The sequence below is a fragment of the Auritidibacter sp. NML100628 genome (assembly GCF_003185985.1).
GTDB classification, from domain to species: Bacteria; Actinomycetota; Actinomycetes; order Actinomycetales; family Micrococcaceae; genus Auritidibacter; species Auritidibacter ignavus.
Genome location: NZ_QHLP01000002.1, coordinates 172,270 through 287,612, shown reverse-complemented (window position 1 = coordinate 287,612; position 115,343 = coordinate 172,270). Strand labels below are relative to the sequence as shown.

The 115,343-nt window shown below is 60.4% G+C and carries 105 protein-coding genes and 2 pseudogenes (2 of these 107 only partly in view); 61 read left to right on the top strand and 46 right to left on the bottom strand.

What is annotated here, in order from left to right; translation table 11 throughout:
• From efp to DCC24_RS02985, 17 genes are all read left to right on the top strand, one after another.
• A protein-coding gene (efp, locus tag DCC24_RS03065) for an elongation factor P (protein WP_110098522.1) crosses the window boundary here: on the top strand, positions 1–472 show its 3' portion. It extends 92 nt beyond the left edge of the window; the window shows 472 of its 564 coding nt (coding positions 93–564); its start codon lies beyond the left edge, outside the window; its stop codon occupies positions 470–472.
• 120 nt (positions 473–592) lie between these two features.
• A complete protein-coding gene (gene nusB, locus DCC24_RS03060) occupies positions 593–1,009 on the top strand; it encodes a transcription antitermination factor NusB (protein ID WP_110098422.1) in 417 nt (138 codons plus the stop codon).
• A gap of 118 nt (positions 1,010–1,127) precedes the next feature.
• Entirely contained in the window at positions 1,128–1,739 is a 612-nt protein-coding gene (pyrR, locus tag DCC24_RS03055; protein WP_110098421.1) for a bifunctional pyr operon transcriptional regulator/uracil phosphoribosyltransferase PyrR, read from the top strand.
• A 2-nt stretch (positions 1,740–1,741) separates the two neighbouring features.
• Positions 1,742–2,725 (top strand): aspartate carbamoyltransferase catalytic subunit, encoded by a 984-nt coding sequence (locus tag DCC24_RS03050; protein ID WP_110098420.1) that lies wholly within the window; start codon positions 1,742–1,744, stop codon positions 2,723–2,725.
• 7 nt (positions 2,726–2,732) lie between these two features.
• Complete coding sequence (locus tag DCC24_RS03045; RefSeq protein WP_110098419.1) at positions 2,733–4,118, top strand: dihydroorotase; 1,386 nt, start codon at positions 2,733–2,735, stop codon at positions 4,116–4,118.
• 56 nt (positions 4,119–4,174) lie between these two features.
• Positions 4,175–4,735 carry a hypothetical protein gene (locus tag DCC24_RS03040; RefSeq protein WP_233487861.1) on the top strand — a complete coding sequence of 187 codons (561 nt, stop codon included), beginning with the start codon at positions 4,175–4,177 and terminating at the stop codon, positions 4,733–4,735.
• A 76-nt stretch (positions 4,736–4,811) separates the two neighbouring features.
• Complete coding sequence (gene carA / locus DCC24_RS03035; RefSeq protein WP_110098418.1) at positions 4,812–5,978, top strand: glutamine-hydrolyzing carbamoyl-phosphate synthase small subunit; 1,167 nt, start codon at positions 4,812–4,814, stop codon at positions 5,976–5,978.
• A 22-nt stretch (positions 5,979–6,000) separates the two neighbouring features.
• Positions 6,001–9,315, top strand: coding sequence for a carbamoyl-phosphate synthase large subunit (gene carB, locus DCC24_RS03030; RefSeq protein ID WP_110098417.1), 3,315 nt, complete (start codon positions 6,001–6,003; stop codon positions 9,313–9,315).
• Positions 9,316–9,323: 8 nt separating this feature from the next.
• Entirely contained in the window at positions 9,324–10,256 is a 933-nt protein-coding gene (pyrF, locus tag DCC24_RS03025) for an orotidine-5'-phosphate decarboxylase (RefSeq protein WP_110098416.1), read from the top strand.
• Between the two features lie 98 nt (positions 10,257–10,354).
• A complete protein-coding gene (gene mihF / locus DCC24_RS03020; protein WP_110098415.1) occupies positions 10,355–10,684 on the top strand; it encodes an integration host factor, actinobacterial type in 330 nt (109 codons plus the stop codon).
• 176 nt (positions 10,685–10,860) lie between these two features.
• Positions 10,861–11,538 (top strand): guanylate kinase, encoded by a 678-nt coding sequence (gene gmk, locus DCC24_RS03015; RefSeq protein WP_369859818.1) that lies wholly within the window; start codon positions 10,861–10,863, stop codon positions 11,536–11,538.
• A gap of 49 nt (positions 11,539–11,587) precedes the next feature.
• Positions 11,588–11,980, top strand: coding sequence for a DNA-directed RNA polymerase subunit omega (rpoZ, locus tag DCC24_RS03010; protein ID WP_110123332.1), 393 nt, complete (start codon positions 11,588–11,590; stop codon positions 11,978–11,980).
• A gap of 49 nt (positions 11,981–12,029) precedes the next feature.
• Entirely contained in the window at positions 12,030–13,262 is a 1,233-nt protein-coding gene (coaBC, locus tag DCC24_RS03005; RefSeq protein WP_110098413.1) for a bifunctional phosphopantothenoylcysteine decarboxylase/phosphopantothenate--cysteine ligase CoaBC, read from the top strand.
• Positions 13,263–13,442: 180 nt separating this feature from the next.
• Positions 13,443–14,270 (top strand): Ltp family lipoprotein, encoded by an 828-nt coding sequence (locus DCC24_RS03000; RefSeq protein ID WP_110098519.1) that lies wholly within the window; start codon positions 13,443–13,445, stop codon positions 14,268–14,270.
• 200 nt (positions 14,271–14,470) lie between these two features.
• On the top strand, positions 14,471–15,676 hold the full coding sequence (locus tag DCC24_RS02995; protein ID WP_110098518.1) for a thiolase family protein: 1,206 nt from the start codon (positions 14,471–14,473) through the stop codon (positions 15,674–15,676).
• A 180-nt stretch (positions 15,677–15,856) separates the two neighbouring features.
• Complete coding sequence (gene metK / locus DCC24_RS02990; protein WP_110098517.1) at positions 15,857–17,062, top strand: methionine adenosyltransferase; 1,206 nt, start codon at positions 15,857–15,859, stop codon at positions 17,060–17,062.
• 1 nt (position 17,063) lies between these two features.
• Entirely contained in the window at positions 17,064–19,187 is a 2,124-nt protein-coding gene (locus DCC24_RS02985; RefSeq protein WP_233491955.1) for a primosomal protein N', read from the top strand.
• On the opposite strand, the gene DCC24_RS02980 is transcribed toward DCC24_RS02985, so the two are convergent.
• A complete protein-coding gene (locus DCC24_RS02980; RefSeq protein ID WP_110098412.1) occupies positions 19,184–20,227 on the bottom strand; it encodes an alpha/beta fold hydrolase in 1,044 nt (347 codons plus the stop codon). The two genes, DCC24_RS02985 and DCC24_RS02980, sit on opposite strands and share 4 nt — an antisense overlap.
• Before the next feature lie 50 nt (positions 20,228–20,277).
• On the opposite strand from DCC24_RS02980, the gene glpK reads away from it, so the two are divergent.
• From glpK to DCC24_RS02935, 8 genes are all read left to right on the top strand, one after another.
• Positions 20,278–21,792, top strand: a complete 1,515-nt coding sequence (gene glpK / locus DCC24_RS02975) for a glycerol kinase GlpK (protein WP_110098411.1) — start codon at positions 20,278–20,280, stop codon at positions 21,790–21,792.
• A 358-nt stretch (positions 21,793–22,150) separates the two neighbouring features.
• Positions 22,151–22,891 (top strand): hypothetical protein, encoded by a 741-nt coding sequence (locus DCC24_RS02965; RefSeq protein WP_110098409.1) that lies wholly within the window; start codon positions 22,151–22,153, stop codon positions 22,889–22,891.
• An 89-nt stretch (positions 22,892–22,980) separates the two neighbouring features.
• Entirely contained in the window at positions 22,981–25,479 is a 2,499-nt protein-coding gene (gene leuS / locus DCC24_RS02960) for a leucine--tRNA ligase (protein WP_110098408.1), read from the top strand.
• A 13-nt stretch (positions 25,480–25,492) separates the two neighbouring features.
• Positions 25,493–26,461 carry a DegV family protein gene (locus tag DCC24_RS02955; RefSeq protein ID WP_110098407.1) on the top strand — a complete coding sequence of 323 codons (969 nt, stop codon included), beginning with the start codon at positions 25,493–25,495 and terminating at the stop codon, positions 26,459–26,461.
• A gap of 80 nt (positions 26,462–26,541) precedes the next feature.
• Positions 26,542–27,291 carry a ComEA family DNA-binding protein gene (locus DCC24_RS02950; protein WP_110098406.1) on the top strand — a complete coding sequence of 250 codons (750 nt, stop codon included), beginning with the start codon at positions 26,542–26,544 and terminating at the stop codon, positions 27,289–27,291.
• Positions 27,272–29,821, top strand: a complete 2,550-nt coding sequence (locus tag DCC24_RS02945; protein ID WP_110098405.1) for a ComEC/Rec2 family competence protein — start codon at positions 27,272–27,274, stop codon at positions 29,819–29,821. The genes DCC24_RS02950 and DCC24_RS02945 overlap by 20 nt, the downstream gene beginning before the upstream one ends.
• A gap of 5 nt (positions 29,822–29,826) precedes the next feature.
• Positions 29,827–30,819: a DNA polymerase III subunit delta gene (gene holA, locus DCC24_RS02940; RefSeq protein WP_110098404.1), complete on the top strand. Its 993-nt coding sequence runs from the start codon at positions 29,827–29,829 to the stop codon at positions 30,817–30,819.
• Between the two features lie 48 nt (positions 30,820–30,867).
• Complete coding sequence (locus tag DCC24_RS02935) at positions 30,868–31,734, top strand: GIY-YIG nuclease family protein (protein ID WP_110098403.1); 867 nt, start codon at positions 30,868–30,870, stop codon at positions 31,732–31,734.
• Between the two features lie 105 nt (positions 31,735–31,839).
• On the opposite strand, the gene DCC24_RS11945 is transcribed toward DCC24_RS02935, so the two are convergent.
• The 6 genes and pseudogenes from DCC24_RS11945 to DCC24_RS02915 all read right to left on the bottom strand — a co-directional run bounded on the left by DCC24_RS11945 (position 31,840) and on the right by DCC24_RS02915 (position 37,907).
• Positions 31,840–32,079, bottom strand: coding sequence for a hypothetical protein (locus DCC24_RS11945; RefSeq protein WP_146206259.1), 240 nt, complete (start codon positions 32,077–32,079; stop codon positions 31,840–31,842).
• A 349-nt stretch (positions 32,080–32,428) separates the two neighbouring features.
• Positions 32,429–32,689: a hypothetical protein gene (locus tag DCC24_RS02930; protein WP_110098402.1), complete on the bottom strand. Its 261-nt coding sequence runs from the start codon at positions 32,687–32,689 to the stop codon at positions 32,429–32,431.
• 2 nt (positions 32,690–32,691) lie between these two features.
• Entirely contained in the window at positions 32,692–33,189 is a 498-nt protein-coding gene (locus DCC24_RS02925) for a hypothetical protein (RefSeq protein WP_110098401.1), read from the bottom strand.
• A complete protein-coding gene (locus DCC24_RS02920) occupies positions 33,189–35,897 on the bottom strand; it encodes an FtsK/SpoIIIE domain-containing protein (protein ID WP_110098400.1) in 2,709 nt (902 codons plus the stop codon). The genes DCC24_RS02925 and DCC24_RS02920 overlap by 1 nt, the downstream gene beginning before the upstream one ends.
• Before the next feature lie 482 nt (positions 35,898–36,379).
• Positions 36,380–36,523 (bottom strand): hypothetical protein, encoded by a 144-nt coding sequence (locus DCC24_RS12020; RefSeq protein WP_158524580.1) that lies wholly within the window; start codon positions 36,521–36,523, stop codon positions 36,380–36,382.
• Between the two features lie 175 nt (positions 36,524–36,698).
• Positions 36,699–37,907: pseudogene (locus DCC24_RS02915) on the bottom strand (IS110 family transposase).
• Positions 37,908–38,323: 416 nt separating this feature from the next.
• Between DCC24_RS02915 and DCC24_RS12155 the strand changes: the two are divergent.
• Positions 38,324–38,500 carry a hypothetical protein gene (locus DCC24_RS12155; protein WP_014320299.1) on the top strand — a complete coding sequence of 59 codons (177 nt, stop codon included), beginning with the start codon at positions 38,324–38,326 and terminating at the stop codon, positions 38,498–38,500.
• Here DCC24_RS12155 and DCC24_RS02910 read toward each other — a convergent pair.
• A complete protein-coding gene (locus DCC24_RS02910) occupies positions 38,481–38,888 on the bottom strand; it encodes a hypothetical protein (RefSeq protein ID WP_110098399.1) in 408 nt (135 codons plus the stop codon). The two genes, DCC24_RS12155 and DCC24_RS02910, sit on opposite strands and share 20 nt — an antisense overlap.
• A gap of 67 nt (positions 38,889–38,955) precedes the next feature.
• Here DCC24_RS02910 and DCC24_RS02905 point away from each other — a divergent pair, with 67 nt between their 5' ends.
• The gene (locus tag DCC24_RS02905) at positions 38,956–39,744 is read left to right on the top strand and encodes a hypothetical protein (RefSeq protein ID WP_233242895.1); all 789 of its coding nucleotides are present in this window, start codon (positions 38,956–38,958) and stop codon (positions 39,742–39,744) included.
• Between the two features lie 267 nt (positions 39,745–40,011).
• On the opposite strand, the gene DCC24_RS12275 is transcribed toward DCC24_RS02905, so the two are convergent.
• The 3 genes from DCC24_RS12275 to chrA form a co-directional block, all read right to left on the bottom strand.
• Complete coding sequence (locus tag DCC24_RS12275; RefSeq protein ID WP_233491954.1) at positions 40,012–40,845, bottom strand: transposase family protein; 834 nt, start codon at positions 40,843–40,845, stop codon at positions 40,012–40,014.
• Entirely contained in the window at positions 40,781–41,212 is a 432-nt protein-coding gene (locus tag DCC24_RS12270) for a hypothetical protein (RefSeq protein WP_233491953.1), read from the bottom strand. Before DCC24_RS12270 ends, DCC24_RS12275 begins: the two co-directional genes overlap by 65 nt.
• A 508-nt stretch (positions 41,213–41,720) precedes the next feature.
• On the bottom strand, positions 41,721–42,929 hold the full coding sequence (gene chrA, locus DCC24_RS02890; protein ID WP_110098397.1) for a chromate efflux transporter: 1,209 nt from the start codon (positions 42,927–42,929) through the stop codon (positions 41,721–41,723).
• 920 nt (positions 42,930–43,849) lie between these two features.
• On the opposite strand from chrA, the gene DCC24_RS02880 reads away from it, so the two are divergent.
• Positions 43,850–45,004 (top strand): M20 family metallopeptidase, encoded by a 1,155-nt coding sequence (locus DCC24_RS02880; RefSeq protein ID WP_110098395.1) that lies wholly within the window; start codon positions 43,850–43,852, stop codon positions 45,002–45,004.
• Positions 45,005–45,042: 38 nt separating this feature from the next.
• Here the strand turns inward: DCC24_RS02880 and DCC24_RS02875 are convergent, their stop codons facing one another.
• The 3 genes from DCC24_RS02875 to rpsT all read right to left on the bottom strand — a co-directional run bounded on the left by DCC24_RS02875 (position 45,043) and on the right by rpsT (position 48,516).
• Positions 45,043–46,233 carry a M20 family metallopeptidase gene (locus DCC24_RS02875; RefSeq protein WP_110098394.1) on the bottom strand — a complete coding sequence of 397 codons (1,191 nt, stop codon included), beginning with the start codon at positions 46,231–46,233 and terminating at the stop codon, positions 45,043–45,045.
• 40 nt (positions 46,234–46,273) lie between these two features.
• Positions 46,274–47,911 carry an AbgT family transporter gene (locus DCC24_RS02870; protein WP_110098393.1) on the bottom strand — a complete coding sequence of 546 codons (1,638 nt, stop codon included), beginning with the start codon at positions 47,909–47,911 and terminating at the stop codon, positions 46,274–46,276.
• Positions 47,912–48,249: 338 nt separating this feature from the next.
• Positions 48,250–48,516, bottom strand: a complete 267-nt coding sequence (gene rpsT / locus DCC24_RS02865; protein WP_110098392.1) for a 30S ribosomal protein S20 — start codon at positions 48,514–48,516, stop codon at positions 48,250–48,252.
• A gap of 272 nt (positions 48,517–48,788) precedes the next feature.
• On the opposite strand from rpsT, the gene lepA reads away from it, so the two are divergent.
• Positions 48,789–50,627 carry a translation elongation factor 4 gene (lepA, locus tag DCC24_RS02860; RefSeq protein WP_110098515.1) on the top strand — a complete coding sequence of 613 codons (1,839 nt, stop codon included), beginning with the start codon at positions 48,789–48,791 and terminating at the stop codon, positions 50,625–50,627.
• 24 nt (positions 50,628–50,651) lie between these two features.
• Entirely contained in the window at positions 50,652–51,914 is a 1,263-nt protein-coding gene (gene hemW, locus DCC24_RS02855; RefSeq protein ID WP_369859775.1) for a radical SAM family heme chaperone HemW, read from the top strand.
• Between the two features lie 4 nt (positions 51,915–51,918).
• On the opposite strand, the gene DCC24_RS02850 is transcribed toward hemW, so the two are convergent.
• Both DCC24_RS02850 and DCC24_RS02845 read right to left on the bottom strand, forming a co-directional pair.
• Positions 51,919–52,314: a DUF4870 domain-containing protein gene (locus DCC24_RS02850; RefSeq protein ID WP_233242861.1), complete on the bottom strand. Its 396-nt coding sequence runs from the start codon at positions 52,312–52,314 to the stop codon at positions 51,919–51,921.
• 154 nt (positions 52,315–52,468) lie between these two features.
• Positions 52,469–53,347 (bottom strand): DUF3097 family protein, encoded by an 879-nt coding sequence (locus tag DCC24_RS02845; protein WP_110098391.1) that lies wholly within the window; start codon positions 53,345–53,347, stop codon positions 52,469–52,471.
• Positions 53,348–53,558: 211 nt separating this feature from the next.
• Between DCC24_RS02845 and hrcA the strand changes: the two genes are divergently transcribed.
• From hrcA to DCC24_RS02795, 10 genes are all read left to right on the top strand, one after another.
• Positions 53,559–54,575: a heat-inducible transcriptional repressor HrcA gene (gene hrcA / locus DCC24_RS02840; protein WP_110098390.1), complete on the top strand. Its 1,017-nt coding sequence runs from the start codon at positions 53,559–53,561 to the stop codon at positions 54,573–54,575.
• Between the two features lie 22 nt (positions 54,576–54,597).
• Positions 54,598–55,722, top strand: coding sequence for a molecular chaperone DnaJ (dnaJ, locus tag DCC24_RS02835; RefSeq protein WP_110098389.1), 1,125 nt, complete (start codon positions 54,598–54,600; stop codon positions 55,720–55,722).
• Between the two features lie 30 nt (positions 55,723–55,752).
• Complete coding sequence (locus DCC24_RS02830) at positions 55,753–56,553, top strand: 16S rRNA (uracil(1498)-N(3))-methyltransferase (protein ID WP_110098388.1); 801 nt, start codon at positions 55,753–55,755, stop codon at positions 56,551–56,553.
• 143 nt (positions 56,554–56,696) lie between these two features.
• Positions 56,697–57,734: a PhoH family protein gene (locus tag DCC24_RS02825; RefSeq protein ID WP_110098512.1), complete on the top strand. Its 1,038-nt coding sequence runs from the start codon at positions 56,697–56,699 to the stop codon at positions 57,732–57,734.
• Positions 57,735–57,743: 9 nt separating this feature from the next.
• On the top strand, positions 57,744–58,235 hold the full coding sequence (gene ybeY, locus DCC24_RS02820) for an rRNA maturation RNase YbeY (protein WP_110098387.1): 492 nt from the start codon (positions 57,744–57,746) through the stop codon (positions 58,233–58,235).
• A gap of 15 nt (positions 58,236–58,250) precedes the next feature.
• Positions 58,251–59,600: a hemolysin family protein gene (locus tag DCC24_RS02815; protein WP_110098386.1), complete on the top strand. Its 1,350-nt coding sequence runs from the start codon at positions 58,251–58,253 to the stop codon at positions 59,598–59,600.
• Between the two features lie 18 nt (positions 59,601–59,618).
• Positions 59,619–60,647, top strand: coding sequence for a GTPase Era (era, locus tag DCC24_RS02810; RefSeq protein ID WP_110098385.1), 1,029 nt, complete (start codon positions 59,619–59,621; stop codon positions 60,645–60,647).
• 264 nt (positions 60,648–60,911) lie between these two features.
• Positions 60,912–62,660 (top strand): 2-isopropylmalate synthase, encoded by a 1,749-nt coding sequence (leuA, locus tag DCC24_RS02805; protein WP_110098384.1) that lies wholly within the window; start codon positions 60,912–60,914, stop codon positions 62,658–62,660.
• Positions 62,638–63,486: a DNA repair protein RecO gene (gene recO, locus DCC24_RS02800; protein ID WP_110098383.1), complete on the top strand. Its 849-nt coding sequence runs from the start codon at positions 62,638–62,640 to the stop codon at positions 63,484–63,486. The genes leuA and recO overlap by 23 nt, the downstream gene beginning before the upstream one ends.
• Positions 63,487–63,509: 23 nt before the next feature.
• Entirely contained in the window at positions 63,510–64,298 is a 789-nt protein-coding gene (locus tag DCC24_RS02795; RefSeq protein ID WP_233487867.1) for an isoprenyl transferase, read from the top strand.
• Positions 64,299–64,327: 29 nt separating this feature from the next.
• On the opposite strand, the gene DCC24_RS02790 is transcribed toward DCC24_RS02795, so the two are convergent.
• On the bottom strand, positions 64,328–65,392 hold the full coding sequence (locus DCC24_RS02790; RefSeq protein ID WP_110098381.1) for an alpha/beta hydrolase: 1,065 nt from the start codon (positions 65,390–65,392) through the stop codon (positions 64,328–64,330).
• A gap of 90 nt (positions 65,393–65,482) precedes the next feature.
• On the opposite strand from DCC24_RS02790, the gene DCC24_RS02785 reads away from it, so the two are divergent.
• Positions 65,483–66,640 carry a quinone-dependent dihydroorotate dehydrogenase gene (locus DCC24_RS02785; protein WP_110098380.1) on the top strand — a complete coding sequence of 386 codons (1,158 nt, stop codon included), beginning with the start codon at positions 65,483–65,485 and terminating at the stop codon, positions 66,638–66,640.
• Here DCC24_RS02785 and DCC24_RS02780 read toward each other — a convergent pair.
• Positions 66,615–67,220 carry a DUF3043 domain-containing protein gene (locus DCC24_RS02780; RefSeq protein ID WP_110098379.1) on the bottom strand — a complete coding sequence of 202 codons (606 nt, stop codon included), beginning with the start codon at positions 67,218–67,220 and terminating at the stop codon, positions 66,615–66,617. The two genes, DCC24_RS02785 and DCC24_RS02780, sit on opposite strands and share 26 nt — an antisense overlap.
• Before the next feature lie 71 nt (positions 67,221–67,291).
• Here DCC24_RS02780 and DCC24_RS02775 point away from each other — a divergent pair, with 71 nt between their 5' ends.
• Positions 67,292–68,701 carry a M20/M25/M40 family metallo-hydrolase gene (locus DCC24_RS02775; protein WP_110098378.1) on the top strand — a complete coding sequence of 470 codons (1,410 nt, stop codon included), beginning with the start codon at positions 67,292–67,294 and terminating at the stop codon, positions 68,699–68,701.
• A gap of 26 nt (positions 68,702–68,727) precedes the next feature.
• Here the strand turns inward: DCC24_RS02775 and DCC24_RS02770 are convergent, their stop codons facing one another.
• Positions 68,728–69,060, bottom strand: coding sequence for a hypothetical protein (locus DCC24_RS02770; protein ID WP_110098377.1), 333 nt, complete (start codon positions 69,058–69,060; stop codon positions 68,728–68,730).
• A gap of 332 nt (positions 69,061–69,392) precedes the next feature.
• Between DCC24_RS02770 and DCC24_RS02765 the strand changes: the two genes are divergently transcribed.
• From DCC24_RS02765 to DCC24_RS02750, 4 genes are all read left to right on the top strand, one after another.
• Positions 69,393–69,788, top strand: coding sequence for an iron-sulfur cluster assembly accessory protein (locus DCC24_RS02765; protein ID WP_110098376.1), 396 nt, complete (start codon positions 69,393–69,395; stop codon positions 69,786–69,788).
• 250 nt (positions 69,789–70,038) lie between these two features.
• Positions 70,039–70,938, top strand: coding sequence for a cytochrome c oxidase subunit II (gene coxB, locus DCC24_RS02760; RefSeq protein WP_110098375.1), 900 nt, complete (start codon positions 70,039–70,041; stop codon positions 70,936–70,938).
• 5 nt (positions 70,939–70,943) lie between these two features.
• On the top strand, positions 70,944–72,659 hold the full coding sequence (ctaD, locus tag DCC24_RS02755) for a cytochrome c oxidase subunit I (protein WP_110098374.1): 1,716 nt from the start codon (positions 70,944–70,946) through the stop codon (positions 72,657–72,659).
• Complete coding sequence (locus tag DCC24_RS02750; RefSeq protein ID WP_110098373.1) at positions 72,656–73,057, top strand: cytochrome c oxidase subunit 4; 402 nt, start codon at positions 72,656–72,658, stop codon at positions 73,055–73,057. Before ctaD ends, DCC24_RS02750 begins: the two co-directional genes overlap by 4 nt.
• A gap of 154 nt (positions 73,058–73,211) precedes the next feature.
• Here the strand turns inward: DCC24_RS02750 and DCC24_RS02745 are convergent, their stop codons facing one another.
• The 5 genes from DCC24_RS02745 to DCC24_RS02725 form a co-directional block, all read right to left on the bottom strand.
• Positions 73,212–74,231: an NADP-dependent oxidoreductase gene (locus DCC24_RS02745; protein WP_110098372.1), complete on the bottom strand. Its 1,020-nt coding sequence runs from the start codon at positions 74,229–74,231 to the stop codon at positions 73,212–73,214.
• A 117-nt stretch (positions 74,232–74,348) separates the two neighbouring features.
• Positions 74,349–76,025: a ubiquinol-cytochrome c reductase cytochrome b subunit gene (locus DCC24_RS02740; RefSeq protein ID WP_110098371.1), complete on the bottom strand. Its 1,677-nt coding sequence runs from the start codon at positions 76,023–76,025 to the stop codon at positions 74,349–74,351.
• Complete coding sequence (locus DCC24_RS02735; RefSeq protein ID WP_110098370.1) at positions 76,022–77,104, bottom strand: ubiquinol-cytochrome c reductase iron-sulfur subunit; 1,083 nt, start codon at positions 77,102–77,104, stop codon at positions 76,022–76,024. The genes DCC24_RS02740 and DCC24_RS02735 overlap by 4 nt, the downstream gene beginning before the upstream one ends.
• 73 nt (positions 77,105–77,177) lie before the next feature.
• Positions 77,178–77,978, bottom strand: coding sequence for a c-type cytochrome (locus DCC24_RS02730; RefSeq protein WP_110098369.1), 801 nt, complete (start codon positions 77,976–77,978; stop codon positions 77,178–77,180).
• A gap of 94 nt (positions 77,979–78,072) precedes the next feature.
• On the bottom strand, positions 78,073–78,711 hold the full coding sequence (locus tag DCC24_RS02725; RefSeq protein ID WP_233491952.1) for a heme-copper oxidase subunit III: 639 nt from the start codon (positions 78,709–78,711) through the stop codon (positions 78,073–78,075).
• 348 nt (positions 78,712–79,059) lie between these two features.
• Between DCC24_RS02725 and trpD the strand changes: the two genes are divergently transcribed.
• Complete coding sequence (gene trpD, locus DCC24_RS02720; RefSeq protein WP_110098368.1) at positions 79,060–80,115, top strand: anthranilate phosphoribosyltransferase; 1,056 nt, start codon at positions 79,060–79,062, stop codon at positions 80,113–80,115.
• A 13-nt stretch (positions 80,116–80,128) separates the two neighbouring features.
• On the opposite strand, the gene DCC24_RS02715 is transcribed toward trpD, so the two are convergent.
• From DCC24_RS02715 to DCC24_RS02700, 4 genes are read right to left on the bottom strand one after another with little or no spacing between them, the layout of a single operon-like run.
• A complete protein-coding gene (locus DCC24_RS02715) occupies positions 80,129–80,407 on the bottom strand; it encodes an Lrp/AsnC family transcriptional regulator (RefSeq protein ID WP_110098367.1) in 279 nt (92 codons plus the stop codon).
• 49 nt (positions 80,408–80,456) lie between these two features.
• Complete coding sequence (locus tag DCC24_RS02710) at positions 80,457–80,915, bottom strand: DUF3054 domain-containing protein (protein ID WP_110098366.1); 459 nt, start codon at positions 80,913–80,915, stop codon at positions 80,457–80,459.
• Positions 80,912–81,733 (bottom strand): type I 3-dehydroquinate dehydratase, encoded by an 822-nt coding sequence (aroD, locus tag DCC24_RS02705; protein WP_158278462.1) that lies wholly within the window; start codon positions 81,731–81,733, stop codon positions 80,912–80,914. Before aroD ends, DCC24_RS02710 begins: the two co-directional genes overlap by 4 nt.
• A gap of 38 nt (positions 81,734–81,771) precedes the next feature.
• Complete coding sequence (locus tag DCC24_RS02700) at positions 81,772–82,593, bottom strand: catalase (protein WP_199223094.1); 822 nt, start codon at positions 82,591–82,593, stop codon at positions 81,772–81,774.
• A gap of 53 nt (positions 82,594–82,646) precedes the next feature.
• Here DCC24_RS02700 and DCC24_RS02695 point away from each other — a divergent pair, with 53 nt between their 5' ends.
• The 10 genes from DCC24_RS02695 (at position 82,647) to DCC24_RS02655 (ending at position 91,779) form a co-directional block, all read left to right on the top strand.
• A complete protein-coding gene (locus DCC24_RS02695; RefSeq protein ID WP_110098364.1) occupies positions 82,647–83,453 on the top strand; it encodes a D-arabinono-1,4-lactone oxidase in 807 nt (268 codons plus the stop codon).
• Complete coding sequence (locus DCC24_RS02690; protein WP_110098363.1) at positions 83,453–83,869, top strand: sensory rhodopsin transducer; 417 nt, start codon at positions 83,453–83,455, stop codon at positions 83,867–83,869. The genes DCC24_RS02695 and DCC24_RS02690 overlap by 1 nt, the downstream gene beginning before the upstream one ends.
• 274 nt (positions 83,870–84,143) lie before the next feature.
• Positions 84,144–84,344, top strand: coding sequence for a hypothetical protein (locus DCC24_RS11940; RefSeq protein ID WP_146206258.1), 201 nt, complete (start codon positions 84,144–84,146; stop codon positions 84,342–84,344).
• A 106-nt stretch (positions 84,345–84,450) separates the two neighbouring features.
• Positions 84,451–84,639 carry a hypothetical protein gene (locus DCC24_RS02685; protein ID WP_110098362.1) on the top strand — a complete coding sequence of 63 codons (189 nt, stop codon included), beginning with the start codon at positions 84,451–84,453 and terminating at the stop codon, positions 84,637–84,639.
• A gap of 138 nt (positions 84,640–84,777) precedes the next feature.
• Positions 84,778–86,718: an alpha/beta fold hydrolase gene (locus tag DCC24_RS02680; RefSeq protein ID WP_110098361.1), complete on the top strand. Its 1,941-nt coding sequence runs from the start codon at positions 84,778–84,780 to the stop codon at positions 86,716–86,718.
• Entirely contained in the window at positions 86,715–87,302 is a 588-nt protein-coding gene (locus DCC24_RS02675) for a hypothetical protein (protein ID WP_110098360.1), read from the top strand. The genes DCC24_RS02680 and DCC24_RS02675 overlap by 4 nt, the downstream gene beginning before the upstream one ends.
• A gap of 137 nt (positions 87,303–87,439) precedes the next feature.
• Positions 87,440–88,105 carry a bifunctional 2-polyprenyl-6-hydroxyphenol methylase/3-demethylubiquinol 3-O-methyltransferase UbiG gene (locus DCC24_RS02670; RefSeq protein ID WP_199446181.1) on the top strand — a complete coding sequence of 222 codons (666 nt, stop codon included), beginning with the start codon at positions 87,440–87,442 and terminating at the stop codon, positions 88,103–88,105.
• Complete coding sequence (locus DCC24_RS02665; protein WP_110098359.1) at positions 88,102–89,862, top strand: ABC transporter ATP-binding protein; 1,761 nt, start codon at positions 88,102–88,104, stop codon at positions 89,860–89,862. Before DCC24_RS02670 ends, DCC24_RS02665 begins: the two co-directional genes overlap by 4 nt.
• 61 nt (positions 89,863–89,923) lie before the next feature.
• Complete coding sequence (locus DCC24_RS02660) at positions 89,924–90,763, top strand: nuclear transport factor 2 family protein (RefSeq protein ID WP_146206257.1); 840 nt, start codon at positions 89,924–89,926, stop codon at positions 90,761–90,763.
• A 74-nt stretch (positions 90,764–90,837) separates the two neighbouring features.
• On the top strand, positions 90,838–91,779 hold the full coding sequence (locus DCC24_RS02655) for a M23 family metallopeptidase (RefSeq protein WP_158278463.1): 942 nt from the start codon (positions 90,838–90,840) through the stop codon (positions 91,777–91,779).
• Positions 91,780–91,813: 34 nt separating this feature from the next.
• On the opposite strand, the gene DCC24_RS02650 is transcribed toward DCC24_RS02655, so the two are convergent.
• The 4 genes and pseudogenes from DCC24_RS02650 to DCC24_RS02635 form a co-directional block, all read right to left on the bottom strand.
• A complete protein-coding gene (locus tag DCC24_RS02650; RefSeq protein WP_233491951.1) occupies positions 91,814–92,107 on the bottom strand; it encodes a Rho termination factor N-terminal domain-containing protein in 294 nt (97 codons plus the stop codon).
• A pseudogene (locus tag DCC24_RS02645) lies at positions 92,104–92,999 on the bottom strand (SDR family oxidoreductase). Before DCC24_RS02645 ends, DCC24_RS02650 begins: the two are co-directional and overlap by 4 nt.
• A gap of 42 nt (positions 93,000–93,041) precedes the next feature.
• Positions 93,042–94,235, bottom strand: a complete 1,194-nt coding sequence (locus DCC24_RS02640) for an alcohol dehydrogenase catalytic domain-containing protein (protein WP_110098356.1) — start codon at positions 94,233–94,235, stop codon at positions 93,042–93,044.
• 195 nt (positions 94,236–94,430) lie between these two features.
• Positions 94,431–94,889, bottom strand: a complete 459-nt coding sequence (locus tag DCC24_RS02635; RefSeq protein ID WP_199446179.1) for a DUF3054 domain-containing protein — start codon at positions 94,887–94,889, stop codon at positions 94,431–94,433.
• Between the two features lie 269 nt (positions 94,890–95,158).
• Between DCC24_RS02635 and DCC24_RS02630 the strand changes: the two genes are divergently transcribed.
• Complete coding sequence (locus DCC24_RS02630; RefSeq protein WP_199446177.1) at positions 95,159–96,043, top strand: hypothetical protein; 885 nt, start codon at positions 95,159–95,161, stop codon at positions 96,041–96,043.
• A gap of 172 nt (positions 96,044–96,215) precedes the next feature.
• Here DCC24_RS02630 and DCC24_RS02625 read toward each other — a convergent pair whose 3' ends face one another.
• Complete coding sequence (locus DCC24_RS02625) at positions 96,216–96,827, bottom strand: hypothetical protein (protein WP_110098355.1); 612 nt, start codon at positions 96,825–96,827, stop codon at positions 96,216–96,218.
• A gap of 260 nt (positions 96,828–97,087) precedes the next feature.
• Between DCC24_RS02625 and DCC24_RS02620 the strand changes: the two genes are divergently transcribed.
• From DCC24_RS02620 to DCC24_RS02610, 3 genes are all read left to right on the top strand, one after another.
• Complete coding sequence (locus tag DCC24_RS02620) at positions 97,088–97,540, top strand: NfeD family protein (RefSeq protein ID WP_110098354.1); 453 nt, start codon at positions 97,088–97,090, stop codon at positions 97,538–97,540.
• A gap of 153 nt (positions 97,541–97,693) precedes the next feature.
• Positions 97,694–98,893, top strand: a complete 1,200-nt coding sequence (locus tag DCC24_RS02615) for an SPFH domain-containing protein (protein ID WP_369859815.1) — start codon at positions 97,694–97,696, stop codon at positions 98,891–98,893.
• 77 nt (positions 98,894–98,970) lie between these two features.
• Complete coding sequence (locus DCC24_RS02610; RefSeq protein WP_110098352.1) at positions 98,971–99,318, top strand: RNA polymerase-binding protein RbpA; 348 nt, start codon at positions 98,971–98,973, stop codon at positions 99,316–99,318.
• A gap of 75 nt (positions 99,319–99,393) precedes the next feature.
• Here the strand turns inward: DCC24_RS02610 and DCC24_RS02605 are convergent, their stop codons facing one another.
• From DCC24_RS02605 to DCC24_RS02545, 13 genes are all read right to left on the bottom strand, one after another.
• Positions 99,394–100,128: a polyprenol monophosphomannose synthase gene (locus tag DCC24_RS02605; protein WP_110098351.1), complete on the bottom strand. Its 735-nt coding sequence runs from the start codon at positions 100,126–100,128 to the stop codon at positions 99,394–99,396.
• A gap of 90 nt (positions 100,129–100,218) precedes the next feature.
• Entirely contained in the window at positions 100,219–101,247 is a 1,029-nt protein-coding gene (locus DCC24_RS02600) for a hypothetical protein (RefSeq protein ID WP_110098350.1), read from the bottom strand.
• A gap of 21 nt (positions 101,248–101,268) precedes the next feature.
• Positions 101,269–104,214, bottom strand: coding sequence for an RNA helicase (locus tag DCC24_RS02595; RefSeq protein ID WP_110098349.1), 2,946 nt, complete (start codon positions 104,212–104,214; stop codon positions 101,269–101,271).
• A gap of 23 nt (positions 104,215–104,237) precedes the next feature.
• Positions 104,238–105,128: a twin-arginine translocase subunit TatC gene (gene tatC, locus DCC24_RS02590; protein ID WP_233491950.1), complete on the bottom strand. Its 891-nt coding sequence runs from the start codon at positions 105,126–105,128 to the stop codon at positions 104,238–104,240.
• Positions 105,129–105,156: 28 nt separating this feature from the next.
• Entirely contained in the window at positions 105,157–105,453 is a 297-nt protein-coding gene (tatA, locus tag DCC24_RS02585; protein ID WP_110098348.1) for a Sec-independent protein translocase subunit TatA, read from the bottom strand.
• A 30-nt stretch (positions 105,454–105,483) separates the two neighbouring features.
• Positions 105,484–107,553, bottom strand: a complete 2,070-nt coding sequence (locus DCC24_RS02580; RefSeq protein ID WP_110098347.1) for a YafY family protein — start codon at positions 107,551–107,553, stop codon at positions 105,484–105,486.
• Positions 107,554–107,597: 44 nt separating this feature from the next.
• Positions 107,598–107,993: an FKBP-type peptidyl-prolyl cis-trans isomerase gene (locus DCC24_RS02575; RefSeq protein WP_110098346.1), complete on the bottom strand. Its 396-nt coding sequence runs from the start codon at positions 107,991–107,993 to the stop codon at positions 107,598–107,600.
• A gap of 62 nt (positions 107,994–108,055) precedes the next feature.
• Positions 108,056–109,054 carry an FKBP-type peptidyl-prolyl cis-trans isomerase gene (locus DCC24_RS02570; RefSeq protein WP_110098345.1) on the bottom strand — a complete coding sequence of 333 codons (999 nt, stop codon included), beginning with the start codon at positions 109,052–109,054 and terminating at the stop codon, positions 108,056–108,058.
• Positions 109,055–109,162: 108 nt separating this feature from the next.
• Positions 109,163–110,596, bottom strand: a complete 1,434-nt coding sequence (pafA, locus tag DCC24_RS02565) for a Pup--protein ligase (RefSeq protein WP_110098344.1) — start codon at positions 110,594–110,596, stop codon at positions 109,163–109,165.
• Positions 110,597–110,691: 95 nt separating this feature from the next.
• Positions 110,692–110,898 carry a ubiquitin-like protein Pup gene (locus DCC24_RS02560; protein WP_110098343.1) on the bottom strand — a complete coding sequence of 69 codons (207 nt, stop codon included), beginning with the start codon at positions 110,896–110,898 and terminating at the stop codon, positions 110,692–110,694.
• 48 nt (positions 110,899–110,946) lie between these two features.
• On the bottom strand, positions 110,947–112,713 hold the full coding sequence (dop, locus tag DCC24_RS02555; RefSeq protein ID WP_233491949.1) for a depupylase/deamidase Dop: 1,767 nt from the start codon (positions 112,711–112,713) through the stop codon (positions 110,947–110,949).
• A 4-nt stretch (positions 112,714–112,717) separates the two neighbouring features.
• A complete protein-coding gene (arc, locus tag DCC24_RS02550; RefSeq protein WP_233491948.1) occupies positions 112,718–114,502 on the bottom strand; it encodes a proteasome ATPase in 1,785 nt (594 codons plus the stop codon).
• 49 nt (positions 114,503–114,551) lie between these two features.
• Positions 114,552–115,343, bottom strand: partial view of a tRNA (adenine-N1)-methyltransferase gene (locus DCC24_RS02545; protein ID WP_110098341.1) — the 3' portion only. 330 nt of this gene lie beyond the right edge of the window; 792 of the gene's 1,122 nt are visible here — the last part of the coding sequence; its start codon lies off the right edge, out of view; the stop codon is at positions 114,552–114,554.

The window sequence follows — 115,343 nt, the reverse complement described above, 5'->3', positions numbered from 1 at the left end:
CAAGGGTGGCGCCTTTGTGCGGACCAAGATCAAAAACCTCACCAGCGGTAAGACTATCGATAAGACCTTCAACGCCGGGGCTAAAGTTGAGTTCGCTACCGTGGATCGCTCGGACTACCAGTTTTTGTACCGCGACGGTGACGAGTTTGTCTTCATGGACAACACCACGTTCGACCAGATCATCGTCCCCGAGTCCGTGGTCGGCGATGCAGCCAACTACCTGTTGGAAAATGAGACCGTGACCATCGCGATCTCCGACGGCACCCCGCTGTACCTGGACATGCCGGCCTCGGTGGTCCTGGAAATCACCTACACCGAACCCGGGTTGCAGGGCGACCGCTCCTCGGCCGGTACCAAGCCGGCCACCCTGGAAACCGGGTACGTGGTGCAGGTTCCGCTGTTCGTGGAGCAGGGTACCAAGGTCAAGGTTGACACCCGCAACGGTGAATACCAGGGTCGCGTCACCGACTAAGACCTCTCTTGTCGAGACACCCACCCGGTGCTGCCCGGCCCACCGTCGCACGGCAGGGTGGGTGCAGTCATCTCAGATACTGTGCCGACCGTTGAATCATCAGAAGGACCAGGACAACACGTGAGAACCTCCTCGCGAGGACGGGCCAGACGACGCGCCGTCGAGATTATCTTTGAAGCCGAACAACGCCACTCCACACCCTTGGCCGCGTTGCAGGCTCGCCGGCAATACACCGACCAAATCATCAACCCCTATACCGCCGAAATCGTCGACGGGGTCATTACCGAATACGACCGCATTGATGAGATTTTGGCCACCTACACCCAAGGGTGGAGCATGGACCGGATGCCGGCCTTCGACCGGGCTACCCTGCGCGTGGGGACCTGGGAGCTACTGTTCAACGACGATGTTCCCGACGCGGTGGCCGTTTCGGAGGCCACCACCATCGCCAAAGAGTACTCCACCGATGAGTCTCCGGATTTCGTCAACGGTCTGCTGGGACGAATTCAGCAGGTCAAACCTACCCTGGTGCTCTAACACGATGCGCTCGGGCCGGTGAACGATCGTGCTAGAGTTGACCAGTGGAAACCGCCCTGAACCAACCGGTTGGGGACATCCTTTAAAGACCGTCCTGTGAGGCGGGAAAGGAGACACGGTGGGAGATTTTGTCGAACCCAAAAACCCCGCCTCCCGGCCCGCCCGGGTGGTAGCCAACGCGGCCGATATTGACCGGGCGTTAACCCGAATGGCCCATGAAATTTTGGAATCGAATCACGGTAGCGATCAGCTCGTGGTGCTCGGTATTCCCCGGCGAGGCGTTCCACTAGCCCACCGAATCTCCGAAAAAATCGCCGGAATCGACCCGGACTTCGATGCCACCGAACGCACCGGAACCCTGGATATCACGCTGTACCGGGACGATCTGCGCACCCAGGCCTCCCGGATCCCAGTCCCGACCTCGCTACCGCGTAACGGCATCGATGATGCGGTCGTGGTCTTGGTCGATGACGTACTATTTTCCGGACGCACCGTACGAGCCGGACTTGATGCCCTATCTGATATTGGTCGCCCGGCCGCTGTGCGCCTGGCCGTACTGGTCGACCGTGGCCACCGGCAACTGCCCATCCGCGCCGACCATGTCGGCAAAAACCTGCCCACCTCCACGGCAGAACGCGTCAGTGTCTGGCTGGAAGACGTCGATGGCACCGAGCACGAAGACTGCGTGATCATCTCCGATACCGTCGTGACCGCAACGGGGGTGCGCTGATCATGCGGCACCTTTTGTCGACCCAGGATCTGTGCTTCCAAGACGCCCTGCACATCCTGGATACCGCTGAAGAAATGGCCGGGGTCAAAGACCGTCAGGTGAAAAAGCTTCCCGCCTTGCGCGGACGCACCGTGGTGAACCTCTTCTTGGAAGATTCCACCCGGACAAGGATCTCCTTTGAAGCAGCCGCTAAACGGCTCAGCGCCGATGTGCTGAACTTCTCCGCACGGGGTTCTTCGGTGTCCAAAGGCGAGTCCCTGCGCGATACCGTCCAAACCTTGGAAGCCACCGGCGCTGACGCGATCGTGATGCGCCACTGGGCATCCGGTGCCGCCCACCAACTGGCCGAATCTGGCTGGTGCTCCTCCCCGGTGGTCAATGCCGGCGATGGCACCCACGAGCACCCCACCCAAGCGTTGCTCGATGCCTTTTCGATGCGCCACCGCTTCGCCTTCCGCGACGGGGCCGACCCGGCCACCGCCCCGCCGGTTGGTCAGGATTTGACCGGCCGACACGTGGTGATTGTCGGAGACATTCTGCATTCTCGAGTGGCTCGCTCCAATGTGTGGCTACTCAACACCCTCGGGGCGCGCGTGACCCTGGCCGGACCAGCTACTCTGATGCCTCTGGGGGCCGAATTTTGGCCGTGCGAGGTCACCTACGACCTCGACGAAGCCCTGGCCACCGAGCCGGATGCGGTGATGATGTTGCGGATTCAGCAGGAACGGATGCACCAGTCGTTTTTCCCCTCCACCGCCGAGTACACCCGCGGGTGGGGGCTGACGTCTGAACGGCTGAGCCGGCTGGAGGACACCGAAGCGATCATCATGCACCCGGGACCGATGAACCGCGGGCTGGAAATCTCCTCCACCGCGGCCGATTCGCCACGGAACACCGTGCTCGAACAGGTCGCCAACGGGGTCTCAATCCGTATGGCCGTGCTGTACCTGATCTTGGCTGCTGAAAACTCCGGAAAGGACGGTTGAGCCAACCATGTCATCGACCACCCTGATTCGCCGGGCCACCATGCCCAACGGGCAGGTCACCGACCTGCTGATCCGCGACGGCATCCTGGTCGCCACCGGTCAGGACCTGACCTGCGCCCACGATTCTCAGCCCGCCCCGGAGGAAACCACCACCTGTGACGCCACCGGGATGATCGTGCTCCCGGGGTTGGTGGATCTGCACACCCACTTACGCGAGCCCGGTAAAGAAGATGCTGAAACCGTCGAGACCGGCACCCGGGCGGCCGCCAAGGGCGGGTTTACCGCGGTCCATGCGATGGCTAACTCCACCCCGGTGGCCGATACCGCCGGGGTGGTCGAACAGGTCTGGGCCCTGGGTCGCGCCGCTGGTTGGTGCGACGTACACCCGGTCGGTGCCGTCACCGTGGGGTTGGCTGGCGAACAATTGGCCGAGCTGACTGCCATGCATGCCTCCCAAGCCCAGGTGAGTATGTTCTCCGATGACGGGCACTGCGTGTGGGATCCGCTGGTGATGCGCCGGGCCTTAGAATACGTGAAATCCGTCAACGGGTTCATCGCCCAGCACGCCCAAGAACCCCGACTGACCGAGGGTGCGCAGATGAACGAATCGAGCCTGTCCAGCACCCTGGGACTGGCCGGATGGCCGGCCGTGGCTGAAGAAGCCATCATCGCCCGCGACGCGTTGTTGGCCCACCACTTGGGCTCCCGGTTACACATCTGCCACGTCTCCACCGCCGGGTCGGTGGAAATCATCCGTTGGGCCAAAGCCCAAGGGATCGACATCACCGCCGAGGTCACCCCGCACCACCTGCTGCTCACCGAAGACTTGGTGGCCACCTATAATCCGGTGTTCAAAGTCAACCCGCCGCTACGCCGGGAGTCCGATGTGCTGGCGCTACGGGCCGGACTCGCCGATGGCACCATCGACACCATTGGCACCGACCACGCCCCGCACACCGCCGAAGCCAAAGAATGCGAATGGCCGGTGGCCGCGATGGGCATGACCGGGCTAGAAACGGCCCTCTCGGTGGTCCAACACGCCATGATTGACACCGGAACCTGTGACTGGAATCGGATCGCCCACGCGTTTTCAGCCGCCCCGGCCCGCATCGCCGGGGACTGCGACCAAGGCCACATCAGCCCCGAGGGCGAGCTACGCACCGGGGTGGTGGCCAACCTGGTCCTCTACGACCCTGACACCACCTTTACCGTGGACCCGGCCGAACACGTATCCAAATCCCGCAACACGCCCTACCGTGGCATGGAGCTACCTGGCAGTGTGCGCCACGTGTTTTACCGGGGCCACCAGGTGGTGGCCGATGGTCAGTTGGCGACCCCGAACCCGCACGTTCAGGCCGGCCGCCGGCAAACCCCGGCGCACCCAGTCAACTAGTGATCTTGCCAAGCCACTGATACTGTCCACCCGCTACGAGGAGAAAGAACCACAGCGTGTCACCTTTTGTCACCGTCATGGCCACCAATGCCGAGGCCGAATCAGACACCGGGGCCTACCTGGTGATCATTCTGTTGACTCTGGGCCTGATCGGACTGGTGGTGCTGGGACTGTGGTTCGGGTGGCGCGCGCGGCGACGCCGACAAGTCAATATCCCGGCTCCACTACCGGTGCCCGACCGACTGTTAGCCACCGAGCCACTAGCTCAAGCCCAGGGCATATATGTCAGCACCGTGCGTGGTGAAGACTGGCTGGATCGGGTGGCCGTGCATGGTCTGGGGATCCGGACCCGCGCCCAGTGCGAGGTCCACCCTCTGGGCGTGGTGCTGTTGCTGGAAGGCTCCCCAAACTTTGTGATTCCGTTCCGAGATATCACCCAGATCAGTACCAGTTCCGGGATGGTCGGCAAGTTCGTGGAAAAAGACGGACTGATCACCATCGGATGGAATCTGGGGCAGATCCCGGTGACCACCGGGTTCCGAACCCGCAACAGTGCAGATCAACACACGCTCCTGGAGACGATGCACCAGACCAGCCAGCAGCGCCAACCAGAGTAAAGCCCACCACCGTCGCGTCGTTTGTGTCGAGTCGTTCGCGTCGAGAAATGTGTAGCAGGAAGCGAGAAACCCAACCGTGAGCCTTACAGATATCGCACCAGCAGTGCTCGTCTTAGCAGACGGCACCACCTTCACCGGACGGTCCTACGGAGCCGTCGGGACTACCCTGGGAGAAGCCATCTTCACCACCGGCATGACCGGGTACCAAGAGGTGCTCACCGACCCCTCGTGCACCCGCCAGATTGTGGTCCATTCCTCCCCGCACATCGGCAATACCGGGGCCAACGACGAAGACTTCGAATCCGAACGCTACTGGTGCGCCGGCCTGGTGGTTCGTGAGCCCTCCCGCGTGGTATCCTCCTGGCGGGCCACCCGGTCACTGGAAGATGACCTGGTGGCCAACGACATTGTGGGCATCCAAGGCGTCGATACCCGAGCGCTGGTGCGCCGGTTGCGCACTGTCGGAGTGATGAACGCCGGCATCTTCTCCGGCGAGTCCGCCCACGCACCACTGGAACAGCTCATCAGCCAGGTCACAGACCAACCGTCGATGAAGGGCCTGAGCCTGATCGACGGGGTCACCACTGAGAAAGCCTACTCGGTGGGACCGGCCGACTACGGCTACGACAACATCGAGGAAACCTACCGGGTCGCCGTGCTGGATCTGGGCGTCAAAGCCGCCACACTGCGCCAGCTGGCCATGCGCGGAATCCGCCTCGAGGTGCTTCCGGCCAACACGAGCCTGCAGACCATTGTCGAGCTGGACCCCGACGGCGTGTTCTACTCCAACGGACCTGGCGACCCGGCCACCGCTGACGAGCAGGTCGCCACCCTGCGTAAGCTACTCACGAAGCGGATTCCGTTCTTCGGTATCTGCTTCGGCCACCAGCTTTTCGGTCGCGCGCTGGGCTTTGACACCTATAAGTTGCCGTTCGGTCACCGTGGGCCCAACCAGCCGGTGATGGAAGAAGCCACCGGCAAAACCCTGATCACCACCCAAAACCACGGGTTCGCCGTTGACGCACCCCGCGGCCAGGCTCAGCGCGCACCAGAAGCCGCCTACGGGGCGGTTAAAGTCTCCTACTACTCCCTGAACGACCAGGTCGTGGAAGGACTCACTGCCTGTGATCTGCCGGCCTTCTCGGTCCAATTCCACCCCGAAGCCGCCGCCGGACCCCACGACTCGCACCCGCTGTTCGACCACTTCACCGAACTGATGGATGCCTACCGCGCCACCCGCTAAGCGCCAAGGAGAAAGAACTCTCATGCCCAAACGCACTGATCTGCACTCAGTTCTCGTCATCGGTTCCGGTCCGATCGTGATCGGCCAGGCCGCAGAATTCGACTACTCCGGAACCCAGGCCATCCGGGTGCTGAAAGACGAAGGAATCCGGGTCATCCTGGTCAACTCCAACCCAGCGACCATCATGACTGACCCGCAATTGGCTGATGCCACCTACGTGGAACCCATCACCCCCGAAGTGGTCGCCAAAATCATCGCCGCCGAACGCCCCGACGCGGTGCTACCCACCTTGGGCGGACAGACCGCGCTGAACACCGCCATCGCGCTGGATCAAAACGGGGTGCTGGCCGAATATAACGTGGAACTGATCGGGGCCAATATTGACGCCATCGAGCTGGGCGAAAACCGTGAAGAATTCAAAGGCGTGGTGGAACGTTGCGGTGCCGAGTCCGCCCGCTCGCAGATTGTGCACTCCATGGACGAAGCCCTGGCAGCCGCCGAGCACCTGGGGTATCCCATGGTGGTGCGCCCCTCATTCACCATGGGCGGACTGGGCTCCGGGCTGGCCTATAACGAAGAAGACCTGCACCGCATTGCCGGTGCCGGCTTGCAGTACTCACCCACCAACGAGGTGCTACTGGAAGAATCCATCCTGGGCTGGAAAGAATTCGAATTCGAGATGATGCGTGACTCGGCCGATAACGTGGTCGCGGTCTGCTCGATTGAGAACTTCGACCCGGTCGGCGTACACACCGGTGACTCCATCACCGTCGCCCCCGCGCTGACCCTCACCGACCGCGAATTCCAAAAGATGCGCGATATCTCGATCGCCATCATCCGCGAGGTCGGAGTCGATACCGGTGGCTGTAACATCCAGTTTGCCGTCAACCCCACCAACGGCCGGATCGTGGTCATCGAGATGAACCCGCGGGTCTCCCGTTCCTCAGCGCTAGCCTCTAAGGCCACCGGGTACCCGATCGCTAAGATCGCCACCAAGCTCTCGCTGGGCTACACCCTGGACGAGATCCCCAACGACATCACCCAGAAGACCCCGGCAGCTTTTGAGCCGATGCTGGACTACGTTGTCGTGAAGGTCCCGCGGTTTGCCTTCGAGAAATTCCCGGCCGCCGACCCAACCCTGACCACCACGATGAAGGCCGTCGGCGAGGTGATGTCGCTGGGACGCAACTTCGCCGAAGCCCTGCAGAAGGCCCTGCGGTCTCTGGAACAGTCCGGGGCAGAACTGGACTTCACCGTGCCCGACGCGCACGAAGTTGCGGAGCTGATCGAAGCCGCCAAGACTCCCACCGTTGACCGCCTGGGCCAGGTCCAGCGCGCCCTGCTGGGTGAGGCCACCGTCGAGCAACTATATGAGGCCACCGGGATTGACCCGTGGTTCCTCGACCAGCTGGTGTTGCTCAACGAGGTGGCCGGCGAGGTCCGTCAGGCACCGGAACTGAACGAGTCCGTGTTGAGCCGGGCAAAACGCCACGGCTTCTCGGATGCCCAGATCGGCCAGCTACGCCACCTGGACCCGGCCGTGGTGCGCGGTGTCCGCCACGCACTGGGTATTCGTCCGGTGTATAAGACCGTCGACACCTGTGCCGGTGAATTCGAGGCCTACACGCCGTATCACTACTCCAGCTATGACGCCGAAACCGAAGTCGCCGACCACGAGCGTGCCTCGGTGATTATTCTGGGGTCGGGCCCGAACCGGATCGGTCAGGGTGTGGAATTCGACTACTCGTGTGTGCACGCCACCATGGCGCTAGAAGCCTCCGGGTACGACACGGTCATGGTCAACTGCAACCCGGAAACCGTCTCGACCGACTACGACATCTCCGACCGGCTCTACTTTGAGCCGCTGACCCTGGAGGACGTGTTGGAGATTATTCACGCCGAAGAAGCCTCCGGGGGAGTCGCCGGTGTGTTCGTGCAGCTGGGCGGTCAAACCCCGCTCAAGCTCGCCCAAGAACTCGCCGATGCTGGGGTGACCATTTTGGGCACGAGCCCGTATGCGATCAACCTGGCCGAAGACCGTGGCGCGTTCTCTCAGGTGCTGGATGAGGCCGGCCTGATCTCGCCGAAGAACGGCACCGCGGTGAGCTTCACCGACGCCAAGAAGGTCGCCGATGAGATCGGTTACCCGGTGCTGGTCCGGCCCTCCTACGTACTGGGTGGACGCGGGATGGAAATCGTCTACGACGAGGCCTCGCTGTCCAGCTACATCGACAACGCCACCGAGATCACCCCCGAGCACCCGATGTTGGTCGATAAATTCCTTGACGACGCCATCGAAATTGACGTCGATGCGCTCTACGACGGCACCGAGATGTATCTGGGCGGGATCATGGAACACATCGAAGAGGCCGGTATTCACTCCGGTGACTCCGCCTGTGTGCTCCCACCGCGCACCCTGGCCCGTGACGTGCTGGAGCGGGTCAAAGATGCCACCGAAGCCATCGCCGAGGGCGTGGGGGTCCGTGGGCTGATCAATATCCAGTTCGCCCTGGCGGCCGATGTGCTGTATGTGATTGAGGCCAACCCCCGGGCCTCACGGACCGTGCCGTTTGTCTCCAAAGCCACCGGCGTGCAGCTGGCCAAAGCCGCGGCATTGATCGGGGTGGGCAAGACCATCGCTGAGTTGAAAGCTCATGGTGATCTCCCCACCGCCTACGACGGCGCCTCGATGCCGATCAACGCTGCGGTGGCGGTCAAGGAAGCAGTGTTGCCCTTTACCCGGTTCCGTACTCCCGAAGGGCGCGTGGTGGATGCACTGTTGGGCCCGGAAATGCGTTCCACCGGTGAAGTGATGGGGATCGACCGATACTTCGACACCTCCTACGCCAAGGCCCAAACCGCAGCCGGAGGCCCATTGCCCACTCAGGGTCGGGTCTTCATCTCGGTGGCCAACCGCGATAAGCGCGGTGTCGTCCCGTATGCCAAGTCGCTGGTGGATATGGGCTTTACCCTGGTCTCCACCGGAGGCACCGCCGATGTGCTGGCCCGCAACGGCATCACCACCGAGGTGGTCGCCAAGATCACCGATCAGTCTGGTGATACAGACACTGCAGATGCCCGGGCCGAAACCATCTTGGACCAGATCGAAGACGGACGTGTGGATTTGATGCTCAACACTCCCTCGGGGGGCAATGCTCGCGGTGATGGCTACGAGATCCGTGCGGCTGCCACCAGTCGTGGCATCCCGATCATCACCACCCTGGAATCCTTCGGGGCGGCCCTGCAGGCGATCGATGCCCAGCGCGAATTCGCCTGGGATGTCACCAGCCTGCAGGTCCACGATGAGAACCTGCACCGGGCGATCAACGACAACTGAGCATCACCATGACAGACCCGTCCCAGACCACCCACACCACCCATCCGACAGGTGGCCAGCCGTTCGGACAACGATTGGCCGCCACGATGGCCGAGCGCGGTCAGCTGTGTCTTGGCATCGACCCGCACCCAGAACTGATGCAGGATTGGGGGCTACCGGTCGATGTCAACGGAGTAGAGCATTTCAGTCGAACGGTGATCGAGGTCGCCCACGACTACACCAATGACCCACACCAAACAGGTGGGGTGGCCGTGCTGAAACCCCAGGTAGCCTTCTACGAACGCTACGGTTCAGCCGGCTTCGCGGTGCTGGAAACGGTGTTGGCCGAAGCCCGCGAAGCGGGGATCCTCACCATCGCTGATGCCAAACGCGGAGATATCGGTTCCACCATGGCCGGTTACGCTACCGGATGGCTCGCCGACGGCTCCGCTTTGGCAGCCGATGCACTCACCCTCAGCCCGTATCTCGGCTACGAGTCACTCCGACCCGCTATTGAACTGGCCCGGCGCCATCACCGTGGCGTGTTCGTCTTGGGGCTGACTTCCAATCCCGAGGGAGCACAAGTTCAGCACCGGGGAGGGCCCGAAAACTCTGTCGCCCGGATAATTATTGATAGGGTAAGTCGTGACAACAAAAGTGAGATACGACATACTGGGACGCCGGTCATGGGATCCGTTGGACTCGTTATTGGCGCCACAGTGGCCTCTCGGACTCGAGAGCTGGGGATTGACCTGTCGGATACCCAGGCACCGTTGCTCGCACCGGGTTTCGGCGCACAGGGAGCCGGGGTGGACGATGTGGTCACGGGTTTCGGTCGAGCCTGGCCCCAGGTGCTCGTGAATTCCTCTCGAGGGATTCTCCGGGCCGGTCCCCAGCGATCGGGCATCCAGGAGGCAATTGAGAACACGCTGTGTTCTTTAGCTAGGGTGCACATCGCCTAGGGTTTCACTCTGCTCTGTGGCGAGTTTCTGGACAGCGGGAACATTTGCCCCCGCCGAAGGATTGCACTGCCGATAAAACCACAGAGAGAGTGAGAGAAATGGTCTTGGAACAACTTAGTCCTGCTGAACGACAGGCCGCCCGAGAAAAAGCGCTGGAAGCTCGCACCGCCCGAGCAGAGCTGAAAGCTGCATTCGCCAATGGAGCGATCACGTTGGAAGATGTGTTCTCCATCGCCGATCTCGATGACGCCATTGGTCGGATGCGGTGCATCGACCTGCTCACGGCGTTGCGCAGTGTTGGAGAAGTGCGCGCTACCAGTGTGATGGAAGCCTGCGTGATTTCACCCAAGCGCCGGTTGCGTGGTCTTGGTCGTCGCCAGCGGGAAAAACTGATTGCTTGGCACAACACGCGTCTTGCCGTAGAGTAAAACTTTCTCCGCGGTGATCGTGGCCACGTGCGGATCGCTAAGCTGGATAAGGTGGGATCAGGCCCCGCGGGACGTGACCAGTCCTGGCCGAGTCCTGAGATGACCGATGTATCCAGATCCGACGAGGTGACACTGTGGAGTCCGAACGCGCCGATCAGCCCGCTGACGAACAGCCTGTGGCCCCGCCGATTCCGGGTCCCCGTGTTTTTCAACCGCGTCCAGGCCAACCCAACCACCCGCAGGTCACGGTGCTGGCTGGACCCACAGCGGTCGGTAAGGGCACGGTGTCAACATACATTAGGGACCACTACGCCAACGTGTGGTTGTCGGTATCGGCCACCACCCGGGCACCACGACCCGGGGAAGTGCATGGCAAACACTACTTCTTTGTCACCACCGAAGAGTTCCAGGACCTCATCGAGGCCGGCACGATGCTCGAATGGGCGGTGGTCCACGGCAAGAATATGTACGGAACCCGCAAAGATACCGTGGACGAAGCACTCCGATCCGGTCAGCACGTGCTCCTGGAGATCGATTTGCAAGGTGCCCGACAAATACGACAGACTATGCCTGAAGCACAATTCGTGTTTCTTGCCCCGCCGAGCTGGGATGAGCTGGTTCACCGCCTGACCGGTCGAGGGACCGAGTCACCCGAAGAACAGCAAAGACGGCTCGAAACAGCTAAACTAGAGCTTGCTGCCGAACCAGAATTTGATGCGGTCGTGGTCAATGACACCGTCGAACAGGCTGCGGCAGAACTTGTGACCCTGATGGGCCTCGACCCGGGGAAACAAAAGCCCCGAGCATGTGGTGACACGCCCGTGACCAGGGTAGGACAAGACCCAACAAGCTAAACGACACTGAATGGTCTCCGCATGCTGCGGAGAGGTGACTGGAGAATTTGTGACTGAACAGTACGAAGGCATTACTAATCCGGCATTGGATTCCCTGCTGGAGAAGGTGGACTCCAAATACGCGCTGGTGCTCTTTGCCGCTCAGCGTGCTCGTCAGATCAACGCGTACTACTCGCAACTCCACGAAGGTCTTTTCGAATACGTCGGACCGCTGGTAGATACCAAGCTCAACGAGAAGCCGCTGTCGATTGCACTACGCGAGATCAACGACGACCAGCTGGAATACAAGCACGCCTCCGAGGTACCGCAGCCGGCTGAAGAAGAAGAGCTCGATGACTTCAGCGCCTTCGAGATCTCCGATGACGAAGATCCCTTCGCCCTGCCAGCTGATGAGGACGAGGTCATCCACAGCGAGTCCGAGGACAACGAAGACAACAAGTAGGGAACCTCTCATCGTCGATCCGGTGTGAGCGTGTAAGGGAGACCATTCGGTGCGCATCGTCCTAGGTGTCTGTGGAGGCATCGCCGCCTATAAGGCCGCGTTGTTGTTGCGGTTGATGACCGAATCGGGACATGAGGTCCACGTGGTCCCCACCCGCTCGGCACTGAACTTCGTCGGTGAAGCCACCTGGGAAGCCCTGAGCGGCAACCGGGTGCACACTGACACCTTTGAAGCCGTCGACGAGGTCAACCACGTACGTCAAGGCCGTCACGCCGACCTGGTCATCATCGCTCCGGCGACCGCAGATTTTCTGGCACGCACCGCCGCTGGTCTGGCACCGGACTTGCTGGGCAACATCATGCTCACCGCAACCTGTCCCATCCTGGTCGCCCCGGCGATGCACACCGAAATGTGGCTCAACCCCGCCACCCAGGCCAATGTGGCTACCCTGCGCGAGCGCGGAATCACCGTTCTGGATCCTGATTCGGGACGGCTCACCGGGTCTGATACCGGTCAAGGCCGTTTACCCGAACCAGCCACTATTTGGGAACACGCCCAAAACCTCGTATCCCCCTCAGCCGGCGCGCTGGAAGGCAAACACCTGGTCATCTCCGCCGGCGGCACCCGGGAAGCACTCGACCCGGTCCGCTATTTGGGCAACCGGTCTTCGGGTAAACAAGGCGTGGCCCTGGCCGTGCAAGCCGCCCGCGCCGGCGCCCAGGTCACCCTGATTGCCGCCGCGATGGACATTCCGGCTCCTCAGCACCCGCGCATTGAGGTCGTCGAGATTGAATCCACCCGCCAGTTGCTTGATGCGGTCCTGACCCACAGTCGTGGCGCCGACGTGTTGATCATGGCTGCGGCTGTGGCGGACTTCCGGCCCCGCACGGTAGGGGAGTCCAAGATCAAAAAGACCGCTGAACAGCCCGTGCCGGTCATTGAACTCGAACAAACCGAAGACGTGCTGGCCACCACGGTACAGACCCGCAACGAGGAGAAGAACCTGCCGGGGTTGATTGTCGGTTTCGCGGCCGAAACCGGGGACGAACACGGTGACGTGCTGACCTACGGGCAACAAAAACTCGAGCGTAAAGGCTGTGAGATGCTCGTGGTCAACCAGGTTGGGGTGGGTAGAGTCTTCGGCCAAGATGACACCGAGGTGACCATCCTTTACGCTGACGGTCGTGAAGCGGTGACCGCGACTGGCACGAAAGATCAGGTCGCCGGACAGATCATCTCTGCCGTGGCTGAGCAGTTGTCGGCCCGGCGGTCATGGGGCTGATCCCAACCCTGGTGAAACGCCGGAGTCTTATCATGTCTGTGGTGGCTCTTAGCCTTGGAGAAGATCGGACCAGCGACTGCCACAGTTGCTCGCGCTGATCACTCGTTGATCATTCCCACCTCGTGTCGTGGCCTCTCGGTTTCGACCTGCGGTGAGCGCTCACAGACAGGACAACCCATCATGGCGCAGTATTATCCACCCACCCAACCACCTGCTCATTTCCGCAACCCCCTTCCTGACCAGACTCCTCCCCAGCAGTCTCAGCCCAAACGTCCCTGGTACAAGCTCAAACGAACGTGGTTGATCGTTGGTGGACTGGGGCTCTGCGTTCTGATCGGAGGCCTCGCAGCTGGAACGGAGCAACCCGAGGCAGAGCCCGTGGCTGCCACAACCACCGAGGACACGACGCCGGAGGTCAAAACACCGACGCCCACGGACGCCGAACCAGCCCTCGACACTGATCTCGAGGCCGATATTGCCTTGGAGACTGAAGACCAGGAGGCATCCGACGTGCCATTCGAGGCCGCGGCTGAGGCACCTACTGCTAACGTGAGCCCGACTGAAGAAGAAAACCCAGTGAGCGTGGCGGCGGATAACGCGGTCACAGCAGCAGAATCGTATCTTTCGTACTCGGGATTCTCCCGATCTGGACTCATTGATCAGCTCATCTTCGAAGGATTCACCGAGAAAGAAGCCACCGCTGCGGTTGACAGCCTGACGGTCGATTGGGGTGCACAGGCGGGCAGATCAGCCGAAAGCTACCTGAGCACCATGGCGTTCTCGGAGTCTGGTCTGATTGAGCAACTGGAATTCGAAGGGTTCTCCACTGCGGATGCTACTGCCGCCGTGGGGCAAATGACGGTTGACTGGAATGAGCAAGCTGCCCAAAAAGCAGAGAACTATGTATCCATGTCCGGTTTCTCCCGGTCTGGACTCATCGACCAGCTGAAGTTCGAGGGATTCTCTGATTCCCAGGCTGCCTATGGAGCTGACTCAGTCGGTCTGTGAACCGTCACGCCGACCAGATCATGACCACCAGGGCCTGGTCTTTTGTCTGGATGGTTAACCAGCGGGCAGAAGATCAGGCCTGTGGTGTGTCTGCGAGCATGTCAGTGACAATGTACCGGCTAGTGGCGACCACACTAGAATAATCACTCAGAAGTGATCTAGGGCACTGTCATGAAGGAGGTCGCCACGCCATGACCGCTCTGAAACCCGCGTACGTCTACGACGCAGTGCGCACACCCTTCGGCAAAATCGGCGGGGGACTGGCAGCCGTGCGTCCGGATGACCTGGCCGCGCACGTGATCGGCGAGCTCGTCAAAAGGGCGCCGAATTTGCCCAATGAACTCTCTGAAGCCGACCAGATCGACGAAGTGATCTTTGGCAATGCCAACGGGGCTGGAGAAGACAACCGCAATGTTGCGCGCATGGCCACGCTACTGGCTGGGCTCCCAGTATCCATTCCCGGTACCACGGTCAACCGCCTGTGCGGTTCCAGCCTGGACGCAGCGATGATCGCCTCCCGCCAGGTGGAAGTCGGTGATGCCGATCTGATCCTCACCGGTGGGGTGGAGTCCATGTCGCGAGCGCCCTGGGTGTTGCCGAAAACCGATCGCCCGTTCCCGATGTATAACCTGCAGCTATCCAATACCGCGCTGGGCTGGCGACTGATTAACGACAACATGCCGGCTGAATGGACGGTCTCGCTCGGGGAGGCCACCGAGCAGTTGCGTGAGAAATTCGGGATCACTCGCGAACGGATGGATGACTACGCGGCCCGTTCCCACCAGCTGGCGGCCACCGCCTGGGACAACGGCACCTACGACAACCTGGTCTCCCCGGTTGTCAGCACCGAGCTACACCGGGACGAAACCATCCGCCCAGAATGTACCCCGGAAACTCTGGCCGGGCTACGCACGGTGTTCCGGAAAGACCACGGCACCGTGACTGCTGGTAACGCCTCGCCCATGAACGACGGAGCAGCCACGGTGTGGATTGGATCCGACAAGGCCTCCGAGATTCTGGGGCTGGAACCCCTCGTGCGCATTGCCGGACGTGCAGCCTCCGCTAATGAGCCCCAGTTCTTCGGGTATGCGCCCGTGGAAGCCACCAACCGTGCTATCGCTCGGGCCGGAATTACCTGGGACGACATCGCAGCGGTGGAGCTCAACGAGGCCTTTGCCGCCCAAACCCTGGTCTGTTTGGACGCCTGGGGTGTGGACCAGGGGATTGTCAATACCTGGGGTGGAGCCATCGCGCTGGGCCACCCGTTGGGTGCCTCCGGTGCCCGCGTGCTAGGGACCCTGGCTCGACGACTGCACGAATCCGGAGACCGCTGGGGTGTGGCGTGCCTGTGCATTGGAGTCGGTCAAGGTCTAGCCGTGGTCGTGGAGAACATCAACGCACGTTAGAGTACACACGAAAACCTTCCCCTCCCATCGGCTCAAGACGCTGACCGCGTTGCGAGCAAGATAACAGCTCGTGACTTCTGGACTGCAGGTGCTGAGCGCTGAGCGGTAGAATGGCGAACCGTGACAGCTCAGCATTCTTCTCAGAACACCACCGGTTCCGGCTACGCCCGTTACGAGGGCGTGGGCTCGGGCGAGTTGCGTCTGTTCACCTCTGAATCGGTGACCAGCGGACACCCCGACAAGATCTGTGACCAGATTTCGGATGCCATCCTGGACTCCTTATTGGCCCAGGACCCCAACGCTAAGGTCGCGGTGGAAACGCTGACCACGACCGGGCTGGTGCAGGTTGCTGGGGAGGTGCGCACCTCCGCTTACGTGGAGATCCCCGAAATTGTGCGCAATACGATTCTGGGCATCGGCTATGATTCCTCGGCCAATGGGTTCGACGGCGCAACCTGTGGTGTCAATATCTCCATCGGACAGCAGTCCTCGGATATCCACTCGGGCGTGTCCCGCTCCCTGGAGGCCCGCGACGGCTCAGTCGACCAGATTGATCTGCAAGGAGCAGGCGACCAGGGCATCATGTTCGGCTACGCCACCAACGAGACCCCGGTCTACATGCCGGCCCCGGCCTATTTAGCCCACCGACTCTCGGAACGACTGACCACGGTGCGGAACCTGGAATCCACCCCGATGTCCTACTTGCTACCGGATGGCAAAACCCAGGTCACCGTCGGCTATGACCAGAACCACCGACCGGTGACCGTGGAAACCGTGGTGGTCTCCACCCAACACACCTCGGACGTGTCCCAAGAGACGGTCCGTGCCGATGTGATCAAGCACGTCATCAATCCGGTACTGGCCAGTTCCGATCTGGACTACTCGAACGCTGATTACATTATCAATCCCGGTGGACCCTTCGTGATTGGTGGTCCGGTCGGGGATGCCGGATTGACCGGCCGCAAAATCATTGTCGACACCTACGGTGGGATGGCCCGCCACGGTGGTGGCGCCTTCTCCGGTAAGGATCCCTCCAAGGTGGACCGCTCGGCGGCCTATGCGATGCGCTGGGTGGCCAAGAATGTGGTGGCCGCCGGGTTGGCTGACCGGGCCGAATTCCAGGTGGCTTACGCACTAGGCAAGGCCCGCCCCGTTGGTCTGTACGTGGACACCTTTGGGACCGAAAAGATCTCCCACGAGCAGATCATTGCCGCGGTGAATCAGGTCTTCGACCTGCGTCCGGCCGCCATTATCTCTAGCCTGAAATTGTTGCGTCCGATCTACGCCAAGACCGCCACCAACGGCCATTTCGGCCGGGAAGATCCCGACTTCACCTGGGAACGCCTCGATCAGGTGGAGGCATTGCGCGCGGCTGTAGGCTGGTGACGTGCCACCCACCGATGCGCTCTTTGACCTACCTGTCCCAGAGCCATCCCTGCCACCACATCCCACCGGCTGGCCCGACCGGCCCGTGGCAAAGGTCTTGCTGGAATCCCCGGTCCCGCATTTAGACCGGCTATTCGACTACCTGATTCCGCCCGAACTGGATGCCCCGGCGCAACCGGGGGTGAAAGTCAAAGTCCGGTTCGGTCACCAGACCATGGCCGGCTGGCTTATCGAGCGCACCGACACCATCTCCACCCGGGCTACCCTGACTCCGATTCGCACCGTGGTCTCGGCCCTGCCCGTGCTGACCGAGGATATCTATCGGTTGGCCACCACCGTGGCCGCCGACTACGCCGGCACGGTTGCTGATGTTCTCCGGGCTGCCATCCCACCGCGAGTGGCAAAACTCGAACGCCAATGGGCCCAGGACCACGGCACTGTGCGGGAACCGGTCTGGCCCGAACACCCCGAGCAGACTGACCAGGAATCGCCGACCGTGGACTGGACGGTGTTTCCCGGCTGGGAAGGGCTCTTTGCACAACCCAGCCCCGAAGACACTGCGACGAGCTTTGCGCTGAGTCTTCCCTCCAGCTTCGGCGCCTGGGACTCGATGGCGTTGCTCGCCGATGCCGCCGCCCGGACCCTGGCACGGCAGCAGAGCAGCATCCTGGTGGTGCCGGATCTCAAAGACCTCGATCGGCTCGAGCGCCACGTCGCCGACCGGGTCGGGCAGCATCACTACGCCCGGTTGGACTCCCGACAAGGGCCCACCCAGCGCTACCGGTCATTCCTGCAGATTCTGGCCGGCCACCGGCACGTGGTGATTGGCACCCGGTCGGCCATCTGGGCCCCGGTGCATCGGCTGGGGCTGGTGGTGGTGTATCAGGACGCCGACGATCAGCTCACCGAACCCCGAGCACCCTACCACCAGGTCGCCCACGTCGCCCGGCGTCGCACCGGTGCCACGGCCGAGACGACTGCACCCGCACGGCTGCTGCTGGTCTCGCCCTCCCGCAGTACCGCTACCCAATACCTGGTTGAGACCGGCCAGACCCGCGACATCAGCCCGGAGCGCCACACCCGCCATCGATTAGCCCCGCGGGTAGTCTCCACCGCCGATAGTTTTCATGCCAGACGCGACCACATGGGGCCCCATGCACGACTACCCGGTCTGGCCTGGCAAGCCGCCCGCGAGGGACTAGACGGGACCCGCACCCAGGGCGTAGGTGGTCCGGTGTTAGTCCAGGTGCATCGGGCCGGATTTATCCCCGGGGTATTTTGTACCCGGTGTCATGCCCCGGCCCGGTGTCCGAACTGTACCGGTCCGCTGAGCTTCACCGACCGGATGGCGGCCGCCAGTGGCGAACTGGCCTGCCGATGGTGCGGAGCCCGGCACCGCGACTACCGGTGCATCAACTGCGGCAACTCCCGACTGCGGGCCGGCGCTCGTGGCGTGGACCGCACCGCCGACGAGCTGGGCCGGGCCTTCCCGCAGGTGCCGGTGATTTCCTCCTCGGCCGACCACATGGTCGCCAGCATCACCGACGAGCCCGCCCTGGTGGTGGCCACCCCCGGCTCGGAGCCGGTGGCCCCCGGCGGATACGCCACCGCGCTCTTGCTGGACGGGGACGCGCAGCTACAACGAGAGGGACTGATGGTCCCGGAAATGGTGATGGGCCACTGGATGCAAGCCGCCACGCTGGTGCGTTCGGCATCTGATGGGGGATTGGTGGTCGTCACCGCAACCCACCAAGAGATCGTAGGAGCCCTGGTGCGGATGAACCCGGTCAGTTTCGCCTCCCGCACCCTGGCCGACCGGGCCGAGCTGGGGTTTCCGCCGATCACTCAGGTGGCCGAGGTGACCGGCACCAGTGCCGAGGTGCACAGATTTATTGCCGGCGTGCAGTTGCCTTATCGTGCCGAACAGTCCCCGTGGATTGGGCCCACCCCGGTGGAGGCCACGGTGGAAGCTACCGAGGAACCCCGGTGGCGGGCTCTGCTGTTCTACCCGCACCGGGTGGCCAGCACCGTCCAGGCCGCTTTGCGGGCTCAAAAGGCGGTGCTGTCTGCCGAACGCTCGGCCACCAGCGTGAAAGTTCGCGTTGGGGGAGTGCGCGAGCTCTAAGCCACCTCACTCATCCAGTCGGTCAGCAACCTGCCGATGGCCGGGGCCTGTTCGTAGTGCATCAAATGCCCGGTCTCGGCAATGACCTCCAACCGCACGTGAGACGAGGGGCCAAACCGTGTGGCCAACACCCGCTGGTCATCCACCGAGGCCAGCGGGTCTTTCCTACCGGCAATCAGCAACACCGGGACGGTGATGTCCGGAGCCGCCTCGGCGACGGTGGTGGAGATGGAGGCCTGATAGGCCTGTAACAGGCTGTGGGGAGTGTCGAACTCCGAGAAGTACTGCTGGTGTTGGTCATGGGTGTAGGCCAGGATACGACGGTCGTCGGTCTCTGACATCACAGCACCGGTGGCCCACACCATCGGACTGGCTGATAACGCCCACCGGCCCAACCCGGAGGGCAGGCTCGCACAGGCCCGATAGAAGCCAGCCGTGACTGACGTCCCGACGCGCTCAAACCAGGAGCCATCGGCTGCTAAAGCAGGGCGGGCAATGGGATTCAGCAATGCCAGCCTGCGCCAACCGGGTGAACCGGAAACGGCGGTTGCGACTGCATAGCTGGCCACGATCGAGCCAAAAGAGTGCCCCACCAACCACGGGGACGTGCTCAGACCTAGAGCCTGGGGCACCTGGTTGATCAGCGCAGCGAAGTCCTCCGACCGGTGCGGGGCGGTGGGAAAGGCGGGGGATGCCCCGAAACCGGGCAGGTCCGGGATATATATCTCGTGGTCGGCTAAGGCGTCGGCTACCAACTGGAGCCCGTGGTGGTCGCCGCGGAACCCGTGGACCATCACCACCGGATCGGGACGGTGAGCAGTACTGGTTTGGGTGGTGCTGGTTTGGGTGGGGCCGGTTGCCGGACGGTAGTGGTAGAGAACCGTGGGGGTGGGCTCCCCGGAGACCGGGTCGGCCAGCCACAGAAGACGGCGTTCGGGAAAGCGCATCGGGAACCCGGTGAAGGTCGCGGTATCACGCACCGGGGTGGGCGGACAGAGCTGGTCGCGGAAGCGAATGCGGGTCGGGGAGTTGGTGAACACCCTTTCAGCCTAGTGTGAGATGGGCTACTGAACGGTTAGGGTGAGGAACTATGGCGGAATCTGTGGTGATGAGTCTCGATATTGGAACAACCTCCTCGCGGGTGGTGATCTATGCGGCCGACGGCACCCAGGTGGCTCTCGCACAACGGGAACACCGCCAGTACTTCCCTCACCCGGGCTGGGTGGAACACGATGCCGGAGAGATCTGGCAGAACATCCGGGAACTGATGGCCCTGTGCTTAGCGCGTAGCCGGTATACCGCCTCGAATATTGTCGCCATCGGGATGACCAATCAGCGCGAAACCACCGTGGCCTGGGACGTGCAGACAGGACGTCCGGTTCACCGGGCCATTGTCTGGCAGGATACCCGCACCGACGAGATGGTCGCCCGACTGGCCGAGCGCTCGCCACGGGTCCGAGAACTATCCGGTCTTCCGGTGGCCTCCTATTTCTCGGGGCTGAAAATGCGGTGGCTATGGGACCACGTCCCCGAAGTCAACCAGCTGGCTGCAGAAGGTCGATTGTTGTTCGGCACCATCGACTCCTGGATTCTGTGGAACCTCACCGGCCGGAGCACCCATGCCACCGACATCACCAACGCCTCCCGTACGTTGCTGATGAACCTCCTGGAGGGTGACTGGGACCGGGAACTCATCGAGCTGTTGGGCTTGCCAGTGGAGGAGACCCTGGCGGCCCTGCCGAGTATCAAACCCTGTTCCGGTCACTTCGGCACCGTGGCGGATGGGTCGGGATTTACCGGCATCCCCATCACCGGCATTTTGGGCGACCAACAGGCCGCAGCTTTCGGACAGGGGATCTTCCACTCCGGACAGGTCAAAAACACCTATGGCACCGGATGCTTCGTGCTTCACAACACCGGTACCGAGCTCGTGCGGTCCTCCCACGGACTGATTACCACCGTGGCGTACCACCTGCAGGGAGACGACGTGCACTACGCGCTGGAAGGCTCGGTGGCTCAAGCCGGCTCGGTGGTGCAATGGTTACGCGACCAAATTGGGCTGATTCAGACCTCGGAAGAGATCGAGGAACTAGCCGCCACCGTAGCAGACAACGGTGGTGTGTACTTTGTGCCGGCGTTCTCCGGGCTGTTCGCCCCCTACTGGCGCTCGGACGCCCGTGGCACCATGATTGGCCTAACCAGCTACGCCACCGCCGGACATATTGCGCGTGCGGTGCTGGAAGCCACCGCCTTCCAAACCAGCGATGTGCTGGTCGCCGTCAGTGAAGACACCGGCGTCGATGGTCCCGAGGTGCTACGCGTTGATGGGGGAATGACCGTCAACCACGATCTGATGCAATTCCAAGCCGACCTGTTGCAAATCCCGGTTCAGCGGGCCTCGAATATTGAAACCACCGCCCGTGGGGCTGCCTTTGCTGCCGGCCTCGGTGGGGGCTTGTGGACCGACCATCACGAGGTTTCCTCGCTGTGCCAGCCCGGACACGAGTGGACGCCCAACATGAGCGAATCAGACCGTCAGCGTCTCCTGGCCGGCTGGGCTCAAGCCATTGAACACACTATTGGTTGGAACCCTACGAAAGAGTAGATTTTGTGGAGCCGTTCGGATACCCCGGACCCGTCTGAGCTGTCGGATACTCCGGAGTCGTCTCGTTCCGTCCCCTCATCGCACGGCACGGAAAGCTCTGAATCCTCACCGGAGAAGAGCTCTGTTCCCGGCGCTGGAAGTGATCAACCTGAACAGACTGAAGAGTCTGACCAGGAGGTCTCAGGTGAAGGTAGCCTGGCTTCGACCGGTTTGGCTACCTTCTCAGCCGTCGTCGCCAGCACGAACCCCTAGCCCCTAACGGCACCGACCCCCACAGCGGTGGATGCTCCGTGATGGTATTCACGAGCCGTTCACTGCTGTGGGGTCTTTGTGACTGACGTCGGCGTAGCATGGTCTCATGTTCACCGTGACAGCTCTCGATGGTCTGGCACCTGAGGCACCGTGCGATGCCCTTGAGGTGACCGTGGACCTTCGCATAGCACCGACAACCCAGACCACCTACATCAAGGCCACAGCCGCTCAACCGACGGCCGACACCCTGGTTGTCAGGGCAGCTGGTGACAGTAGCGACAGGACCGCTACCGCCTCCACCTCTGAGGCACCTCGTGACCTAGGTATACAGCTCAGGGCAGGCCTAGAAGAGCTCCAGTCACTGGCTGGTGCGCGGATTGCACTGGGAACCACCCTGGGTCAAGTGGAATTTGACAAAACAGTAGCCACCGGCCAGCTCGTGGTCACCGCCGAACAACCCGGACTGATCACCGTCGGGGATGTCATTCGACCCATTCCTGTCGGAGTCAGCTTCGCCCAACGCCATGGGATGTTCCCCCGCATGCCGGACGGCCTCGCCGATGCCTGGTCGAGCTCTGCCGAGAATGCCCGATTTGCCCCACGCTATGAAGCGCGACTCGAAGGGCTCTGGGAGGCGGGCCTGGTTGCCGGCTTGCACCCTGAGGTACAGTGGGCAGGCTCCGAGGACGGAGAAGTGCTGGAGCTGTCGCTTCCGGGGGAAGCTGAGCAACGCGTCTTTTTGATTGATCTGGAAGAACCCAACAGCCAAGAAGAGATCGATGCTGTCCAGGATCTGGACGCATGGATGACTGAGATCCGTGCGGAACTGACCGAGGACCTACACTAGACTAATGACGTTATGGCCCCGTGCCACCAGCTCACCGGCTCACCCGCGGTGAGCCCAACCCCACCACCCACCTTTCGAACAGGAATCCAGTGACTGACTCGACTTCACCAGCCCCCGATCACCACGAGACGGACTACGATTTCCGGACCCTGGAGAAACGCTGGGGGACCTACTGGACCGAGCACCGCACTTTCGCTCCTGCTGATGATGGCAGCCGGGAACGACGCTATGTCCTGGATATGTTTCCCTACCCTTCCGGGGACCTGCACATGGGCCACGCCGAGGCCTTCGCGATGGGGGATGTGGTCTCCCGGTATTGGATGCTCAAAGGCTACGATGTGCTCCACCCGATCGGATGGGACTCTTTCGGTCTGCCGGCCGAAAACGCCGCGATTAAGCGCAATAGCCACCCGGCGGAATGGACCTACCAGAACATCGAAACCCAGAAGGCATCCTTCCAGCGCTACGCCATCTCGGTGGACTGGGACACCGAGCTGCACACCTCAGACCCGGAATACTACCGCTGGACCCAGTGGCTGTTCCTGCAGTTCTACAAACACGGGCTGGCCTACCGGAAAAACTCCCCGGTGAACTGGTGCCCGAAGGATCAGACCGTGTTGGCCAATGAGCAGGTCGTCGACGGCGCCTGCGAGCGGTGTGGCACCCAGGTGACCAAAAAGAGCCTGAACCAGTGGTACTTCAAGATCACCGACTATGCCGACCGTCTGCTCGACGACATGGAAGCCCTGGAAGGCAAGTGGCCGGACCGGGTGTTGGCCATGCAACGCAACTGGATTGGTCGCTCCACCGGGGCGAATGTGAACTTCCAGATCGAAGACGGCCCGGAGATCGAAATCTATACCACCCGTGCCGACACGCTCTACGGTGCCACGTTCATGGTGGTGGCCGCCGACGCTGAGCTGGCCGGTGAACTCGTCGATGACGAGCACCGCGCCGAATTGGAGGCCTACCAGGAAGAGCTGAAGAAAGTTTCCGATATTGAGCGTCAGGCCACCGACCGGGACAAGACCGGCGTGTTTTTGGGGCGCTACGCCATCAACCCGCTGTCCGGAGAACGCATCCCGGTCTGGGCCTCGGACTACGTGCTCTCGGACTACGGCACCGGGGCGATTATGGCCGTGCCCGCTCACGACCAGCGCGATATGGACTTCGCCGTCGCCATCGGCCTACCGGTGCGCCAGGTAGTCGACAACGGAGAAGACAACCCCGAAGAGACCAAGGTCGCCACCGTCGCTCACGGCACCCTGGTCAACTCCGGAGAACTCACCGGCCTGGACTCTACCGCAGCCCAGGCCAAAGCCATTGAGTCGCTGGAGGCCCGAGGAACCGGACGGGCTGCGGTGAATTACCGGTTGCGCGATTGGTTGCTATCGCGGCAGCGGTTCTGGGGCGCCTGCATCCCGATCATTCACTGCCCGGACTGCGGTGAAGTCCCGGTGCCCGAAGACCAGCTTCCGGTCCGCCAGCCCGAGAACCTCACGGGTGAACAGCTGGCCCCGAAGGGCACCTCGCCACTAGCGGCCGCTACCGAATGGGTCAACGTCGACTGCCCGAACTGTGGCGGTGCCGCACAACGAGATACCGACACCATGGACACCTTCGTGGACTCCTCCTGGTACTACATCCGGTATGCCTCCCCGAACGTGGACACCGCCTGCTGGGACCGGGACGCCGTGGACCGCTGGCTACCGGTTGACCAATATGTCGGCGGTGTGGAGCACGCGATCTTGCACCTGCTGTACTCCCGGTTCTTCACCAAGGCCCTCTACGACATGGGGCTGGTCTCCTTCGTGGAACCGTTCTCCCGGTTGCTCAACCAGGGGCAGGTTCTCAACCAGGGCAAGGCGATGTCCAAGTCTCTCGGTAATGGTGTGGACCTGGGTGAACAGCTCGACACCTTCGGTGTCGATGCCGTACGACTCACCATGGTTTTTGCCTCCCCGCCGGAAGACGATATCGACTGGGCCCAGGTGTCCCCGCAGTCGTCGCTGAAGTTCCTCGCCCGGGCCTGGCGGTTGGCCCGCGACATCAACGAATCCGGTGCGCCAGTCGGTACCGACCCCTCCACCGGAACCGTCTCGCTCCGCCAGAAGACACACAAAACCGTCGATGAGGCCGACACTCTATTGGATGACCACAAGTTCAACGTGGTGGTCGCCCGGTGCATGGAGTTGGTCAATACGGTCCGGAAAACCGTGGATTCCAGCGAGCAAGGAATCGCCGACCCGGCCGTGCGTGAGGCCGTGGAAGTCCTGGCCCAGCTACTGTCCCTGGTAGCCCCCTATACCGCCGAAGACATGTGGGCGCTGTTGGGCCACGAGCCGTCGGTGTCCCGGTCGTTTTGGCCCACCGTCGACCCCGAGCTATTGGTGGAAGACAGCATCACCGCCGTGGTGCAGGTCAAAGGCAAACTGCGCGATAAGTTCGAGGTCCCGACCTCGATTACCGCCGAGGAGCTGGAAGCCAAAGCCCTGGCCTCAGAGAAAGTCCAGAAATTCCTCGACGGCGCCGAGATTCGCAAGGTCATCGTCAAGGAACCCAAACTGGTCAATATCGTGACCGGCTAGGACACCGTCTGGTATGGCAACCTACACCCGCTGGCTGACCGACCTGCACACCCGGGCCCGAAAAATCCGGGCCGAGGTGCCCGGTCTGGGACGATACATCAAACCGCCCCGCAAAGACCGGACGGTGATCGTCACCGACACCTCCTCGGCGCTTCCCGAAGCGGTTGCCACCACGCTACCGACCGGCTCCCAGTTGCGCCAGATTGCCATGCCGGTGATGATTGGCGAGCAGATCCACTCCGATGGCTCTGCCGATACCAACGACGAGCTCCCCATCGCGCTAGCAGCTGGTACTCCGGTGCGCACCTCCCGGCCCGCGCCGGGACAATTCCGGCAACTCTACGAGCGGATCGCCGAACAGGGCTACGGTTCGATTGTCTCGGTGCACGTCTCCGGCAAGATCTCCGGCACCGTGGAAGCCGCTCGGCTGGCAGCCACCCAATCACCCATCCCGGTCGAGATCGTCGACACCCTGACCTCCGGGATGGCTATGGGATACGCGGTGGTGGATGCGGTGGTCCGTGGCCATAACGGCATTCCGGCAACCAAGCTGGCACAGCTCATTGATGAACAAGCCACAGCCTCGCAGGTGTATTTCACGGTCCCAAACCTGGACCAGTTACGCAAAGGTGGACGCATTCCGCCACTGACTGGTCTGCTGGGGCAACTACTCCAGGTCCGGCCGGTGCTGACCCTGAACGAGGGAGCCATCCAGTTGATGGACCGACCTCGGAATTTTGCCAAAGCCCAACAGATCATGGTGGATAAAGTCGCCCAAGCTGCCACACAACGCCCCATCCGCCTGGCCGTACACGGTTACGGCAATCTCGACTCCGCCATGGAGCTGGCCGCCCGCATCGATGAATACTCCACCGCACCAGTGCCGGTGCTGATGATCCCGGCCGTGCTGGTAGCTCACCTGGGGTTAGGCGCCCTAGGTGTGAGCATCAGCCCCGAGCTGGACTACAGCACCATTCTCTAGACGCACGAGACAAAGGGCCACTGTCCACAGTTGGTGGCCGTGGGCTGATCAGCTGGCCTGCTGTCGGCAAGCTTGGGAGCATGGGCCAACACCAGCATCACCATCCAGCCGAGGGATCAGACACTGCAGTCACCCAGGACAGTTCCTCACCCTTATGGCGGACACGCATTGCCGTCTCCGCGCTGGTGATCTGTGTGATCATCGCCGGAACGTGGTGGCTGTTCCGGTGGCTGTCCATCAACCTGCCCGCATCAGCTGATGACACCGGGGAGGTCGAAGACCGCATCGAGCTCCAAGAAACCGGGGCTGACACTGCGGTTGCTGATGCGGACGGTAGCGACAGTCAGGACAACGGGGCAGATATCGGTGCAGACCAGTCTCACGTGGTGGTCCACGTGGTCGGTGAGGTCGCCAACCCAGGGGTCTACGAACTGACCACCGAGGAGCGGGTCATCGACGCGCTGGATGCTGCCGGCGGGCCCACCGAGGATGCGGTGTTGGAAGGACTCAACCTGGCCGCCCCGGTCCAGGACGGCCAACAGATTCTTGTACCGGATCACCACAGCCAGGACCAGGCTCCGGCCGGATCGGGTGGTGCCAGCACGACCGGTGGTGGGGGAGAGCCAGTAGCCGATGGGGAAGCGGTCAACGTCAATACGGCTGATGCGGCGGGACTGGAGAGCTTGCCGGGTGTCGGGCCGGCGACCGCGGAAAAGATCATCAACCACCGCGACCAACACGGACCGTTTGGGTCACTGGCGGATTTAGAAGCAGTCTCCGGTATTGGTCCGGCGACGTTGGAACGGCTCGATGGTCTCGTCAGCTTCTGAAACCCCCGACCTCCGACACAGTATCGAGCCGCCTCGGGTGCTACCGGTCGATATCCGACTGCTTCCGGCGGTGGGAGTCAGCCTGGTGGGATGTTTATGGATTCCGAGCCTCTCGGTCGAGAAGGCCCGAGCGATCCCGTTGCTGTGCTTAGGGCTGGGACTGATCTGTACCGGGTTGTTCTTTCGGTCACGTCGCCGGACGGGTACGCACCGACGCGCCGGGATGGTGGCTCGCCTGACAGCCGTTCTGGCGTTGGGCTTGTGGCTGGCCCTGGCACCGGTCACCAGTGCCTTCCACCAGCGGCTACAGGCCGAAGAATCCGGGTGGGCCGAGGCCGTGGCAGCCCAAGAACAGATCCGAGTCCACGTCGAGGTGGAGGAAACCCCGACGTCCTCGGCAGGACAATTTGGTACTCGCTGGTTCGTGCAGGCCAGTGTCGAGCGATTCGGTACCGAGCTCACCGAGATCGACCACCCGGCCGAGTTGATGATTTCCAGCAACGATGAGCGGTGGGCCACGGTCGCCGTCGGTGACCACCTGTGCCTGTTTGGGACGCCACAGCCAGCTGAGGGATCGGGTACGGTGTTCTTCTCGGCCGATACCGGGCCCCAACCTGGAGACTGTCAGAGGCCAGCAAGCCACGACAGCACCGGGATTACTGGACGAGAGATCATCCGCTCAGGGCTACGCGAGCACTCTCGCGACACGTTCGGCACCGCCGAGCAACTTCTGCCCGGGCTCATTCTGGGAGACCGCTCAGCAGAAAGCGATGAACTCAACGAGGCGATGAAAACTGCCGGTCTGAGCCACCTATCCGCGGTATCGGGTGCTAACTGTTCCTTGATCGCCGGTGCGGTGACATTAGCACTGCGCTCTTTGCGGGCACCACCGGCTGTGGTGTTGACCGGAGTGTTAGGGACCCTGGTGATCTTCGTCGACATCGTCGGCTGGGAACCGTCGGTGGTGCGCGCCGGGGTGATGGGTGCGATCTCAGCATGGGTGATCTTCTTCGGACGCGGTAAACACGCCCTGCCGGTGCTGTGTTGTGCGGTGATCGGCATCCTCGTGTTCTTACCACAGCTCGCCCAACACCCGGCGTTCCAACTGTCCTTGGCAGCGACATTGGCCATTGTCATCGCCGCTGCACCTCTACAACAGGCCCTAGAAGCTCTGCTGGTGAGGGCTAGGGTCGTACCCGATGTGGTGGCCACCCTCGTGTCGGCGGCGCTGGCTGTGTCCACGGTCTCCCAGCTGGCCTGTCAGCCCATCATCATTTCGATGACCGGTAACGTCAACCTTTTTGCTGTCCCGGCGAACCTGCTGGCGGCTCCGCTGGTCCCGTTCATCACGGTTCCCGGAACACTGGCAGCGTTCCTCATTCCGGTCCTTCCCTGGGTGTCGGGACTCATCCTGAGCGTGATCGCTGTGCCCGCAGCCGGAATTGGGGCTATTGCCTTGTGGGTGTCTTCCTGGCCGGCAGCGCTGGTTGCTTGGCCTGAAGGAGCCCTGGGAGGGGTGGTGACTATCCTGCACCTGGCCGGAGCGATGTGCGGACTATATGTTCTGATGCGGTGGCAACGTCGCACCCCACCGGCGGTGACCAGCTACCCTCGTCCCACTCTCACAACACGATTGGCCGTCGCGATCTCTCCCAGCCGGCTGGTGCGCCAGAAAGGTCTGGTGATCTGCGTTGTGGTGGTGTTGGTGGCGCTGATGGCTCAGATCGCCGTCCTGGTTCCGGCACCACAACAACGAGTCGGTGAAAACTGGGTCATACTCGGGTGCGATGTCGGACAGGGAGACATGTTCTTGATTCGTACTGCAGAGAACTCCGCAATCGTGATCGACACCGGCCCAGAAGACGACGTAGCCGCCGCCTGTCTGAACCGACACGACATTGACCACGTGGAATTACTGGTGGTTACACACCACCACGAGGACCACTACGGAGGAATAGATGGGGTCCTTGAGGCAACCGACACCATCGAGTCGGTGCTGTACTCCACGGCAGACGAGACGGCCAGCCTGCCACTAGATCACAGTCTGGTCGTCCACGCCGAACCCGGGATGCAGGGTGACACCACCGGAGACGTGGCCGATGAGGAAATCATGGTCGACTGGCAGGTGATTGCGGCCGATCGCAACGCCACCAACGAGAACAACGCGTCCATCGTCATGCACCTGCAGATCAGCTACGACGGAACCAGCCTCTCGGTGCTCACCACAGGAGACCTCGAAGAAGACGCGATGGCACGTTTGATTCGTGAGGATGAGGTTCCAGAACACATCGATGTCCTGAAGGTCGGCCACCACGGCGCTCGCAACGGTGGAACGGAGATCATTCACCATCTTGAACCGAGTGTGGGTCTTATTGGTGTCGGTGAGGAGAATAGTTATGGACATCCAGCTGATGAAATCGTGGAGGCGATTGAAACCTACGGCTCAGTGCTCAGAACCGATGAACATGGTCACTATGGTTTGGAAGTGGAAGACAACGCACTAATCCCGTCGACTGCGCGACTAGACTAGAGACCATGCCCGCTGGTACCAAACGCGCCTCCACCGCCTCCTGGCGGACCGTTGAACCCGCACCGATCATGTTGTTGCGTGGTCCGGAAGATTTCATCGCGATGCGGGTGACTGATCGTGTGCGGGCTACCGTACGGGAGCAAGAACCAGATCTGGAAACCCACCGACTCTCCGCAGCTGACTACGAGCCGGGCCAACTGACCATGTTGGCGAGTCCTTCGCTGTTTAGCCAAGCTAAATTGATCCAGGTCGATGACTTACAGAAAATGAACGATGCGTTCCTCGCCGAGGCGTTGCAATACGTAAAGGACCCGGCCGACGATGTCACTTTGCTGATGCGACATACCGGGGGTAACCGGGGTAAGAAACTTCTCGACGTCCTCAAGAAGTCGGGCACTGTGGTCGAGTGCGAAAGCATCAAGTCTGACCGCGACAAGTTGGAGTTTGTCACGCAAGAGTTCAAAGTCCACCGTAAAAAGGTCGCCTCCGAAGCTATCCGCGCTTTGGTGGACGCGGTCGGTTCCGATATGGGTGAATTGGCCTCAGCTGTGGACCAGCTGATCTCAGACGTGGAAGGCCCCGTGACCGAGCAGGTCGTCGACCGCTACTATGGCGGGCGTGTGCAGGCCACCGCATTCAAAGTCGCCGATGCCACCTTAGACGGCCAGATCGCTCAAGCCGTCGGACTGCTCCGGCATTCCCTGCTGACCGGCGTCTCGCCCGTGGCCATTACCGCAGCGCTGGCAATGAAGGCCCGCCAAATCGCCAGAATCATTGATGCCAGAATTGGGCAAGGACAAATTGCACAGACCCTCGGTGTTGCGCCTTGGCAGGCCAAGCGAATTGCGGCAACCACCCGCCGCTGGACCGCGCCGGGGATCGCTCAGGCCATCGAGCTGATTGCTCAGGCAGATGCCGAGGCTAAAGGCCTGGCCCGGGACCCGGACTATTCAGTGGAACGCATGATCATCCGGGTGGCACAGGGCACCAGACGCTAGGGGGAGAGATAGACACCAGTGGTGGGCAGAACAATACAACTTTTCCTCATGGATGGCACGGCCAACGGCCGGAAGAAAGCGACCCTACGAAATTGGACCGGAGTCACCCATCTCATCCCTCGCACGATGCTTCAAGAGGCGAAATCTCGAGATGATCTGAAACAAACCGGCGTGTATTTCTTGGTGGGTACCGAAGACGAAACCCCAAAGGTCTATATCGGCCAAGCCAGAGAACGAAAGAACGGCAAGGGCGTTCTCGGGCGGATTCTTGAGCATATTGGTCAGGACGGCTTGGACTATTGGACCCACGCGATCGCCATTGTGACCTCGGACGATTCCTTCGGGGCCACCGAAATCAGTTTTCTCGAAAACAGCTTCTTTACCTTGGCCAAGGACGCTGGGCGATTCAGGGTCACCAACGCCAATGACCCGTCGCCGGGTACCGTGACCGAAGAGAAAGAAGCCGAGCTTAGAGAATTCATAGCCAACGTTAAACTAGTCGTCGCAGCACTGGGATATAAGATGTTTGACCCGGTTGACGAGTCCAAGGACCACAACGTGGTCAATCCAGTCGAGCAGGAACCGGCTGATGAACCAACGCTGTACTTCAGTTACGCAGGAACTGAAGCTCGAGGACGGCAAGCTAGCGATGGATTCATCGTGCTGGCAGGTGCGAGGTTGAGGCCCGATGATGACATCACCACCAGTGGCGAAAGGCGCGGTATTCGAAAATTGCGAGAAAAGTACCGAGACCATATCGGCTCGGATGATGTCCTCACATCGGATTTGCTACTCGGTAGTCCTTCCACTGCTGCATGCTTTGTGGGTGGCAGTAGCCTTAATGGTCTCGATCTGTGGAAAAACGCTGATGGGCTGACTCTGAAACAACTTGAGGCAAAGGAACGGGAGCTGTAGAAGCTCAGTAATCACAGGTGATGCGTTCTCGTTGCTGAACTCATTTTAGAGTTTCGGCGACACGTTCCGTCACCGGGTGATCCAGACAAAAGGTTATCCCTCGTATCAGAGCCGGTCAGTATAGGAGCGTGCCGCGCGGGCTATTGCGATAGCTTCTTCATGGGCGTTTCTTGCCGCGCGGTGACTAGTTTCTAGCGAGATGGTACTTGAAATATCTGTCATAGAACCCGAAAGACCACCGATGTCTCGACTCAAGTCCCAGCTTTCCCGTGCAAAGGAATCGGCTTCGCGAGCCAACTCGTCCAGAGCGAATATGAGACGTTCAACTTCTGATGTCATCATCATCTCCTTGAGGTTTCGTGGCGTTCTGCCTCCTGTTGCAATCTTCGAAGCCGCGAGATTTCAGCTTCGAGACGGTGCACCTGCGACAGGACGGCGTGTGCCGAATCGCTGAGTCGTTCCCGAGTAGAACGTAGTTGCCGGTGTGCTTCTGTCGCTGCGCCGACCATATGGTGATGCTGTTCTGAAATACTCCCCGCAGTGGCAAGATGCGCTCTCTCGGCGATCGGTTCGAGACGGGCAATGAGTCTTTCGCAACGGCCACTGGCGGATGAAATCCGATGCCTAAGGTTCTGAAGCTCAGAAATCTCGGATTTGAGTCGAGAAATTTCTTGTGCGTACATTAAAACGGTCCTTACAAATTATGTGCATAATCGCGGGCGACACGGCTGGCTCTCTGTAGTGCAAGAACCGCTTGTCGTACTTGGCGTTCCGCATCGTCTACGGTGGCCATCAGTTCCTGATCTTTCCGCTGAGTGCTACCACGCAACGTATCGTTAATGCGGACTCGTTGCTTGTTGAATTCATGGCTATAGGCACTGAGACTCTCACCGGTACGTTGCGTGTCGGCGGAGAGCTCTAAAGTCAGGCCACGAAGATTTTCGAGAACGGACATCACTATCCTCCTAAGTACATGAGTGCGGCTCTGATCAGAACGACAACAGCTCCGATCGTGGGAGTAAGAATTGCCATCAGCAAGAGAACCCGGTTTATGATGCGGGAACTGCGGGTTTCGTCATCGAAACGTTGGATCGCCTCCAGCTGGGCGTGATCTCGACTGACGATTTCCCACTCCTGCCTTAACCGCTCACGCTCGTTGTCGATACGATTACTGTCTTCGAAACGAATAATGTCTTGTGGCGGGGTCGCTTCGGATCCGGTGCCTTCCGCGAAGTCGACAGTGTCCTGCCACATCTTTTTCACCCGGGCTGAGGTTTCCTCGAGCCGCCGCATTTGGGAATCATGCTCGTGTTGCGCCGTGTGGATCGAGGACGTTCGTGTCTTGTCATGCCCGGAGATCTGGCGTTCAAAGGATGAATCTTCCTTCAGTAAATTCTCAACCAGCGTCCGGTAACGGGCGACGGCTTCTGCGTTCGTCAGTGATCCACCGTTCATCAATTCGTCTCCTTCAGCAAGGGGGCTTCATAGGGCACGGCAGTCAACGTCGATCCTCCGGTGCCCCGAGAGTGCAACACGAAACGTGGTGAGTCAGTCGGTATTGGGAAGTTATATTCTTGTGTGACGTCGAGCAGCGTGTTTTTGTCTTGGTTGACGAGCGCATAGCAGCCGATGACATTACCGCGATACCCGAAAACCGACTTGACCGACTCAATGCTCCCGAAACGAAGAACAAACCGGAGATTGGTGCTTGGTGTGTCGCCAATCTGCTCTGCGAGGAAGTCAGAAGGATCGAGTCGCGTAAAACTATCCGGATCTGAGTTCAGGCGGTCGCTAAGACCACGAATCTTCTGCAGACCGAGCATGATGATGGATGCATCGCGCATCGTTGGTAGTGAGTCCGCAACAAATTCGCTGGCCTGCTCCCGTGCGATGTACCTGAGCTGACGAGCGAGTGCGGGCTCACGGGCTTCGAGACCGTCGAGCCAGGCAGGGCGGGTTGCAGAATCAACGTTGACCACGAAGATTTGTTCCTGGGGGCGCGCGAGATAGAGAGATCGGACCGCGGCCGCCAAGATGCCAGCGGTTTCACCACCGCTGGCTCCAACAACAGCCAATGCTTGATTAACATCATCGTTCATCGTGTAGGTCGCCGACTGCTCCTCGACGCTAAGCTGGCGGCCCAGGTCGAGAACGATATCTTCGGGATCGTCGGTTTCAAGGTCCAACTTGCCGTGTGCGCTGAACGGCATGTAACTGTCAGGGGTGAACCTAAACGGATAACGGCGTATTCCTCCAGCAGACTGCTCCCACATATGGGTCTGAAGAGATGCTATGAACGATCGGTCGGCGAGGGCACATATTCCCCGTTTATTTTTATCGACATCTTCGCCGATATTCTCGTTGAGTATGACTTCGCCACGATAGGTTAAGTCCGCGGCAGCTCTGTTTTCGTGAGAGAAGAACATCTCAGATTCGCTCGCGTTATTCTTCAACGATAGGCGCGCGTGAAACTGTCCCAAAACCGAATCCCGTTTGCTGTGAAGTGCCTCGATTCCGGACAGAGCTTGCGAGGCCAAAATAAGATGTGTGCCTGTGGCACGACTTTGCCTGGACAACTGCTCGATGAGTGTGACAGCTTCTTCGGACTGAGCGTTATTCCCCGAGAACGGTACTTGGAACTCGTCGATAACGACGACCAATCGGGGAATCTCATGGCCCATACGGCGGTAGGTTTCGTAGTCTTCAGCTCCGGCGTTTTGGAAGAGTCTTTTTCGCTTCTCGACCCGTTGCTGGATGTTACGCAACGCTATAAGTCCATCTTCCTGACGCGTGTGGAGGCCCAGGAGAGAGGCATGGGGTAGCCAGTTTTCCCCATTCTTGTCGGGACCGAACTTCTTGAACTCAAGACCTTCCTTGAAATCCAACAGATAGAGTTCGAGCTCCTCAGGCGGGTACGCGTAGGCCAATCCGTAGACGATATTAAGCAGGAGATTGGACTTGCCCTGCCCGACAGCACCACCGATCAGCATATTAGCGATCGGCGGCGATGCGCCACGCAGTCGCACGATCAGTGGCTCTTTTTGATATCTGCCAATGACGGTTTCGAGACCGTCTATAGCACTCGACTGCCAGAATTCGACATCACTATCCCGGAGCACCGACTGAAGCGGAATGACCGGACCTTTTGCCTCCCGGGCGGTTCTAACAGCGTCCTTCACGACATCTCGTACAGCCGTCGAGTCGTAGGAAATGTGAGTCTGAAATCGGTCAGAGGGAGGGTATCCGGCAATCTCTATCGAATGTGGATGGACAATAACGTGTTCACAGCCGGAAAGGATCTTCTCATCGGCGGTAACGAGATCTTCGTCCATATCGTGGTCCAGCGTGCGCAAGACAATGAGGAACGCTCCCTTATTCGCAACGTGACTGAACTTGGCCAGTCGCTGTGCTCCTTCTTTATCGAGTCCCGCTGGATAGTCGAGCAAAACCAGCACGTGGTATTCGCCTTCAGGGGTATCGAGTGTTTTCCAATACTCAGACAACGATGGGGACTGTACTTGTTTGAGCATGGACGCCGTTTCTTGTACGTGCGCAAAGATCTCGCCCAAACGCTGGCGTAGTTCGTGCACTTCTGACATAGGCTTCGGTGCGGTTTGCGGTCGTGCGTCTTTGAGGGGTCCGAAATCGGCGAGTTCACTACTGACATTGGGGTCGAAGAGACTCAGCCGCAGGTGTAGGGCGGGTATTTGGGAGACGACATCGGCGACCACAGACCGTACTAGCTGTAGGGCGAGTTCGCGTGTCTGCTGGGTTGAACTGATAACGACCCCTGAACTATCGATCAAAGGAATGCTGAGCGGGGCCTCATCCCCCCGTTGTCCGTGAATGGTCCCAACCCGAGTAAGGCGATTTGGGGCACGGACTCCTCCATTCTCAGGAATGTCTCGAACACGGGACGATGGGTCTGCTTTTCGTAGTTCGCTGAGTAATCGTGCGACCGCGTTCTCGCGGGAAGCTGTGGCAGAAATTTCACCTGATCGATAGACGGCCTCGGCGTCTTGGATTGCGTGCTGGAGCTGTTCGCTGGCTTCAGCACGATTTGCGGAGATTCGCTTTTCAGCATCTGTTTGGGCAACGTGAGCTTGTCCTGCCAGTGAACCGATGGATTGTCGAAGATGAGCGATGCGTGTTGTGATATTCACGGGAATCCACCTTTCTCTTCTCGGTTCTTGGCGAGCAAGTCAAGTGTGGTGCACAGCACGAGCGCGATCACGATGGTGATAAATGGTGAGAACGCATACGGTGTATCGACGTCTGAGAAGACAACGGAGGTTGCAACCACCAAGTCTGCCACGAGTGCTAGGCCAAGAGCGCTCCAGAATAGCTTTCTTGCTTGGTTCCGGCCACCTAGTGGAGACAAAGGTCTCCAAATGATGGCTGCAAACCAGAGGATGTTGAGAATCAGTGGTGCGAAAACCATGTTCTCCGGTGGGGTGACGTCCTCGGGGATTATAGATAAAAAAGCGTCCCAGTCGGTGATGAGCTGAAATGCGCATACAAAAGCGGCGACCTCTGTGAGCAGGAGCGCGGCGAACCCGGCGTAACCGAGAGTTACTCGTTCGCGGGCTGCCCACTCGGGGTCAGTTAGAGTTCGGCGAGCATCACGAACATGATGTTGTTGAGACTATCGCCCCTCGGCGGAAATAAGTTCGACGGTTCGATCGGTAGCTTGATCGATGACACTCGGCGAAGCATCGTGCGGAATGGACAGCATCTCGGCGGCAGTCGACGGATCCAGTCGTTTCGGCGAACTCTTGGGAATTGTCAACGCGGACCTTTCTACAAGCGGTGGTTCTCGTGCCGTGATGTAACCGATGTTACATTAACTATCAGGCATCTGTGCTGGAAAACACATCCAGCAGATCTTGTACAGGAGGAAATACCCCACACGAAAACGCGGGATACCGAAGTTGGAAAATGGGGGGTGTCCCCTGTGCTTTAAGTCAAGCTGCTTGGGGAACTTTGTTTGGGGTAGCGTGATAGAAGTTGCTATCTCGGACCAAGGCGAACATGACGTTGAGGCGGCGGCGTGTCAGACAGATCACTGCGGCGTTATGTTTCTTGCCTTCTGCGCGTTTCTTGTTGTAGTGGGCTTTTGATACCGGGTCGTGGCAGGAGGCCATCCATGCGGATCGGAATAAGGCGTTGTTGAGTTGTTTATTGCTAGAGCGGGCCGGGGACTCACCTCGGATCGAGGTCTCAGAGCGACGCGTTACGGGAGTAATGCCGGCGTAGGTGGCCAGGTGATCTGGGGTGGGGAAGGAGCTGAAGTCTGCTGCAGTGAGCAGGATCGTGGCGGCGGTCTTGATTCCGACTCCTGGCATAGAAATCAAGACCTGGGTAAGAGGGTGAGCATCGACCATCGTTTCCACCTCGGTGGCCACCAGAGCGCGTTGAGCTTTGAGTTCTTTGATCTGGGCGGCCATCCTGGGGATGATCAGTTCCACGGTAGCTGTTCCAGGCACGGTGACCGTTTGCTCGGCTAGGGCCGCGAAGATCTGGTCGATCAACGCGGAGGGGTCTTTGCGGGCCTGATTTTTCGCCCAGCGTTTTACCCCAGATTTGTCAGCAGCCTGCAGGCCGTGGGGTCCGTGATACCGAATCTACAACTCCAGGACCATGGGCCGTGTGAGGACGGTGCCGGTGAAGACTCGTTCCAGTGACGGGTAAATGTGCACCAGCAAGGATCGTAGTCGGTTGATGGCTGGGGTACATTCCCGAGCCAGGTCATCATCAAACCCAGCCAGGACTTTCAACGCCGAGAACAGATCAGATTCCCGATCCACGGCTCGTAGCGTATGGGGCATGGTTCTGGCAGTATCAGCAATGATGAACGCGTCCCGGGCATCAGTTTTGGGCCGGCCGGGATACAGATCAGCGGCCTTGCGCATCGCCAAGACCGGCAAGTATGCCACGGTGGCGTCACAGTCTCGGGCCACCGCGATCGGTAAGGCACCAATGGTGTTAGGCTGATCGACCACCACCAGCACTGAATCGTGCCTTTGGAGCTGAACGATGACGTCTTGCAATGCGGTTTCGTCTTGCGGTAATTCCCGGTCGTAGAGTTTCTCGCCGGTGGTTGTCAGGGCGCATCCGTCATGTGCGCTTTTACCAACGTCTAGCCCCAGGATCACATCGTCGGTTGTTGTCATGGCAGTCTTGCTCACTGCTGGTAGCAAGGCCGCTGTGATCATGACACCCGATGCTTGCACCCACGTGACGAACAGACCTCAACACACTGCTTGGGCCGCATCCCTATGAGAAGTCAACGCGCGTCCTGGACCTCTGGCGGCAACACCCCCCGGACCATGAAATGACAGGGCAACACAGCCATACCAGAGCCAGCGACCAGCTCCTTAGATAGACCTAAGAAATACCCTAGAAGGACCTATAAATAAATGTAACGGGGAGAGATAGACACCAGTGGTGGTCAGAACAATACAACTTTTCCTCATGATTGGCACGGCCAACGGGCGGAAGAAAGCGACCCTGCGAAATTGGACCGGAGTCACCCATCTCATCCCTCGCACGATGCTTCAGCGGACGGATAGTCGAATCCGACCAGGCAGTGTTCACCCGCCTGACCTACATCGGTTTAGCCCACCTCGGCCTGAGACAAGACGAGGTGGGCCTGATGGTCTTCGGCGAGCTCCTGGACCTGGTGGACTGCTGGCGGATCGAGACAGGACGAGCGAAACCAGCACGGGTGTGGTTCATCGACGACATCATCCCAGCCGGGATTTAGCCAGCTGCGCGATCATTTCCCACGGTAGGTGCGAGCGAACAAATGCACTGCGGGAACGTCTGGGAATCGTCAACGCTTCGTCAGCCACACGCTGGACCAGATCGGTATCGGCTCCGAGCGCCTCAGCAATCCAGACCAGCCCTTCGGGGTGTTGAAGCCGGTTATAGGTCGTTTTCGCCGACACATTCGGTTCTTTCCGCATGAACGCTCCGCTGCCGGTCGTCGCTTGCGATGCGAACCACTCCGCCATGTGTTCACGCTGCGAGGACCACCAGCGCCCATTCTTTTGTGGATCGGCTTGTTCCATAGCATCAGAAATCGGCAAATGCGCATCCAGCTTTGCAAGCAGTTTCGCGAACCGGCGCACATCAATATCGGTGTCACTCACGTTGTGCTCCCTCGCATCGCGGACGATTCCCACTACCTAATTCTAGTTCGAGGAGGTGACCTTCACCGTGGCTGATAGCTCGTTTGGTCTCAAGATCGGTCTGGAAGGTGAACGCGAGTTCAAGCGGGCCATCACCGACATCAACCGTGAAATGCGGGTGCTGGGCTCGGAGATGAAACTGGTGGCTTCCCAGTTCGGGAAGAACGCCACCAGTGCGGATGCGCTCACGGCTCGTAACCAGGTGCTGGCTAAAGACATCGAGACCCAAAAGGCCAAGATCGAAACACTCAAGGCCGCGCTGGAGAACTCGGCCGAGTCGTTCGGGGAGAACGATTCGCGCACGAAGAACTGGCAGATCCAGCTCAACAACGCCGGAGCTGAGCTCAACGAGCTAGAAAAAGAACTCAAGGCCAACAACGATGCGCTCGGCGAGTTCGGTGACGAGACCGACGGGGCAGGCGATGACGCGAAAGACGCTGCCAAGGACGCCGGGCACTTGGAGGACGCAGTCGATGATCTCGGTGACGAGATGGACGACACCGGGGATAAGACCCGCGTCTTTGGGGACGTGCTCAAAGCGAATCTGGCCGCCGAGGCGATCATCGCCGGTGTCAAGGGCATCGGCAAGGCGATCGCAAGCATCGGCCGGGGTAACGCCGCCGGCTATGGGGTGAGTACGTTGCAGGAACCAAGGGCCGGCGGGCGATCACCTGGAGCCGGGGACTCAAAGACAGGTTCGACGTCAACGACAAGACCGATGAGGACATCATCGACGATACCGAGTCAGCCCCGGCCCGGTGGCTGGCCGAAGGCCGTGGATACGACCGCCTGCGCAGATCAGACCCGGAACTCTTAGCCGTAGTGCTCGAAGCTGCCGAAGCAGACAAATGGGCCACCGTGGAGAGTCTGCTACCGGGCCGCCCGCCACCAGACCCAGACGACACCGGAGAAGACTGACCTAGCGATCAAGGGACCCCGGAGTGCCTCATGTCAAGATCCCCGGGAATTGCAGGTCGTGCCTCACACATATTTTCCCCGCTAACCGGGGTCTCAGCCGGCCCGGGTGTGGTGGACCTTGATGCCCGCGGGGTCCGGTTGGGCCTGAGTTTTCTCGATCTGGCGTTCAAGCCTCGCAGTCTTGCCCGCAGCGAGCTTGATCAACCGTTGCTGGATCTGGTCGATTTTCTCGGCAGCCAGGCCGACCGGATCCAGACCTGCCCGGTACTTCTGAAGCTCTTGTTTCTGCTGGGCGTTGAGGATCCCGGAATCCAGCAATCGTTGATACGGTGTCTTGGCAGAGTCGTAGACGCGTTTGCGGCCGGCCGACACGATCGGTGGAATACCCGGTCGGTTTCTTCCTCGGAGTGAAGAAGTTCAGGCGGTCGTTGACCAACGGCCACAGGCGTTGCAGGAGCTGTAGCTCGGTCGCGGTGTCGTAGCGGTAGGAGAACCCGTACCGGCGCATGAAGTGGTTGTTCTTCGATTCGATGGTGGCCTGATCGTTCTTCGTATCCGGGCGTGCCCGGGTGAAGAAGATCTTGCGGTCAGCGGCCCAGTCGATGAGGTTGTGGTTGATGAACTCGGACCCGTTGTCGAAGTCGAGTCCGGTCACCAGGTAGGGCACAGTATTGACGAGTTGTGTGCAGGCATCGACGACGTGGGTCGAGGCGTTGTTCTTCATCGGGTGGGTATAGACCCACCCGGTGTGCATGTCGGTGTCGTTCACGCAGCGGGCGAACTCGCCGTTGAGAGTCGGGCCGCAGTGGGCGACGGTATCGATTTCGAAGAAGCCGGGTTCGTCGTCGAGTTCGTCACCGGCCTTGGGCACGGTGATGGAGTTACGCAGTAGGCTCCCGGGCTTCGTCGCTGACTTCCCAGGCAGGGGGTCCTTGTCACGGACTGGTTTGAGGTACCGGTTGATGGTCGCCGGACTCATCGCCAACAGCTTGGCACGCACGCTGTGGTTGTAGCGGCCTTTGCCCGGGATCAGGTGGGTGGGCTTCGAGGCAGTCCAGTAGGCCTTTCATGGCTGCGGCGAGGTACTTACCGCAGATGCCGCCGGCGATCGAGCACACGTATGGCAAGATCTTGACCGCGTCGTAGGAGTATTTGCGGGCCTTCGTCTTCGGCCTGTCGATGACCGCGACTGTGGCTGTCGCGCGTCCTTTGGGTTGCCGGGTACGGTGGGTGAGTTGCTGGCGGGCGTGGTCGCGGTTCCACCCGGTGAGTTCGGTGACGGTATCGAGGATCGCGGCTTTAGGTTTCTTCGGCGCTTGCGTGTAGGCGGTGGCGTAGTTCTTCGTGATCTCGATTCGGCTGCTCATAGATACGTCCTTGTCGACCATGACCCCATCGTCGTCGTGCCTGGTGGCCCGGGAGAAGGATTTCGCGGGGATTTTTCTGTGAGGCACGACCCCTTACTACCTGGGGGCTTTCTATGAGTCTCGTCGGGCTTTTGCCTTACCGATCACCACACCGGACCAAAAGAAGTGAAACACTTCATCAGGTCTGACCAGAATTGCTGGGCATAGCGTTTCTGTGTTCCTGACTCGGTGCCCTCTGCACGCCATTGGTTGATTCGATCCCGCCAGAAAACAGCCATTTTCTGCAGACGTGTACGGATACCATTTCGGTCAATAACGTCAGACACTAGACCACCTGTTGACGAGAGCAATCAAGCAGTCGTCACAGACTGCCGTATGTAGTGCACTTTGAATCGATTGGTCCGGAGGCCATGCACCACGTCACCATTCGCAACACCCCGAGGTCCAAAAACTGGCACTAGTTTGCTTCCCCGTCTCACAGCCCATACCGCGATAACGGGGGTCGCAATTAGACCCAGGTCAGCCCCACATCGGTCACCGAAGCTACCACACCAACCAATCCACCGATGAGCACCACCGACCATGCTGGGACTTTGGCGAACAGTAGTAAGGCGAAACACCCCACGGCGATGATCAGTGTGGCATATCCGGTAATCCCTTCGGTGATGATGGGAGTGATCAGCGCGGCTGTCATGATGCCGACAACGGCAGCATTGGCCCCGAGAACGGCAGAACGGGCCACCTGGTTCTGCTGAATCTTGGACCAAAATGGCAGGGTAGCCAACAGAAGCAGAATACCTGGAAGGAAGACGGAGACCAGTGCCAGGGCTGCACTCAGCCATGCGCTCCCACCGGATCCCATCTCGAACCCGAGGAATGCTGCGAACGTGAACAACGGTCCAGGTACCGCCTGGGCCGCACCGTAACCGGCCAAGAATTGATCTTGACTGACTGCTTCTGTGACCGCAGGCTCGGCTTGGAGTAGGGGTAAGACGACATGGCCGCCACCGAAGACCAGGGCACCGGCACGGTAGAACGCGTCCGTCAAGCTCACCCAGGGGTCGTCCCAGAGGGCAGTGATGATTGGTAAGCCGAACAGCAAGACCGCAAAGAGTACAACGCTGATGATGCCCACGTATTTGGAGATTTCCACGCTGAGTGGGGCAGGCTGTGTCTGAACCAGGTGACGGCACCAGATGACGCCGGCAATGATTCCGGCCATGATGGCGCCGATTTGACCGATATTCGAGGGGAGGATTAAGACGAGGGCGACGGCAACGATCCCGATGAGAATGCGCCGCAGGTCAGGTGTTAAGGATTTTGCCATGCCCCACACAGCGTGTGCGACCACAGCAACGGCCACCGCCTTCAGGCCGATGACGAGACCTTCTGCGATCGCACCATCCAAATTCACGGCGCCGATGGCGAATAACACGAGCAATAGTGCCGAGGGCAGGGTAAACGCCGTCCAGGCTGCTACCGCTCCCAGGTAGCCACCTCGGATGAATCCCAAAGCGAAACCTACCTGGCTTGAGGCAGGGCCGGGTAAGAACTGACAGAGCCCGACCAGCTGTCCGTAGTGCTCTTCACTGATCCACCGCCGGCGAGACACTAGCTCATTTCGGAAATATCCAAGGTGAGCAATAGGTCCGCCAAAAGAGGTGAGTCCTAGTCTGAGGAAGACATGAAAGACTTCCCACGGCTTAGTCTTCGTCATGCTGGTCTTGACCCCTTGAAATACCTGCCCCTGTTGTCGTGGACCGCATCCGATTCATGTGGTTGGCCCTCGTTCATTTTAGATGAGAACTTCGACAAATCGGTGCGGGAAATCCATGTGGCTGTCCCGAGTCGTCACGGTTCCCCAGGGCGGTGTCGCCGGGCAGAGCAACGGTGCACACTATTTAGTCTATTTCCCGAATTTCATCAGAACACACCAGCAGACTATGTGAATGGTTGATGTTCGAGTATCGAGAGAGAGTCTCTGGAAGACATCGATTTTGACGTGCGAGAATTTGCAGTGCTACTAGCTCGGTTACCTGAGCCCCTCCCGATATCAGATTCTTTTGAGCAAACCAATCGCCAGAGGACAGGCAGTTGGTGGACCTTGCAACGAGAGCATATGACTGAGTGGTTCGCTTCCCAAGCAACGACCGGTTTCGGCGCGTACGTTAGGCGAAGAACGGATCTTTCAGCAACGAAGACTTATAACCGTCGCCAGAGCGCTGAGGGACTCGTATGGATTGCGGAAGCACTTGGAGCTGATGCTGACCTTGTCCAACAAGCTGCCCACGACGTGTTGATCAGGCCTTGTCGCGGTCGCCGCGGATACGTGAGGGAGCACCTGCCTTGGGAGCTGATCGCGGAAATGGCGGAAGACTCCTTTTCGGAATGAGGTGTTTGAATCAAGAGTGCCGGGCCTTTCCACGGCCTGTGGTCTCTGATGGATAGCAGTCCACGCGGTTTCGCGGTTGCCCGGTTGATTCCACTGCACCAGAACTTCTCGGGAAAGTCGTTGTTTCCACCTGAAGCCGGGTTTATGTTGCTGTTCGGCGAGCTACTGCGGAAGCGCCCGAAGGTTTTTGGAGCGGAGAGAAAGCAGGGGGCGTTCGTGAGAGAATCTTCGGTATTGTTTTGCCTATGTCAATTATTTCACCTTCCCTCGTTGAATCCGCGTCATCGCGGCTCGCGGACATGCTCCGTGATATTCAGAAGTTGGTAGAGGTCGAGTCTTTTTCCTCGGACCTGGAAGCTGTGGCTCGTGGTGCTGAAGCTGTTTCTGAGGTTATTTCTCAACGGTTGGGTGCCACCGTGGAAATCCTCCAGGTCGATGGTGTTACGCACCTGCGTCTACGTTTCGGAGCAGGCAACCCGAAAGTCGTCATCCTGACTCACCAAGATACGGTGTGGCCCCTGGGGACCCTGGAACGCATTCCCTTTAGCAATGATGGTTCCAAGCTTCGAGGCCCTGGCTCTCTTGACATGCAAACCGGCGTGGTCATGGCCGTTCATGCCACAGCCATGTTGCAGGAATTGGGAGTGGATCTCGATGGTCTCTGCATTCTGGTGACAGGAGATGAAGAAGTGGGTTCGACAACATCGCAGGAGCTCATTCTCTCAGAGAGCCAGAATGCGACGGCAGTTTTCGTTACCGAAGGCGCTTTTGAGACGTCGCTGAAGATTGCTCGTAAAGGCACATCGGATTATGTCGTTGCCGTTAAAGGGCGAGCCGCTCACGCGGGTCTTGAACCTGAGCAGGGCATCAATGCGGGTCTTGCTTTGGCTCTGCTGGTGCCGAAGATTGCCGGCATGAGTGATCCTGACCAGGGGACTACAGTCACACCAACCGTTATCAAGGCCGGAACCACGCCCAACACCGTCCCCGCTTCTGCTCAAGTCACCGTTGATGTCCGGACCCCGACCCGAGAAGAGCAAGATCGTGTCGATGCCGAAATGCGCCAGCTCGTGTCTCCGCTTCCTGGGGCAACGGTGACAGTTCTAGGTGGCGTCAATCGTCCGCCAATGGAGCGTAGCACCGGCGCCGATCTTCTAACCCAAGCTCAGACGATTGCGGAGACGTTGGGCATAGAGCCATTCGAGGGAGTCGGTGTGGGAGGAGCCTCTGATGGCAACTTTACCGCGGCCCAAGGGATTCCCACCTTGGACGGAATGGGGGCGTGCGGTGCAGGAGCACACGCTGATCACGAGCACGCTCTGGTGGAGTATATTGCGCCACGAACAGCGCTCTTGGCTGCCATGGTTGCTACCCAGCTTGAGATACGTGACACGGAATAGGCTGACAAAATTTATGAGGTGTCGCTCAAAAACTGTCTCTAGCCCAGGCCTTGAATAATACCCGCGAGAAGCGCAGTTTGCGGAGCGATGGACGAGATCAAGATATGCTCGTGAAACGCGTGAGGTCCTTCGCCGTCGGCTCCAAGACCATCTATCACCGCCAAGCCACGTGCGGCGACAAAATTGGCGTCAGAAGCACCACCGGCGGCCTTCGGTGAAAGTTCTCTGCCCAGCCTCTTGCCTACTTCTAGTGCACGGTAGAGCGCCCTTTCAGAAGCGGGATTGAGCGTCATCGGTGGTCTATCGCCTGCGCCCATCTCAATCTCGAGGGAGAGCCGATCATCACTGGCAAAAGGTTCAGGTAATTTTAGCGCTGGTAACTGGCGATTAATTCGTTGTTGTTCCTCGAGCGTGGTCACTCGAATATCCACGAGAGCTTCGGCGAATCCTGCAACGACGTTGCGTCCTGTGCCACCATTGATAACTCCCACGTTGACGGTGGTACCCTGCTCGGGATCGGCGAGTCTGGTGATATCGCTGATTATTGTCGCGAGCGCGTGGATAGCGTTGGCACCTTTTTCTGGTTCCAACCCCGCATGCGACTGGCGCCCATATACCCTAACATCCGCAAACATCACGCCTTTGCGTTCATGTTTGGGATGCCCCTGGGCGCTGGGCTCGGTGACTAAAGTGAGTCTCGATCTCGATGCCACGTCCTCGATCAAGTGCCGCGATGAGAGCGATCCGATCTCTTCGTCCCCCGTGAGTAATAACGTGACGGGCGGGAACGCCTGCCCGAGTGCTTTCATTGCTCTGATCGCCCAGGCGAGTTGTATGATCCCGAACTTCATATCCAAGACTCCGGGACCAGAAAGTTTGTCTCCGTCGGCCTTGAGTGGCCAGTCATCGATCGTGCCCTGTGGCCACACCGTATCGTAATGGCACAGCACCAGTACTGCTTGCTGGATGCTATCAGTGTGGTCTTCGGCGGTACGACCGTGCCAGTGTAGCTCCAAGACATCGCCGTAGTCGGTGTGCGAATTCCTGAATTCAGCGTCAGGTTCTCCAGTACGGGAAATCACAGTATGGCGAATCACTTCGAGACCACTATCCAGCAGGGCTTTGTCGTTACTGGGCGTTTCCGCTGTGACAACCCTTCTGAGGTCGTCGATAAATTCCTGTTGGTGTGAGTTGATGTAGTTCTCAACGGCATCCGTCGTGGCGGGCATCGCGGGAGAAGCCTTCCTGTGGGCTGGCGGTAATCAAACGTTAGCGGACGGGAACGCCGGGGCCTAGGGGAATTCCGATGGCGTACCAGACCATAAAGAAAAGGAACCAGCCGACTAGCAACGCGATAGAGATCGGCAAGGTCATGGAGATCAGTGTGCCGATTCCGGCACGCGGATAGTACCGTTGCAGATACCCTAAGACGAGGGCGAAATACGGGCTCATCGGCGAAATGATATTGGTGGGCGAGTCACCGATGCGGAACAACATCTGAGTAACTTCCGGAGAAATCCCGATCAGCATCAGCATAGGTACCAAAACGGGTGCCATGAGTGTCCATTGAGCAGATCCGGAGGTGATAAAGAAGTTTAGCGCCGCGACCAATAACACCACTCCGCCAAAGAGGACGATTGTCGGCAAGTTGGCCTGCGACAGGAACTCTGCACCGTTAATGGCCATTACCTCGCCCATGTTTGACCATCTGAAGTAAGCGATGAATTGTGCTGCCGCAAAGAAGATAACAATGATGGGTGCCAGTTCTTTAATCGCTTTGGCCATCATGTCCGGGACATCGTGTAGTTTGCGTATAGTTCCGTTCACCAGGCCATAGGTGACACCGGCGACGAAGAATGCCAGTGCGATTGGTAACGCGATGTCGGTAAGTAACGGAGAGTCCAGCGCATCTCCACTTTCAGCCTGCATCGGAGAACCTGGTATGAACAGTAGAGCGAAATAGATAGCCAGGAAGAGCACGATAGCAAGTGCTGTCCATCCCAGAGAACGGACTTCTTTCTTCGTATACGTCAGTAGCGATTCGTCGTCATCGATCGCAGTATCTGCATCTGTATCCCGACCCGTTTGGAGTACTGCGGTCGCCGCGCCTCCTGCTCGATCTTCTTCGTCACGGAAGCGCCGAGTCATTTTCACCAGCAAGAGTTCAGCAACAAGGGTGACCAGGGTGGCGAGGACTACGGCAGACGCCATAGAGAAAAAGTAATTGGCAACTGGGGACACGACGTATTCATCGTCAATAATATGAGCTGCACTCGTGCTAATACCGGCCAGGACGGGATCCACTGCAGTAATTAGTAGTGACGAGTTGTATCCCGCCGAGGCTGAACCGAAGGCAACGATTGCGCCGAGCACTGCGGAGCGACCGGCGGCCTTGAACGCGGCGGCTGCTAAAGGAATCAAAATGACGTAGATTGCGTCGGAGGCCACAGAACCGGTGACGCCAGTCAGAGCGATAGTAAATGTGAGCCATTTGGTCGAGACACGAGAAACAATGACCCGAATTGCACTGCTAATCAGTCCCGAGCCTTCGGCGACAGCCACGCCAAGCATGACCGTGATGATGATGCCAAGTGGCGGGAACTCGACAAAGTTAGCTATCGCATCTTCAATCATCCGCTGAAAACCCGCGGGGTTGAGCAACGATTGGACAGCTACGTGCTCGTCGTCGGCCGGATTCACAGCACTGAGGCCAACGCTTTCAAGAACGGCCGAAAGGACAAGGACAAGAACGGCTAACGCTATAAACAGCCAGAACGGGTGCGGCAGATAGTTGCCGATCTTCTCAAGCCATTGGAGTGACCGTACCAAGCGTCCGTCTCTCGGCGTGGTAGCTACACTATCGGCGGAAGCTACTTTTGGCTCCGGATCGTGTTGTTGAGTTGTCATAGCGGTCCTCTGTTCAAGAGCGAGTGACGAGATGATTTGCGGGCCGGCGATTCAACGTTGGATGTGTCGCGTAGGCCTGTCTAGATAGCTTGACTAATGTGAACTAAATCATAACGAAAGCAACCGGATTTTTTCAAAGCGATCTCGTTGAGGTGCTGAGATGTGAGGGACGAGAAGTCATGTATTTCTGTGGGGGATTCATGAGTCAGATCGGATTTTATCGACAGGGTCTCGCGCTCTTTCGTCTTACCAGCTCAGACGGTAACTAGCGTTAAACAAAACCGGGGACCACGCGATCGCGTGGTCCCCGGCCAGATGTTCAGACTCAAACGTCTAGATTAGGCGTCCATCTTCTGAACCTTGGCGGCAGCACCGGACTTGCGGTTTGCGGCCTGGTTCTTGTGAATGACACCCTTGCTCACGGCTTTGTCCAGCTTACGGCTGGCTACGGCCAGAGCCTTCGAGGCGGCTTCCTTATCACCGGACTCAACAGCTGCATCGAGGTTGCGCAGGTGAGTCTTCAGCTCGGACTTGTACGCATTGTTGCGACGACGAGCCTTTTCGTTGGTGAGAATACGCTTCTTTTGCGACTTAATATTGGCCACGGAAATGGTCCTAACTTCTGTCGAGGATTGGTCGGTTGAGGGAGTTTCCTATCCCGAGCGACTGAGCGGTGTGGGGGCACCTAGGAAAGCTCGACACAGGGTGCCCGTCGACCTACGCGGACACACAGCTGACCATCATACCACGCAACAGCGTGCGGATTCTTCGTGGTGTGCGGTGGCACTGAGCACATACACTGGCTGGCACCCTGGTGGAATCATGAGACAATAGACCATTAGACCTTATTCATTGTCATCGATGAAGGATGTTGCCCTTGTCGCCACAGGCTATTGATCCGCCCCGTCCTGGGTCGACCAACCCGGTGCAGATTCGAAACTTCTGCATTGTTGCCCACATCGACCACGGTAAATCTACCCTGGCCGACCGGATGTTGCAGAAAACCGGCGTGGTGACTCCCCGGGAGATGAAAGACCAGTTTTTGGACCGGATGGACATTGAACGCGAACGCGGGATTACCATCAAATCCCAAGCCGTGCGCATGCCCTGGGCCTATGAAGGCACCAACTACGTGCTGAACATGATCGACACCCCCGGGCACGTTGACTTCAGCTACGAAGTCTCCCGCTCTCTGGCCTCCTGTGAGGGGGCGATTCTGCTGGTTGATGCTTCCCAAGGGATTGAAGCTCAAACGCTAGCCAACCTGTATTTGGCGATGGAACACGAGCTGTCCATTATCCCGGTGCTCAATAAGATTGACCTTCCGGCAGCTGATCCCGACCGCTACGCGGTGGAGATCGCCAACCTGATCGGTGTGGAACCCGACGACGTACTCCGCGTCTCGGGTAAAACCGGTGAAGGCGTGGAAGAACTGCTCGATGAAGTGGTCCGGTCCACCCCCGCACCTGAGGGCAATCACGATGCGGCCACCCGGGCGATGATTTTCGACTCGGTCTATGACAGCTACCGTGGTGTGATTACCTACGTGAGAATGGTCGACGGCGAACTCCAACCCCGCCAGAAGATCAAGATGATGGCCACCGGTAGTACCTACGAACTCCAGGAACTGGGTGTGTATTCACCCGATGCCATCCAAGCCGAGGGATTGTCGGTCGGTGAAGTCGGGTACCTGATTACCGGCGTCAAAGATGTGCGCGAATCCAAAGTCGGTGACACCATTACCTCGGCCCACGATCCGGCCGAGGACCTGATTAGTGGCTATGAGGAGCCTCAGCCGATGGTGTTCTCCGGTTTGTATCCCATTGATGGCTCGGATTACCCGGACCTGCGTGATGCCCTGGATAAGCTCAAGCTCAACGATGCTGCGCTGAACTATGAGCCCGAAACCTCGGTGGCGCTCGGTTTCGGATTCCGTGTCGGATTCTTGGGGTTGCTCCACCTGGAGATTGTGCGCGAACGTCTGGAACGCGAATACAACCTGGATTTGATTTCTACCGCGCCCAACGTGGTCTACCAGGTCACTACCGAAGACGGCACCGAAGTTGATGTCACCAACCCTTCAGAGTTTCCCGAAGGCAAGATCCAGTCGGTGCGTGAACCCATGGCGCAAGCCACCGTGATTGTGCCCAGCGAATTTATCGGTGCGGTCATGGAACTCTGCCAGGGTAAGCGCGGACAGCTTCAAGGTATGGACTACTTGTCCGAAGAGCGTGTCGAGATCCGGTACTGGATCCCGTTGGCCGAAATTGTCTTCGACTTCTTTGACCAGCTGAAATCCCGGACCAGGGGCTACGCCTCGTTGAACTGGCAACGCGATGGCGACCAAGAAGCGGACCTGGTCAAGGTGGATGTGCTCCTTCAAGGCGACACAGTCGATGCGTTCTCAGCGATCACCCACCGTGACCACGCCTACGCCTACGGGGTCAAGATGACCGGAAAGCTCAAAGAGCTCATCCCACGTCAGCAGTACGAGGTGCCCATTCAGGCAGCCATTGGTTCCCGGATTATTGCCCGCGAGAACATTCGGGCTATCCGCAAAGATGTGCTGTCCAAGTGCTACGGTGGCGATATTTCGCGTAAACGGAAGCTGTTGGAGAAGCAGAAGGAAGGCAAGAAGCGGATGAAGATGGTCGGCCACGTGGAAGTGCCACAGGAAGCTTTCATTGCTGCCCTGTCCACCGACGGTGGCGACTAAGCCTCCAGGAGGCCTGACGATCTCGTGCCACACATCGACCTGCAGGGCTACCGGGTTCCTGACTCCCCGCTGTTTCCCGCTGACGTCGGTCAGCGCATCTCCGAGTCGCTGACAGCGGGAACACCCAGGACCTTCTCGTTGTACGTGCACATTCCGTTTTGTACGGTCCGGTGTGGGTACTGCGACTTCAACACCTACACGGCCACCGACTTTGGGCCTGGAGCCTCCCACGACACCTACGCCACAACGGTCTTACAGGAACTGGAAATGGCCCGGGAGCGGATGGATGCTTCGGGCATTCCGAACCGGCCGATTCATACCGTCTATTTTGGAGGCGGGACGCCGACACTATTGCCTGCCACAGACCTGGTCCGGATTGTTGAGCGAGCCCGGGAGCTCTTCGGTATCAAACCGCAGGCGGAAATCACCACCGAGGCCAATCCGGATACCGTTACCGAGGATTCGATCGCCGAACTGGCCGAGGGAGGATTCACCCGGCTGTCGCTGGGCATGCAGTCGGCGGTCGGCCACGTACTGAAAGTCCTCGACCGGTCACACACCCCGGCCAATATTCCCCCGGCGGTGGTCTGGGCAAAACAGGCCGGGCTGGAGGTCTCCCTCGACCTGATCTTTGGCACACCGGGGGAGAGCCTGGCAGATTGGCAACAGAGCCTTGAGGTCGCCATTGAGCAGGCCCCGGAACATCTGTCTGCCTACGGACTCATCGTTGAACAAGGCACCAAATTGGCGGCCCAAATTCGGCGTGGCACCTACCCCGATACCGACGGGGACGACCAGGCCGATAAATACGTGATGGCCGAGGAGCTACTGGGCCAGGCGGGGTACCGCTGGTATGAAATCTCCAACTGGGCTCATGATCCGGAAGGCACCGGAGTGCATCGGGCAGAACACAATCTGGCCTACTGGCGTAATCAGGACTGGTGGGGCGCGGGCCCCGGAGCTCACTCGCATTTAGCCGGCATCCGGTGGTGGAATGCCAAGCATCCGCTGGCTTATGCGCAACGGTTGAGCTCGGGGGTGCCTGCCGCGGTTGGGATGGAACAACCCGATGAGGCAGAACGCCACCTGGAAAATATTATGCTCGGGATCCGCCTTTCCGAAGGACTCGCCATCTCAGAGCTGAGTCCAACAGAACAAGAACAGATTCCCGAGCTACTGCGACAGGGATTATTAGAACCAGGCGCTGTGAAGAGAGGTCGCTTAGTGCCGACCCTACACGGACGGTTACTGGGGGATGCCATCACCCGCCAGCTGGCCGATATCTAGCTGACTAGCTGATCAGGCGCAGGTTGACCGGGTAGCGGTAGGGGCGACCCTTATTGACCTCGATACCGGCCACCACACCGGAAACGGTCATAAACAGCCAAATCAACACGGTCAGTACAGCGAAGATCGCGCCGATCACCGGCAACCAGGACAAAACGTTCAGCACGATAGCCACCACCGACAATGGCAAGGTGAAGTTCAGGGCTTCCTTCGATTCTTGGGCGGTGAAGGGGCCACGCTCGCGGAAGACCAAGTAGATCACCAGTGAGGGGATGAACATCAAAATGGCACCAAAATGTGCGACAGCGGCCCACTGACGGTCCTCGGAGGGAGTCAGCGGTTTCGGCTCTGACGTCTCATTCTGCTGGGGGCCAGAAGTATTTCCCGAGTACTGGGACACGAGTTCCACCTTTTCTCTCCGAGCTGTCACAGCTACTGTCTCAGCTTTATGCCATCACGTCCGGTCCCTTCGTCAGGTGAATCCGGGCGAATTCAACCATCAGTATAGGAGGACAACCTGAATTTCGTGTAAAGAACACGATCAGGTCCGAGAGCTAGGCGGGCTCCACGGTGACAAAGTCAATCATTTGTTCGACCTTGGCCAGCAATGCCGGTTCCAAGTCCGCGTAGTTGCTCACCCGGGCCAGAATCTGTTTCCATCCCAGCCCTATATCCTCTGCATCCTTGTGCGGTAGCCCCAACCATTCGAGAATCCCGGCCTTCCAGGATTGGCCCTTCGGGATGACCGGCCACTGCTGCCGGCCAATCACCTGTGGCTTGACCGCCTGCCAAATATCGACATACGGGTGACCCACAATCAGCACATTGCCCTGAGCCCCGGGAAGCGTCATGGTCTGCTCGGCAATCGCCGACTCTTTAGACCCGGGCACAAGGTGATCCAGCAACACCGCCAAACGGCGTCGCGGAGCCGGACCAAAATCTTCGACCGCACCGGCCAGCTCGTCAATACCGTGTTGCGGTTCGACCACAATCCCTTCAACCCGCAGATCATCGCCCCAGATCTTCTCCACCAGCTCGGCATCGTGGACACCTTCCACCCAAATCCGGGAGGCGCGGGCGACCTTCGCCCGCGTTACCGGAGCCTGACGAGACCCTGAGGCAGTGCGAGCATGACGGTGTCCCGGCTCGGCCGGTTTCTTCGTCTTGGTCGGCATCACCAGCTCAACCGGTTGTCCGTCGATCAGAAATCCCGGGCCCAACGGGAAAGACTTGGTCGCACCGCGACGATCTTCTAAGACCACCACGATCATCCCACCAACCCGTTCTAGCCGGATCATCGCTCCGGTGAAACCAGTGGTGGCATCCTCGACCACCAGATTCTTAGCAGCGGGAACCTTGGGAACAACGGCCTGCCGGGCCCGCCGAGCCTGATCTGCTGCCAGAGTCTCTGGTCCCCACTGATCCCACTCCATCAGCACTCCCTTTCGCTGGCACGTCGTCAGTGACGTGGTCCACTCGGTTCCCGGTGAGACTACCACCGGGCGTTTGTCTGCCAGCGAAGCACCGCCGGTGAGACTGCACATCACCACAGCGGGCTACTAGAATTAGCACTAGGCGCCCGACAGTGCTAATTTGTGGAAGATACGCACGACCATCAACAGGCTGAGCAGAAGGGACGGTGAGATGAGCGATTTGCCGCGCCGGATGAAAGTCTTACAGGCCATCGTGGAAGACTATGTCGCCTCCCGGGAGCCAGTCGGTTCCAAAGCCCTGGTGGATCGTCACGACCTCGGCGTCTCCTCGGCCACGGTGCGTAACGATATGGCCGATTTGGAAGATGAAGGGCTTATTGCTGCCCCGCACACCTCGGCCGGACGGATCCCGACCGATAAAGGGTACCGGTACTTTGTTGACCGCATCTCCGAAATTCGACCACTCTCGGCTGCAGAAAAACGTGCCGTGCAGGCCGTCTTGGACATCACCACCGAAGACCTCGATGAGGTCATGACCCGGAGCGTGCAGGTACTGGCCCAGCTCACCCACCAAGTGGCCGTCGCACAGTTTCCCAAGACCGATACCGCGGTGATTCGTCACCTCGAGCTCGTCTGGTTAGCCGAACACCGCCTACTGGTTGCGGTGATTTTCTCGACCGGGAAAATCGAACAGCGCATGTTCACCGTCGCCGATCAGGAAGATGACCTCGACGTCCAGGTGGTGCGCGACATCTTCGTCCGCCAACTCAACGGGCTCACTGCCCAGGAAGCGCTCTCGGTGATTCCGGGCATTCTGGCCGGTGTGCCCGGAACAGAACAGCGCTTGGCCGAAGATTTATCCCACCAGCTCCAGCTGTTGTTGGCCTCCACTCAGCGCGACCGGATCTATTTGGCCGGTACCGCCAACTTGGCCCGGTCTCAAACGGACTTCGGATCCTCGATCGGACCGGTGTTGGAAGCACTGGAAGAACAGGTCGTGTTGCTGAAGCTACTGGCCGAAATGCAACAAGACGTGCGGGGGTTGTCCGTCTCGATCGGTACCGAAAACCAGGGGTCGTTGTCGGGGACCTCCGTCGTCGCAGCCGGCTATGGCCCCAACAGCAGTTCCATGTTGGGTGTGGTGGGTCCAACCCGGATGGACTACCCCGGTACCATGTCTGCGGTACGGGCCATCGCCCGCTACTTGTCGAAAATCTTAGCTCAGTAAATTGGAAGGAAGTTACTCCACCGTGGCAGATCACTACGAGGTTCTGGGGGTATCGAAAGATGCCTCGGCAGAAGAAATTAAGCGCGCCTACCGGAAGAAGGCACGCACCCTGCACCCAGATGTGAACCCCTCACCTGACGCTGCCGAAGAATTCAAACAGGTCACCGCCGCCTACGAAGTGCTTTCGGACGAGACCAAACGTCGTAACTACGATATGACCGGTAACGCCAACGGTACCGGAGCGACCGGTGGCTTTGGAGGAGGCTTCGGTGGCTTCTCCGATATCTTTGACACCTTCTTCGGCGGTGGCGGTGGTGCCCGTTCTGGCCCGGCCTCACGTACCCGTCGCGGCCAAGACGCGCTGATTAACGTCAAGATCGAGCTCGAAGATGCTGTCTTCGGTGTAGAGAAAACCATCGACCTACAGACCGCGGTACGCTGTAGCGTTTGCGATGGCTCCTGTGCCGAACCCGGCACCGGCACTCAGACCTGCGAAACCTGCCACGGCCAAGGCCAAATCCGTCGCCCGGTTCAATCCATTCTGGGTACGGTGATGACCGCCGAAACCTGCCCGAGCTGTCGGGGCTTTGGCGACACCATTCCCAACCCGTGCCACGAGTGCGGTGGCCAGGGCCGTGTTCGCGAACGGGTGTCGCTGACCATCAAGATTCCCTCCGGTGTCGATACCGGCACCCGCATTCAGCTGGCCGGTCGTGGTGAAGCCGGTCCCGCCGGTGGCCCCCAGGGCGATCTCTATGTGGAAATCAAAGTCGGAGACCACCCGGTGTTCTCCCGTGACGGCGCTGACCTGACCGCCACCATGACCTTGCCGATGACGGCTGCGGCCCTGGGCACCGAGCTGACCTTGGATACCTTCGACGGGGAACAAACGATCCGCGTCAAACCCGGCACCCAATCCGGCTCGGTCGAAACTCTCAAGGGCCTGGGCGTGGGTCTGTTGCGTGGCAACGGGCGCGGGGACTTAAAGGTGACGCTGAAAGTCGAGACCCCCACCAAGCTCGATGATAAGCAACGCGAGCTGTTGGAAGCACTAGCCACCGCCCGCAGTGAACACATCGTCCACGGCCAGACCGAATCCAAAGGCCTGTTCTCCCGGCGGAAGAAAAAGAACCGTGACCGCGACTAAGCATCTGGTGGCGGTGAGTGCGGGCAGGCCATGACGCACCAGCTGTTCTATGTTGCCCCCGGGGCTTTGGAGGGGCTGACAGGCCGCGGCGACCAGGTGGAACTGGATGCTGCAACCACCCGGCACGCGGTGAAATCCCTGCGACTGACGCCAGGAGACCGGGTGCTGGTGGCCGATGGGACCGGCACCGGGGGAGTGGGAGAACTGGTGGAGACCTCCGGGCCCTGTGCCGTGGTCGGTCTCGAGGAACTCACCCACCAACCGGCACCTGCACCCCGGTTGGTTTTAGTCCAAGCCCTGGCCAAAGCAGACCGCGACCTGCTGGCGGTGGCCACCGCGGTCGAACTCGGCGTGGACGCGGTGATTCCCTGGCAGGCCGAACGCTCGATCGTGCGGCTGAAAGCAGACAAGACAGCCAAAACCGTGACCAAATGGCAGTCCCAGCTGCTCACCGCGGCCCAACAGTCCCGCCGATACCGGATCCCTGAGCTCAGGGATCCGGTCAGTGGCACCGCCGTGGCCGAGCTAGCCCAGCACCGGCACCGGCTGGTGCTCGTCACCCACCAAGACGCCACCGAGCACCTGGGTGAAGCGCTCACCGACGCGATGCAACAAGCACACCATGACGGGCCAGCCATCTCCGAGATCGCTATCGTGGTCGGCCCCGAAGGTGGTATCTCACAGGCAGAAATCACCGCACTGCAGGATGCCGGGGCCCGCATCGTCGTGCTGGGGACCCATATTCTGCGGGCCTCCACCGCCGGCCCGGCCGCCGTGGCGGTGATCAATGAACGACTCGGCCGGTGGTATCCGCCCCAGGCCACCGGGTGAGGGATCACCGTCGCGTCGGTGAAGCGAGTAGACTTGACCACAACGTCTGAGAACACGACCTTGACCCCCCTGACGGAGAGTGCACCGAACTCTTGGCTGAGATCACCAACCACAACACCATTAGTTTCTCCTCTGCCGAGCAGATGATTGCCAGCTTGGGACCCCAAGACCTTGCCCTGCGTGTCCTGGACGGTATCTACCCGGAGCTGACCATCGCACTACGTGACCAAACCGTAGTGCTCTCTGGCGCCGACGACGCGGTGACGCAAGCCCACCGCGTACTCGAAGAACTGCGTTCCATCGCCGCCGGTGGCACCACCGTCGACGCCCAGCTGATTGAAGCCACCATCTCCGGTGTCCGGCACCAGGCCCGGATGGCTGGTCTCGCCCAAGCACAGACCCATGCCGGGGGAGTGGCCGGCCTCGGCGCCGGCGCGACCACCTCCGGTACCCGAATCGGTGTGGGAACCGAAGCGATTATTTCCTCCCGGGGGAAGCAGATCCGTCCCAAGACGCTGAACCAACAGGACTATGTGCGAGCCATCGACGAGCACACCGTGACCTTTGGGCTCGGCCCAGCTGGCACCGGTAAAACCTATTTGGCCATGGCCAAAGCGGTCCAAGCCCTGCAGGCCCGGGAAGTCAACCGCATTATTCTCACTCGCCCGGCGGTCGAGGCTGGCGAGTCCTTGGGCTATTTGCCCGGATCCCTGTCCGAGAAAATCGACCCCTACCTGCGCCCGCTCTACGACGCGTTGCACGATATGGTCGATCCCGAAAACATTCCGCACCTGATGGCTGCCGGAACCATTGAAGTCGCTCCGCTGGCCTATATGCGCGGTCGCACCCTGAACGATGCCTTCATCATTCTCGACGAGGCCCAAAATACCTCCTCGGAACAGATGAAAATGTTCTTGACCCGCCTGGGATTCAATTCTCATATGGTCATCACCGGCGACTCCTCCCAAATCGATCTGCCCCGGGGCACCGACTCCGGGCTGGCCCAAGCCGTGGAATACCTGGAGGGGATCGACGATATTGCCATCGTGCGCCTAACCAGCAAGGATGTGGTTCGCCACCGTCTGGTTTCTCAGATCGTCGACGCCTATGAAACTCACCAACCCGCCGGCGCCTCGCGTCCTGCCCGCAGTGCACGCAACGCCCGGAAATCCGGAAGGTAATGGTCTGCCATGTCCGTTGCTGACGCCCTGCCACACGTCGATGTGCTCAACGAGTCCCAGACCCCTGTAGACACCGACCGTCTCTACCATCTCATCCAGCACCTATTTACCGCATTGCACCTGGCAGAGACCACCGAGCTCTCGGTGGTCTGCGTGGACCCGGGTCCGATGGAACAACTCCACCTGGACTGGATGGATCTGCCCGGGCCCACCGACGTGATGAGCTTCCCGATGGACGGCATGACCCCCGGCACCGCCGAGGAACCCACCGATGGGGTGTTAGGAGACGTGGTGCTCTGCCCAGTCGTCGCCGCCGACCAAGCCCGCGCCGGCGGACACGAGACTGCCGATGAAATGGCACTGCTGCTCACCCACGGCGTGCTCCACCTGCTCGGCTACGACCACCAAGACCCCGCAGCACGCGAGACGATGTTCACACTCCAAGACCGGTTGCTGACCGCATTCCTGGGTTACCCGGCACCGGCACCGACCGTGGACTAAGGGATAACACACCAGATGCTGACCATAACGATCCTGATCCTGCTGGTACTGGCCTGCTTTGGGCTGGTCTGGGTGCTCTCCCTGGCTGAAATCGCCCTGGGCTACATCTCCTACCGGCAAGCCGAAGACATCGTCGCTACCCGACCAAAGAACCCAGCGCTGATAGTGGTCTCCCACCTGCAAGAGCACCTGTTCGCGTTGCAATTCTGGCGGGCTTTCTTCCAAACCGGAGTCGCACTGTGTGTCACCATGCTCATCGACTTCTTCACCGACAACCTGTGGCTGACCATGCTGTGTGCCAGCCTGGCGATGCTGATGGTCGCAGGCCTGCACCTGCTGTTTACCCCGCGTGATCTAGCCTCCCGCCACGAATCTCTCGTGGTGCGCCTTACCGCCCGGCTGGTACGTACCCTGCGCCAAATCCTCGGCCCCATCCCGGGTCGGGTGGTGGCGTCTACCGACGATGACGACACCGAGGACGAAGAACTCGACGAAATTCACGACCGTCACTTCCGCGAGTTCATCTCCCGGGCCGAAGATGCCGATATTATCGACCCGTCAGAGGCCGACATGATTCAGTCGGTGGTCGAGCTCGACGACACGCTGGTGCGCTCGGTGATGGTTCCCCGCATCGACGTGATCTGGATCGAGACCGGCACCACCCTGGAGGATGCCCTGAGCCTGTTCATCCGCTCCGGTTACTCCCGCATCCCGCTCACCGGAGAATCTCCCGACGACATTCTCGGCATCGTCTACCTCAAAGACGTGGTCCGGGCCATCCACCGCACCAAGATGGACACCTCTGCCAGGGTTGACCACATTGCCCGCAGTATCTCTTTCGTCCCCGAATCCAAGACCGTGTGGTCGCTGCTACAAGAAATGCAACGCGACTCCACCCACGTGGCGCTGGTCATCGACGAATACGGCGGTACCGCCGGTGTGGTCACACTCGAAGACCTCATTGAAGAAGTCGTTGGGGATATCTCCGATGAATACGATGTGGACGACCGCGAGGATGTCACCCCGGTCGCCCCGGGGGAATTTTTGGTCACCGGGTCCATGTCCGTCTCCGATTTCACCGAAACTTTTGATCTGTCGATGGATGACAACGACGATGTGGATACGGTGCGCGGTCTGTTTGCCAAACATCTCGGCCGCATCCCCATCGAATCCTCCACGGTGGAGATCGAAAACCTTCGACTCGAGGTCGAAAGCCTCGAACCCCGACGCAACCGCGTCGACCAGATCCGGGTCTGGGTGACCGAACGAGACCGGCGTGGCACCGACCAGGATCCTTCCGAGACCGAGACCGATGTCGAGACCGGCGCCGAGACCGAATCCGCCACCAGTTCCGAGGCCAGCTAGACACACCCCAGGACACCGATGAACGATCACCACGCACCCCAGCATCCCGCCGACAACACTCCCGGCTACCGGGCCGGGTTCATCAGCCTGGTGGGTCGGCCCAATGCCGGAAAATCCACCCTCACCAACGCGCTGGTCGGCACCAAAGTGGCCATCACCTCCTCCAAGCCCCAAACCACCCGGCGGGTGCTCCGTGGCATCATCTCCACCGAGGACTACCAGCTGATCCTGGTCGATACCCCCGGCCTCCACCGGCCCCGCACGCTCCTGGGAGAAAAGCTCAACGACCTGGTGGCCGAAACCCTGGCCGGGGTGGACGCGGTCGGATTGTGTTTGCCCGCCGATGAAGCCATCGGCCCCGGCGACCGGTTCATCGTCACCCAACTGTCCTACCTGAAGGACACCCCCGTGATCGCGCTGGTCACCAAAGCCGATAAAGTCACCAAACAACACCTCGGGGAGAAGCTACTTCACGTCCAGGCGCTGGGCGATGAGATGCTAGCCGAGCACGGGGGATTCGCCGAGCTCGTGCCAGTCTCGGCCTTGACGGACTTCCAGGTCGACACCGTTGCCACGGTGCTGGCCAACTACGTGCCCGAATCCCCGAAACTGTACCCGGACGATGAACTCACCGATGAAGCCGACACGGTCATGGTCGCTGAACTCATCCGAGAAGCCGCCCTGGAAGACTTCCGCGACGAACTCCCACACTCCCTGGCCGTGGTGGTCGAGGAGATGAGCCTGCGCGAGCGCGACGAGGAGACCACCGCGCAACACGACGCCGGAGACGGGCAGCGCGCGTCTCGACGCCACACCAAAGCACCCATCACCGATGTATACGCCGCCATCTACGTGGAGCGTGACTCTCAGAAAGCGATCGTCATCGGCACGAAAGCAGCCCAGCTGCGCACAATCGGGGCGAGGGCCCGGGCCGAGATTGAAAAACTCTTGGGCACCAAGGTGTACCTGGACCTGCGGGTCAAAGTCGCCAAAGAATGGCAACGCGACCCCAAACAAATGCGCCGGGTCGGCTTTGAGGACCTCTGAGACGACGACCTGCGGCACCACCCCGGATACTGACCCGGCGTGGCAGCCATCACTGAGAACACACACCACGTGTTAGAGTTGCGGTATGCGTTCCTCACCGGTTCTCTCGGCTCTCACCCTGCTACTATCGTGCCGTAGCGGGGCCAAGGTGATGGACTAAACGCAACAACTTCACTTGAGGCCGGACCCCGTTACGGAGTATTGACTCACGGCCTGCCACAGCATTGAACTCACACAAAGCTTTCACAAAGGCAGGAACATCTCATGGAGAATCGTCAACAACCCTCGGGTATGAACATCGGCAAATACGTTCCCTTCCAGGACCACATCACTGTGGAGTTGCCGGACCGAACCTGGCCGGATCAGGTCATCACTAAAGCGCCCCGCTGGTGTGCGGTGGATCTGCGCGATGGGAACCAGGCCCTGATCGACCCGATGGGTCCGGCCCGTAAACTGGCCATGTTCGAGCTGTTGGTCGAGATGGGGTATAAGGAAATCGAGGTGGGCTTCCCCTCGGCCTCTGAAACCGACTTCCGTTTCGTCCGCCAGCTGATTGAAGAAGACCGCATCCCCGACGACGTCAGCATCCAGGTGCTCACCCAGTCTCGGGAACACCTGATTGAACGCACCTATGAAGCCGTGGAAGGTGCGCCCCGGGCCATCATCCACCTGTACAACTCCACCTCCATCGTCCAGCGCCGGGTCGTGTTCCGTGAAGACCGGGCCGGGATTATCGATATCGCCACCCAGGGTGCGCGGTTGTGTCGCAAATACGAAGACCAGCTGAAAAACACCGAGATTGTCTACGAATACTCCCCGGAATCCTTCACCGGCACTGAGCTGGAGTTCGCCGCCGAAATCTCCGAGGCCGTCATGGAGGTCTTGGAGGCCTCCCCAGACCGACAGATGATTCTCAACCTGCCGGCCACCGTGGAGATGGCGACCCCCAACGTCTACGCCGACTCCATCGAGTGGATGCACCGCAATCTGGCCCATCGCGACTCCATCATCCTCTCCCTGCACCCGCATAATGACCGCGGCACCGCGGTGGCCGCCTCCGAGCTGGGGTATATGGCCGGGGCCGACCGGATTGAAGGGTGCTTATTCGGTAATGGCGAGCGCACCGGTAACGTCGATCTGGTGACGTTGGGCATGAACCTCTACACCCAGGGCATCGACCCCGAGATCGACTTCTCCAATATGCCCAAGATCCGCCGAGTGGCCGAATACGCCAACCAGATGCCGGTCCACGCCCGCTCGCCCTGGGCCGGGGACCTGGTCTTTACCGCCTTCTCCGGCTCCCACCAGGATGCGATCAACAAGGGCTTCGACGCCATGGACGCCACCGCCGCCGAAAAGGGCGTGGACGTCAACGATCTGGTCTGGGAAGTGCCCTATTTGCCGGTGGATCCCCAAGACTTGGGTCGTAGCTACGAGGCCGTGATCCGTGTCAACTCCCAGTCCGGCAAGGGCGGGGTGGCCTACCTGTTGCGCTCCGAGCACCACCTGGACTTGCCACGGCGGGCCCAGATCGAATTCTCCCGGGTGATCCAAGACCTCTCCGACGCTCAGGGCGGGGAGATCTCCGGCGACCAAATCTGGGAGGTCTTCACCAAGGAATACCTGCCCAGCCCAGAAGAAGCCGACCGCTGGGGCCGCTACCAGTTCGTCTCCTCTTCTTCGACGACCACCGAGTCCGGCGAGTTCTCGATGACCGTGGAGATGATGGTCGATGGCACCGTCCACAGCCGTTCCACCGAGGGCAACGGCCCCATCTCGGCGATGGTGAAGCTCTTCCACGACGCCGGGGTGGATGTGCGCGTGCTGGACTACACCGAACACGCGCTGTCAGAAGGTGGCGAGGCCATGGCGGCCGCCTACGTCGAATGCGCGATTGGCGACCGCGTGCTGTGGGGCGTGGGCTTGGACCACAACACCTCCACCGCATCACTGAAAGCCGTCACCTCCGCGGTGAACCGCTTCATTCGGGATGAGGAAGCCACCGCTGAGTAAGACTCGTGGTGGATCCGGTGGTAGCCGATCGCGTCGTGCCGGGGCCAGCTATGTTGCTCAGAGCTACCGGTGCGATGCGATCGTGCTACGCACCTATAAACTCGCCGAGGCCGACCGGATTATTGTCGCACTGAGCAACACGCACGGCCAGATTCGGGCCGTGGCCCGCGGAGTGCGGCGCACCACCTCGAAGTTCGGGTCCAGCCTGGAACCATTTATGCACACCGGCCTGCAAGTAGTGCCCGGAAAATCCTTAGACATCATCGCCCAAACTCAAACCATCCACCCCTACGGGGCCATCATTGCCGCCGACTACGACTCCTACGGGGCTGCCTCCGCGATGGTCGAAACTGCCGAACGACTCACCCGAGCAGAGGACACGCCCACGACCGCCGAGCACTATCGACTGCTCTATGGGGCAATGGCCGCACTGGCCAAACACCAGCACCCGCCGCGGTTGATTATGGACTCCTACCTGCTCCGGGCCCTGGCGCTGGCCGGATGGGGTGCCCACTTCGGTGACTGTGTCTCGTGTGGGGCGCCGGGACCTCACGTGCAAGTCTCCATCCTGCTGGGTGGGACCGTGTGCTTCGACTGCCGGCCCCAGGGCGCGCTGGCACCCAGCCGGCAGGCCATCAGCCTGTTGGCCGCGCTGGCCACCGGTGACTGGGATGCTGCCGGGCAGGCGTTGGCCGATGCCACAGCCCACGAGCTGGACCCCAGTCGTGTCATCGAGGAGGCCTCCTCGATCGTGGCACAATATTTAAGATTCCATGTTGAACAAAACCTGCACTCGCTGCAGGTCATGAACCAGCGCGAGCTCTGACCCATCGGAAGGCCCTGTCCACCGTGACTCGTACCGACTACCTGGATCCCGCACCCCACCCCTCGGGAGCACAACCGCCACAACTTCCTGCCAAGGTGTTGCCCCGCCACGTGGGGATCGTGATGGATGGAAACGGTCGCTGGGCCAATCAGCGAGGACTGCCGCGCACCGAAGGGCACCGGGCCGGAGAAGCTGCGCTACTGGATGTGATGGCCGGTGCCCTCCAGCTGGGCATCGAATACGTCTCGGTGTATGCCTTCTCGACCGAGAACTGGAAACGCTCTCCCAGCGAGGTCCGGTTCCTCTTGGGCTTTTCGCGGGACGTCTTGCGTCGCCAACGCGACACGCTCAACAGCTGGGGTGTGCGCATCCGGTGGAACGGCCAACACGGGCGACTGTGGAACTCGGTGGTCAACGAGCTACGCGCCGCCGAGGAACTCACCCGGGACAACGACCGCTGTCAGCTGATGATGTGCGTCAATTACGGGGGACGCGCCGAGATTACCGAATCGGTCAAAACCATCGCCGCGCAGGTGGCTGCCGGGAAGCTGAAGCCACAGCACATTACTGAGGACACCATCAGCGCCCACCTGGATGAACCCGATGTGCCCGACGTAGATTTGTTTCTGCGCACCTCCGGAGAGCAGCGCACCTCAAATTTCTTGCTATGGCAATCTGCCTATGCCGAAATGGTCTTCACCGACACCCTTTGGCCCGATGTGGACCGCCGTACGCTGTGGGAAGCCGTCGAAACCTACGCCCGACGGGATCGTCGCTACGGCGTAGCCGTCGACCAGATCACCGGCCGGTAACCACCGCCGCAAGCCCAGCGGAGCAACGTTTAGACTTCCGGCCAGCCCAAGGCCCACTCCAACCAGGTGGTCGCCACGGTCAGCGCCTCCCGACGAACCTCGGGTGCTGAGGCAAAGACATCGTGGAGCGCATCGGTGATTTTTACCAGCGTCATCGTTCGTCCCAGGTGCGCGGCCCGGTCGGCCGTGACCTTGACATCAATCACCGCGTCAGCCCGTTGCACCTCGGGCTGATACTTCATGGTGAACTTCGTGTCCCGACTAGTCAGTACCAAAATCGGCTCCCGAATCTCTAGACCACTGGCCACCAGACGGTGTCCGGTCAGTACCGCGATTAGCCAGGTCCGCGGCACCCGAAACGAGTAGCGGGGCCGCCACAGCGGGTGCAGGTTCCACTCACCGTGCGCCTGGGCCGATAGTGACTGCCAGTAACTATCCGTGTGCGGCAGGTTCACCATCGAGTTCGGCGAGATCTTACTCAACGGCTCCATCACCGCCTGGGCCATGCCGCGCACCCACGAGTTGCCCTGCAACTCCAACCACGGCGAATTCATGATCAGCGCCCGGATCCGCCCCGGATGTCGCTGGGTCCACAGCGATAAGGTCAACGCCCCCGTGGAGTGCCCGAGCAGAACCGGCCGCTGTCCCGGATGCAACCGGTCCAGCACCGCCAGCCCGGCGCGAATCTCATCATCGTAATTGGACAGCGAGTCAATGAATCCCGGGGTTTGATAGCTCCGCAACGACCGGCCATATTTGCGCAAGTCCAGGGCGTAAAACCGGTAGCCGGCCTGCTCGAAGGCCTCGGCCTCATCGGCGTTAAAGAAATAATCCGACCACCCGTGTACCGAGAGCACCGGAATCGTGTCTGGTTCGGCGCTGCAGTTACGCCCGGGCACCGGGAGGCTCCAGTCAACGTCTGCCGGCGCACGGCGCACCAGGGTGGCCGAGACCGGGCCCTGGTCGTCATAGCCCAGGGGCAAAGATAGCCGTTGAAATCCCCGCATGATGTCGGGTTCCCACACCCCCGGGGCAGTATCGGTGAGGTAATCCGGAAGCTGATCTGGTGCAGGATGAATCGGTTGCTCGGACATACAGGACACCTTCGGCTGAATCAGGTCGCGGTCAGAGAGCAGGCGGAGAGGATCACGACGAGGCGAAACAGAATATGGTTCAATGATGGCATGACCGCTGAATCCACCGACTGGAACCTGTCTGGCACACCACGGATCTACCCGGAGGTCTTCCGGCTGGTCTTCCAGAACATGGAACCCGAGCGAGCACACGGGATCGGATTTCAGGCCATCCGTTCAGCGGAATCAACTGGTCTCTCTTTAGCGTACCGAAAGCTCGCTACTGCTGACCCGGCCCTGCGGACGCGGGTGATGGGCCTGGAGTTTCCCTCGCCCTTCGGGCTGGCCGCCGGATTCGATAAAGCAGGCCGGGGTACTGCCGCGCTGATGGACCTGGGCTTCGGGCACGTGGAAGTCGGCACCATCACCGCCCAACCACAACCCGGCAACCCGGCACCGCGAATGCATCGACTACCTCAGGACCAGGCCCTGATCAACCGTATGGGGTTCAACAACGCCGGGGCCCGCGTTATTGAACCCCGGCTGGCTGCAACGCGGAAAAAACTCACCCGCCGGTTTGGGACCCACCGCCCCATCCTCGGGGTCAACATTGGCAAAACCAAAGTGGTCGCACTCGACAACGCCGTGGAAGACTACCGCGAGTCCACCGATCGGCTGGCTCGCCACGCCGACTATCTGGTGGTCAACGTCTCCAGCCCCAATACCCCCGGTCTCCGGCAACTCCAGGCCGTGGAAGCGCTTCGTCCGATCCTGACGGCGGTGCGCGATCAGGCGCTGAAATCTACCGGCCGTCACGTGCCATTGGCGGTGAAAATCGCCCCCGATCTCGCCGATGAGGATGTGCTGGCGGTGGCTGACCTGGCCGGGGAACTCGGGCTGGACGGTTTGGTGGCCACCAACACCACGATCTCCCGTGAGGGCCTGATCACCGACCCGACCACCGTGGAGTCCTACGGCGGTGGGGGACTGTCCGGCAAACCCCTCAGCCAGCGCTCCCTGGATGTGCTCACCCTGTTGCGTGCCCACCTGGATGCCACCGGATCCTCGCTGGCCGTGATGTCCGTCGGGGGAGTGACCACCGGAGCGGATGTTATCCAGCGCCTGCGTGCCGGAGCTGACTTAGTGCAGGGCTATACGGCCTTCCTCTATCAAGGACCGCTGTGGGTCTACCGGATCAACCGGGATCTGCGCAATAACCTGAGCGCTTGGCGTCACGAGCGGGTTAGCGGGGGAATTCCCCACGCTTGACCTGGGGCTTCGGCAGGCGTAACCGGCGCAACTGCAACGCGCGCATGGCACCGTACCAGCGCACACCGCGCTCCAGCTCCCCAAATTTCTCGGTCAGACGTTTCTTCAGCTGGTGGCCGACCCAGAAGCCTTCGACCACCACGACCACGACCAGCACCATCAGGCCCACCGAAATAAAGACCTGGACCTCTGGAATCTGGACAAAAGACAGCAATAAGAACACCAGCACCATGATCATCAGCCACTCGCTAATCCCATAGCGGGCATCCACAAAGTCCCGGGCATAACGCCGCTGGGGACCCTTATCGCGATAGGGCATGTGCTTCTCATCGCCGGTCTCCATGGCACGACGCATTTTGGCGCGCTCTTCGGCGACCGCCTGGCGCTGGGCCCGTTTGGCCTCCTTGCGGTTATCCATAATCAGCGGGCGACGGTTGGCTGCCTCCTGATCACGACGTTTCGGGGTCGGGGCACCCTTAGCGGGGGTCGTCTTCGAGTTCTTCTTCTCCACCACCGGCTCGATGGTGGCCTCTACCTCGTCGACCTCAGCAGTCTTCTCAGTCTTCTTACGTCCAAACACGTCCCCTATTCTATGCGGAATCACCCTCACCCTCTGCCACCCGACCCGCACCAACAACTACTGTGGTGTTCATGGCCGATCACACTGAACTCACCGCTGACGATGCCACCGACTGGGTCACCGCTCACGCTGACCAGATTCTGCAACACCTCACCGAGCTGGTCGCGATCCCCTCCATCGCCTTTCCCGGCTACGACCGCACCGTGCTGGACACCTGCGCTGAAGCCGTGAAAGCCCTGATGACCCGGGCCGGTTTCGATGAGGTAGAGATCCTGAGCGAACCGCTGGATCCGAAGCAACCGGACGGCGACCGCGGTGGCCCGGCCGTGCTCGCCCGCCGGGCGCCGGCCCCGGGAGCCCCCACGATCCTGCTCTATGCCCACCACGACGTGCAACCCACCGGAGATCTGGCCCTGTGGGACACCGGCCCCTTCACTGCCACACGTATCGGCGACCGCCTCTACGGTCGCGGGGCCGCCGACGATAAAGCCGGGATTATGGTCCACGTGGCAGCGGTGACCGCACTCAACGAGCTACTGGGTACTGACCACGGGCTGGGGATCACCGTGCTGATTGAAGGTGAAGAAGAAGTCGCCTCACCGACCTTCCGCGCCTTCCTTGACCGCCACCGCGACAAGCTCGCCGCCGACGTGGTGGTCGTTGCCGACTCAGCCAACTGGGCCGAAGGCGTGCCCGCGATCACCAGCTCGCTACGCGGGGTGGTTGATGGCACCATTCATGTCAAAATCCTCGATCACGCGGTGCACTCGGGCCTGTTTGGGGGAGTGGTACTTGATGCGGCCACCGTGCTCTCCAAAGTTATTGCGACCCTACACGACGAGCACGGCGACGTGGCCATCCCCGGCCTGCACAAAACACCGGGTCAGGCCCAGGTGGACTACCCCGAAGAGGACCTGCGTGCCCAGGCCGGCATCGTGGACTCGGTGCGGTTAGCCGGCACCGGGTCGATTGCCGAACGACTCTGGCATAAACCCGCCCTGAGCATTTTGGGAACCGACCTACCGGAGCTCAACCACGCCTCAAATACCATCATCCCGCAGGCCCGGGCGAAGTTCTCACTACGCATCGGCCCCGGGGTGAACCCCGACGAGGCGATGCAACGCGTCCGGGAGCACGTGGAGTCCCTCGATATTTTCGGCGCCGAGATCACCCTGGAACCGGGCGAGAAAGGTTCACCATTTAGCACTGACCTCGACTCGGCCACCACCCAGCTGATGTTGTCCTGCCTGCGGGATGCTTTTGGGACCGACCCGGTCGCCACCGGTCTGGGCGGGTCCATCCCCCTGACCGGAGATCTCGCCGAAGTCTTCCCCGAAGCCACTATTTTGATCACCGGGGTGGAGGACCCAAATACCCGGGCGCACTCGGCCAACGAGTCCCTGTACCTTCCGGATTTCTACCGGTGCATTACCGCCGAAATCCTGTTGCTGGCCCGTCTGCTTAATCGGGCCAGATCGTGAACAATAGAACAATCCGCGCCGCTGGGTCAGTCGCTGGCGCTTAGCTCGGGCGGGTTGTTCTCGTTGGGGCTCAGCCCCAACTCGTCGGCGAGGTCCTGGAAATCCTCGACAACTTGTTGTTGTGCTTGTGCTGAGAGATCGTCCTCGAGGATTGAAAAGGTAGTCGTGTAGCGAAAACTGTCACCGCTACCGTAGGGCTCCGGACCGAGCTGAGGCTGGCCCTCGACCGTCCAGAGTTCATCACCGAAAGTCGCGACCTGTTTGCCATATCGTTGCGGCATTCCCCGCACCACTGTGTCAAGTTCGTCCAGGTGCTCCTCGGGGATGGTGACCGTACGCGGGCGGAAGATCGAGGCCATCCTAGCCAAGATCCTTTCTACGATAGTGCGGTCGTGCTGTTAACGCTTCTGAAAACGAACTTGTTCGGTAACCTATGACTCACGCTAACAATCATGTCTGTTTCAGCGGGCACACTGGGGGCGACGATCTACCAGGTGGTCAGGGGACCGTCGCTGAGACCCCGGGTTGCGCTCTGCGTGACAAAACACCCGCCCCGTTATAACAGAGTGTCTACAATGGAAGACAAAGCATCTGAGGCTATGGCTTCTGTGAGGGCGTCAGGCCCAGGTGCGACCTGATTGAACCATCCGATCTACGTGATCTCCTTGATCGATCTGAGAGAAGGCGGAAAATGACTACTGAAGCACAGGAACAGTCGTCCGTGAATCTGCCGCCGGCCGCACCTGCCGACGGGTTGCCCACCCACGAGGTCACCCTCAGTGATGTTGCGGCCGCGAAGGTCCGCGAGCTACTCACCCAAGAGGGCCGCGAAGATCTTCGGTTGCGCATCGCTGTTCAGCCCGGGGGTTGTTCCGGACTGATCTACCAGCTTTACTTCGATGAGCGCGTCCTTGACGGAGATGCCGTCCGCGATTTCGACGGCGTTGAGGTGATCGTCGATAAGATGTCGGTTCCGTATTTGATCGGCGCCAACATCGATTTTGAAGACTCCATCACCAAAGTGGGATTCACGATCGACAACCCAAACGCTGCAGGATCGTGCGCTTGCGGTGATTCCTTCCACTAACGGCTGAGGAACCAAGCCAGAGTGCAGTACCGAGGTACGGGACAGTAAATGACAGCGGACCAGACCATGAGCCCATGATCTGGTCCGCTGTCTCGTGTCATTGTTCACCCCAGGTGGTCCTGAGACTCTAAAATAGAAAACACCATAACGGTCTTGGTCTGTGCCCAGACTTCAGTCCGCTGAGGAAAACGGGGTACAGTTCTATATAGACACACTCGCACTGATTTGTAATGAAGAGGAAGGGCCGTCTGTGAGATCGCAGAATCAAGCCGGCAGCCACGGTAAACGGCTTCTCCAAGGAGGAGCGCTAGCCACCATCGGGTTGCTTGTTCTCACGGCATGTTCAGAACAAGTAAAGCGGGGCTGGCTACCAGGCAGCAACGACACCACGAACCACACGGAAGAACTGACCCACTTGTGGGTCGGCTCGTGGATCGCCGCCTTGGTGATCGGCGTGGCCGCATGGAGCCTGATGCTGTGGTGCATGATCGCCTATCGTCGTCGTAAGGAAGATCGTGGTTTCCCGCGTCAGAACGCCTACAACGTTCCGATGGAAACCATGTTCACTATCATCCCGATCATCTTGGTCCTCACCCTGTGGGGTTTCACCGACCGCGTGCAGCGCTCGGTCGACACTCCGGTTGAAGACTCCCCGCTGACCGTCACCGTTTACGGTAAGCAGTGGGCGTGGGACTTCGACTACGAATACGACGGCGAAGAGCGTCACTTCTACGGCGAGCAGGCTCACCTCGACGGGTCCGAGGGCGTCGAAGAAACCTTGCCGACCCTATATCTGCCGGTTGATGTTCCTGTCGAGTTCCGTCTGAAATCTCGTGATGTGGTCCACTCCTTCTGGATCCCAGCTTTCTTGCAGAAGCTCGATATGGTTCCCGGCCAGACCAACCATATGTACCTGACCCCTCAGGAAGAAGGGACTTTCCAGGGCAAGTGTGCTGAGCTGTGCGGTGAATACCACTCAGAAATGCTGTTTAACGTCGAAGTTGTCTCGGAAGAAGAATTCCGTGACCAACTCGAGCAGTTGCCTGAGGGTCGCTCCGGTGATGAGCTGAACCGTAACACCAACCAGAACGAAGACGGTCAGCAAGATGCTGAGATTCCGCTCGGTGACCCGGAACGGGTTGAGGAGTAATAACTATGACCACCTATGAATACACCCAGGATGACTCGCAGACTCGAGCTCAACCTCGAGTAGTTCCGGTATCCAAGGGGCGCATTGTCGTCAACTGGCTCACCACCACTGACCACAAGACGCTTGGGTACATGTACCTGATCACCTCCTTTGCGTTCTTCTGCATCGCCGGTGTGATGGCACTGTTGATCCGTGCCGAGCTGTTCAGCCCAGGTATGCAGATCCTGCAGACCAAAGAACAGTTCAACCAGCTGTTCACCATGCACGGAACCCTGATGTTGTTGATGTTCGCCACACCGCTGTTTGTGGGTTTCGCCAACGTGCTGGTGCCACTACAGATTGGTGCCCCCGACGTGGCCTTCCCTCGACTGAACGCCCTGGCCTTCTGGTTCTTCCTGTTCGGTTCGCTGATCGCCACCGCCGGGTTCCTGACGCCGCAGGGTGCAGCCTCCTTCGGTTGGTTCGCCTATGCGCCCCTGTCCAACACGACATTCTCACCCGGTGTGGGTGGTGATCTCTGGGTCTTTGGTCTGGCGCTACAGGGCTTCGGCACTATCATGGGTGGTGTCAACTTCATCACCACCATCATTAGTATGCGTGCTCCAGGTATGACCATGTGGCGTATGCCGATCTTCACCTGGAACACCCTGATCACCAGTATCCTGATCCTGATGGCCTTCCCGCCACTGGCCTCGGCGCTTTTCGCACTGGGTCTGGACCGTCGCTTTGACGGCAACATCTTCAACCCGGAGAACGGTGGTGCCATCCTCTGGCAGCACCTGTTCTGGTTCTTCGGACACCCCGAGGTCTACGTGATTGCCCTACCGTTCTTCGGTATTGCCTCAGAGATCATCCCGGTTTTCTCCCGCAAACCGATCTTCGGGTATAAGTCTCTGGTGTTTGCGACCACCGCTATCGCTGCGTTGTCTATGACCGTGTGGGCACACCACATGTACGTCACCGGTTCGGTACTGTTGCCGTTCTTCTCGCTGATGACCATGCTCATTGCGGTCCCGACCGGTGTGAAGTTTGTGAACTGGATCGGCACCATGTGGCGCGGATCCATTACCTTCGAGAACCCAATGCTGTGGACGCTGGGCTTCATGGTCACCTTCCTCTTCGGTGGTCTAACCGGTGTCATTCTGGCCTCCCCGCCGCTGGACTTCCACGTTTCCGACACCTACTTCGTGGTGGCACACTTCCACTACGTGATCTTCGGTACTGTGGTCTTCGCGATGTTCGCTGGCTTCTACTTCTGGTGGCCGAAGTTCACCGGAAAGATGCTCAACGAACGTCTGGGGAAAATCCAGTTCTGGATGCTGTTCATTGGCTTCCACGGGACCTTCTTGGTCCAGCACTGGCTGGGTGTCATGGGCATGCCTCGCCGTTACGCCGACTACATGCCGGAAGACGGTTTCACCGGTATGAACCAGTTCTCCACGGTCTTTGCGATGTTGCTGGGTGCCTCGATGATTCCATTCTTCTGGAACATCTACATCACCCACCGCAAGGCCAAGAAGGTCACCGTCGACGACCCGTGGGGCTTCGGTGGCTCGCTGGAGTGGGCAACCTCCTGCCCGCCACCGCGCCACAACTTCCACGCTCTGCCACGAATCCGTTCCGAGCGCCCGGCACTGGACCTGCATCACCCCGAGTTGCTCCCCAGTTCGCCGGATCCTGAGTCCTCATACCGTATCGACAAGGAAGGTGCACGGGCATGAAACCATCAATCGCCGTTTTCAACATCATTGGTGCCTTCTTCGTCATCGTCGCTGTGATCTACATGTTCGCCACGCGTTTTACCGAATGGGTTGGCATCCCGGCATTCTTTGCCCTAGCTGCGATGAGCTGGATGATCTCCTTCTACCTGTGGCTCACCGACCGGAAATTCAAGACCGGACCGTCCGATCGTGAAGACGGTGAGATCGAGGATTACTCCGGTACCTACGGCAGCTTTGCGCCGTGGAGCTGGTGGCCGCTTGGGCTGGGCGTGGCCTGCGCAGTCATTGTGCTCGGCGTTGCTGTTGGTTGGTGGATCTTTTTCATCGGTGCCGCACTGGGCTTGTTCTTCCTTATTGGATGGGTCTTCGAGTTCTCGACGGGGGAGCACGCCCACTAAGGCGAAAAATCAGCCCCGCCCAGTATGACGTGACAGACAAGGACCGGCCGTTATTCCCTTTGCTTGGCGGATAACGGCCGGTCCTTGTATATGTGGTGTTGACGGAGCCAATCCGTGCTGGCGTTGTATCTTGGGCTGAGCGGAGACGGCCAGGCTAGATCTTGACGACCATTTTCCCGGAGTTCTCTCCCCGCAGGAGCCCCAGGAAGGCATCAACGCTGTTCTCAATGCCGTTGACCACCGTTTCGTCGTAGGTCAGCTTTCCGTCTGCAAACCAGTTGCCGACCACAGTGTCGAATTCATCGCCGAGGTCGTCAGTGTAGTCTCCGACGATGAAGCCTTGAATGCGCAATTTCTGGCGCAAGACTTTGGTCATGTTGTCGGGCCCCGGTTGCGGTTCCGTGGCATTGTATTGACCGATCGCACCGCACATCGCGACGCGTCCGAACGGTGCCAGCACGTCGATGGCCGCCTCCAGGTGGTCGCCTCCGACATTATCGAAATACACATTGAGCCCATCGTCACCGATGACCTCGTTGACTTGCTCTCGAATCGGGGCGGCCTTGTAATCGATGGCTTCATCAAATCCGTATTTCTGGGTGATTAACGCACACTTTTCGGGTCCGCCCGCTGAGCCATATACCTTGCTGGCGCCCAGCAACCGTGCAAACTGGCCCACGGCGGTGCCCACCGCACCGGCCGCACCGGAGACGAAGACTGTTTCGCCTGGCTGTAATCGTGCGACACGCGTCAAACCAACATAGGCCGTTCTGCCGGGCATACCGAGTAGTCCGAAGTACAGCGATAAGGGGATGTCGTCGGATGCAGGATGAATCGGGCGAAAGATCTCGGAGGACCCCTGAGCAATATCGCGCCATCCCAGATTGTGGAGGACGATGGTGCCCTCGGGGAGATTGGGATCACGAGACTCGATGACGTGTCCTACAGCGCCACCGGTCATGACCTCGCCGACCTCATAGGGGGCTGAGTAGCTCTTGGCATCACTCATCCGTCCACGCATGTATGGATCAACCGAGATGAAATCATTGGCCACACGCACCTCGGTGTCGCCCAGATCGGGAAGGCCGATGGTGGCGGTCTCAAAATTGTCGTGGGTCGGGACGCCCTGCGGGCGCGATTGCAGATGAATCTGTGTACTGTTAATGGTCGTCATACCACCCAGCCTAGGCACAAACGCAAGACGAGTCACCCTTTACCTAAACGTACGAGACACAGCTGTGGCCCACGCCCCTCAACAGGGGAGTGGGCCACAGACTATGTTGGTGCCGGCTTAGCGCTCCAGCGAGTTGGTGTCCGAGGAGGCGTCGGTGATTTCCTCGTGACCGTGATCGTGGGCCTCGGCTTCAGCCAGCTCAGCACGGGACACCGGCTCGACGCGCTCTTCGAAGAGCAACCGTGCCAGGCCAGCGCGCATCTTCTCCATGCCACCGATCTTGCCCTTCTTATTGGGCTGAGCAGGAACCGGCTTCTGGGATTCGAAGGCCACCAACTCATAGAGACGGTAGTCGCTGACGCGTTCGTGTTTCTCGGAAAAGCCACCGCTCGGAGACATCTGAATGATACCGGCCTCACGACCGTGCAAGGCGATCTCGCGGTCCTTGCGTTGCAACGACAGACACACGCGACGGGTGATGATGAATCCAAGGATTGGGCCCAAGAAGTACAGCACGCGGAGCACGTAGGTCACGTCGTTGAGCGAGACGTGGAAGTGGGTAGCGATCAAGTCCGAGGATGCTGCTGCCCACATCACACAGTAGAAAATGACACCGGCAACGCCGACACCGGTACGACCCGGGGCGTTACGCGGACGGTCAAGAACGTGGTGTTCGCGGTTGTCCTTGGTGATCCAGCGTTCAATCCAGGGCCAGACGAACATCCCCAGGATCAACAAGGCCATTGGGATCAGCGGTGTCAACACGCCCATCGGCAAAGCGTTCTCACCCCACGGCGTGGGAATGTGCCACAGGAAGGAGTAGTCGCCGAGCATACCGGGCATCAGACGCAAAGCGCCGTCACCGAAGCCGACATACCAGTCAGGCTGGGTACCAGCCGACACCGGGGAAGGGTCATACGGTCCGTAGTTCCAGATCGCGTTCATCTGGAACAGGCCGGCAATCAGCGCCAGGATACCGAAGACGATGAAGAAGAACCCACCGGCTTTGGCAGCGTACACGGGGCCAATCGGGTAGCCCACCACGTTCTGCTCGCTGCGGCCAGGACCCGGGTACTGGGTGTGCTTGTGAGTGACCACCATGAACAGGTGGATTGCAATCAACAGGATCAGTAGACCGGGGATGACCATAATGTGCAAGGAGTACAACCGGCTGATGATGTCCTCGCCGGGGAACTCGCCGCCGAAGAGGAACATCGAGATGTAGGTACCGACAATCGGAACGGCCTTGATCATGCCGTCGACAATACGAAGACCGTTACCGGAGAGCACATCGTCGGGCAAGGAATAACCGGTGAAGCCAGCCAGGATGCCCAGCACCAGCAAAGTACAGCCCACGACCCAGTTCAGTTCGCGCGGGCGACGGAAGGCACCGGTGAAGAACACACGCAACATGTGGAAGGATAGCGAAGCCATGAACAGCAGAGCTGCCCAGTGGTGCAGTTGGCGCATAAACAGACCGCCACGAATATCAAAGGAGATATCTAGAGCGGATGCATAGGCTGCCGACATTTCCACACCGTAGAGCGGCTTATATGAACCCTCATAGGTCACGTGGGACATCGACGGGTCGAAGAAGAAGGTCAGGAAAGCTCCGGAGAGCACCAGGATCACAAAACTGTAGAGCGCGACTTCACCGAACAGAAAGGTCCAGTGGTCCGGGAACAGCTTGCGTCCGAACTCCTTGATGATCTTGGAGGCACCAACGCGAGTATCGACAAAGTTCGCGATCTTACCGGTGCGAGTGGATGCATTGTAATCGTGGACTGTTGTCATCGGTTCCTGTCACGCTCCCAATAGGCAGGTCCAACAGGCTCGTGGAAGTCGCTTTGGGCAACCAGGAAGCCTTCATCGTCAACGGTAATCGGTAGTTGCGGCAGCGCGTGGCTAGCCGGGCCGAAGATCACTTTGCACTCCTGCGTGAGATCGAAAGTTGACTGGTGGCAGGGGCACAGCAGGTGGTGGGTGTGCTGCTCGTACAGCGCCACCGGGCAACCAACGTGGGTGCAGATCTTGGAGTAGGCCACGATGCCATCAACGTTCCAGTCCTCGCGACCCTCGGAAATCTGCAAGTCTTCGGGGTTCAACCGCATCAACAGCACGACGGCCTTGGCCTTCTGGTTCAGCTTGTCGTGCTCGAGCTCCAGCAATCCTTCAGGAACCACATGGAAAGCCGAGCCGATGGTTACGTCGCTGGCCTTGATCGGGGTGCCGGTGATGTCGCGGACCAACCGGACGCCTTCGTCCCACATGGTGTGACGCAAACGCTCCACACCGAAGTTCTCAGCGACGTTATCCGAGCGGTTATCGGAGTCATCCAGATCGCGGAACATCGCGATAGCGGGTAACGGAGCCAGGGCGAGTGCACCGATGAGAGTATTGCGCAACAGCGGGCGACGCTTGATCTGGGACTCATCAACGACGTCGTTGACAATCTTGCGAGCTTCCTCTTGGTCCTCGGCGCTGGTGACCTCATGGCGGTCCTCGACCCATTCGTGGTCGGGCATCAGGGTTTTGGCCCAATGCACAATACCCACACCGATACCCAACATCGCGAAGGCCGTGCCAAGACCTAGTAGCGTGTTCTGCAAGCGCAAGGTGTCGAACCCGGTATCGGGGCCAATCTGACCGACACCGAAGTAGCCGATGAAGAAGACGATCGTGCCGATAATCGAGATGATGAACAGCACAGAGACTTGCCGTTCAGCTTTCTTGGCTTCTCGTGGATCCTCATCAGCAAGACGCCGCCGGTGTGGCGGCAGACCCGGGTTGTCGATTGCGTAACGACCCGAATCTTCCCCAGCGCGCTCGACGGTGCCCGATGTCTCGGGTCCTCCGTGGCGTTGCTCGCCCATAGATCTGATTCCTTTACTCGAGTGATGAATGTGCTTGTGTTGGGTTATCGGTAGCGCTCAGTGGTCACAGTGGTCAGGACGACCGCGAGGTCAGCCAGACCATGAAGCCGATGACCAGACCCAGCCCGGCAGTCCAAATGAACAGCCCCTCAGCAACCGGGCCCAGAGAGCCCAGGCTAAATCCACCGGGGTGGCCCTGGTTCTCAAATTCTTTCAGGTACGCGATCACGTCGCGCTTCTGATCGGGGGAAATATTGGCATCCGAGAACACCGGCATGTTTTGCGGTCCGGTCTGCATGGCCTCATAGATGTGTTTTTCTTCCACACCATGCAGGGTGGGCGCAAACTTACCGCGGGTCAAGGCACCACCGCCAGCCGAGGCGGCGTGGCACATGGCGCAGTTGACGCGGAAGATCTCGCCACCACGAGCGAGGTCAACGTCGTCGTGGTCGACGTCGAGGTATTCGTCCTCTGGCACAGCCGGTCCAGCACCCAAAGAGGCAACGTAGGCTGCCATCTGCTGGGTTTGTTCGTCATTGAATTGGGGCTGTTTCTGCTGAGCCTGCGGTCCGTGCATTTGCATCGGCATACGACCAGTACCGACTTGGAAGTCCACAGACGCAGCACCCACACCCACCAGCGACGGTGCAACGGAGGTGCCGGTGGCGTTCATGCCGTGGCAGGTGGCGCAGTTGGCGTTGAACAGTCGCTCGCCGGCAGCGACATCGGATTCGGAATACTCTTGAGCCGTCGTAGCGCTAGCAGTATTGAGGCTACTGGCCAACGCGTACAGGCCACCGGTCAACAGCAGCCCGATGAGGAGCAATGCGACGGCCACGGCGGGGTGGCGACGGTTCTGTGAAAGAGCCTTCACTGATGATTTCCTTACGTTTTTGTCAAGCCCGACGTGACATTTCCGGCTCGACGACCTCGGGGTGCGAATGGTGATTAAGTTTTACAGTCTTAGGTTACTGAAGGAAGTAGATAATTCCGAACAGCACCACCCAGACAACGTCCACAAAGTGCCAGTAGTACGACACCACGATAGCGGTCGTGGCCTCATGGTGTCCGAACCGCTTGGCCAAGAAAGCGCGACCGATCACGAACAGGAACGCGATCAGACCACCGACCACGTGCAAGGCGTGGAAGCCGGTGGTGATGTAGAACGCTGACCCGTAGGCGCTGGACGCGATGGTGACGCCGTGTTGAACCAGCTCGGCATATTCGAAGGACTGAACGGCGACGAAGACCGTGCCCATAATGAAGGTCAGCACGAACCATTCGACCATGCCCCATTTGCCGATATTGAAGACGCCTCCGGTGCGCCGGGGTTGCAGGCGTTCAGCAGCGAAAACACCAAACTGTGCTGTAAAAGAACTGGCGACCAGAATCAAGGTATTCACAGTCGCCAGTGGCACACTGAGCATCTCGGTGTTTTCCGCCCAGAGGGTCGGAGACGTCGAGCGCAGGGTGAAGTACATGGCAAACAGCCCGCCGAAAAACATAATTTCGGAGGCCAACCAAACAATGGTCCCGACCTGGACCAGATTCGGCCGGGAGGGGAAACCTGTGGTGGGGTGCGAGATGGTTTGAGTCGTAGTTGTCACCCTCTCATTATGGACTGAAAGTGGGCTCGTTCTCCAATCGTTGAGCCGTGTTTCACATGCAATTCCCGTGCCTCAGACCACATTGAACTGGCTTAGTGGCCCGGTTTTTCAGCGTTCTTGGAGGTTTTGGCGCCGTTACTATCAGTTTTTGAGATGACATGGAAGATGACAGCACCACAGTCGGCACGAGCTGGCAGGCCGTCAACCCGAGCAGAGCAGAGAGGCTAGAGCACAGAGGGTAGAGCAGAGAGGCTAGAAGACAGGCGAATAAACACACCGGGGGCCGAAGGTGTTGGCGGGTCGGTCACTCGCGCATACACGTGGCAGGGGACGGACTAGGATGAAACCGTGCACACCCAATCTAGCTCTTCCGACCTGACATGGCCCACCATTCTCACGTCGGTTATTAATAAAGAAGACCTTTCCGTTGATGTGGCCTCGTGGGCAATGACTGAGATGATGTCCGGCAACGCCTCGGACGCTCAAATCGCCGGTTTTTTGGTGGCTTTGGCCGCAAAAGGCGAGACGGTTGATGAACTGATGGGGCTGGCGAATGCAATGTTAGAGCAGGCCGCTGAGATTGAGCTCAGTCCCGATGCGGTAGATATTGTCGGCACCGGGGGAGACCGGCTGGGAACAGTGAACCTGTCGACGATGTCATCGTTGGTTGCAGTCGGGGCCGGAGCGAAAGTCATTAAGCACGGCAACCGCGGGTCGTCGTCGACCGCCGGGGCCGCTGACGTGATTGAGGCCCTCGGCGTGGATTTGACGATGGCGCACTCCCGCGCTGCCCAATGCTTGGAACGGGCCGGTATTACCTTCTTATTCGCTCAGGAATACCACCCATCGATGCGATATGTCGCGCCGACCCGCAAGCAACTGGGCGTGCCGACCGCCTTTAATTACCTCGGTCCGCTTTCTAATCCTGCCCGTCCCGATGCCCAAGCCCTAGGTTGCGCCAATGAGGCGATGGCACCGAAGTTGGCCGGTGTTTTGCGGGACCGCGGAACTCGCGGGATGGTTTTCCGCGGTTGCGATGGTCGAGATAAGATCACTACCTCGGGGCCGTCAACCATTTATGAAGTCCGCGACGGAAGCGTTGAACACTATGAACTGAACCCGCAAGATTTCGGGATCTCTCTTCAGCCGGTGGAAGCACTGGCTGGTAAGGATGGAGACTACAACGCCACGATCGTCCGGGATCTGCTGGCCGGTAAACCCGGCCCGGTTCGTGATGCGGTACTGCTCAATACCGGGGCGGGACTCACCGCCTACGACACCAAGAGTGAAGGCCACCTCTTTGAGCGGATTCAGAAAAATATGGCTCGGGCTGAAGAGGCCATTGACTCCGGTGCGGCAGCCGAGGTCCTCAACGCCTGGGTTGCCGTCTCACAGGGGGAGTAACGCCTGCGTTCTGCTACTCGTATCCCAGCGCGAAACCTTCTTCGAGGTCGTGCTGGGAGTAGGCGCGAAACGCCAACATCGTCTCTGTATCAACAATGCCCTGAACCTTGGAGAGACGATCGGAGATCAAATCTTCGAGGTCGTTGAATTCGCGAACACGCACAATGGCTACCAAGTCCCAGGATCCGGTCACCGAGTACACCTGAGCGACACCATCTTTATCGGCGAGCTTGGTTGCAATCTCCGGAATACGGTTCGTGTCGGTTTTAATCATCACGAACGCTGTCACCATAACGTTGTCTCCTTCAGTGTCTGCCAGCTCATGGCTGATCGATCCCAGTTTAGCCTGCTGTCGGGTTACTCCGTGGGGAATTGGTGAGGGCAAAGCTGATCAACTGCGAGATTCCTCGGCGACCCAGCAACAGCATCCCCACCACGAGCAGTGAGACCGTCACGAAACTCCAATGTGACCCGTCGGTGAAAATCAAGACGCGTAGAGCAACTCCAATAAACACCGTCGAAAGCCATACCACGATCCCAGCAGGCCAGAGGCGCTGCCAACTACGCCAAAACCCCGTCATCACGCTGGCAAACAGGCAGGCCAATGCAAAGGGGGTGGCCACCCGAAACAGTTCGGCGCCAGTGACGTCTTGCTCATGGGAGCGCATGCCTAGGGCGGCAAATCCTGTCACGAGTGCCAGATCAATCACCACCGCAACATACGGACGCCACCGAGCTCCCGGAGGAGTAGTTTCGGTGGATGTCACGGTCGATGAAGGGGAGTGGGCTGTCTGGGTCATGGTGCTGATTCCTTGAGATTCCTCGTCTCGCTATAGATAGCCTGTGCGACCTCTGCGACCAAGTGTACGGGGATTTGGCCCGGGGCCGAGGCAGCCTCTAAAGACGCAAAGGTAGCGGCACTGCCGAAAACCCCGCCGGCCAGTCGGGATCCGATCCCTAATGGACCCATAGCTACGGTGATTACCGGCTGTGCGAGGACAGAAGCAGCCTGATAGGTGGCTTCGTTGATACGGATCACATCTGCAGGCGATGTGGGGGTGACCGCGATTTTTGCCAGATCATAGCCCTCGCGACCCATGCTTTGTAAGCGGTCCAGAATGTCAAAGGTCGACGGTGTCTGCTCAAAGTCGTGGTACGAACCCACAGCGGCCACCTGGTTGGCCTGGAGTTGTTGGAGGGCTTCACGAGCAGTGGTCCGCGCCGTTTCAACATCAATAACAATCGCCCCCGGCGTCGAGGCCAGCGCGGTGACGACCTCAAGATAAGTTTCATCGCTGATCGCGGCCTGGCCACCTTCAGCGCTGGTGCGTAAGGTGGCTAGTACCGGAACTGAGTCAAAGAGTTCAATCAGTTCTTGATAGACGGTTGCGACCTTCAAAGGCTGGCCGTGTTTTCTGTAGAAATCAACGCGCCACTCGATAACCGACACCGCAGAAGAATCCGGATGTTGGCGCATTGATTCTGCCTGAGCCAGAATCTGCTGACGGCTCGTACCCATCAGCGGGGCAATGATGGCCGGATGAGTTGCGTGAAAGTGGGCGGTACCCAGCGTGAGACTGGGGTAGGAGGCGCGGGATGTTTCTTTCGACGCTGACATAGACAAAGGGGTCCTTCCGATAAAACGCCGATAATCTATTATGTCATGTTGAACGTATGGCCCAGGCTGGCAGTCTTCTGAGCTCCTGCGCTGCCACTCCCCGCGGCGAGGTGTTGGCCTGCACGACCACATTCGTCCATCAGGTCCACGGCAGGGCTGCGGCGATGGCTGCGGCAGTCTCTGACGGCTCGCGGTCGGAGAGCATGGTGCCCATGACCTTGACCAGCTCGTCGCGCTCCCAGTCGTTCATGGTGTTGCACCTGCCGCGGGCGTGCAGGTAGTCGTTGGTGCGCTCCAGGTTGGAGGCGGTGAGCCGGCCGGTGACCTGCGGCGGGGTTGTTGGGCTTGGCCTCGGCCTCGGTGAGCCCGTTGTGCAGGCTCGGCTCGTAGTTGACGTGCGGGTTCTGCCCGGGGGCTAGGTCCACTGAGTAGCTCATCTCGCCGCCGCGCTGGTTGGTGTGCACCCGCCCCTTGACTCCCTTGGGCTGGTTCACCGGCAGCTGCAGGTAGTTCGGGCCCACCCGGTAGCGCTGGGTGTCGGAGTAGCTGAAGGTCCGGCCGACGAGCATCTTGTCATCGGAGAAGTCCAGACCGTCCACCAGCACGCCGGTGCCCATGGCGATCTGTTCGCTCTCATTGTGGAAGTCCTCCACGTTGCGGTTCAGCGTCATGGTGCCCACATGCCGCAGCGGGAAGTCGTTCTCCGGCCAGATCTTGGTGTCGTCCAGCGGATCCCACTCCAGCTCCGGATGGTCATGGTCCTCCATCAGCTGGACGTAGAGGTCCCACTGTGGATAGTCGCCGCGCTCGATGGCCTCATAGAGGTCCTTCGAGGCTGAGCCGAGGTCCTGGCCCTGCACTTTGGCGGCCTCCTCCTCGGTCAGGGAACACCCTGGGCAATCTGTCCTCCACTATGATCGGCGGCCGGCTGGTCAACGGCCTGGGGGAGGAAGTCCCCTTCGGCGTCGACGCAGATGCCGGCGTCGCCGATCCCCTGGTGCGCGCGGCACAGGTCTCCCTCGGTGCGCTGGGGATCCTCACCTCACTGACCCTGCAGCTGGAGGAGGCCCACCAGCTGCACCGGCAGAACTGGATCACCCATATCGATTGGGTGTTGGAGCACTTCGCCGAGCTGATCGAGACCAACCGCAGCGTGGACTTCTACTGGTACCCGCGCAGCGACCTCGCCCAAGTCCGCATGCTCAACAAGCCGGGTCAGGAGCCGGAGATAACGCCGCCGGGGAGGCTGAAGACCGACCAGACCGGTCCTAACTACCAGATCATCCCCAACGACCGGATGCTGAAGTTCGAGGAGATGGAGTACATGCTCCCGCTCGACACGCAGCTGGCCGCCTTCCAGCAGATTCGGGAGCGCATCAAGTCCGGGCACCGGGCCCAGGTGGGCTGGCGGGTGCTGGTGCGCACGATAGCCGCCGATGACGCGATGCTCTCCAATGCTCACGGCCGCCCCACTATGACCATCGCGCTGCTGCAGAACCACACGTTGCCGTACAAGGACTACTTCGACGATATCGAGCCGATCTTCTGGGACTGCGGAGGCCGCCCTCACTGGGGAAAGAAGCACACCCTGAAAGCGCCGCAGCTGGCAGAGATGTACCCCGAATGGGAGAGCTTCCAGCAGATCCGGCGGCAGATGGACCCCCAGAGCGTACTGCTCAACGGCTACCTGCGCGAGATCCTCGGAGAGGAGGCGATCTGATGGCGTTTGCCGGACGACGCCGTCAAGGCGGTCCTGAACCGGGAGCAGCGCTGGGGCGGACTCACTGGGTGTTCTCCGCCGGATTCGCCCCCAGCCAGTCCACGGGCTCAGAACCGGAGTTCACCAGCCGCAATACGCTCTGCCTGCTGAACACCGGCGACGACGATGCCTGCCTGCAGCTGATGATCTACTACCAGGATCAGGAGCCGGTGGGTCCTTTTGAGCTGACAGTGCCGGCCCGCCGGGTGCTGCACCAGAGGATCAACGATCTCATAGACCCGCAGGCCGTGCTTCTGGATGCTCCCTATGGGATGGTGCTCAGCTCCGACCTTCCGGTGGTTGCTCAGCTGTACTACCTCGATTCCCGGGGCGGGCACCTGGCAGTCTCCCACCTCAACCCATTGCCGTTGGACTAGGGACAGTGCGGCCTCGTTCGCCCTGGAAACGGCAAGTATGAGCCGCATCGGCGGACAGCAGAATTGGCCTGCGTGTGCTCAGAAAGATTTTGCGAGCTTAACGCGACCTCAACACACAGTAAGAGTTTGCGCAGAAAATTGAGGTGAATCTTGGCGCCTGTTCAGGTCCTGTGTAACGTCCTGTGTCGCCACTGGATCCATAATGCAGCTGCATTGGCCACAGGAAACATCGTAAAAATTTGAATTACTCTAAGAGTGAGGATTGGGGACCAACGTGTCAACAAGAGTCGCTGATTTCGTAAACAGCCAGGACCTGGGAGAGCTCAAGAGCGGTTTCCGTCGGGAAGCTAGCCCTGTCATGGCAACGCCGGCCGCCGTGGTTGGCGCTCTGCTCGGCAAGAAGGTGGTCGGTGCCGCTGCCGCTGGAGTCACCGGTGTGGGTGCCGCCTACACAGTGGGCCGAGTCGTCAACTGAGCCCACTGCAGGCGAGGTCCTTCAAATTTGTACTAATTCATGCGCCGTGAAGTTGCGCCTTGAATTAGTGCTACGCGTGAATTAATACTCGTGAAGGGAAGTATAAGTGGAACACATAATCGAAAAGGTTGAGAGGGAAACTGAGCCGCAGCTGAGCGAGCACAGTTCAATGCGCAACCCGGGGCTCGACCCGGTCATGGCGACCCCGGCAGCGTTCGTCGGCGCCGCCGGATACGCATGGATCACGCTGCAGGCCTATGACATGGGGCGTGAGCATGCCGGAGCCAACGGCTGACCCCCTGCTCGGGGCTCGCAACTGGTCAGCAGGCACCCCTTGCTGATCAGGTCTTTCCGGAGGGTTGTGGGGGTGCACGCAACTGCGTCCCCACAACCCTCTACCCCTCACACGCACTCTGCTTCAGAAGGACATCCCGTGAAACTGGTCCGAAAGATCTTCTCTGCCGTTTTCAGTCCGATTCCGCTGACCCGGGATCGCGCCCTGGGCATCTCTGAACGGCTCGTGGCCGCTACCACCCTGACCTCCTCCCTGGAATACCTCAGCCAGCGTCGCCACCTGGACAAGGGCGGCCTCAACGACTGGGACATCATGCGCTCCGAGGAGGCAGTCAACAACCCGCTGTTCCGCTCAGTGCTGGACGTCATCGGACGGCGCAAGGTCACCCTGGGTCTGCAGACAGCCCGCGCCGCCCTCAGCGTGGCAATGATGCTGCCAGGCAATAGCCGCTGGCGCGGAGCAGGAAACCTTGCCCTCGGGGGCATGACGGCCATCCTCTATCCGCGGCACCGGTTCGGCACTGACGGATCCGATCAGGTCTCCCTGCTGGTCCAGACCGCAGCCGGAGCTGCACGGCTGAGCACCTCCACACAGACCAGAGACGCTCTGCTGTGGTACATCGCAATCCAGGCGAACCTCTCCTACGCGGCCTCCGGCTGGGTGAAGCTGCTGGGCGACAAATGGCGCAACGGTGAAGCCCTGCCAGGAGTGATGCGCACCAAGACCTACGGATTCGAGAAGGTTTACCGCTGGGCGAAGCAGCACCCACGAGCCTCACGCTATGCCCAGCATGCAGTACTGGCCATGGAATGCCTCTTCCCGCTGGTCTACATCGGCTCGGGCAGGCTGGTGCGGCCCTTCCTCGCGTCAGCGGCGAGCTTCCATGTGGTCAACGGATTCGTCATGGGGCTGGGTCGCTTCATGACAGCGTTCCCATCCATGCACCCATTCGTGGCCTACACCGCAATGCCCAAGTCTCTGCCGGAAGCCGCTGATCGGGACGACAGATTGGTTCGCACCGCGCTGACAGTGCTGGCCGGTGCGATTGCGTATTCCGGCGCAGTAGCCGCCCAGAAGCGCATGAAGACACTCCAGGGGTGGGATACTTCCCGGATCATCACCACCCGTCACGGGAACCAGCTACAGTTCGAATCGGGAGGAACGCACGACGGCGACTCACCGATCCTGCTGTTCTGCACTGGGCTTGCCTCTACCTCAGAGCACTTTGCCTGGATCAGCGAAAAGATGATCACCGAGACGGACTGCGGCCTCATCGTCTACGCCCGGGCGGGCTACGCCGGCAGTCAGCGGTACTGCCGTCGGGACTATATCCTCCATGAATCTGTGGACGACTTGGTGGATCTGATCCACACCGTCACCGCGCTGAACGACCGCAAAGTCGTCCTGGTCGGACACTCCCTGGGTGGAGAGTTCGCGCGCCGAGCTGCCGGCCAGGTTGCCCCAGAGCGCCTGGCTGGGGTGGTGTATCTGGACCCCTCCCATCCCGCGGAGTTCCAGCGCTCGGAGGCTCAGAGCCTCGGGGCCCGGAACCTGCAAGGCGCCCTGACCACCGCGGCATGGGCGCTGCGACTGGGAACCGGCGTTCTGATGAGCCGGCCCCGGTGGTTGGACAGCCTGCCCCTCGCCTACCGGGACAAGGTCTACGCTCAGTACTCTGACGCCCGGCTGTGGAGGGCTGCCGCACGCGAATGGCGCGCCGTGGAGAAAGAGTTCCGTGAGTATGACGCCGAGATGCCCGCCCTGAAGATTCCAGGTCTGGTTCTCGCTGCCCAAAATACCGTGGACCGGGATCCTGAGCAGCTCCTGATGTACCACGAGCTGGCGAAGTCCCATCAGGATGCCTCGGGCAGCCATGAGGTCAGTGTTATCGAAGGAGCCGACCACGACAGCATCCTCACCAATGCCCGTCACGCCCATCTGGCTGCCGCCCGGATCATCGCTTTCCTGCAGGAGCACTGCGGAATCCACGTCGGCGGTGTCGACCATTCTGCGGACGCGGAGTCGCTCGCCGAGGATGCACCCGCCAAGACACTGGAAAGCGAGGAAGCCCAGGTATGAAACCCGCATCCACATTGAAGTCTCTGTTCACCGGACCCGGCGCCGCTGCCCGAATCGGTGCCTCCGCGATGCTGGTGGCCACTCTAGCCACCCAGCATCCCAACCCTGTGTTCAACCGCATACAGGTGCGCGACCACTTCTCTGTTCTGCCGAACTGGAAGTTCTTCGCTCCGAATCCTGCCACCCACGACTATCACTATCTGTACCGGACCCTGGACGTGGAAGGAAACACGTCGCGATGGCGTGATATCGAGCTGATTGCCGACCGGAAGATGCACCAGGCCATCTGGTTCGCCAGTCGCCGCAGCGAAAAGGCGGTGTTCGACGTCTGCAGTGAGATCCTGCAGCGCATGGACAAAGGGTTCGATGCCATCAAGTCCACCGCCTCCTACCGGCTGCTGGTCGAGTTCATCCGGCGCGAGATCCGCGAGAGCTCGTCAGACGTGAGTTCGATCAAGGGCTTCCAAATTTCGATGGTGCGAGCCAGCGGGCACGATCACGAGGAGGAGCCCGAGATTCTCTTCGTCTCGCCGTATGTGCCCATGGACGCCTCCGGCGAGCGCGCCCTGATCCCCATCCCATGAACCGCAGAAGCGGCGACGGCGCGGCCGTTGAGGAAGGACGGACACAGTGACTACGACAGTGCAGGACATCGGCTACGCCGAAGTTTGCAGGCTGGTACGACAGGATCTTCCCCAAGGACGCTTCAGCTCAGATCCTGGTGGATTTCCTGGCGCGCCACCATCCCGATCCCACTGCCGGCACCCTGGAGATGGGGGTGGGAACCGGCCGGATCGCCGCACCACTGGCACGCCATGTGGGGCAGGTCGTCGGAGTGGACTGCTCCGAGCTGATGCTGGAGGGTCTGCGCCAGGAGTGTGACGAAGCGACGGTCCGCCCGGTGCTGGGGGACATGCGCACCTATTCGGAGGACCGCCGCTACGGTCTGGTCTACATCGTGTGCTCAGCGCTGGCGCTCCAATTGGACCAGCAGGCCCAGGAAGAGAGCATGCTACGGGCAGCCGAACTGCTGGCCCCTGGGGGACGCCTGATCATCGAGACGCATAATCGGCCCGGCTGTGTGGCGCTGCACGAAGGTTCCACACGAACCTCGTTGTTCGCTCCCTACCCGGAGCCCAACACGGGGCTGCAGACCTATGCGACTCTGCTTCCCGACGATCTTTGGCACTGCTCTCAGATCTGGTACGAAGCCGATGGGACTCACCGCATCGGCACCGAGGTGCTGCGACTGCTGACTCCCGAAGAGGTGGACAGCTATGCCGCGAGCGCGGGTCTGGTTCGGGACGGGCTGTGGGCCGACGCCATGGGGAATCCCTACCAGGAAGCTGGATTGCTGTTTATCGCGAGCTATAAGAGGACATCATGAACTTCCCCCACATCATCGCCGGACACCGGGTGCTGCTGATCATCGGCATCGTCCTCGGCCTGCTGGGCGCCTGCGCAGCGCTGGCTCAGCCGCTGTTCATAGGGCTGCTGATCCGGGCAGTCTCCGAGGGTGAGCCCATCACCGTGCCGCTGACCATCATTGTGATCCTCTTCGCTCTGGACGCGGCACTCTCGGCGGCCAATGCGTACTTGATCGGGCGTGCAGGCGAGAACATCGTCTTCGATCTTCGGCACCTGCTGGTCGGGCGGCTGCTGCGCAGCCGGATCAGTGACTTCCAGCGTATGGAGACAGGCGACATCTTCACCAGGATGGTGGGCGACACCACCTTGGCCTGCATGGTCATAACCCAAGCCATCGCTCAGTTGGTGAGCTCCGCATTCATGGTGGTCGGAGGCATAGCGTTTATGGCCTGGCTCGACTGGCAGCTCTTGGTGGCTACCCTGACCTGCCTGGGCGGGGCCAGCGTGGTGGCACTGCTGCTCGCCCGCCAGGTGCGGATCGCTTCGTTGGCCAACAGGCAGCACACCAGCAACTTCGGGTCCGGGCTGCAGCGGGTCCTCGGCGCGCTGACCACCGTGAAAGCATCCCGGGCAGAATCCCGGGAAACCGAGCGTCTGGCCGAACTGGCAGGAACTGCTCGCCGCAGCGGTATCCGCGTCACTGCGCTGGGGGCACTTCTTCAACCGGCCATGAACGTGGGCACACAGATATCGCTTGCTGTGGTGATTGCCTGGGGCATGGCCAGGGTAGCCACCGGAGAGCTGCACCCGGCCGACCTGACCGCCTTCGTGATGTACCTGTTCTACCTGGTGTCCCCGCTTGTGATGCTCTTCCTGGCGGTGGGGCAGATCCAGCAGGGGAGGGCTGCCATTCAGCGCGTCACCGAGCTGGGCGAGATGCCGCAGGAGGAGGACCGTCCGGCATCCCAGGAGCCTCGGTCCCCGCAGTACGCGCCACGCAGTCGAGCCGAAGCGAATGGGAGCGTTCACACCACTGCGCCGGCAGTGACCTTCGATGCCGTGCAGTTCTCCTACAACGAGCAGACCCCGGCGCTGCGGGATGTTTCCTTCAGCATTCCCTCCCGCGGTCTCTCCGCCGTCGTCGGACCCTCTGGTGCGGGGAAGACCACCCTGTTCCAACTCATTGAGCGGTTCTACACCCCCTCCCGCGGCACGATCAGAGTAGCCGGAGAGGACATCGCAACTATGGACCTGCACCGGCTGCGCGGATTGGTGGGTTATGTGGAGCAGGATTCCCCGCTGCTGCGTGGCACCATCCGGGACAACCTGGTCTACGCCCGACCCGACGCCGACGAGGCCCAGATCAGCCGTGTTTTGCGCCAGGCGAACCTCGCCGACGTCATCGATGCCCTGCCGCAGGGCCTGGACACAGAGCTTGGGGAGCGCGGCGCGGGACTCTCCGGTGGTCAGCGGCAGCGGCTGGCCATCGCGCGCACCCTGCTGCAGGAGCCCGAGGTGATCCTGCTCGATGAACCCATCGCCCATGTGGACAGTGACACTGAGGCGGCCCTGCGCGATGCTGTGGCGGAGGCGGCCCAGCAGTGCGCAGTGCTGACCATCGCCCACCGGATATCCACCGTGATGGAGGCAGACCAGATCCTGGTGATGCAGGACGGCAGACTCCGGGCCACCGGCACCCACGCGAGCCTGATGGAGACCGACGAGATCTACCGGCGATTGGCCGAGGGTCAGCTGCAGACCGCGGCCGTGACATGAGCAGGACCCCTCACGGGAGACCGCAGAGGGCAAGATGACTACGTGCAGACCAGAGGAGACGATGATGCAGACCAGACAGCTTCCGCTTCCCGGTGAGAATATCGTCCGGTTCGTCCGCGAATTCACCAAGAGCACCTTCGACGGGGTCGAGGATCTCAGTGAGCTGCTTCGCCGCAGCCACAGCCCGGATTCTGCACACCTGCTCAACCAGAAACCCCACTCCCAGCAGCAGATTCTTGCCCAGCTGCGCCGAAGGCGGAGCAGCGGTGCCGACTACCGGGTTCAGATTCGTGACGCAGTGGCAGGGCACAGGGAGGCCGCAGTCCGGTACAGCATCACCACCGATCTGCTGTGGCGCCTGAAGGTGGAGACGGAACGGTTCACCTTGTACCGGCTCGACCCGCAGGGCAGGATCGCCGCTGAGGCCACCACAGAACGGACCCGCTATATCTGGGAGGACCCCGCAGAGGCGATTGAGCACGATGATGCCTCCGCCGGCACCTCGGGCGAACCGGAAGGCGGGCCGGCCACGGACGTGACTGCCTATCTGACTGATTACAACCGGCAGTCCCTGGACTCGAGCCTCGATGCGGCGCAGGTTTTCCATACCTTCCACACCCCCGACTGCCAAATGCGTATCAACCACGCGGTCAAGCACGGCCCGGAGATGGTAGAGCAGATTCGCCGCGCCCGCGCCAAAGGTCTGAGCTACCAGGTAGAGGTGGAGCAGGCCGTGCGGCAGGGGGATCGCTTTGCCGCGCGCTACCGCATGGTTCCGGTCGTCAGCCGTAAGGGTGGACCTTCCCTGTGGGTTCACGACTTCGGCCGACTGGCGTCCGACGGTCGGGTCCGCCGGGTAGTCTCGCATGTGCAGACCACCTCGGGCGCATGGGCCGGATGAGGTCTGCAGACTCTGCATCAGTCAGGGCCGGAAGTTCCCCGGAGGAGGGTGCTCACGTCCATGAAAGGAACTCATTGAGACGAACCATCTCTGGCCTGCGCCCGGTATGGCGGATCGTCATACTGGCTGGGCTGCTGCTGATTGTGGCGGACCTGACGGGGATTTTCAGTCCGCCGGCCGGCCTGGCCTGGGTGCTCGGCGTCGTCGGCCTCATCCTGGTCGGTTATCTGCTCTACCGCACGGCGCCGGTGTCCGAGCCGCGGGAGCCGGCGGCCCTGAGGTCGCCGGTGCGCGGGAGGTGGCTGGCGGTGAACAGCCCTGGTCAGGGGGTGCCCAGCCACGGCACCGTCACACGCGGTCAGCGGTTCGCCGTCGACGTCTCCCACCCGACCGTGGCAGAGGACCTCACCACACAGATCAACCCCGGCTCGGTGCGCAGCGCCCTGCGCGGCAGCCCTCCGGAGGAGTTCACCTGCTTCGGCGAGCCGGTCTGTGCCATGGCCGCCGGCACCGTGGTCGAAGCGGCGGACCAGCAGCGTGACCAGCGGGCACGCAACACCTGGCAGGCACTGCTGTGGATGCTGGTGGTGGAGAGCACCGTGCGCGAGCTGATCGGTGGATACCGGGCGGTGTTGGGCAACCGGGTGGTGATCCAGCACGACGACGGCACCTATGCCGCATACGCGCACCTGCGCCGCGGCTCAGTGAGGGTCGAGGTCGGTCAGCGGGTGGAAGCCGGCGAGGTGATCGCCGAGGTGGGCAATACCGGCAACACCACTGAGCCGCACCTGCACGTGCAGCTGATGGACCGCGCTTCCGTCGACCCCGCCGCGGGGGTTCCCATGGTGTTCCGCGACGCAGTTCTGGACGCGATCGATCCGGCGTGGGAGAAGCAGGCATCAGAACCGAGTGAGACCGCGCTGGAGGGTATGCCCCGCAACGGCCAGATCTTCACCGTGCCCGGCGAGGTGGCGGGCACCTCCGAGGCACAGCAGACGACGACGCCGGGACTCTGAGCCCCGACGCCGTCGCTGATCCACCGCGGAATGGTCAGTGGTTCCGCAGCGCGTCGATGAGTTCGTCCTTGTTCATATCCGAGTAGCCGGTGATGTCGACCTCCTTGGCCCTGTCACGCAGCTCGTCGACGGTCCAGTCTTCATACTCCGGGGAGCTGCCGCCCTTTTTGCCCTGGGCGCTACGGTCCTCCTTATTGGCGGAGTTGGCAATGCGGGCGCCCTTCTCTTTCGAGTAGCCCTGCTCCTCGCGGAGCTTCTCATAGAGCTCCTCGTCCTTGACCGAGGAGCGGTCTTCTGAGGAACTGCTGTTCTGCTCCATTGTGATCATCCTCCTGTGAACGGTTTGCCTCCGGTGACCGGGATGACGGCCCCGGAGGTGTAACTGGCCTCCTCGGAGGCCAGATAGACATAGGCGCCGGCGAGCTCGGCGGACTGGCCGGCACGCTCCATCGGCGTGTCTTTGCCGAAGGACTCCACCTTGTCCTCCGGAAAGCCGGTGGCCGGGATCAGCGGGCCCAGATGGGCCCGGGCGCCACGGCGTTGACCCGGATGCCCTTCGGGGTGAGCTCCTGGGCAAGCACCTCGGTGAACGCCACCTGGGCGGCCTTTGTCATCGCATAGTCGAACAGAGGGGGAGCCGGCCCGGCGGCCTGAATGGAGGTGGTGGTGATGATGGAGGAGCCCTCCGGAAGGTGCGGCACGGCCTCCTTGGCCAGCGCGATGTGAGAGATCAGATTGGTGTCGAAGACCTTCTGCACTTCTTCGATCGGAGTCTCATCGATTCCGCCGCGTTTGCGCTGGTAGGCGGCGTTGAGGATCAGCACGTCGATCCCGCCGAGGTCCTCCAGGGTGCGGCGGACGATCTGCTCGGCGGCGCCCTCGGCCCGCAGGTCCTGGGCGTAGAGAGCCACATTCCGTCCTGCCTCGCGGACGTGGGAAGCGGTGGTCTCGGCGTCCTCGGTCTCCTCCGGCAGGTGCACGATGGCCACATCGGCTCCTTCCCGGGCGAAGGCGATGGCCACAGCCCGCCCGATGCCGGAATCGCCGCCGGTGATCAGGGCGCGCTTTCCGGTGAGCCTGTCGTGGCCCACGTAGCTGTCCTCACCGTGGTCGGGATCCGGCCGGGTCAGTCCGGTCAGTCCGGGCTGATCCTGCTGCTGGCCGGTGGGAAACTCGTCATCCTTATGTTTGGTGCGTGGGCCCTGCTGTTCCTGCGTCATCGGGTGTCTCCTTGTCTCCGAAAGGACGGGGGAGGGGAGTTCTCAGGCGGTTGCCTGGGGGTCTAGGACTACTTTGATGCAGCCGTCCTCCTTCTTCTGGAACATCTCGTAGGCGCCGGGCGCCTCGTGCAGGGGAAGACGGTGAGTGACAAAGTCGTCGACTCCCAGCGGGTCTGCGGGGTCCTCCACCAGCGGCAGGATCTGGTCAATCCAGTTCCGGACGTTGGCCTGGCCCATGGTGACCTGGATCTGCTTGTCGAACAGCGTGAGCATCGGCAGGGGAGAGGCCTGGCCCCCGTAGACGCCGGAGAGGCTGATGGTCCCGCCGCGGCGTACCAGGTCGATGGCGGTGTACAGGGCTGCCAGCCGGTCCATGCCGAAGTTCTCCATCATCGGCTGGCTCAGCTTCTCCGGCAGGAACTGGGCTGAACGCTGGGCCAGTTTGCCCAGCATCGACTGGGTGTCTCCGTGGGCTTCCATACCGACGGCGTCGATGACCGCGTCGGGACCGCGGCCCTGGGTCGCATCGCGGATGGCCGCCACTGAGTCGTCTCCGGTGTCAAAGACGAGGACGCCGTGCCGGGCGGCCATCTCCCGGCGCTCGGCTTCGGGTTCGATCGCGTAGACCGTCAGGCCCTGATGCTTGGCGATTCGGGCGGCGAACTGGCCGATAGGGCCCAGGCCGATGACGGCCACTGACTCGCCTGCGCTGCGCTGGGCATAGGCCACCGCGTGCCATGCGGTGGGCAGCACATCGGAGAGGAAGAGGTAGCGATGGTCGGGGAGCTCCTCGCCGACCACGATGGGGCCGTAGTCGGCGTGGGGGACTCGCAGGTACTGGGCCTGGCCGCCGGGCACTGCACCGTAGATCTGCGAGTAGCCGAACAGCCGGGCGCCCGAACCCTGTTCGGTGACTTGAGTGGTTTCACATTGGGTCTGCAGCCCCTGGTTGCAGAAGAAGCAGTCCCCGCAGGCGATCTGGAAGGGGATCACCACGCGGTCGCCGACGCGCAGATTGGTCTCGGAGCCAGCTTCGACCACGCGTCCCATGGGTTCGTGCCCAATGATGTCTCCCGGGGTCATGAATGGTCCCAGGACTTCGTAGAGGTGAAGGTCCGAACCGCAGATGGCGGTGGAGGTGATCTCCACGACGGCGTCCTTGGGCTTCTCCAGCACCGGATCCGGCACTGTCTCTACGGATACTTTTCGGGGGCCTTGCCACGTCACTGCTTTCACCGAACGTCCTCCTTCTGGTGTCGATGAACCCAGCGCGGTAGGTTGGCGCGGCCCAGCCGGCCGCGCCGCTAGTATCTGACACAGCCACCGTATCGACAGCCAGCTTATGATCGGCTGAGCATCAGCCGGAGGTGCGGTCAGAGTTTGGTGGCAGGTTTCCGCAGGTCAGACGGATATGACGATGGCCTGTGTGCGCTACCGGCGGGGGAGCAGCAGCCTGGTGACAGCTCGCCGGCCAAGCAGCAACAGTGCCAGCACGCCTAAGGTCACCAGCACAAAGGAGACTTGCACACCGCCGGCGGTGAAGAGCTGGCGCAGGATCATCCCAGCCGCGACGGTGATGGCCAGTACGACAACGCCGGCAGGCCAGATCTGGGCAGGACGACGCCAGGAGGCGGTGACCAGCCAGCCCAGGGCCAGTCCGGCCAGGAACGGCCAGGCGGTGGAGACGATCTCGCCCATGGCCAGGCCGGAATCGTGCTCCCGGTTGCCCAGCGCCGCGAAGAGCAGCACGAGCAGAGCGTCCGCGGTGAACATCCCTGTGGTTGCGAGGGCACTGGCCGGTGTGATGCCAGAACCTGAGGCGCTTCGGCTTCTGTGGCGCCGCTTGGGTTCGTGCGCAGGGCCACCCTGCAGGCTGGGGGAGTCGGGCATAACTCCATTCCACCAGAGAGCGTGCGGCTCGGTGGCAACGTAGCATCAGAGGGTGCTTCCTATTGTCTGGCTGATGGGGCCCTCGGGGGTCGGAAAATCAACCCTGGGGTATCGGATGCTGTCTGATCTTTGACGCCGCAGGGGTGACGGCGGCGTTCATTGATGCAGATCAACTCCGTTTGGCCAGCGGTGTCTCCGCTTCTGAGACTGAGCTCATAGCGGCTGCGCTTCCGACTCTCAGCCGGACGTTCAGCCGCCGGGACGCACAGGTGGACATCGTCGCCGGACTCGCAGACGATGAGGCTCACCTGAGGCAGATGCTGCCGCATATGCCTAGGGATCGGGAGCTGGCGGTGCATGTGGATGCGACCCCTGAGACGCTGCGCGGGCGGATTCACCGCCGCGGCTGGCTCATTGAGCTCGTCGACGATGCCGTGAAGTATGCGGCTGAGCTGGAGCCCAGCGCGGCTGATCTGTATCTGGACACCACGCACCAGACGCCGTCGCAGCTGTCTGATCAGATCACCGCAGCGGTCCTCGCGCATGCGGCGTCTGGGCCTGCAGACCTCGAAGACGCGTTTGGGGTGCCTCCTGAGGCGTCGGGGTCCGCTGAGGTGGTGGTGCTGACCGGACCGGGAGGAGTCGGTGTCTCCACTATCGGCTTTCAGCCGTTTATGCACCTTGCACATGCGGGTAGGGGAGTGGGCTACCTGGATGCTCACCAGCTCGGGCTCCTCGGACCGAGCGCCGGCAGCTCCGAACTGGCACCGCTGCGCGCCCAGAACGCCCGCACCGTGGTGGGAACCCTCGCTGCAGGCGGCGCCGAAACTGTGGTGGTCAGTGGAGATCCGCACGCTGTGCGCGCCATGGAGGAGACCTGGGACAGCGGTCCTTTCACGCCATTCTGGCTGGACGCTTCCGCCGATGCTCTCGCAGAACGTATCACCGCCAGCGCCCAGGGCGGCGGGCCGCCGCTGCAGGGCGATCACCGACTGGGACTGGCCGGCGCGGCGCTGGATGCCGCGATCGCGGCGGCCGTGGAGGAAAGCCGCCAGCACCATCTCAGGCCTCCGAATGCGCACGTGGTCAATACCACCGACCGCGAGCCGTCAGAGACTGCCGCAGCCATCGCCGCAGCCCTGCCGTGGACCTGATGGACGAATGTGGTCGTGCAGGCCAACACCTCGCCGCGGGGAGTGGCAGCGCAGGAGCTCAGAAGACTGCCAGCCTGGGCCATACGTTCAACATGACATAATGTAGATTATCGGCGTTTTACCCATTGGTCCGGCCAGAGACGGTCGCCCGGGCTGATTTTCGCTCGTGGTTTTAGTCGATCGAGCCGGTCTCTTCTGGTGTGGTGGTCTCATCCGAGGTTGGTTGCGGTGCCAGGAGCTCATAGATGGTGGACTGACCAGAGTCCCACATCGCCACGATGCGTCGTGTGGTGCTCTCGGTTTGGTCTGGCAATAAGACGTGGTGTGCACCGACCTGGCCCCAGGGCTCAGGAACCTCGCCACGCACGATCAGTGTGATGTTTGACTCTTCGGACCCCAGGTACTGTCCATCGGCATTATAGAAATACGGAACAGCTTGCTGAATTTCTCCGGCAATCGCCAGATTGAGCAAATGTACGGCCACAGGATCCGCGAGCGCATCGTAGATCCACAGATGTCCGACCGCTGGGTGCTCCATTTCGGCAACCAGGTATGAATCAGCGCCAGCCAGGGGCTTCAGGCGGTATGTAACCGGCACGTGTAAGAAGCGTTCACCTTGATGCAGGATGAACCCTTCGAGCATGATGGAGCCTTCGGTGTCATCAAAATGGTAGCTACCGACGATCTCTATGTCTTCATCAGATCCCCAGTATTGGGAAGCAACCCAATCCGAGAGAATGCTATTTCTATCTGGTTCTGTTTCGGCGAGATATACAGTAGCCATTCTTCTAGTTTACGGGGTTGAGTGATGTTCTTCGACAATCTCGGTCCCGAGGGTCAGTGTGATTCTGGGATTGAATAGTGAACGTTGGGATCGTTGCTACCTTTCCCCTAGGTCGATATGGATATTTTTTATTACTTGAATTATAAATAGAATCGTCTGTGCTGGTCAAGTGTGAGTACTGTGTTGGGCGGTGCTTTTCGGTAGGCTACGACACAACGGAACCGAGAGTGCTTCGGCGACCACATTCAGGAGGTCACAGGATGTTCGACTGGCTGTCTGACAACACCTGGGTGCTGTGGCTGGTCGTCGCTGCCGGCTCAGTACTCGTTGAGCTCATGATGTTGGATCTGATCTTTCTCATGCTTGCCGGTGGCGCGCTCGGAGCCTTGATCGCCTCGTTGTTCGGCATCCCCTTCGCGGCGGAAATTGGCGTATTCGCGGCGGTAGCAGCGGTGTTGTTATTTGCCCTGCGTCCGGTGGCGATGCGACATTTGAGCTTGCCGGGCAGTCATCCGCACGATGACTCGATCGAGGCCTATCCGGGCCGGAATGCGGCGGTGACTAGCGAGGTGTCAGAACACGCGGGTTTCGTCAAGCTCGATGGCGAGATTTGGTCGGCTCGTACCACCAGCCCGATGCCTCTGGCGGTGGATCAGGAAGTCGTGATCGAGCGGGTTGACGGCGCGATCTTATGGGTCCGTCCTCAGCGATAGGCCGTGCGGTGGCTATGCCCGTCTGCGAGGTCTCGATATACTCGTGTTAGATCTGTCACCCTAAAGCGTTCATTGCGTTGAACAATTGAAAGGCCCCAACAAACTCATCCCGGAGGAACTATGAGTGCCGGAGAAATCATTCTTGTCGTCGTGATGATCATCTTGGCCATCGTGATCATCGCGGTACTGGCGAGTGCCATCAAAATCGTCCCCCAGGCTCGCGCGGGCATCGTGGAACGCTTGGGGAAGTACCAGCGTACTCAAGGAGCGGGCCTGACCATGCTGGTACCGATCATCGACCGGATGCTACCACTGATTGATATGCGTGAACAGGTGGTCTCCTTCCCGCCACAACCGGTCATCACCGAGGACAACCTGGTGGTCTCCATTGACACGGTGGTATATTTCCAGGTCACCGACCCTAACCGCGCCACCTACGGGATTGCCAACTACATTCACGCCGTGGAAAACCTGGCCACAACCACGCTCCGCAACGTGGTAGGTGGTCTCAACCTCGAACAGGCACTGACCTCCCGCGATTCGATTAACACTCAGTTGCGTGGCGTGCTGGATGAAGCCACCAGCAAATGGGGGCTCCGGGTCTCTCGTGTAGAGCTGAAAGCTATCGATCCCCCGCCCTCAATTCAGGACTCGATGGAAAAGCAGATGCGCGCAGAGCGTGATCGTCGTGCCGCGATTCTCACAGCTGAGGGTGAAAAGCAATCCGAGATCTTGACCGCGGAAGGTAATCGCGAGGCTTCGGTGCTGGCTGCTGAAGGTGAGGCCCAGGCCAGAATCTTGCGTGCCAACGCCGAAGCTGAGGCCATCACCACGGTATTCGAGGCCATCCACGCCGGTCGCCCGGATCAGGATCTGTTGGCCTACCAGTACTTGCAAACCTTGCCCAAACTGGCCGAAGGCGACTCCAATAAGATGTGGATCATCCCGTCTGAACTGACTGACGCGTTGAAGAATATTGCTGGCGGTTTCCACGCTCCAGGACCCAGTGGCGATCCCGTCGGCCCGAGAAACCCCACTAACCAGAATGGTTCCCAGTCGACACCTCAGACCGGGGCCGGGAATAATTCCTCGGCCGATGGCGCTGAGACTACTTGGGCCCCGCGTACTTCGGAGCATGACTCCGCTGGAACTGCAGAGTCCGAACAGCGTCGCGTCCGGCGTAAGCCCCGGCCGACTACTGCCGCTGAGGTTGCTGAGCACGCTCCCAAGGCTCCCAAGCTGTCGCACACCAGCTTGGAAGAGGCCTTGGCCGAGCCTGATTTCACTGCGGATGGACTGCCGGCCCGTCCGCCGCATCCACCGCAGGCCGGTCGTGCTGACGATCAGCAATGATCTATAGTGGTAGTTTGCGCCGGTGTTCTGCCGGGCCAGCGGTAGCACCACTGAGGTTGATATAGAGGAGTTATTGGATGAGTGATCGCAGTCTTCGCGGGATGCGACTAGGTTCGCAGTCCATGGAAACTGAAGCCGGTGTGGAGCCGGCAGCCCGACAGCGGGTGGAGTACCGTTGCGAAGACGGTGAAACCGTCATTGTCACCTTCGCCGCTGAAGCTGAAGTTCCCCCCACCTGGACCACAAAAACCGGTAAAGAGGCGCGGCTGGTCAACGGTGAACAGCACGTCGAAGACAACTCCAAACCGGTGCGGACCCACTGGGATATGTTGCTGGAGCGTCGTAGTATCGAAGAACTCGAAGAATCGCTCAAACAACGGCTGAATGCCCTGCGGGAACGTCGTGGTGAAGAGCCACTGCCGTAGCGACAGGCACCCTTTCCCACTCCGGCGTGGTGCTTAAGGGAGGGGTGTCTCAGCTCTTGGCTCTTGGCAGTGAATTTAGTTCAGGCCGAGTTTTTTCTTGGCGGTCTCCCAGCGAGCCTGCACACCCCACTTGGTGACATTTACCAGTGCTTCGGTGATGATATTGCCACTCATCTTGGACTCGCCGAACTCGCGCTCAACGAAGGTAATGGGCACCTCAACGATACGCTTACCGGCCAGCGCGGTGCGGAAGGTCATGTCCACTTGAAAGCCATACCCCTTGGACTGGACAGCATCCAAGTCAAGCTCCCGAAGCGTGTCAGCACGGTAGGCGCGGTAACCGGCGGTGATATCGGTGAGTTTCAGCCCCAAGAGAATTCGTGGGTATACCGAGCCACCCATCGAAATCAGCTTGCGGTACCAAGGCCAGTTGACCATCTTGCCACCGGGCACCCGGCGCGAACCGATCACCAGATCAGCCTGATTGACCGCGTCTAAGAGCCGGTGCAATTGTTCAGGCTGGTGGGAGCCGTCGGCGTCCATTTCCACCAGTACGTCGTAACCACGCTCCAGGCCCCAGGCGAAACCAGCCAAATAGGCCCCACCTAGCCCGTTCTTTTCGGTGCGGTGTAACACGTGGAGCTGAGAGTCCTGAGTTGCCTGCTCATCGGCCCACTCGCCGGTGCCGTCGGGAGAATTATCGTCGACCACCAAGACATCCACCTCGGGGTTAGCCACTCGCACGCGCTGCAGAGTTCCGGGCAAGGATTCTGCCTCGTTATAGGTTGGGATGATGGTCAGTACTTTCATGGCTCTCCTCGATTAGCCGTGCTGGACTTCTCCTCGCATGAGTATAGCGCGGAGTGTTCTCTTCTCGTGGCAGCTGAGCTTGCGTCCCCGTCACCCCCGGTAGTCCTCTCCCACCACAGTGGCCTGGCGCTGCGGCAAGGGGGTAGCGGAATCCACGATCGGCAATAACGCCGAGCCGGCCCGGGCATCGGTGGAAAATTGGGCGCTGGATTCATCCGGCACTTGCACGCCCAGCTCGGTCCCGGTGTAGACACCCAACCGCGCCGGTGAGCCGACACTAATCCGACCGTGCTGGAATAACCGCTGGGAGATCACCGAGGGCAAAACCCGTACCCCGTTGCGAGTCACCGCATGAAAGGCTGCCCGGGTGGATAGTCGCTGGACGGGGTCTGGGTGTTCCACCGCTGCGGTGACGACCCGCCACATATTCTCGTGGCTGGCTTCATCATCCCCGGAACCCAGGCTGAGGTGGATGCCGGCTGCGACCACATCGGCCAGCGGCGCCTGCAATTCGGGTGTGTCCGAGCAGAGCGGTGTGACAGTCAACGACAACTGTGTTGCTCGCATGCGCTGAATCTGCTCGGCGCTGAGCGGGTGATTGGCCACTACCCGGTGGCGGGCCCGCATTAGCCAACCGGCATCGGCTCCTTCGAGTCGAGACAGAATCTTATCCAACTCGTGCGGTGACCTCGAGCCGATCAACGCCTGCACCGCCGGTGTCCGGTCACTGTGTTCGAGCAACTGGGTCAACCCGTCATCGATCTCCTGGTGAGGGATCCACCACTGTGCGGCTGCAGAGCCGATCGGACCGTAGCGTACCACCGCATTGTGGTCCTCCACCGATTCCGCCTCGGTCGTCATCGACACCAGTTGCCGGTCTTCGGATCCGGTGGTCACGTCGGGGGCCTGAGTACTCAGACCATCGATGAAAGCTGGCACCACCAAGGCTCCTGCCAAGTCCACTTCGACAGTGTCCTCGGGGTCGGTAGTGGCCTTGACCATCGCGTCAGCGGTTTCCTCGGACCCCACCCAGGAGATGGTCTGATCCTCAATGAGCACCGCGGTGGCAAAAGGGTCATCAGCGGTGTGGATGAAGCCGTTACGCAGTAGCAGGCTCATAGCGTGTTCTCTCTCCTGTTCTCAGCGGGTCTCATCGGTGGTCCCAGTAGGTTCGGCGGACTCCAGGGAATCGAGGGGGTCGGGGCCATCCTCCCCCAGCGGGTCGGGGCTAGCGGAGTAGGAGACGATGCCGCGATTAACCAGGTCCTTGGCTTTAAAGCACCGCCGGGAAAAATCCGCATCCGGGCTGGCCTTCGCCAGCTGGTCCAGCATATCGATCACTTGCCGGGCCCACCGGACAAAGTCTCCGGCCGCTAGCGTGGTGCCGGACAGGCACAGGGTCAACGATTGACCGCGAACCCACCGGAAGACTGGCCACACCAACCCCGGGTGCGGTTGCGGGGTGACTTTCAGACTGGCTTGTGACTCGGCATCTTGGAGCTGGTACCAGATCGCATCGCTGGCATCCAGCGCCTCGGTCAGTGCCGGGGTGGGCATATCGGGTTGGACGATCAATTCCTCCTCGGGGCCCTCAAATACCAACAGCGCCGCCAGCCCGGCTAGGTCTTCGGGCGACATGGTGTCAGTCACCCCGTCTTGAAGCAACAATGCGGTCAACAGGTCACGTTCCCCATAGATCCGGCGCAGGACGTGTCCGGGTTTGGTGAGCGTCTCGGTTTCCAGATCGACGTAGTCGTAATCGGCCAACAAGCCCAGGATGCGTTCGAAGGTGGTGGCAATCGTGTTGGTCCGCGAGTCGATCGTGGAGATCAACCGGTCGGTTTCAGAGCGCAACGTGGCCCACCGGTTGGCCCAGCGGGCGTGTTCTTCTCGGTCGGCACAGGTATCGCATGGATGGGCGCGCAACATCGCCCGCAACTCTTCGACGCGTTCGATCGCGGATTCATCCCGGTACCGGAACCCGGTGATTTCTTCGCGCGGCCGAGGTTTCTGATTCCGGCGCAGGGCTTCGCGAGCCCAGGAAGCAATCGTTTTGCGTTGCGTGGGAGTCTTGGTGAGCAGATTCTTGGGCAAATTCACCGACCCGATCGGTTCCACCGGTTCCGCGAGATCATCAGTGCCGACCCGGCGAAACTGCCCCTTATGGGTAATGACCGCAACTCGGGGGTTATGGGGGTTGCCGGCGGTGGAGACCACGGTACACACCCCGAATTTCCGGGGACCTGTGACCTCGATAATGTCGCCAACCACCAACCGGGTCAAGGATTGTTCTTCAGCATCGCGCCGGGCACGTTTTTTCACCCGGGACGCAGATTTTTCAGCCACGGCCAGCTCTCGGCGGAGGGCAGCATACTCGGTGAAGTCCCCCAGATGACAGCTCATCGCCTGCCGGTATCCCTCTAAGGACTTTTCTTGTTCTTTGACCTGTTGGGCCAGACCCACCACGGACCGGTCGGCCTGGAACTGGGCGAACGACGACTCCAGAATCCCCCGGGCAGTATCGAGACCGTAGACCGCCAATAAGTTAACGGCCATATTGTAGGTGGGCTTGAACGAGGAATTCAGCGGGTAGGTGCGACGCGAGGCTAACCCGACCACCTGATGGGGTTCGAACCGGTGGTCGGACCACATCACCACCGCGTGACCCTCAATGTCAATGCCACGTCGTCCAGCTCGCCCGGTCAGCTGGGTGTACTCCCCCGGCGTGATGGGTGCGTGGGTTTCACCATTGAACTTCACCAACTTCTCTAACACCACCGTACGGGCTGGCATATTAATGCCCAACGCCAGGGTTTCGGTGGCGAACACGACCTTGACCAGCCCGGCGGCGAACAGTTCCTCCACCACCTCTTTGAACGGTGGCAACATGCCGGCATGGTGGGCGGCGAAACCACGTTTCAGGCCATCGCGCCACCCCCAAAAGCCCAGCACGTCACGGTCGTGCTCGGGTAGCGTCGCTCCGGCTTGGTCAACCAGATCCTCAATGGCGCGTTTTTCTGCCGGAGTGGTCAAATCCAGGCCGGTTTGCAGACACTGTTCTACCGCAGCATCACAACCGGCACGGGAGAAGATGAAGGTAATGCAGGGCAACAGCGCTTCGCGTTCGAGTACCCGCACCATCGTTGGGCGGGAGGTTCGGGTCTGTGTAGCCATCGCCTGGGCGTGTGGTCCGGGACTGTGGCGGTGCTGGGAGGTGTGGTTCCGGAAGCGGTATGCGCTTCTTTTGCCACCCTTTCCTCTCTTGCCACCGCGACCGCGTTTTCCGGAACCGGGTTTACCCCAGTGGGCGGGCTGACCGGCTCGTTGCTGTTCGCTGGCAATCTTCGCCAGCTCCGGATTGAGCTTGGGTTTCTCCACACCTTCACCGGTGGTGGCAAACAGGTCGTAAAGATTCTTTCCGGCCATGACGTGTTGCCAGAGTGGGACCGGACGGTGTTCGGAGACCACGACCTTGGTGGGACCCCGCACCGTATCCAGCCAGGCGCCGAACTCCTCGGCATTGGAGACCGTAGCCGACAACGACACTAACGCAACGTGCTCGGGAAGATGGATAATCACTTCTTCCCACACAGCACCGCGGAAACGGTCGGCCAGGTAGTGGACTTCATCCATGACGACGTAGCCGAGATTTCTCAGTGGCTCCGCGTCGGCATAGAGCATATTACGTAACACTTCGGTGGTCATCACGACAATAGGAGCATCCGGGTTGCGAGCCACATCCCCGGTGAGTAGCCCCACCTGCGCGGCTCCGTAGCGCTGAACCAGATCGGTGTACTTCTGATTGCTGAGCGCTTTAATCGGGGTGGTATAGAAAGCCTTGAGCCCCGAGGACTGGGCGAGATGAATTGCGAACTCTCCCACGATGGTTTTTCCCGCCCCGGTGGGCGCAGCTACCAAGACCGAGTGGCCCTGTTGCAGGTACTGACAGGCTTGTTGCTGGAACTCATCGAGCTGAAAACCCAGTGAGGCGGAAAACTCGCCGAGCGGAGTGCGAGCTTGCCGTCGACGCTTGGCATCCAGCGCATAGCGTTCGGCGGGTGATAAGTGCTGATCTGCCTCGGTCATGCTATTCAGCCTAGGGGAAACGATTAAAGTTCCCCTAGTGGCCTCGCCCCGCGCTGAATCTCCTCATCGAGCTGTCGTTGTTTTTTGGTCTGACGCTTCACCCGACGCTTGTCATTAACCAGACAGATCACCAAGGCCACAAAGAACAAGATGGTCAGTGGCAGCCCCATGAAGAACATGGTGATCACATCCGAGCCCGGGGCCGCCATGGCTGCCACCACGGCGATGACAATCACCGAGATCCGCCACTGTTTCAGGATCTGTTTGCCCGAGATCACCCCGGCCATATTCAGACCCACCAAGATGACCGGCAACACCAAGGCCACCCCGAAGACCAGCAACAACCGGAGCACAAAGGGAATATAGACGGTGGCTTGAATCCGGTGCGCGGTACCTTCCGGAGTCAGTGAGGTGAAAAAAGACAGTGCCTGGGGCAACGCGACCCAGCCCAACAGCACCCCGCCGATGAACAGCGGGATTGCCGCGGCGAGAAAACCGAGCGTGTAGATCTTCTCGTTTTTCTTCAGCCCCGGCATGATGAAGGCCCACAACTGATACAGCCAGATCGGGCTGGAGATCACCACACCGGTAAAAAGCGCGACCTGCAACATGATGTCGAAAGGCTGAGCGACCGAAGAAAACACGACCTCGGCCGGATGCTCTGCGGTGTCTAACCGTGACACCGGTTCGGTGATCATCGTGAAGGTGGGCTGATAGAGGATAAAACCCACGATCGTGCCGGCCACCAGGGCGAGCCCTGCTTTGATGATGCGGTTGCGGAGCTCTGTGAGGTGGGCCTTCAGGGGCATTTGCCCCTCGGGGTTGTGACGGCGACGTGTGGTGGTGCGCGACTTCTTTTTGCCGGTGGTGCTCGTGCTACTCGAACCAGGGTCGGAGGAGGAGTTTTCAGTCATGGACGTGAAAAGTCACACCGATAAAAATTTAGGAGCGGTTGTTGTTCTGAGCGGTGTGTTCAGAGTGTTGTTGGTCCGGCTCGTCTTCGACCACCGTGCCTTCCACGGCGTGGATATCGGAGCCCTGCTCGGACTCAGCGGAGTCCTTCTGCGAGGTCTGGGACTTCTCGGAGTCCTGGTCCTCATCTTTCATCTGCTTGACCTCGGAGCGGAAAATGCGCATGGACTGGCCCAGGTTGCGGGCCAACTGCGGCAATTTGGGTGCTGCAAACAGCAGAAGAATAAGAATGATAACGATGACCAGTGGCCAACCCTTAGGTAACATGGCACGTCCTTTCCGTAGCTGTGGAACAGTCTACAGCGATCTAGATGTCACCGGTGACAGAAAGTCCTGCTTTGTCATGGCACGGTGCTGGGTGGCGATTGCTCCATCCAGGCCTTTGACGAGCTCATCTCGCACGCGACGGGACTGTGGTGTGGTGCCCAGCACCTGGATTTCTCCGGGGTGGGAGGTGACCAGATCCTGCAGAGCACGCATCGAATGCATGCGTAGTTCCGCAACCACGCGACCGTCATCGAGTTCGGCCACACGGACAGGATCGTAGGTGGGTACCAGATCCTTCAAACGGTAGGAGAACAGGCACTGCACCACCAACGTCTCGTGGTCATCATGCGTCTCGCCGGTGGTGGGCAGGCCCAATGCGTGCAAGGCCACATGTGGGGTGAAGGTGTCCTCGGTCTCGGCCAAACGCCCGATCCGATCGAGCCGGAAGGACCGTTCGGCATTCGCACGACGGCACCAGGCCTGCACATAGGTGTGTTGCCGGTAGAACAGTAATCGCAACGGTTCGATCTCCCGGGTGGTGACTCGATCAGCGAACTGGCCGTAGTAGTCGATAACGAGCACCCGGCGGTCGCTGATGGCCCGGTGAATATCTTGAGCCAGCTGTTGGTAGGGGCCCAAGGATAGGTCCGGGAATAAAGCCACGATGTTAAGGGACTGGTCGGGGTCATCATGATCGGCCGGTGCTGAGGTTCGGATGGCACGATCGATTTTGGCCCGAGCACTGCGGATGGCCTGTAGTTCCTGCTCGCTGGCGATTCCCTGTCGTTGCAGGGCATCCAGGGCTGAGAGCAGGGCCGTGCCCTCGGGCCGTGAGAACCGGCGCGGTGCCTGCAGGTCTTCGGCCTGGTAGATTTCCACCGAATCACCGACCTGGTCGATATCAAATTGCTGGCCGGCAAAATCTCGTTCGGGCATCCCACAGAACTGCAATACGTTGAGATCTTTGCTCAGTTGCTGATCGCTCAAACCCAGCCGAGACTTGAGCTCTTCGCGACTGGTTCGACCGCGGACATTGAGAATTGCGACAATGTCGAGCAAACGGGCGATCCGCTCGGTTTCAGCGGCCCGTAAGCGTTCACGTTTGGGTGCTCGAAGATCAAAACCGGTGGGATCGGGTCGCTGGTGGGCGTCGATGACCTGTTGCCACTGGGCCAAAAGCGACTGCGCCAGATCGGGGTGATGGTGTGGGTCCACCACGACGTGGCCGACCGCGCGAGCCAAAAGCTGGTGGATGTCCACAGTGTGTGCGGCCGGAATCTCTACCAGGTCCCAACCCGGGGTTGAGCTCGAGGACTGCAGTACGGTCCCCAGCAGTCGCAATTGCGGTCCGTGGCCGTCTGCAACCCAAACCTGCACCGTGGTGAGCGGATCGTCGGTGGGGATCAGCTGACGTTGCAGTGCGGACACGTCCAGATCTACCGGGCGTTGAGAGCCGGTCGGTAGTGTATTCGGGTCCCGGTCGGTGACCGGTTTGGGATCAGTGGTGAACCGAGTCAGGCGGAAATTCCGGACCGCTTGTCGGTCCAGATCCCACCCCACCAGATACCACTGTCCGTTGGCCATGACCACGACCCAGGCCCGGACGGACCGCTGGGCCGAGTAGGTGCCATCTGCAGCACGATAGCCGAATCGGATCACCTGCTGGGCGAGAGCCATCTCGGACAGTTGCACCAGGTTCTTCGACGTATTGGCCAGCTGTGCTGAGAGGCTGGGTTCGGTACCGTGCTCGTACTGAGTGGCCGTCTGCAGTCCCATCCGGCCGGTGGCACGTCGTGCTGCAGCTTGCAGTGGGGTGTGGTCCCAGACCCCGCGGGCCTGATTCAGGGCACGGAACTCATCTGGTTCCAGATCGATGGGAGGCAAGAATAGCTGGTCCCGATCAATCCGGTACCGGTGCTCGGTGTGCTCCAGCGTTTCGATCTCATCGGAAACCAGCGGGATGCCGATGTCTCGCAGACTGGTCTTATCCCGGGTGAACTGTCGGTCGAAACTGTCGTCGTTGAGTTCGCGATAGTCGTCAACGCAGTGCCGAATCTGACGCTTCGTCAGTCCCTGTGTGGAGTCCAGCAGGAGCCACATCAGGGAGACGATGCGTTCAACACTGCGCTGTTGTTTGGTGCTAATTAGTTCACGCTCACCAGGTCGACGACGAAAATCAGGGTCTCGTTCGGGCCGATGTCAGCACCGGCACCACGCTCACCATAAGCCAGGTGGGGTGGAATCTCCAAGCGACGACGGCCTCCGGCCTTCATGCCGAGTAGCCCCTGATCCCAGCCTGGGATCACCTGACCGATTCCGGCCGTGAAATCCAGAGGTGTGCCCCGGTTCCACGAGGCATCAAACTCGGCACCGGTCGACCAGGCGACACCTACGTAGTGGCAGGAAACTTTATCCCCGGCTGTGACCTCGGGGCCGGCCCCGGTGATCACATCCTCAATGACCAGCTCAGTCGGAGGCGTCTCCCCCGGAAAATCGATCTCGGGACGGGTCCGGTCGTAGTGGCGTTGGCCAAAAGACATGGTGAATCCTCACAGAGTTGCTATTTAGGGGTGTTGGGGCACACCCTATCGTGTTTGTCGTCCTATTCAGAGGCCTCATCTGAAGGAGCAGGCTGGTCGACACCTTCGGGCGGGGTCATGTCGACGTTGTGCAGAATGTCGACGACGAACACCAGGGTTTCCTCCTGCAGTTCATGACCTTCCGAATCGCCATAACCTTGCTCGGGCGGAACCGAGATCAGCACGCGGGAGCCGACCTGCTGACCGTCCAGGCCTTCCTTCCAACCCTCAATCAAGCCGTTGATGTCAAACTGTGCTGGGCTACCGTTGGCCCAGGAAGAGTCAAACTCTTCACCATCAGACCACTTAATACCGCGGTACTGGACGGTCACAAACGAGTTGGAATCGACCTGTTCGCCCTCGCCCTCCTTCAGCACCTCGACTTCGAGGTCCTCCGGGGGGTCGCCTTCCGGGGTTTCGATGGTGGGCTCGCCGTTCTCCTCGTTCTCGGTGACGGTCGGCAAGGCGGGGTCTAATTCTGATTCGTCCACGGGTTCGCCGTCGGCGTGGGTGGGCAATTCTTCGGAGATCCGAAACACCAAGAGCTGATCGGGTGTGCCGTTGCCATAGGTGTTGGCTGGCACGTAGTAGGCAATCAGGGACCCGACGGGGTTCGTGGTCAGCGCTTCGTGTAAGGTCGGGTCTTCTTCGGCTAAGCGGGGATCGATGTAGAGGGCCTCCCCATTGCCGGTGAACGATTCTTGCGTCACCTCAGAATTGGTCGGGTCAACCACCGCCGTGTGGATAAGGGCAAGATCTTCGTCGGCCAAGGTTTCGCCGTCGCCTTGTTCCAAAACTCGGGTGGAGACCTCATCGGCCTCGATCGCGCCATCCACGGTCACGTCAGGAGCCTGCTGTGGGTCGGACTGTTCGAAGTCAACGACATCCAGAGCATCAACGTCGCCGGTGCCTTCGGCGCCACCACAACCGGACAGTATCAGGGACGCGCTCAGGGCGAGGCTCGTGATCAGTGTGACGCGTCGGGTTGCGCGTTGTGAACAAGGGGAAGACAACTTAGCCATGGACAAATAGATCCTCGATCATGTAATTGATATAGACATTCACGGTGGGGTTCTCTGTACCAATGGTTACACAAACATCGGCAGGCGTGAAAGATTTTGCACCGTGGTTTATCCCTCGAGCCCAGCGCGTGCCAAGAGTTCATCGACTTGACTGGAATCTGTGTCTAAGGGCTCTTTTGTATGAACTGTATGAAGCGGGAAATCGACAAATTTCAGATGCGTCCAGTCCACGGCGTATCCCATCCCCGCATCGCGGGCAGCACGGATAAACCGGCCACGAATACTGGCTCGAGTGGTCTTGGGTGGGTGTTCGGTGGCGTGGGTGATGTCCTGATCGGTCAGGACCCGACGGGCTGCATTGCGTGATTGCAACAAGTAAAACAAGCTCCGATCGGGGTTGATGTCGTGATAGGACAGATCCAATTGTTTGGCCCGCGGGTGATCAAGACCATAACCGTTTTTCCCGCAATAGCGGTTGATAAATCGGTACTTAATAGCCCAGTCGATCTCGGTATCAATCCGAGAAAAATCTTGGGCCTCCACGGCCTCCAAGGTGCGCTCCCAGAGCTGCATGGCGGCCGATAATTCATCGTGGTGGGCACCATGTCGTTGAATAAAGTGTTGCGCCAAGGCCAGAATCTCCCACTGGATTTCTAATGCCGAACGGGTACCACCCTCAGCGAGGTCAAGTTGCTGGGTTCCGGTTAAATCATGGGAGACCTGCCGAATGGCGCGGACCGGGTGAGCTAGTTGCAATTGCGGTAGGGGCACCCCAGCCTCCAGAATCCGCAACATCAGATCGGTGGTGGCCAGCCGTAACAACTGGGTGGTCTCGGACATATTCGAGTCCCCGACGATGACGTGCAGCCTCCGGTGTACCGCCGCATCGGCATGGGGTTCATCGCGGGTGTTGATGATCGGACGCGCCCTGGTGGAGGAGGATGAGACCCCCTCTTGGACGTAGTCGGCACGCTGAGAGAAGGCGAAATGGGGCTCGGGGTTCACCGGGAACCTCGCCTGCTCGGGTAGTTGCGAGGGGTCCGGGATGATCACACCGGATCCGGTCATCAGCTGGCGGGTGATCAAGAAAGGAATCAACGCATCGGTGAGCCGCCGAAACCGTAGCGACCGGGTGATGGTGTAGTTCTCGTGGGAGCCGAACGCGTTGTTCTGGGAGTCGGCGTTATTGCGATAGAGATAGATGGTTCCGGAAAATCCATCCTCGGCCAAGGCCGCTTCGGCCCGGTGGGCCAGCTCACCGAAGATGCGCTCACCGGCTTTGTCCGAGGCGATCAGTTCACTGGGCAGACTGCACTCGGCGGTGGCGTATTCGGGATGGGAGCCCACGTCCAGATAGAGCCGAGACCCGTTGGAGATGAACACGTTGGAGGAGCCGCCCCAGGACACCACCGGCCGGAACAGGTAGCGTGCCACGTCCTCGGGGCTCAGCCGGCCGGTGGGACTGCCGGTGCGGGGGTCAATTCCGGAGGGAACATAGTGCACCCCATATTCGGTTTCCACGCCGAAAGCGCGATGGTCCATGGTGTGAGGCTCCCCTTTCTGTGTCTCAGCCACGCCAACGGTACAATGTCCGAGACGGTTGTGGCCTTCGTGGTGCTGGTGGTGCTATCGAGGGTTTACTGGCCACCTTTTTGGACGAAGCCTTTGACGAATTCCTCGGCGTTGGTTTCTAAGACGTCGTCAATATCGTCGAGCAACGAGTCCAAGTCTCCGGCCGAGGAACTGCTACTGGTCGCCGGTGCGGTCGCCGGTTCCGGGGTGCCCGGGTCGTGTTGATCCTCACGTTGGTTGCGGTACTGGGGTGAGTTCTGTTGTGCTGCCATGATGGTGATCCTCCTGATCGGTCCTAATGGTGTGTGGTGGTCCTGAGCCTAGCGGTCATACCGGGTGCTGCGTTGAGAGCGTGGCCCGTTGTGGTATCGGCTCAGCACGGTGAGCACCTCGGTGAGTGCCTGATTGGTCTGCGGGGAGGGTGTCGCCGGGACTGGCTCGCGTCCGGGGCGGAAGATCTCGGTGTCCTCCCCAACCGGGGCACCGGTAGACAGCTCTTGCAGGTGGCGAATTTCGGCCTTGCTACCGGCCAAGGGCTCGCGCAGGTCCAGCCGGTAGAGCCGGCCCTCGTGGTAGGGCCGGAAGACCAGGTTGTCCCAGGACACCCCGGCCAGATGGGCGCCAAAGATGCCAATACTGCGACCGCGGGTATAAGCCCGAGTGTCCTCCGGCGGGTGCATCACCGCCCGGTGAACGACGGTATCGTCGACGAGCTGGCGGATGCTCCCCCGGGCTACCAGCGCGTGGTAGAGGCCCTTGTCGGGACGAATATCGGCCCACTGCAGGTCCATCATGGCCAGTTTGGCCTCGTCCCACCTGCCAGTGGCCGTCCGAGCGCGCATGGCATCGAGCAACCGGTATTTGCCGAGCCACTCGATCCGGTCACTGAACTGATACGGGTCGGTGCGCAACCCGTCCACGGCAGTCCGCCACTCGTAGAGCACCTGACGGGTCTGTTCATCGGTGATCTGAAAACGTTGCACGTGGTCTTCGGCGGCCTCCAGGTAGCGTTCTAACAGATCCAGCCCGGTATATTGGCCGGCACCATTGACGGTCACTGTGGCCTGCAACGACGGATCGTGGCTGATGGTTTGCAACGCTGCGACCGGGTCGGCCAGCTCGAGGGCGGGGGCGGTTCCTAGCTCGATCATGTGCAACACCAGCGAGGTCATGCCCACCCGCATCCAGGTGGCCCACTGACTGAGGTTGGCATCACCAATAATGACGTGCAACCGCCGGTAGCTGGAGGCGGTCGCGTGTGGTTCGTCGCGGGTATTGACGATCGGGCGGTGAATGGTGGTCTCGATCCCGACTTCTTCTTCAAAGAAATCTGCGCGCTGGGAGAGCTGGAACCCAGCCCGGCGGTCGCTGATGCCGATCCCGACCCGGCCCGAGCCGGTGATCACCTGTCGGGCGACGAAAAACGGCAGGAGTCGGGCGGTGAGTTCGTCGAAATTCAGGCCTCGGTCCACCAGGTAATTCTCGTGGGCCCCATAGGAGGCGAGTTTGCCGTCGGTGTTGTTTTTATAGATTTGGACCGCGGCCCGATGGCTGTGGGCGTTCAGATACGCTACCGCCGAGCCGATGATCAGATCCCCGGCCTGGTCGTAGATCATCGCCTGCCAAGGGTTGGTGGTCTCTGGGGAGGAGTATTCCGGGTGGGCGTGATCAACGTAGAACCGTGCCCCATTGGGCAATAAGGTGTTGACCAGCTGGTGGATCGGTTTGCCCTCAGCATCGTTGAGTGGCTGGTTGGTTAGCTGGGTGGGGTGGGCTTCGGTAACCGGGATCCGCCATCCGCGGGCGTCCATCAACGGGGATTCCTCCCCGTAGTCCCACTCGGTGCCGGCCACCGGGACGTGGTCGTCCTGAAGCTTTTGAGCGTAGGCGTTGACGACATCGAACGAGAGGGCTGCGTGGGATGCCCCCGGCTGGGTGGGGGCGTGAATCCCGTACTCGGTTTCTAATCCCACCACCCGGTGGACACCCCATCCCACGGTGGCTCGTCCGGCGGGGACGAGGTCTTGGGCGCCTGCTGGCAACAGAGTTGGTGGGCGCTGGCTGGAGCTCTGCTGGTGCTCGGTCACCGGATTACTCCCCCGCCGAGGTGGTGTTCGCTGACGTGGTGTGCTGAGCCTGGTTGGCTTTAACCGCTTCTTCGACCCGGCGGGCATTCTCGTTCTTATCGCCCAAGAACGAGGCCTCACACAGCATCCGTAATCCCACCACCCGGGGTCCGCGGTGACCAGAAATTTTCACCCACTCCTCCGGGGAGGAAGTATTGGGCAGATCCTGCTGTTCGGCAAATTCTTCAGAGACCGCCCGAACCAGGTGCTGGGTCTTCAGTCCCTTGGCTGCCTGCGGGTGATGGTCCTGAGCGGCTAAATACTCCTTGATGGCATGGGTTTTGGCCCGATCCACCACATTGGCGATGGTAGCCCCCGAGGCGAAATCCGCAAAGTGCAACACCTGAGTGGAGCCATCCAGGTAGGTCACCTCCACATACTCGGTCTGTGGCACCCGGGCGTACATGTAGGCTGCAGCGGTGGAGATCATCGACTCCACCGTGGCCTCACGACTGCCGTGCACCGCCAGCTCGGAGGGGTGCAACGGCACCTCAGCAGTAACGTACTTGCCAAAGATTTCGCGAGCTTCGGCCTCATTGGGGCGCTCTACCCGAATCTTGACGTCCAGGCGACCCGGGCGCAGGATGGCCGGATCGATCATATCCTCCCGGTTGGACGCACCGATAACAATCACATTATTCAGTGACTCCACACCGTCAATTTCTGCCAGTAACTGCGGGACGATGGTGGTTTCGACATCGGAGGACGTCCCGGACCCGCGGGTGCGGAACAGTGACTCCATTTCGTCGAAGAAGATCACCACCGGGTAGCCGTCCGAGGCTTTTTCCCGGGCCCGAGCAAAGAGGGTGCGAATATGGCGTTCGGTCTCCCCCACATACTTATTCAGCAACTCGGGGCCCTTGATGTTCAAAAAGTAGGCGGTGCGATCCCCGGAGCCACGTTGGGCTAAGGAGTTGGCCACCGCTTTGGCAATCAGGGTTTTACCAGTACCGGGGGGTCCGTACAGCAACACGCCCTTTGGTGGGGTCAACCCGTGTTCGCGGTAGAGGTCAGGGTGGGTGAACGGTAGCTCGACCGCGTCGCGGATCATCTCAATCTGATCGCCCAGTCCGCCAATGTCGTCATAGGAAATATTGGGGACCTTCTCCAACACCACATCTTGGACCTCGGAGAGAGCAACCACGTCGAAAACATAACCGGACTTCACGTCCACGGTGACTGCGTCACCGACACGGATCGGGCGATCGGTCAGTTCGTGGACCCGCCGCATCACGTGCTCGTCATCGGCGCGACCGACTACCAGTAACAGCCCGTCATCGAGTACTTCTTTCACGCGAGCCAGCTCGCCGGTGGTGGTGTGCCCCAAGACCGAGATGACGCAGAGGGATTCGTCGAGCAACACCTCGGCACCTGAGACGACCTGCTGTGCATCCAGCAACGGGGACAGGTGCGTGCGGAGTTTACGGCCGTTGTAGAGCACATCCACGCTCGCCCGAGTGGTGGCAGCTAGCTCGGTGCCCTCCACCGCCTGGCGGGCCGGGTGGTACTGCAACACGGTGGCAAAATTAAACGGTGGCAGTGCTGCGTCTTCAATGGATTGCTTTAACGTGGCAATCTGTTCGCGGGTGAGGTCCAGCATCTCCACCATCCGCCGGTTATTGCGGGAGGCGGCGTCAATGTCATGACGTAGCTGCCGATTCTTCTCCACCAATGAGCCCAGACGGCGCCGCATGGAGGACAGCTGTTGCTCGGCGGTGGTTGCGGAATCAACGCGTGCCGGTTCCGTCATTGAAGACCCTCCTAACGTTCTGAGGTCACCCTTCTATTCTACGCGTATCCTACGCGGTGGACCCTGGAGGTTGAGTGTTGTTCTCCCCCAGCTCACCGGAATGTTGCTGTGTGGTGACCTGGGTGGTGCGCTGTGCTGTGGCGGCGTGTTGGGCGTACCGGGTTGCCGCGCGGGCTTCTTTGCGGGCACGTTTGGGTTTGGCCTCGCGTTGGCCGTGTTCTTCGGGTACCCAGCGCGCCTCGTCGCTGGGCGTCCACAACTCAATGTCGTCGTCACTGAACTTTTCGGACTTATCACGCTTGCGCAACTGCAAAGACTCTTGGTGATCGGCCATCCGGCGGGTGACCAACAGGAATCCGGTATGTCCGATCATCCGGTGTTCGGGGCGGACCGCCAGTCCTTCAACGTGCCAATCCCGCATCATGGTTTCCGAAGCCCGGGTGGCGGTAAAGGATCCGGACTCACGAATGGCTTCAGCGGTCCGAGACAGCTGGGTGGCCGTGGCCACGTAGGTCAGCCACACTCCCCCGGGTACCAGGAGTTCACGGACCATCTCCACACACTCCCAGGGAGCCAACATATCCAGCACCACGCGGTCGAAGCTGCCCGGTTCGTGGTCCGCTAACGCCTGAGTTTGGACATCGCCGAGGTGGAGGTGCCAGCCCGGGTGGGGGCCGGCGAAATAGGTTTCGATATTTCCTCGGGCAATGTCGGCGAAGTCCTCGCGACGTTCATAGGAGTGCACCTGTCCCTGATCACCGACCGCTTGCAACAGCGACATGGTCAGTCCCCCGGATCCGGCTCCGGCCTCCAGCACCCGGGCGCCGGGATAGATATCGGC

Excerpts from the sequence above, each read along its gene's own strand:
- DCC24_RS02775 (WP_110098378.1), top strand. The coding sequence starts at position 67,292 with ATGGCCGATCACACTGAACTCACCGCTGACGATGCCACCGACTGGGTC.
- DCC24_RS02750 (WP_110098373.1), top strand. The coding sequence starts at position 72,656 with ATGAAACCATCAATCGCCGTTTTCAACATCATTGGTGCCTTCTTCGTC.
- DCC24_RS02715 (WP_110098367.1), bottom strand. The coding sequence starts at position 80,407 with ATGGTGACAGCGTTCGTGATGATTAAAACCGACACGAACCGTATTCCG.
- recO (WP_110098383.1), top strand. The coding sequence starts at position 62,638 with ATGAGGAAGCCACCGCTGAGTAAGACTCGTGGTGGATCCGGTGGTAGC.
- ctaD (WP_110098374.1), top strand. The coding sequence starts at position 70,944 with ATGACCACCTATGAATACACCCAGGATGACTCGCAGACTCGAGCTCAA.
- DCC24_RS02690 (WP_110098363.1), top strand. The coding sequence starts at position 83,453 with ATGGCGTTTGCCGGACGACGCCGTCAAGGCGGTCCTGAACCGGGAGCA.
- DCC24_RS02635 (WP_199446179.1), bottom strand. The coding sequence starts at position 94,889 with ATGCCCGACTCCCCCAGCCTGCAGGGTGGCCCTGCGCACGAACCCAAG.
- era (WP_110098385.1), top strand. The coding sequence starts at position 59,619 with ATGAACGATCACCACGCACCCCAGCATCCCGCCGACAACACTCCCGGC.
- DCC24_RS02665 (WP_110098359.1), top strand. The coding sequence starts at position 88,102 with ATGAACTTCCCCCACATCATCGCCGGACACCGGGTGCTGCTGATCATC.
- DCC24_RS11945 (WP_146206259.1), bottom strand. The coding sequence starts at position 32,079 with ATGATGATGACATCAGAAGTTGAACGTCTCATATTCGCTCTGGACGAG.
- DCC24_RS02695 (WP_110098364.1), top strand. The coding sequence starts at position 82,647 with ATGATCGGCGGCCGGCTGGTCAACGGCCTGGGGGAGGAAGTCCCCTTC.
- pafA (WP_110098344.1), bottom strand. The coding sequence starts at position 110,596 with ATGGACCATCGCGCTTTCGGCGTGGAAACCGAATATGGGGTGCACTAT.
- DCC24_RS02580 (WP_110098347.1), bottom strand. The coding sequence starts at position 107,553 with ATGTGGCTCCTGCTGGACTCCACACAGGGACTGACGAAGCGTCAGATT.
- DCC24_RS02955 (WP_110098407.1), top strand. The coding sequence starts at position 25,493 with ATGGCAACCTACACCCGCTGGCTGACCGACCTGCACACCCGGGCCCGA.
- arc (WP_233491948.1), bottom strand. The coding sequence starts at position 114,502 with ATGACGGAACCGGCACGCGTTGATTCCGCAACCACCGCCGAGCAACAG.
- carB (WP_110098417.1), top strand. The coding sequence starts at position 6,001 with ATGCCCAAACGCACTGATCTGCACTCAGTTCTCGTCATCGGTTCCGGT.
- DCC24_RS02595 (WP_110098349.1), bottom strand. The coding sequence starts at position 104,214 with ATGACCGAGGCAGATCAGCACTTATCACCCGCCGAACGCTATGCGCTG.
- DCC24_RS02965 (WP_110098409.1), top strand. The coding sequence starts at position 22,151 with ATGTTCACCGTGACAGCTCTCGATGGTCTGGCACCTGAGGCACCGTGC.
- DCC24_RS03045 (WP_110098419.1), top strand. The coding sequence starts at position 2,733 with ATGTCATCGACCACCCTGATTCGCCGGGCCACCATGCCCAACGGGCAG.
- DCC24_RS02625 (WP_110098355.1), bottom strand. The coding sequence starts at position 96,827 with ATGGCTACTGTATATCTCGCCGAAACAGAACCAGATAGAAATAGCATT.
- holA (WP_110098404.1), top strand. The coding sequence starts at position 29,827 with ATGCCCGCTGGTACCAAACGCGCCTCCACCGCCTCCTGGCGGACCGTT.
- DCC24_RS02945 (WP_110098405.1), top strand. The coding sequence starts at position 27,272 with ATGGTCTCGTCAGCTTCTGAAACCCCCGACCTCCGACACAGTATCGAG.
- DCC24_RS12270 (WP_233491953.1), bottom strand. The coding sequence starts at position 41,212 with ATGAGCAGCCGAATCGAGATCACGAAGAACTACGCCACCGCCTACACG.
- ybeY (WP_110098387.1), top strand. The coding sequence starts at position 57,744 with ATGTCCGTTGCTGACGCCCTGCCACACGTCGATGTGCTCAACGAGTCC.
- DCC24_RS02660 (WP_146206257.1), top strand. The coding sequence starts at position 89,924 with ATGATGCAGACCAGACAGCTTCCGCTTCCCGGTGAGAATATCGTCCGG.
- DCC24_RS02745 (WP_110098372.1), bottom strand. The coding sequence starts at position 74,231 with ATGACGACCATTAACAGTACACAGATTCATCTGCAATCGCGCCCGCAG.
- DCC24_RS02925 (WP_110098401.1), bottom strand. The coding sequence starts at position 33,189 with ATGAACGGTGGATCACTGACGAACGCAGAAGCCGTCGCCCGTTACCGG.
- DCC24_RS02560 (WP_110098343.1), bottom strand. The coding sequence starts at position 110,898 with ATGGCAGCACAACAGAACTCACCCCAGTACCGCAACCAACGTGAGGAT.
- DCC24_RS02740 (WP_110098371.1), bottom strand. The coding sequence starts at position 76,025 with ATGACAACAGTCCACGATTACAATGCATCCACTCGCACCGGTAAGATC.
- DCC24_RS02765 (WP_110098376.1), top strand. The coding sequence starts at position 69,393 with ATGACTACTGAAGCACAGGAACAGTCGTCCGTGAATCTGCCGCCGGCC.
- DCC24_RS02950 (WP_110098406.1), top strand. The coding sequence starts at position 26,542 with ATGGGCCAACACCAGCATCACCATCCAGCCGAGGGATCAGACACTGCA.
- DCC24_RS02615 (WP_369859815.1), top strand. The coding sequence starts at position 97,694 with ATGATCATCTTGGCCATCGTGATCATCGCGGTACTGGCGAGTGCCATC.
- mihF (WP_110098415.1), top strand. The coding sequence starts at position 10,355 with ATGGTCTTGGAACAACTTAGTCCTGCTGAACGACAGGCCGCCCGAGAA.
- chrA (WP_110098397.1), bottom strand. The coding sequence starts at position 42,929 with ATGACGAAGACTAAGCCGTGGGAAGTCTTTCATGTCTTCCTCAGACTA.
- DCC24_RS02575 (WP_110098346.1), bottom strand. The coding sequence starts at position 107,993 with ATGTCTTTTGGCCAACGCCACTACGACCGGACCCGTCCCGAGATCGAT.
- DCC24_RS02845 (WP_110098391.1), bottom strand. The coding sequence starts at position 53,347 with ATGGAGTGGGATCAGTGGGGACCAGAGACTCTGGCAGCAGATCAGGCT.
- DCC24_RS02935 (WP_110098403.1), top strand. The coding sequence starts at position 30,868 with ATGGATGGCACGGCCAACGGCCGGAAGAAAGCGACCCTACGAAATTGG.
- DCC24_RS02600 (WP_110098350.1), bottom strand. The coding sequence starts at position 101,247 with ATGAGCCTGCTACTGCGTAACGGCTTCATCCACACCGCTGATGACCCT.
- DCC24_RS02710 (WP_110098366.1), bottom strand. The coding sequence starts at position 80,915 with ATGACCCAGACAGCCCACTCCCCTTCATCGACCGTGACATCCACCGAA.
- DCC24_RS02875 (WP_110098394.1), bottom strand. The coding sequence starts at position 46,233 with ATGCCCGCCACGACGGATGCCGTTGAGAACTACATCAACTCACACCAA.
- pyrF (WP_110098416.1), top strand. The coding sequence starts at position 9,324 with ATGACAGACCCGTCCCAGACCACCCACACCACCCATCCGACAGGTGGC.
- glpK (WP_110098411.1), top strand. The coding sequence starts at position 20,278 with ATGGCGGAATCTGTGGTGATGAGTCTCGATATTGGAACAACCTCCTCG.
- DCC24_RS02830 (WP_110098388.1), top strand. The coding sequence starts at position 55,753 with ATGACGCACCAGCTGTTCTATGTTGCCCCCGGGGCTTTGGAGGGGCTG.
- DCC24_RS02930 (WP_110098402.1), bottom strand. The coding sequence starts at position 32,689 with ATGTCCGTTCTCGAAAATCTTCGTGGCCTGACTTTAGAGCTCTCCGCC.
- DCC24_RS02790 (WP_110098381.1), bottom strand. The coding sequence starts at position 65,392 with ATGTCCGAGCAACCGATTCATCCTGCACCAGATCAGCTTCCGGATTAC.
- DCC24_RS02785 (WP_110098380.1), top strand. The coding sequence starts at position 65,483 with ATGACCGCTGAATCCACCGACTGGAACCTGTCTGGCACACCACGGATC.
- DCC24_RS02870 (WP_110098393.1), bottom strand. The coding sequence starts at position 47,911 with ATGACAACTCAACAACACGATCCGGAGCCAAAAGTAGCTTCCGCCGAT.
- DCC24_RS02610 (WP_110098352.1), top strand. The coding sequence starts at position 98,971 with ATGAGTGATCGCAGTCTTCGCGGGATGCGACTAGGTTCGCAGTCCATG.
- DCC24_RS03050 (WP_110098420.1), top strand. The coding sequence starts at position 1,742 with ATGCGGCACCTTTTGTCGACCCAGGATCTGTGCTTCCAAGACGCCCTG.
- aroD (WP_158278462.1), bottom strand. The coding sequence starts at position 81,733 with ATGTCAGCGTCGAAAGAAACATCCCGCGCCTCCTACCCCAGTCTCACG.
- DCC24_RS02605 (WP_110098351.1), bottom strand. The coding sequence starts at position 100,128 with ATGAAAGTACTGACCATCATCCCAACCTATAACGAGGCAGAATCCTTG.
- DCC24_RS02570 (WP_110098345.1), bottom strand. The coding sequence starts at position 109,054 with ATGGCTAAGTTGTCTTCCCCTTGTTCACAACGCGCAACCCGACGCGTC.
- DCC24_RS02735 (WP_110098370.1), bottom strand. The coding sequence starts at position 77,104 with ATGGGCGAGCAACGCCACGGAGGACCCGAGACATCGGGCACCGTCGAG.
- tatA (WP_110098348.1), bottom strand. The coding sequence starts at position 105,453 with ATGTTACCTAAGGGTTGGCCACTGGTCATCGTTATCATTCTTATTCTT.
- DCC24_RS02770 (WP_110098377.1), bottom strand. The coding sequence starts at position 69,060 with ATGGCCTCGATCTTCCGCCCGCGTACGGTCACCATCCCCGAGGAGCAC.
- tatC (WP_233491950.1), bottom strand. The coding sequence starts at position 105,128 with ATGACTGAAAACTCCTCCTCCGACCCTGGTTCGAGTAGCACGAGCACC.
- DCC24_RS02825 (WP_110098512.1), top strand. The coding sequence starts at position 56,697 with ATGATTGCCAGCTTGGGACCCCAAGACCTTGCCCTGCGTGTCCTGGAC.
- DCC24_RS02650 (WP_233491951.1), bottom strand. The coding sequence starts at position 92,107 with ATGATCACAATGGAGCAGAACAGCAGTTCCTCAGAAGACCGCTCCTCG.
- DCC24_RS03000 (WP_110098519.1), top strand. The coding sequence starts at position 13,443 with ATGGCGCAGTATTATCCACCCACCCAACCACCTGCTCATTTCCGCAAC.
- DCC24_RS02675 (WP_110098360.1), top strand. The coding sequence starts at position 86,715 with ATGAAACCCGCATCCACATTGAAGTCTCTGTTCACCGGACCCGGCGCC.
- DCC24_RS02815 (WP_110098386.1), top strand. The coding sequence starts at position 58,251 with ATGCTGACCATAACGATCCTGATCCTGCTGGTACTGGCCTGCTTTGGG.
- hrcA (WP_110098390.1), top strand. The coding sequence starts at position 53,559 with ATGAGCGATTTGCCGCGCCGGATGAAAGTCTTACAGGCCATCGTGGAA.
- DCC24_RS02880 (WP_110098395.1), top strand. The coding sequence starts at position 43,850 with ATGTCAATTATTTCACCTTCCCTCGTTGAATCCGCGTCATCGCGGCTC.
- leuA (WP_110098384.1), top strand. The coding sequence starts at position 60,912 with ATGGAGAATCGTCAACAACCCTCGGGTATGAACATCGGCAAATACGTT.
- DCC24_RS02620 (WP_110098354.1), top strand. The coding sequence starts at position 97,088 with ATGTTCGACTGGCTGTCTGACAACACCTGGGTGCTGTGGCTGGTCGTC.